Source organism: Christiangramia sp. OXR-203 (assembly GCF_034372165.1).
Lineage (GTDB): Bacteria > Bacteroidota > Bacteroidia > Flavobacteriales > Flavobacteriaceae > Christiangramia.
In genome coordinates, this window is the sequence record NZ_CP139698.1 from 3,055,858 (window position 1) to 3,171,200 (window position 115,343).

116 protein-coding genes and 2 tRNA genes (1 of these 118 running past the window's edge) are annotated in these 115,343 nt (G+C 39.5%); 59 read left to right on the top strand and 59 right to left on the bottom strand.

From position 1 onward, the window contains the following. From T8I65_RS14060 to T8I65_RS14070, 3 genes are all read left to right on the top strand, one after another. Nucleotides 1-371 carry the 3' end of a hypothetical protein gene (locus T8I65_RS14060; RefSeq protein WP_322301188.1) on the top strand. 1,624 nt of this gene lie to the left of the window's left edge, so only the last 371 of its 1,995 coding nucleotides appear in the window; its start codon lies off the left edge, out of view; its stop codon occupies nt 369-371. Nucleotides 372-534: 163 nt separating this feature from the next. Next, nucleotides 535-873, top strand: a complete 339-nt coding sequence (locus T8I65_RS14065; protein WP_141878885.1) for a T9SS type A sorting domain-containing protein — start codon at nt 535-537, stop codon at nt 871-873. Between the two features lie 80 nt (nt 874-953). Next, a complete protein-coding gene (locus T8I65_RS14070; RefSeq protein WP_322301189.1) occupies nt 954-1,928 on the top strand; it encodes an acyl transferase in 975 nt (324 codons plus the stop codon). A gap of 310 nt (nt 1,929-2,238) precedes the next feature. Here the strand turns inward: T8I65_RS14070 and tyrS are convergent, their stop codons facing one another. Further along, nucleotides 2,239-3,534, bottom strand: coding sequence for a tyrosine--tRNA ligase (gene tyrS / locus T8I65_RS14075; RefSeq protein WP_322301190.1), 1,296 nt, complete (start codon nt 3,532-3,534; stop codon nt 2,239-2,241). Nucleotides 3,535-3,615: 81 nt separating this feature from the next. Here tyrS and T8I65_RS14080 point away from each other — a divergent pair, with 81 nt between their 5' ends. After that, on the top strand, nt 3,616-4,620 hold the full coding sequence (locus tag T8I65_RS14080; protein WP_322301191.1) for an NAD-dependent epimerase/dehydratase family protein: 1,005 nt from the start codon (nt 3,616-3,618) through the stop codon (nt 4,618-4,620). On the opposite strand, the gene T8I65_RS14085 is transcribed toward T8I65_RS14080, so the two are convergent. The 3 genes from T8I65_RS14085 to T8I65_RS14095 are packed head-to-tail and all read right to left on the bottom strand — an operon-like array spanning nt 4,617 to nt 7,232. Continuing rightward, nucleotides 4,617-5,168 carry a DUF4296 domain-containing protein gene (locus tag T8I65_RS14085; RefSeq protein WP_322301192.1) on the bottom strand — a complete coding sequence of 184 codons (552 nt, stop codon included), beginning with the start codon at nt 5,166-5,168 and terminating at the stop codon, nt 4,617-4,619. The genes T8I65_RS14080 and T8I65_RS14085 overlap by 4 nt on opposite strands. Continuing rightward, nucleotides 5,158-6,501, bottom strand: a complete 1,344-nt coding sequence (locus tag T8I65_RS14090; protein WP_322301193.1) for a dihydroorotase — start codon at nt 6,499-6,501, stop codon at nt 5,158-5,160. The genes T8I65_RS14085 and T8I65_RS14090 overlap by 11 nt, the downstream gene beginning before the upstream one ends. Further along, nucleotides 6,501-7,232, bottom strand: coding sequence for a polyprenol monophosphomannose synthase (locus T8I65_RS14095; protein ID WP_322301194.1), 732 nt, complete (start codon nt 7,230-7,232; stop codon nt 6,501-6,503). Before T8I65_RS14095 ends, T8I65_RS14090 begins: the two co-directional genes overlap by 1 nt. Nucleotides 7,233-7,333: 101 nt before the next feature. On the opposite strand from T8I65_RS14095, the gene T8I65_RS14100 reads away from it, so the two are divergent. Both T8I65_RS14100 and T8I65_RS14105 read left to right on the top strand, forming a co-directional pair. Beyond that, the gene (locus T8I65_RS14100) at nt 7,334-7,987 is read left to right on the top strand and encodes a DUF4271 domain-containing protein (protein ID WP_322301195.1); all 654 of its coding nucleotides are present in this window, start codon (nt 7,334-7,336) and stop codon (nt 7,985-7,987) included. 22 nt (nt 7,988-8,009) lie between these two features. Continuing rightward, nucleotides 8,010-8,756, top strand: coding sequence for a uroporphyrinogen-III synthase (locus tag T8I65_RS14105; RefSeq protein ID WP_322301196.1), 747 nt, complete (start codon nt 8,010-8,012; stop codon nt 8,754-8,756). A gap of 79 nt (nt 8,757-8,835) precedes the next feature. Here T8I65_RS14105 and pckA read toward each other — a convergent pair whose 3' ends face one another. Beyond that, on the bottom strand, nt 8,836-10,434 hold the full coding sequence (gene pckA / locus T8I65_RS14110; RefSeq protein WP_322301197.1) for a phosphoenolpyruvate carboxykinase (ATP): 1,599 nt from the start codon (nt 10,432-10,434) through the stop codon (nt 8,836-8,838). Between the two features lie 78 nt (nt 10,435-10,512). Then, nucleotides 10,513-10,902: a DUF423 domain-containing protein gene (locus tag T8I65_RS14115; RefSeq protein ID WP_322301198.1), complete on the bottom strand. Its 390-nt coding sequence runs from the start codon at nt 10,900-10,902 to the stop codon at nt 10,513-10,515. Nucleotides 10,903-10,963: 61 nt separating this feature from the next. On the opposite strand from T8I65_RS14115, the gene T8I65_RS14120 reads away from it, so the two are divergent. Together T8I65_RS14120 and T8I65_RS14125 are read left to right on the top strand one after the other, a co-directional pair. Beyond that, entirely contained in the window at nt 10,964-12,337 is a 1,374-nt protein-coding gene (locus T8I65_RS14120) for a saccharopine dehydrogenase family protein (protein WP_322301199.1), read from the top strand. 50 nt (nt 12,338-12,387) lie between these two features. Beyond that, on the top strand, nt 12,388-12,858 hold the full coding sequence (locus T8I65_RS14125) for an Lrp/AsnC family transcriptional regulator (protein WP_026914065.1): 471 nt from the start codon (nt 12,388-12,390) through the stop codon (nt 12,856-12,858). Nucleotides 12,859-12,912: 54 nt separating this feature from the next. Here T8I65_RS14125 and T8I65_RS14130 read toward each other — a convergent pair whose 3' ends face one another. Continuing rightward, a complete protein-coding gene (locus T8I65_RS14130) occupies nt 12,913-13,605 on the bottom strand; it encodes a zinc metallopeptidase (protein ID WP_322301200.1) in 693 nt (230 codons plus the stop codon). A gap of 196 nt (nt 13,606-13,801) precedes the next feature. Between T8I65_RS14130 and pyrH the strand changes: the two genes are divergently transcribed. The 8 genes from pyrH (at nt 13,802) to T8I65_RS14170 (ending at nt 24,688) form a co-directional block, all read left to right on the top strand. After that, nucleotides 13,802-14,509, top strand: a complete 708-nt coding sequence (gene pyrH, locus T8I65_RS14135) for a UMP kinase (RefSeq protein WP_322301201.1) — start codon at nt 13,802-13,804, stop codon at nt 14,507-14,509. Nucleotides 14,510-14,532: 23 nt separating this feature from the next. Beyond that, nucleotides 14,533-15,084 (top strand): ribosome recycling factor, encoded by a 552-nt coding sequence (gene frr / locus T8I65_RS14140; RefSeq protein ID WP_322301202.1) that lies wholly within the window; start codon nt 14,533-14,535, stop codon nt 15,082-15,084. Between the two features lie 94 nt (nt 15,085-15,178). Further along, nucleotides 15,179-17,632 carry a DUF5686 family protein gene (locus T8I65_RS14145; RefSeq protein ID WP_322301203.1) on the top strand — a complete coding sequence of 818 codons (2,454 nt, stop codon included), beginning with the start codon at nt 15,179-15,181 and terminating at the stop codon, nt 17,630-17,632. A gap of 77 nt (nt 17,633-17,709) precedes the next feature. Further along, the gene (locus T8I65_RS14150; protein WP_322301204.1) at nt 17,710-20,118 is read left to right on the top strand and encodes an efflux RND transporter permease subunit; all 2,409 of its coding nucleotides are present in this window, start codon (nt 17,710-17,712) and stop codon (nt 20,116-20,118) included. Nucleotides 20,119-20,192: 74 nt separating this feature from the next. Next, nucleotides 20,193-21,635 carry an asparagine--tRNA ligase gene (asnS, locus tag T8I65_RS14155; protein ID WP_322301205.1) on the top strand — a complete coding sequence of 481 codons (1,443 nt, stop codon included), beginning with the start codon at nt 20,193-20,195 and terminating at the stop codon, nt 21,633-21,635. 2 nt (nt 21,636-21,637) lie between these two features. Next, the gene (locus T8I65_RS14160; RefSeq protein ID WP_322301206.1) at nt 21,638-22,504 is read left to right on the top strand and encodes an RluA family pseudouridine synthase; all 867 of its coding nucleotides are present in this window, start codon (nt 21,638-21,640) and stop codon (nt 22,502-22,504) included. Nucleotides 22,505-22,586: 82 nt separating this feature from the next. Beyond that, nucleotides 22,587-24,050 (top strand): RNA polymerase factor sigma-54, encoded by a 1,464-nt coding sequence (gene rpoN / locus T8I65_RS14165; RefSeq protein ID WP_322301207.1) that lies wholly within the window; start codon nt 22,587-22,589, stop codon nt 24,048-24,050. Continuing rightward, on the top strand, nt 24,050-24,688 hold the full coding sequence (locus tag T8I65_RS14170) for a hypothetical protein (RefSeq protein WP_322301208.1): 639 nt from the start codon (nt 24,050-24,052) through the stop codon (nt 24,686-24,688). Before rpoN ends, T8I65_RS14170 begins: the two co-directional genes overlap by 1 nt. On the opposite strand, the gene T8I65_RS14175 is transcribed toward T8I65_RS14170, so the two are convergent. From T8I65_RS14175 to T8I65_RS14225, 11 genes are all read right to left on the bottom strand, one after another. Then, entirely contained in the window at nt 24,651-25,367 is a 717-nt protein-coding gene (locus tag T8I65_RS14175; protein ID WP_322301209.1) for a porin family protein, read from the bottom strand. The genes T8I65_RS14170 and T8I65_RS14175 overlap by 38 nt on opposite strands. Nucleotides 25,368-25,452: 85 nt before the next feature. Further along, nucleotides 25,453-25,935 (bottom strand): biopolymer transporter ExbD, encoded by a 483-nt coding sequence (locus tag T8I65_RS14180; protein WP_322301210.1) that lies wholly within the window; start codon nt 25,933-25,935, stop codon nt 25,453-25,455. Between the two features lie 28 nt (nt 25,936-25,963). Beyond that, nucleotides 25,964-26,572 carry a biopolymer transporter ExbD gene (locus T8I65_RS14185; protein WP_322301211.1) on the bottom strand — a complete coding sequence of 203 codons (609 nt, stop codon included), beginning with the start codon at nt 26,570-26,572 and terminating at the stop codon, nt 25,964-25,966. A 1-nt stretch (nt 26,573) separates the two neighbouring features. Beyond that, nucleotides 26,574-27,011, bottom strand: a complete 438-nt coding sequence (locus T8I65_RS14190) for a hypothetical protein (protein WP_322301212.1) — start codon at nt 27,009-27,011, stop codon at nt 26,574-26,576. Between the two features lie 13 nt (nt 27,012-27,024). After that, nucleotides 27,025-27,828, bottom strand: a complete 804-nt coding sequence (locus T8I65_RS14195) for a MotA/TolQ/ExbB proton channel family protein (protein ID WP_026914051.1) — start codon at nt 27,826-27,828, stop codon at nt 27,025-27,027. A gap of 65 nt (nt 27,829-27,893) precedes the next feature. Beyond that, nucleotides 27,894-27,981, bottom strand: a tRNA-Ser gene (locus T8I65_RS14200). 64 nt (nt 27,982-28,045) lie between these two features. Continuing rightward, nucleotides 28,046-29,074 (bottom strand): asparaginase, encoded by a 1,029-nt coding sequence (locus tag T8I65_RS14205; protein ID WP_322301213.1) that lies wholly within the window; start codon nt 29,072-29,074, stop codon nt 28,046-28,048. Beyond that, entirely contained in the window at nt 29,064-30,197 is a 1,134-nt protein-coding gene (locus tag T8I65_RS14210; RefSeq protein WP_322301214.1) for a 1-acyl-sn-glycerol-3-phosphate acyltransferase, read from the bottom strand. Before T8I65_RS14210 ends, T8I65_RS14205 begins: the two co-directional genes overlap by 11 nt. A gap of 50 nt (nt 30,198-30,247) precedes the next feature. Beyond that, nucleotides 30,248-31,015 carry a TatD family hydrolase gene (locus tag T8I65_RS14215; protein WP_322301215.1) on the bottom strand — a complete coding sequence of 256 codons (768 nt, stop codon included), beginning with the start codon at nt 31,013-31,015 and terminating at the stop codon, nt 30,248-30,250. Nucleotides 31,016-31,085: 70 nt separating this feature from the next. After that, nucleotides 31,086-32,138: an NAD(P)/FAD-dependent oxidoreductase gene (locus T8I65_RS14220; protein WP_322302805.1), complete on the bottom strand. Its 1,053-nt coding sequence runs from the start codon at nt 32,136-32,138 to the stop codon at nt 31,086-31,088. Nucleotides 32,139-32,194: 56 nt separating this feature from the next. Further along, on the bottom strand, nt 32,195-32,692 hold the full coding sequence (locus T8I65_RS14225; protein WP_322301216.1) for a DUF456 domain-containing protein: 498 nt from the start codon (nt 32,690-32,692) through the stop codon (nt 32,195-32,197). Between the two features lie 110 nt (nt 32,693-32,802). Between T8I65_RS14225 and T8I65_RS14230 the strand changes: the two genes are divergently transcribed. From T8I65_RS14230 to T8I65_RS14250, 5 genes are read left to right on the top strand one after another with little or no spacing between them, the layout of a single operon-like run. Next, nucleotides 32,803-33,162 carry a BlaI/MecI/CopY family transcriptional regulator gene (locus tag T8I65_RS14230; protein WP_322301217.1) on the top strand — a complete coding sequence of 120 codons (360 nt, stop codon included), beginning with the start codon at nt 32,803-32,805 and terminating at the stop codon, nt 33,160-33,162. 2 nt (nt 33,163-33,164) lie between these two features. Then, complete coding sequence (locus T8I65_RS14235) at nt 33,165-34,775, top strand: M56 family metallopeptidase (RefSeq protein ID WP_322301218.1); 1,611 nt, start codon at nt 33,165-33,167, stop codon at nt 34,773-34,775. A gap of 19 nt (nt 34,776-34,794) precedes the next feature. After that, nucleotides 34,795-35,265, top strand: coding sequence for a hypothetical protein (locus T8I65_RS14240; RefSeq protein ID WP_322301219.1), 471 nt, complete (start codon nt 34,795-34,797; stop codon nt 35,263-35,265). Nucleotides 35,266-35,276: 11 nt separating this feature from the next. Next, on the top strand, nt 35,277-36,425 hold the full coding sequence (locus T8I65_RS14245) for a tetratricopeptide repeat protein (protein WP_322301220.1): 1,149 nt from the start codon (nt 35,277-35,279) through the stop codon (nt 36,423-36,425). Nucleotides 36,426-36,485: 60 nt separating this feature from the next. Next, the gene (locus T8I65_RS14250) at nt 36,486-36,959 is read left to right on the top strand and encodes a hypothetical protein (protein ID WP_322301221.1); all 474 of its coding nucleotides are present in this window, start codon (nt 36,486-36,488) and stop codon (nt 36,957-36,959) included. Nucleotides 36,960-36,961: 2 nt separating this feature from the next. Here T8I65_RS14250 and T8I65_RS14255 read toward each other — a convergent pair whose 3' ends face one another. After that, nucleotides 36,962-38,101 carry a glycosyltransferase gene (locus T8I65_RS14255; RefSeq protein ID WP_322301222.1) on the bottom strand — a complete coding sequence of 380 codons (1,140 nt, stop codon included), beginning with the start codon at nt 38,099-38,101 and terminating at the stop codon, nt 36,962-36,964. Nucleotides 38,102-38,195: 94 nt separating this feature from the next. Between T8I65_RS14255 and ruvC the strand changes: the two genes are divergently transcribed. The 10 genes from ruvC to T8I65_RS14305 all read left to right on the top strand — a co-directional run bounded on the left by ruvC (nt 38,196) and on the right by T8I65_RS14305 (nt 45,755). Further along, nucleotides 38,196-38,747 (top strand): crossover junction endodeoxyribonuclease RuvC, encoded by a 552-nt coding sequence (gene ruvC, locus T8I65_RS14260; RefSeq protein ID WP_322302806.1) that lies wholly within the window; start codon nt 38,196-38,198, stop codon nt 38,745-38,747. A gap of 3 nt (nt 38,748-38,750) precedes the next feature. Next, the gene (hemW, locus tag T8I65_RS14265) at nt 38,751-39,878 is read left to right on the top strand and encodes a radical SAM family heme chaperone HemW (RefSeq protein ID WP_322301223.1); all 1,128 of its coding nucleotides are present in this window, start codon (nt 38,751-38,753) and stop codon (nt 39,876-39,878) included. Between the two features lie 87 nt (nt 39,879-39,965). After that, a complete protein-coding gene (locus tag T8I65_RS14270; RefSeq protein WP_322301224.1) occupies nt 39,966-40,718 on the top strand; it encodes a cyclase family protein in 753 nt (250 codons plus the stop codon). Further along, entirely contained in the window at nt 40,715-41,029 is a 315-nt protein-coding gene (locus tag T8I65_RS14275; RefSeq protein WP_322301225.1) for a DUF4260 domain-containing protein, read from the top strand. The genes T8I65_RS14270 and T8I65_RS14275 overlap by 4 nt, the downstream gene beginning before the upstream one ends. Before the next feature lies 1 nt (nt 41,030). Then, complete coding sequence (locus tag T8I65_RS14280) at nt 41,031-41,645, top strand: DUF4230 domain-containing protein (RefSeq protein WP_141878924.1); 615 nt, start codon at nt 41,031-41,033, stop codon at nt 41,643-41,645. Nucleotides 41,646-41,675: 30 nt separating this feature from the next. Then, a complete protein-coding gene (locus tag T8I65_RS14285) occupies nt 41,676-42,038 on the top strand; it encodes an MmcQ/YjbR family DNA-binding protein (protein WP_322301226.1) in 363 nt (120 codons plus the stop codon). After that, nucleotides 42,035-43,813: a MutS-related protein gene (locus T8I65_RS14290; RefSeq protein WP_322301227.1), complete on the top strand. Its 1,779-nt coding sequence runs from the start codon at nt 42,035-42,037 to the stop codon at nt 43,811-43,813. The genes T8I65_RS14285 and T8I65_RS14290 overlap by 4 nt, the downstream gene beginning before the upstream one ends. 42 nt (nt 43,814-43,855) lie before the next feature. Then, complete coding sequence (locus tag T8I65_RS14295) at nt 43,856-44,860, top strand: metal-dependent hydrolase (RefSeq protein ID WP_322301228.1); 1,005 nt, start codon at nt 43,856-43,858, stop codon at nt 44,858-44,860. Nucleotides 44,861-44,940: 80 nt separating this feature from the next. After that, nucleotides 44,941-45,516, top strand: coding sequence for a PhnA domain-containing protein (locus T8I65_RS14300; RefSeq protein ID WP_322301229.1), 576 nt, complete (start codon nt 44,941-44,943; stop codon nt 45,514-45,516). 8 nt (nt 45,517-45,524) lie between these two features. Further along, nucleotides 45,525-45,755 carry a VF530 family protein gene (locus T8I65_RS14305; protein WP_322301230.1) on the top strand — a complete coding sequence of 77 codons (231 nt, stop codon included), beginning with the start codon at nt 45,525-45,527 and terminating at the stop codon, nt 45,753-45,755. A 60-nt stretch (nt 45,756-45,815) separates the two neighbouring features. Here the strand turns inward: T8I65_RS14305 and T8I65_RS14310 are convergent, their stop codons facing one another. Both T8I65_RS14310 and T8I65_RS14315 read right to left on the bottom strand, forming a co-directional pair. Next, entirely contained in the window at nt 45,816-47,894 is a 2,079-nt protein-coding gene (locus tag T8I65_RS14310; RefSeq protein WP_322301231.1) for a dipeptidyl-peptidase 3 family protein, read from the bottom strand. Nucleotides 47,895-47,985: 91 nt separating this feature from the next. After that, on the bottom strand, nt 47,986-49,377 hold the full coding sequence (locus tag T8I65_RS14315; RefSeq protein ID WP_322301232.1) for a dipeptidase: 1,392 nt from the start codon (nt 49,375-49,377) through the stop codon (nt 47,986-47,988). A gap of 357 nt (nt 49,378-49,734) precedes the next feature. Here T8I65_RS14315 and T8I65_RS14320 point away from each other — a divergent pair. Further along, a tRNA-Leu gene (locus T8I65_RS14320) sits at nt 49,735-49,816 on the top strand. A 354-nt stretch (nt 49,817-50,170) separates the two neighbouring features. Here the strand turns inward: T8I65_RS14320 and T8I65_RS14325 are convergent. Further along, on the bottom strand, nt 50,171-50,308 hold the full coding sequence (locus T8I65_RS14325) for a hypothetical protein (RefSeq protein ID WP_322301233.1): 138 nt from the start codon (nt 50,306-50,308) through the stop codon (nt 50,171-50,173). Between the two features lie 345 nt (nt 50,309-50,653). On the opposite strand from T8I65_RS14325, the gene T8I65_RS14330 reads away from it, so the two are divergent. From T8I65_RS14330 to T8I65_RS14430, 21 genes are all read left to right on the top strand, one after another. Beyond that, complete coding sequence (locus T8I65_RS14330) at nt 50,654-51,838, top strand: TolC family protein (protein WP_322301234.1); 1,185 nt, start codon at nt 50,654-50,656, stop codon at nt 51,836-51,838. A 20-nt stretch (nt 51,839-51,858) separates the two neighbouring features. Beyond that, the gene (locus T8I65_RS14335) at nt 51,859-52,119 is read left to right on the top strand and encodes a hypothetical protein (protein ID WP_322301235.1); all 261 of its coding nucleotides are present in this window, start codon (nt 51,859-51,861) and stop codon (nt 52,117-52,119) included. A gap of 12 nt (nt 52,120-52,131) precedes the next feature. Continuing rightward, complete coding sequence (locus tag T8I65_RS14340; RefSeq protein ID WP_322301236.1) at nt 52,132-53,637, top strand: efflux RND transporter periplasmic adaptor subunit; 1,506 nt, start codon at nt 52,132-52,134, stop codon at nt 53,635-53,637. Nucleotides 53,638-53,648: 11 nt separating this feature from the next. Beyond that, nucleotides 53,649-56,747: an efflux RND transporter permease subunit gene (locus T8I65_RS14345; protein WP_322301237.1), complete on the top strand. Its 3,099-nt coding sequence runs from the start codon at nt 53,649-53,651 to the stop codon at nt 56,745-56,747. Between the two features lie 12 nt (nt 56,748-56,759). Beyond that, nucleotides 56,760-57,989 (top strand): MFS transporter, encoded by a 1,230-nt coding sequence (locus T8I65_RS14350; protein WP_322301238.1) that lies wholly within the window; start codon nt 56,760-56,762, stop codon nt 57,987-57,989. A 442-nt stretch (nt 57,990-58,431) separates the two neighbouring features. After that, a complete protein-coding gene (locus T8I65_RS14355) occupies nt 58,432-58,758 on the top strand; it encodes a metalloregulator ArsR/SmtB family transcription factor (RefSeq protein WP_322301239.1) in 327 nt (108 codons plus the stop codon). Beyond that, nucleotides 58,755-59,207: an SRPBCC domain-containing protein gene (locus T8I65_RS14360; RefSeq protein WP_322301240.1), complete on the top strand. Its 453-nt coding sequence runs from the start codon at nt 58,755-58,757 to the stop codon at nt 59,205-59,207. Before T8I65_RS14355 ends, T8I65_RS14360 begins: the two co-directional genes overlap by 4 nt. Nucleotides 59,208-59,624: 417 nt before the next feature. Further along, complete coding sequence (locus tag T8I65_RS14365; protein ID WP_322301241.1) at nt 59,625-60,542, top strand: AraC family transcriptional regulator; 918 nt, start codon at nt 59,625-59,627, stop codon at nt 60,540-60,542. Nucleotides 60,543-60,953: 411 nt separating this feature from the next. After that, nucleotides 60,954-61,601 (top strand): VOC family protein, encoded by a 648-nt coding sequence (locus T8I65_RS14370; RefSeq protein WP_322301242.1) that lies wholly within the window; start codon nt 60,954-60,956, stop codon nt 61,599-61,601. Further along, the gene (locus T8I65_RS14375; protein ID WP_322301243.1) at nt 61,602-62,870 is read left to right on the top strand and encodes a serine hydrolase domain-containing protein; all 1,269 of its coding nucleotides are present in this window, start codon (nt 61,602-61,604) and stop codon (nt 62,868-62,870) included. 26 nt (nt 62,871-62,896) lie between these two features. Further along, on the top strand, nt 62,897-63,985 hold the full coding sequence (locus T8I65_RS14380) for a serine hydrolase domain-containing protein (protein WP_322301244.1): 1,089 nt from the start codon (nt 62,897-62,899) through the stop codon (nt 63,983-63,985). Between the two features lie 774 nt (nt 63,986-64,759). Continuing rightward, nucleotides 64,760-65,104 (top strand): single-stranded DNA-binding protein, encoded by a 345-nt coding sequence (locus T8I65_RS14385; RefSeq protein ID WP_322301245.1) that lies wholly within the window; start codon nt 64,760-64,762, stop codon nt 65,102-65,104. A gap of 79 nt (nt 65,105-65,183) precedes the next feature. Continuing rightward, nucleotides 65,184-65,564 carry a DUF6876 family protein gene (locus tag T8I65_RS14390; protein ID WP_322301246.1) on the top strand — a complete coding sequence of 127 codons (381 nt, stop codon included), beginning with the start codon at nt 65,184-65,186 and terminating at the stop codon, nt 65,562-65,564. A gap of 36 nt (nt 65,565-65,600) precedes the next feature. Continuing rightward, entirely contained in the window at nt 65,601-65,774 is a 174-nt protein-coding gene (locus T8I65_RS14395) for a hypothetical protein (RefSeq protein ID WP_416173201.1), read from the top strand. A 429-nt stretch (nt 65,775-66,203) separates the two neighbouring features. After that, nucleotides 66,204-66,584, top strand: coding sequence for a BfmA/BtgA family mobilization protein (locus T8I65_RS14400; protein WP_322301248.1), 381 nt, complete (start codon nt 66,204-66,206; stop codon nt 66,582-66,584). 11 nt (nt 66,585-66,595) lie between these two features. Next, the gene (gene mobB, locus T8I65_RS14405) at nt 66,596-67,627 is read left to right on the top strand and encodes a MobB family relaxase (RefSeq protein ID WP_322301249.1); all 1,032 of its coding nucleotides are present in this window, start codon (nt 66,596-66,598) and stop codon (nt 67,625-67,627) included. Further along, nucleotides 67,624-69,066: a type IV secretory system conjugative DNA transfer family protein gene (locus T8I65_RS14410; RefSeq protein WP_322301250.1), complete on the top strand. Its 1,443-nt coding sequence runs from the start codon at nt 67,624-67,626 to the stop codon at nt 69,064-69,066. Before mobB ends, T8I65_RS14410 begins: the two co-directional genes overlap by 4 nt. Before the next feature lie 230 nt (nt 69,067-69,296). Then, a complete protein-coding gene (locus tag T8I65_RS14415; RefSeq protein ID WP_322301251.1) occupies nt 69,297-71,723 on the top strand; it encodes a TonB-dependent receptor in 2,427 nt (808 codons plus the stop codon). 18 nt (nt 71,724-71,741) lie between these two features. After that, entirely contained in the window at nt 71,742-72,884 is a 1,143-nt protein-coding gene (locus T8I65_RS14420) for a PepSY-associated TM helix domain-containing protein (RefSeq protein WP_322301252.1), read from the top strand. Between the two features lie 87 nt (nt 72,885-72,971). Continuing rightward, complete coding sequence (locus T8I65_RS14425) at nt 72,972-73,259, top strand: helix-turn-helix transcriptional regulator (protein ID WP_322301253.1); 288 nt, start codon at nt 72,972-72,974, stop codon at nt 73,257-73,259. 51 nt (nt 73,260-73,310) lie between these two features. Continuing rightward, nucleotides 73,311-74,303 carry a hypothetical protein gene (locus T8I65_RS14430; protein ID WP_322301254.1) on the top strand — a complete coding sequence of 331 codons (993 nt, stop codon included), beginning with the start codon at nt 73,311-73,313 and terminating at the stop codon, nt 74,301-74,303. 127 nt (nt 74,304-74,430) lie between these two features. Here the strand turns inward: T8I65_RS14430 and T8I65_RS14435 are convergent, their stop codons facing one another. Genes T8I65_RS14435 through T8I65_RS14475 form a run of 9 tightly spaced genes read right to left on the bottom strand, consistent with a single transcriptional unit; the run spans nt 74,431 to nt 81,606 of the window. After that, complete coding sequence (locus T8I65_RS14435) at nt 74,431-74,796, bottom strand: hypothetical protein (protein ID WP_322301255.1); 366 nt, start codon at nt 74,794-74,796, stop codon at nt 74,431-74,433. A 7-nt stretch (nt 74,797-74,803) separates the two neighbouring features. Then, entirely contained in the window at nt 74,804-75,643 is an 840-nt protein-coding gene (locus tag T8I65_RS14440; RefSeq protein WP_322301256.1) for a DUF4138 domain-containing protein, read from the bottom strand. A 31-nt stretch (nt 75,644-75,674) separates the two neighbouring features. Next, nucleotides 75,675-76,604: a conjugative transposon protein TraM gene (traM, locus tag T8I65_RS14445; protein WP_322301257.1), complete on the bottom strand. Its 930-nt coding sequence runs from the start codon at nt 76,602-76,604 to the stop codon at nt 75,675-75,677. Further along, a complete protein-coding gene (locus T8I65_RS14450; protein ID WP_322301258.1) occupies nt 76,585-77,208 on the bottom strand; it encodes a conjugal transfer protein TraK in 624 nt (207 codons plus the stop codon). The genes traM and T8I65_RS14450 overlap by 20 nt, the downstream gene beginning before the upstream one ends. Nucleotides 77,209-77,219: 11 nt before the next feature. Beyond that, a complete protein-coding gene (locus tag T8I65_RS14455; protein WP_322301259.1) occupies nt 77,220-78,062 on the bottom strand; it encodes a hypothetical protein in 843 nt (280 codons plus the stop codon). Nucleotides 78,063-78,065: 3 nt separating this feature from the next. Beyond that, nucleotides 78,066-78,641: a conjugal transfer protein gene (locus T8I65_RS14460; RefSeq protein WP_322301260.1), complete on the bottom strand. Its 576-nt coding sequence runs from the start codon at nt 78,639-78,641 to the stop codon at nt 78,066-78,068. Nucleotides 78,642-78,645: 4 nt separating this feature from the next. Continuing rightward, a complete protein-coding gene (locus tag T8I65_RS14465) occupies nt 78,646-81,048 on the bottom strand; it encodes a TraG family conjugative transposon ATPase (protein ID WP_322301261.1) in 2,403 nt (800 codons plus the stop codon). Then, nucleotides 81,041-81,319, bottom strand: coding sequence for a hypothetical protein (locus tag T8I65_RS14470; RefSeq protein WP_322301262.1), 279 nt, complete (start codon nt 81,317-81,319; stop codon nt 81,041-81,043). Before T8I65_RS14470 ends, T8I65_RS14465 begins: the two co-directional genes overlap by 8 nt. Beyond that, nucleotides 81,319-81,606 (bottom strand): hypothetical protein, encoded by a 288-nt coding sequence (locus tag T8I65_RS14475; RefSeq protein ID WP_322301263.1) that lies wholly within the window; start codon nt 81,604-81,606, stop codon nt 81,319-81,321. Before T8I65_RS14475 ends, T8I65_RS14470 begins: the two co-directional genes overlap by 1 nt. A 189-nt stretch (nt 81,607-81,795) precedes the next feature. Here T8I65_RS14475 and T8I65_RS14480 point away from each other — a divergent pair, with 189 nt between their 5' ends. Beyond that, nucleotides 81,796-82,455, top strand: a complete 660-nt coding sequence (locus T8I65_RS14480) for an N-acetylmuramoyl-L-alanine amidase (RefSeq protein WP_322301264.1) — start codon at nt 81,796-81,798, stop codon at nt 82,453-82,455. Between the two features lie 74 nt (nt 82,456-82,529). Here the strand turns inward: T8I65_RS14480 and T8I65_RS14485 are convergent, their stop codons facing one another. The 19 genes from T8I65_RS14485 to T8I65_RS14575 form a co-directional block, all read right to left on the bottom strand. Then, entirely contained in the window at nt 82,530-83,765 is a 1,236-nt protein-coding gene (locus tag T8I65_RS14485) for a HEPN domain-containing protein (protein WP_322301265.1), read from the bottom strand. Between the two features lie 30 nt (nt 83,766-83,795). Continuing rightward, on the bottom strand, nt 83,796-86,135 hold the full coding sequence (locus T8I65_RS14490; RefSeq protein WP_322301266.1) for a S8 family peptidase: 2,340 nt from the start codon (nt 86,133-86,135) through the stop codon (nt 83,796-83,798). 132 nt (nt 86,136-86,267) lie between these two features. Continuing rightward, nucleotides 86,268-87,251 carry an AAA family ATPase gene (locus T8I65_RS14495; protein ID WP_322301267.1) on the bottom strand — a complete coding sequence of 328 codons (984 nt, stop codon included), beginning with the start codon at nt 87,249-87,251 and terminating at the stop codon, nt 86,268-86,270. Between the two features lie 69 nt (nt 87,252-87,320). Then, nucleotides 87,321-87,983 carry an ATPase gene (locus T8I65_RS14500; RefSeq protein ID WP_322301268.1) on the bottom strand — a complete coding sequence of 221 codons (663 nt, stop codon included), beginning with the start codon at nt 87,981-87,983 and terminating at the stop codon, nt 87,321-87,323. Beyond that, entirely contained in the window at nt 87,967-88,719 is a 753-nt protein-coding gene (locus T8I65_RS14505) for a hypothetical protein (protein ID WP_322301269.1), read from the bottom strand. Before T8I65_RS14505 ends, T8I65_RS14500 begins: the two co-directional genes overlap by 17 nt. Nucleotides 88,720-88,723: 4 nt before the next feature. Next, nucleotides 88,724-89,008, bottom strand: a complete 285-nt coding sequence (locus T8I65_RS14510; RefSeq protein WP_067030829.1) for a helix-turn-helix domain-containing protein — start codon at nt 89,006-89,008, stop codon at nt 88,724-88,726. 321 nt (nt 89,009-89,329) lie between these two features. Further along, nucleotides 89,330-90,157 carry an RteC domain-containing protein gene (locus T8I65_RS14515; RefSeq protein WP_322301270.1) on the bottom strand — a complete coding sequence of 276 codons (828 nt, stop codon included), beginning with the start codon at nt 90,155-90,157 and terminating at the stop codon, nt 89,330-89,332. A 248-nt stretch (nt 90,158-90,405) separates the two neighbouring features. Beyond that, nucleotides 90,406-91,353, bottom strand: a complete 948-nt coding sequence (locus tag T8I65_RS14520; protein WP_322301271.1) for a helix-turn-helix transcriptional regulator — start codon at nt 91,351-91,353, stop codon at nt 90,406-90,408. Next, complete coding sequence (locus T8I65_RS14525) at nt 91,353-91,937, bottom strand: GNAT family N-acetyltransferase (protein ID WP_322301272.1); 585 nt, start codon at nt 91,935-91,937, stop codon at nt 91,353-91,355. Before T8I65_RS14525 ends, T8I65_RS14520 begins: the two co-directional genes overlap by 1 nt. A 410-nt stretch (nt 91,938-92,347) precedes the next feature. Then, complete coding sequence (locus T8I65_RS14530) at nt 92,348-92,653, bottom strand: PepSY-like domain-containing protein (RefSeq protein WP_166250244.1); 306 nt, start codon at nt 92,651-92,653, stop codon at nt 92,348-92,350. Between the two features lie 188 nt (nt 92,654-92,841). Further along, nucleotides 92,842-94,995, bottom strand: a complete 2,154-nt coding sequence (locus T8I65_RS14535; protein ID WP_322301273.1) for a carbohydrate binding family 9 domain-containing protein — start codon at nt 94,993-94,995, stop codon at nt 92,842-92,844. A gap of 59 nt (nt 94,996-95,054) precedes the next feature. After that, nucleotides 95,055-96,422 carry a chromate efflux transporter gene (gene chrA, locus T8I65_RS14540; protein WP_322301274.1) on the bottom strand — a complete coding sequence of 456 codons (1,368 nt, stop codon included), beginning with the start codon at nt 96,420-96,422 and terminating at the stop codon, nt 95,055-95,057. 23 nt (nt 96,423-96,445) lie between these two features. After that, on the bottom strand, nt 96,446-97,168 hold the full coding sequence (locus T8I65_RS14545; protein WP_322301275.1) for a superoxide dismutase: 723 nt from the start codon (nt 97,166-97,168) through the stop codon (nt 96,446-96,448). 87 nt (nt 97,169-97,255) lie between these two features. Further along, the gene (locus T8I65_RS14550; protein WP_322301276.1) at nt 97,256-98,206 is read right to left on the bottom strand and encodes a DUF1259 domain-containing protein; all 951 of its coding nucleotides are present in this window, start codon (nt 98,204-98,206) and stop codon (nt 97,256-97,258) included. Nucleotides 98,207-98,255: 49 nt separating this feature from the next. After that, on the bottom strand, nt 98,256-98,831 hold the full coding sequence (locus T8I65_RS14555; protein WP_322301277.1) for a hypothetical protein: 576 nt from the start codon (nt 98,829-98,831) through the stop codon (nt 98,256-98,258). A 130-nt stretch (nt 98,832-98,961) separates the two neighbouring features. Continuing rightward, the gene (locus T8I65_RS14560) at nt 98,962-99,306 is read right to left on the bottom strand and encodes a PepSY-like domain-containing protein (protein ID WP_322301278.1); all 345 of its coding nucleotides are present in this window, start codon (nt 99,304-99,306) and stop codon (nt 98,962-98,964) included. A gap of 73 nt (nt 99,307-99,379) precedes the next feature. Further along, complete coding sequence (locus T8I65_RS14565) at nt 99,380-100,552, bottom strand: HAMP domain-containing sensor histidine kinase (RefSeq protein ID WP_322301279.1); 1,173 nt, start codon at nt 100,550-100,552, stop codon at nt 99,380-99,382. A gap of 98 nt (nt 100,553-100,650) precedes the next feature. Next, nucleotides 100,651-101,334: a response regulator transcription factor gene (locus T8I65_RS14570; protein ID WP_322301280.1), complete on the bottom strand. Its 684-nt coding sequence runs from the start codon at nt 101,332-101,334 to the stop codon at nt 100,651-100,653. Nucleotides 101,335-101,561: 227 nt separating this feature from the next. After that, on the bottom strand, nt 101,562-102,776 hold the full coding sequence (locus T8I65_RS14575; RefSeq protein WP_322301281.1) for a site-specific integrase: 1,215 nt from the start codon (nt 102,774-102,776) through the stop codon (nt 101,562-101,564). A 509-nt stretch (nt 102,777-103,285) separates the two neighbouring features. Between T8I65_RS14575 and T8I65_RS14580 the strand changes: the two genes are divergently transcribed. Beyond that, the gene (locus T8I65_RS14580) at nt 103,286-104,401 is read left to right on the top strand and encodes an alkene reductase (protein ID WP_322301282.1); all 1,116 of its coding nucleotides are present in this window, start codon (nt 103,286-103,288) and stop codon (nt 104,399-104,401) included. 84 nt (nt 104,402-104,485) lie between these two features. Here the strand turns inward: T8I65_RS14580 and T8I65_RS14585 are convergent, their stop codons facing one another. From T8I65_RS14585 to T8I65_RS14605, 5 genes are all read right to left on the bottom strand, one after another. Further along, complete coding sequence (locus T8I65_RS14585; protein ID WP_322301283.1) at nt 104,486-105,229, bottom strand: SDR family oxidoreductase; 744 nt, start codon at nt 105,227-105,229, stop codon at nt 104,486-104,488. 181 nt (nt 105,230-105,410) lie between these two features. Then, nucleotides 105,411-105,617: a hypothetical protein gene (locus T8I65_RS14590; protein ID WP_322301284.1), complete on the bottom strand. Its 207-nt coding sequence runs from the start codon at nt 105,615-105,617 to the stop codon at nt 105,411-105,413. Between the two features lie 177 nt (nt 105,618-105,794). Further along, complete coding sequence (locus T8I65_RS14595; protein ID WP_322301285.1) at nt 105,795-106,325, bottom strand: DUF3124 domain-containing protein; 531 nt, start codon at nt 106,323-106,325, stop codon at nt 105,795-105,797. A 17-nt stretch (nt 106,326-106,342) separates the two neighbouring features. Next, nucleotides 106,343-106,957 (bottom strand): MarC family protein, encoded by a 615-nt coding sequence (locus T8I65_RS14600; protein ID WP_141878941.1) that lies wholly within the window; start codon nt 106,955-106,957, stop codon nt 106,343-106,345. A 257-nt stretch (nt 106,958-107,214) separates the two neighbouring features. Further along, a complete protein-coding gene (locus T8I65_RS14605) occupies nt 107,215-107,655 on the bottom strand; it encodes a hypothetical protein (protein WP_322301286.1) in 441 nt (146 codons plus the stop codon). Nucleotides 107,656-107,811: 156 nt separating this feature from the next. Here T8I65_RS14605 and T8I65_RS14610 point away from each other — a divergent pair, with 156 nt between their 5' ends. The 3 genes from T8I65_RS14610 (at nt 107,812) to T8I65_RS14620 (ending at nt 110,332) form a co-directional block, all read left to right on the top strand. Beyond that, nucleotides 107,812-108,105: a hypothetical protein gene (locus T8I65_RS14610; RefSeq protein WP_322301287.1), complete on the top strand. Its 294-nt coding sequence runs from the start codon at nt 107,812-107,814 to the stop codon at nt 108,103-108,105. A 126-nt stretch (nt 108,106-108,231) separates the two neighbouring features. Then, nucleotides 108,232-108,762, top strand: a complete 531-nt coding sequence (locus T8I65_RS14615; protein WP_322301288.1) for a DUF4494 domain-containing protein — start codon at nt 108,232-108,234, stop codon at nt 108,760-108,762. Between the two features lie 157 nt (nt 108,763-108,919). Beyond that, the gene (locus tag T8I65_RS14620) at nt 108,920-110,332 is read left to right on the top strand and encodes a glycosyltransferase family 2 protein (protein ID WP_322301289.1); all 1,413 of its coding nucleotides are present in this window, start codon (nt 108,920-108,922) and stop codon (nt 110,330-110,332) included. Nucleotides 110,333-110,400: 68 nt separating this feature from the next. Here the strand turns inward: T8I65_RS14620 and T8I65_RS14625 are convergent, their stop codons facing one another. The 4 genes from T8I65_RS14625 to T8I65_RS14640 are packed head-to-tail and all read right to left on the bottom strand — an operon-like array spanning nt 110,401 to nt 114,517. Next, entirely contained in the window at nt 110,401-110,634 is a 234-nt protein-coding gene (locus T8I65_RS14625) for a CBU_0592 family membrane protein (protein WP_322301290.1), read from the bottom strand. A gap of 9 nt (nt 110,635-110,643) precedes the next feature. After that, nucleotides 110,644-111,555, bottom strand: a complete 912-nt coding sequence (locus T8I65_RS14630) for a carbohydrate kinase (RefSeq protein ID WP_322301291.1) — start codon at nt 111,553-111,555, stop codon at nt 110,644-110,646. A gap of 6 nt (nt 111,556-111,561) precedes the next feature. Next, nucleotides 111,562-113,178 carry a glycoside hydrolase family 32 protein gene (locus tag T8I65_RS14635; protein ID WP_322301292.1) on the bottom strand — a complete coding sequence of 539 codons (1,617 nt, stop codon included), beginning with the start codon at nt 113,176-113,178 and terminating at the stop codon, nt 111,562-111,564. 4 nt (nt 113,179-113,182) lie between these two features. Then, nucleotides 113,183-114,517: a sugar porter family MFS transporter gene (locus tag T8I65_RS14640; protein WP_322301293.1), complete on the bottom strand. Its 1,335-nt coding sequence runs from the start codon at nt 114,515-114,517 to the stop codon at nt 113,183-113,185. Nucleotides 114,518-114,826: 309 nt separating this feature from the next. On the opposite strand from T8I65_RS14640, the gene T8I65_RS14645 reads away from it, so the two are divergent. Beyond that, the gene (locus T8I65_RS14645) at nt 114,827-115,315 is read left to right on the top strand and encodes a hypothetical protein (RefSeq protein ID WP_322301294.1); all 489 of its coding nucleotides are present in this window, start codon (nt 114,827-114,829) and stop codon (nt 115,313-115,315) included. The last annotated feature ends 28 nt before the right edge of the window (nt 115,316-115,343 follow it).

Genomic DNA, 115,343 nt, shown 5'->3' on the forward strand with positions numbered 1-115,343 from the left:
TCGAAAATAATGAAGATGACCAGATCGACTGGACTGAAGGTTGGAATGGTTCTGTTACAAATGCTTATATCAATCTGACTATCGATAACTTCTCAACTGTTGTAGAAGCAGACGGAGAGAACAATATGCCAGCTCTTAACCAGATCACTGCAGTTTCAACTGCTGGAGGAACAGCATTACAGTTCAAGAAACTTTCTGGAGCAACGATCACTGGTCTTTCTTTATCTGGTTTTGAAACTAATATTGATATCGCAGATGATACAAGAACAGATCTTTCTGGAATCCAGATCGACGGTGAGGATGCAGACGTTGAAGCAGCTTATGATGCAGATGCGACTGTAGATGCTGCAGATTTTGATTGGGTAAACTAAAATCGAAATTTAGCTTAAAATATTGAAAGTCAATAATTAGCCAAAATTAAGGGTTGCCATCTGGTAACCCTTTTTTATTATCTATAAATTCCGGCAACCCAGCATTTTGTGGCAGGATTTTTGAAATTTTATTTGTAAGTTTGTCTAATCTGTACCAAAGAGAATGAAGCAAAAGTACCTATTTAGCTTTTTATTGTTTAGTTTCCTGATGTTGGCAATCCCTGCGAACGCTCAGGATTCTTTATCTGCTTCAGCTCGAACAGAAATTTCTATAGATGGTTTATCTATCTATCCCAACCCGATTACTGGAGGAAGAGTTTTTATTTCTTCCACCAAAAACCAGGAAAAGAAGATCGAGATCTATAATGTTTTAGGCAAGCCAGTTCTTAAGACCAGATTAAGAGGTAGAGAGCTAGACGTTTCAACACTTACTCCCGGAATTTATATTATTAAGATCGAAGAAGGAAGATCAAAAGCTACCCGCAAACTGGTGGTAAAATAAAATACACCAAGTCATAATATGTAAGCTTCTTTTTAAAGAGGCTTTTTTATTGCTTAATTTTGAATCTCCAATGTTTCTTTATGCTGAAAAATAAAATCTTCAATATTTCCTCTTCGGAAGAATTTGTAAAGCTAAGCCTTGAAGTCTACCAATATCAATATCAGCATAATCCTGTTTATCAAAAATTCTGTAATCTATTAAATAGATCCCCAGAAAATGTCTCTTTTATCAGAGAGATTCCGTTTCTACCAATAGAATTTTTCAAGAAGGAAAACATCATTACTGAGGACCAGAAAGCAGAGATCACTTTTACCAGTAGTGGAACTACCGGAGCTGCGACCAGCAAGCATCATGTTGCCGATCTTGGCATCTATGAAGAGAGTTTTTTAAAAGCTTTTGAAGCATTCTACGGTTCTCCAGAGGATTATACTTTTCTGGCACTTCTACCAAGTTACCTTGAACGCAGAGGAAGTTCTCTTATCTATATGGCAGATGCGCTCATTAAAAGATCAAACAAGACCGATAGCGGATTCTACCTTGATGATCTTGAAGCTCTTTCCTCAAAACTGAAGAAACTGGACCAGTCTGGAAAGAAAGTATTCCTGATTGGAGTTTCCTTTGCCCTTCTTGATCTCGTAGAAAATGAAACTTTCGATCTACAGCATACCATCGTGATGGAAACCGGAGGAATGAAAGGCAGACGGAAGGAAATGATACGAGAAGAACTGCACCAAATCCTAAGCTCTGGTTTTGGGGTTAATCATATACATAGTGAATATGGAATGACTGAACTTTTATCTCAGGCATACTCTAATGGGAATGGAGTTTTTGAAACTCCCAACTGGATGAATATACTTATACGGGATCCGGAAGATGCACTTAGTTACGTACAGGATGGTAAAACCGGTGGTATTAATGTAATAGATCTGGCGAATTTGAACTCCTGTTCATTTATTGCCACCCAGGATCTTGGGAAGATTTCAAGTGACCAAATAGAGATCATGGGGCGTTTTGACAATAGCGACATCAGAGGTTGTAACCTTCTAGTTCTATAATCGAAATTTTAACTTTTCAAGCTGTAATTTACTGAAGTTGAGTGCGACTCAATAGTTGTAAGATGGAGAAGGTTCATATCTTCATTTTGCGCTAAGTGAATTTTCATATTAGATTGGTTAGTTAGTTACAAAGCCTTCAGGTTCTTCCTGAAGGCTTTTGTATTTAAGCCTTCCAAGCGGTATGATTAACTATAAAATGCAAGAAAGACGATCATTCCCATTGAAATTATGAAAATGATCGCCCTTATTATATCTTCTTCCTTGAACTTAGCCATATACTTCTATCTACGAAGTCGGGCTTTCTAAGGTTTTAAATCGCTCTAATGATATAGGTATTCTTCTTTCCTTTATTTAAAATAACATACTTGTTATTGATAAGATCATCTTTAGTGATCGTGTAATCTTCCTTTATTTTCTCTTTATTCACTGCTACCGAATTTTCTTTTAACGCACGTCTGGCCTCTCCATTCGATTTTAGGAAATTGGTTTGAGCAGCAAGCGCAGCGATCATGTCGAGTCCGTTCTCAATTTCAGTCATTGCGATATCAGCTTGCGGCACGCCTTCGAAGATATCCAGAAAGGTCGCTTCATCAAGCTTCCTGAAGTCGGCTGCCGTACTTTTTCCGAAGAGAACTTCAGAAGCAGCAAGAGCATTGTTATAATCTTCTTCTGAATGTACCATTGTCGTAACCTGTTTTCCAAGTTCCTTCTGTAGCTCACGTTTGTGTTGCGCTTCCTTATGTTCAGCAATTAAAGAATCGATCTCCTCTTTGGACAAAAATGTAAAGATCTTGATATATTTTTCAGCATCTTCATCACTGGTATTCAACCAGTACTGGTAGAATTTATAAGGAGAAGTTCTCTCTTTATCAAGCCAGATATTTCCACCTTCTGTCTTCCCGAATTTAGTTCCATCAGCCTTGGTGATCAAAGGACAGGTCAAAGCATAACCTTTCCCATTTCCAATTCGGCGAATAAGCTCCGTTCCCGTAGTGATATTCCCCCATTGATCGCTTCCACCCATTTGCAGTGTACAGTCGTTTTCTCTGTATAAATGCAGGAAATCATAACCCTGTACCAGCTGATAAGTAAATTCAGTAAAAGACATTCCTATAGAAGATTCAGAAGACAATCTTTTCTTGACTGAATCTTTGGACATCATATAATTCACGGTGATATGCTTCCCTACATCCCTGATGAATTCAAGGAAAGAGAAGTTTTTCATCCAGTCGTAATTGTTTACCAGAACTGCCGCATTATCATGGTCAGAATCAAAATCAAGGAATCTCGAAAGTTGTTCTTTTAGGGAATTCTGGTTGTGACGTAAAGTTTTTTCATCAAGCAGATTACGTTCAGCCGACTTCCCCGATGGATCCCCGATCATTCCAGTAGCACCGCCAACCAAGGCATAAGGCTTGTGCCCCGCAAGTTGAAAATGGCGTAACATCATGACTCCCACAAGATGACCAATATGCAGCGAATCTGCCGTTGGATCTATCCCCACGTAAGCCGCACGCATTTCTTCCATTAAATGTTCCTCGGTTCCAGGCATGGTGTCATGCAACATCCCTCTCCAGGTAAGTTCTTTTACGAAATTCTTCTCCATAATATGCTAATTCAGGTAAAAATAGTCGTAAAGATACCATTTACTCTTATTTTTCCTAAGTGCAATAACTATATTTACCTCATGATACTTGTGACTGGTGGTACGGGATTGGTAGGCGCTCATTTATTATATGAGCTGGTGCGTGCTGGTGAAAAAATTCGTGCTATTCATCGTGAGAACAGCGATTTGAATAAGGTTCTCGAAGTATTTTCTTTTTATTCTGAAGCTGAAGAAGCAGAGAAACTGTTCCATCAAATTGAGTGGAAAGTAGCAGATCTTAACAATATTCCACAACTTACCGCAGCATTTGTAGAGGTACAGCAAGTATATCACTCGGCAGCCCTGGTATCTTTTGATCCCGCCGATGAGCAAGAATTACGAAAAGTCAATATTGAAGGCACGGCAAATATCGTTAACCTTTGCATTTCCTGTAAAGTACATAAATTATGTTTTGTTAGTAGTATCGCTGCTTTAGGCAACATCACAAATGCAGACAAAATAGATGAAACCGGTAAATGGAATCCGGAAGGAAAGCACAACGATTATGCAATTTCCAAATATGGTGCAGAGATCGAAGTATGGCGTGGAACACAGGAAGGTGTCAATGCCATTATTGTGAATCCCGGAGTGATTATTGGTCCAGGATTCTGGAATTCGGGATCTGGCAAAATCTTTAAAAAGATAGATTCCGGTTTATCCTATTACTTTCCAAAAGTCACAGGATTTGTAGGAGTACAGGATGTTGCAAAATCCATGGTTATTCTAATGAATTCTGAAAAGGTGAACGAACAATATGTTCTGGTTTCAGAAAATATTTCATTTAGGCAAGTTTTCGAGTGGGCTGCAAAAGCATTGAACAAGACTAAACCTAAGCAAAAACTTCAAAAATGGATGATCGCATTTGGATGGTTCTTTCAAAAAACTGGAAGTATTTTCGGAAGAAAAAGATCTATCACTTATGAAACTATCAATAGTCTGCATGAAGAAAGCTTTTACGATAACTCCAAGATCATCCAGGAAATCAATTATCAGTTCGAGCCTATGGAAAGTGCTGTCAAAAGAACTGCCAGTAATTTTAAGAACTAGTTACTATCCTCCCTCATGCTCACGGGAGCAATCAAGCTGTCCCGTTTTTCTTCTTTTCCTTTAATATCATCTTTCAGTTTCAACCTGCTTCGTTGCACAGAATCTCTTAATCTTGGAATGGCCATGATAGAATCCATCATCTGTAAAGAATCTTTTTGCAAGCGCTTAAGACTATCTTCTCTTTTGATCTCCACTTCACGCAAAGAATCATATTTTGATTTCATTACTTTAATTCGACCTCTTACAGAATCGTAAATTCTTTCATAGATCACGTATTGATCTGAGTAATAATTACTGCTCTGTTCAAATTGAAGACTATCAATATCATATTTTTCAAACACGAACTTGTCTGGTTGTATACCAGTTTGTTCAAGCTTGAATTTATTATAATTCTTTGCTGCGTGAACCAACGATAACTCGGTAAGCACATCTACCATCTTCTCTTCCGGAATGAGGTTGTCTGGCTTCTCAGTCTTATCCAGATCCTGACAGGCAATCAGAAAGATGGACAGTGCAAGTAATAATATGTAGGGCTTTCTAGCGATCAAATGTTAGTCTTTCAGCGACTTTCGTAAATGGTTGATGTTTGAAGTTCTTATAAACCAGGTTACCATTCACAAAAGTATGAGTGATACGTGATTTGAAGGTTGTTCCTTCAAACGGAGACCACTGGCATTTCGAATAGATATTATCTGGTTGTACAGCCCATGGTGAGTTAAGATCTACAAGAACAAGATCTGCTTTGTATCCTTCACGTATAAAACCTCTTTTTTCAATCTGAAAAAGAATTGCCGGATTATGACAGGCTTTCTCCACGATCTTCTCAAGAGATATCTTCCCCTGATGATGCATTTGTAGCAAGGCAGGTAAAGCATGTTGAACTAATGGTCCACCACTTGGAGCTTTGGTATAAACGTTTTTCTTTTCTTCTTTGGTATGAGGAGCATGATCTGTTGCAAGTACATCCAGGTGATTATCCAAAAGCCCCTGAAGCAATGCTTCCTGATCCTTTTTGGTTTTTACTGCCGGATTCCATTTGATTAATGTTCCCTTTGTGGCATAATCCTGATCGTTGAACCATAAATGGTGTATACAAACCTCAGCCGTTATCTTTTTATCCTTTAATGGCTTCTTACTATTAAACAGAGATAATTCCTTGGCAGTAGAAACATGAAAGACATGTAATCTAGCGCCGGTTTTTTTCGCGAGAGCCACAGCTTTGGAAGAGGACTTGTAACAAGCTTCTTCACTTCTAATTTTCGGATGCATTTCAATAGGAATATCATCACCAAATTTTGCCTTGGCTTCTTCCAGATTTTTCTGAATGGTTTCCTCATCTTCACAATGTACGGCGATAAGTACAGGTGACTTTTTGAAGATCTGTTCTAATACCTTTTCATTATCCACCAGCATGTTCCCTGTAGAGGAGCCCAGGAAAAGTTTTAAAGCAGCAACTTTCTTAGGATCAATTTTTTCGATCTCCGCAAGATTATCGTTCGTCCCGCCAAACATAAACGAATAGTTCGCATAGGAAGTTTCTTCAGCAATACTGAATTTATCTTCCAGCAACTCTTCTGTTGTGGCCTGCGGCAAGGTATTCGGCATTTCTATGAATGTGGTAATACCACCGGCTACTGCTGCCTTCGACCCCGTCTCTATATTTTCTTTATGAGTAAGACCTGGCTCTCTGAAATGTACCTGGTCATCAATTAATCCAGGTATTAAATAGGTGCCTTCAGCATCATAAATAATTACATCTGGTGATTTTGCACTTATGCTTTCTGCAATTTCAACGATGATTCCATTCTCGATGAACACATCCCCTTCAGTGATCTTATTCTCGTTTACAATCTTAGCGTTCTTGATTAAAACCTTTTTCATCAGAATTTTTTCCTGTTAAACAGACTTTTCAGCTTCATTTTTATTACCCCAAAAACGGCTTCAGAAATAATGGAGCCGCTCATTTTTGATGTTCCTCGAGTTCTATCTGTAAAGATCACCGGAACCTCTATAATCTTAAATCCTTTTAAATAGGATTTGAATTTCATTTCTATCTGGAAAGCATATCCTACAAACTGTATGCGGTCCAGGTTTATTGCTCTTAGAACTTCACTTTTATAACATACATACCCGGCCGTGGTGTCTTGTATGTCCATACCAGTTATAAAGCGTACATACCTCGATGCCAACCAAGACATTAAAACACGGTTCATAGGCCAGTTAATGACATTAACACCGGTTATATAGCGCGAACCAATGGCGACATCGGCTCCATCCCTTTTACAGGCATTGTACAGTCGTATAAGATCGTTGGGATTATGCGAGAAGTCTGCATCCATTTCAAAAATGAAATCATAATCTCTTTTTAACGCCCACTTAAATCCGTGAATGTAAGCAGTTCCTAATCCCTGCTTACCTAATCTTTCTTCAAGGAACAATGTTTCAGGAAATTCAGCCATCAAAGTGCGAACCCTGGTTGCTGTACCATCTGGAGAATTATCATCCACAACGAGAACGTGAAACTTGCGTCTTTGTGAAAAAACGTTTCTCACAATGCGCTCAATGTTCTCTATTTCATTAAAGGTGGGTATAATAATAATCCCATTTCCCATTCCTAAAACTTTTGCGCAAATGTATGCAAATTAAAACTTCAAATCTTCATGGAAAGCAACCGCAAATAGGGTCAAAATTTTACATTTGTAAAAAAATTTAAATGCAGGCGACGGCAAGATTAAGTGAATATCAGGATTGGATCACGATCACTTTCCTTCTATGCTTTGGCTTGCTGGTATTAGCCCGTGTCGCCTTTCCACAACGTTTTGAAGAATTTATATCGCTTCTCAACTCTGGTAAATTTATAGCCTTTAAAGGAAAAGAGAATAAGGCTTTTCATGGTTTTAACATTATATTATTCTCTGTACAGGCGATCGCAGTCTCTTTATTTATCTTTCTGGGATACAGATATTTTTTTGAAACAGATCTTCACTCTATTGTATTGTTCATTCGCATTCTTACTGGATATACCTGTCTTATTTTATTGAAAGCCGGAGTTGAAAAGATCATTGGTAATATCTTCGACATCGATGAGCGAATAGATTACTATATTTTTCAGAAATTAAGCTATCGCAATTTCATTTCGATTTTTCTTCTTTTCGCCTGCCTTTTTCTGGTATATAGCATGGAAGCTACAGGCCTCAGCCTTAGGATCATCGCATTTACGGCGGTCCTGGCAAATGCATTTTCTATGTTAATAATCTATAGAAGGAATCAAAGTGTGCTTAGCGTTAATTGGTTCTATTTTATTTTGTACATTTGCGCTCTCGAAATCGCCCCTTATATTATTTTGTACAAGTTAATTACGATCTAGAAGGAACTTTAAAGTATTGCATATGAAAGTGAAAACAATTTTGGTTTCCCAGCCTGAACCTAAGGTAGAAAACTCTCCTTATTTTGAGCTGGAAGAAAAGCAGAAAGTTAAAATTGATTTCATCCCCTTTATTCATGTTGAAGGCGTTCCCAGTAAGGAAGTTAGACAACAAAAAATTGATCTTGCCAACTATACCGCGATCATTTTGACCAGCCGTAATGCTGTAGATCACTTCTTCAGGATTGCCGAGGAAATGAGATTCAAGGTGCCAGACTCCTTAAAATACTTCTGTCTTAGTGAAGCTGTTGCTTATTACCTGCAGAAATACGTAGTCTATCGTAAACGTAAGATCTACGTAGGTAAAAGAACTTTTGCAGAGCTTGCTCCGCTTATTAAGAAATATAAGAATGAGAAGTTCTTACTCCCTTCTTCAGATATGTTGAAGGCTGATGTTCCAAAAACATTAAACAAACTTGGAGTAGAATGGAAAAAAGCAGTTTTTTACCGAACTGTAGTGAGTGACCTTTCAAACCTGAAAGATGTGACTTATGATATCCTAGTATTCTTTAGTCCTAGTGGAATTAAATCTCTTTTTGAGAACTTCCCAGACTTTAAACAGAACAATACACGTATAGCCGTATTTGGAAATACAACTATAAAGGCAGCTAAGGAACATGGTCTAACAGCAGATATTAAAGCTCCTACTCCGGAAACTCCGAGTATGACCATGGCAATTAGCAAATACATCAACGAAGTGAATAAGAAGTAGATTTGCTTTTACTTTAATACAATAAATAAAAAATCCGGTCTTGCGACCGGATTTTTTGATTTCAACTAACAATTTAAAACTAATCTACAGGAGCTCCCTTCATAATTTCTTCATTTGCATATTCCTCGAACTTGGAGAAATTTTGCTTAAAGAAACTTGAAAGCTCTTTTGCCTTTTTATCATAAGCCTCTTTATCTGCCCATGTATTTTTTGGATTTAAGACTTCTGCCGGTACTCCTTCACAGGTTTTAGGCATACTCAATCCAAAGATCTGGTGATTTTCAAATTCTACTCCATCAAGTTTCCCTTCAAGCGCAGAACTTATCATTTCACGAGTATATTTTAATTTCATTCGATTTCCCACTCCATATGGTCCACCGGTCCAACCTGTATTCACAAGCCATACATTAACCCCAGCATCTTTCATCTTGCGACTTAGCATTTCTGCATATTTAGTAGGATGTAACGGCATGAATGGTGCGCCAAAACAAGCAGAAAAACTTGGTACAGGCTCATCTACCCCAGCTTCAGTACCAGCAACCTTTGCAGTATATCCGCTTATAAAGTGATAAGCCGCCTGTCCTGGTGTAAGCTTACTAATTGGAGGCAATACTCCAAATGCATCTGCTGTAAGGAAAAATATATTTTTGGGATTTTCTCCAATTGAAGGTTCCTGGATATTATCAATATGATATATTGGATAGCTTACCCGTGTGTTCTGTGTGATTGAAGTATCACTAAAATCCACATCGCCCTTTTCATTAAGAACGACATTTTCCAGGATAGCTCCAGGCTTGATCGCATGGTAAATATCTGGTTCATTTTCTTCGGAAAGGTTAATTACCTTAGCATAACATCCACCTTCAAAATTGAAAATAGTGTTCTCCTTTGTCCAACCATGCTCATCATCTCCAATAAGTTTTCTTTCCGGATCTGCTGAAAGTGTCGTTTTCCCTGTTCCTGAAAGTCCGAAGAATATAGCGGTATCGCCGTCTTCTCCTACATTTGCAGAACAGTGCATTGGTAACGTGTTTTTATAAACGGGTAAAACAAAATTAAGCGCAGAAAAGATCCCCTTTTTGATCTCCCCGGTATAACCGGTTCCTCCAATTAGCGCGATCTTTTTCTTAAAATTAAGAATGGCAAAATTTTCCTGTCTGGTTCCATCTACTGAAGGATCCGCTTTGAATCCTGGTGCATTTACCACTAGCCAGTCTTCCTGAAAGTTTTCAAGTTCTGAATCATTTACTCTCAAGAACATATTGAAAGCAAATTGGTTTGACCATGGATACTCATTAATCACCCTAATGTTTAAACGATAATTATCGTCTGCACAAGCGTAGGCATCGCGAGCAAAGATCTCTTTATCTCCAAGGTAATTTGTTACCTTATTATAAAGAGAATCAAATTTTTCCGGATCAAAAGGGATATTAATATCTCCCCACCATACTTTATCCTCTGTGATCTCATCTTTTACAATGAATCTGTCCTTTGGAGACCTCCCTGTAAACTCACCAGTATTAACAGCAAGTGCTCCAAATGAGCTTTCTACTCCCTGTCCTAGTTCGATAGTTTTCTTCTGAAGTTCCTCTGGAGATAGTTGATAATGTACTCTGGCATTTTTGATCCCGTAATCCTCTAACGAAATCGTTTTCGTAATTTGGGTGTTATCGACCATAAAAAAATCAATTCTGTTGTTTGTTTAGGCGTACAAAAGTAAAAATCTTATGCAGATATAACGATATCGGTAATCAATTTATTTGTTTTTTAACTTTATGAATTTCAGCACTAATAAGAACCAACCTACAATTAAAAGCCCTCCACCAATTGGGGTAACTAATGCTATTGCTGAAAAGTCTACTCCTGTAACCGCCGTTGTAGATAATAAATAGATAGATCCTGAGAATAATATTGTACCAAGAAGGAAAAGGTAAAACAACAGCTTGTTATCTTTTTCAGTAATAATAATCCCGAGGATCAACATTAAAAAAGCATGATACATTTGGAATCTAACGCCCGTTTCAAAGCTATTCAAAGAAGCTTCTGAAAGTGTTTCTTTTAAACCATGTACTGCAAAAGCTCCAAGAATAACGGCTATTAATCCAAATATAGCTCCGGTTACTAAGAATTTCCTGTTTGTCTGCATAATTTTATATGAGTCAGCTTTTTAATACATTCGTTTGCACTACACAAAACTAACTTAATTTATGCGAGAAATATTAATCATAGGTGCAGGAAAATCTACCGCTGCACTTATAGACTACCTGCTCGACCGGGCGGTAGAGCAAAATCTAAAATTAAAAATTGGCGACAAAGAGCTCGAGAATGCCATAAATGCTTGCAGAAACCGCAAATATTGCGAAGCCATCGAACTGGATGTTTTCAATAAGAAAAGCAGGGAACCGGCAATTCAACAGGTAGACCTGGTAATTTCCATGTTGCCCGCAAGATTTCATATTGAGGTCGCCCGTGATTGCTTAAAATTCAACAAGCACATGGTAACGGCTTCCTATATTAGCGATGAGATGCGTGCTCTGGATGAGGAGATTAAGAAAAAGAACCTGGTATTTATGAATGAGATCGGCGTGGATCCGGGAATTGACCATATGAGTGCCATGCAGGTTATCGACAGAATAAGAGACAAAGGTGGAAAGATCTTACTTTTTGAATCCTTTACCGGTGGACTTGTTGCTCCGGAAAGCGACAACAACCTATGGAACTATAAATTTACCTGGAATCCCAGAAACGTAGTTGTTGCCGGGCAGGGTGGTGTTGCTGAATTTATCCAGGAAGGGAAATACAAGTATATACCTTACCATAGACTATTCCGCAGGACTGAATTTCTGGAAGTAGAAGGCTACGGAAAATTTGAAGGCTACGCCAACAGGAATTCGCTGAAATACCAAAGTGTTTACGGACTCGAAAATGCTCTAACCTTATATAGAGGAACCATTAGAAAAGTAGGTTTCAGTAGAGCCTGGAATATGTTCGTGCAACTTGGAATGACCGATGATAGTTTTGAGATGACTAATTCAGAAGAAATGAGTTACCGCGATTTCATCAATTCTTTTCTGCCTTATTCCCCAAGCGATTCCGTAGAACTTAAAACCAGACATAGTCTTAAGATCGATCAGGATGATATTATGTGGGACAAGCTTATAGAACTCGATCTATTTAATTCAGAAAAAAAGATCGGGATTAAAAATGCTACTCCGGCGCAAGCGCTTCAGAAGATCTTAATGGATAAATGGACACTGGCTGAAGACGACAAGGATATGATCGTGATGTATCATAAATTCGGTTACGAGCTTGATGGTGAAAAGAAGCAAATCGATTCCACCATGGTTCATATTGGCGAGGATCAGTCCAAAACAGCTATGTCTAAAACTGTGGGATTACCAGTAGCCATTTCAGCATTAATGATTCTGAACGGAGAGATCAAAACTCCAGGTGTTCAATTACCAATTCGCAAAGAGGTCTATGAGCCTATTCTTAAAGAACTTGAGGCTCACGATATCATTTTTAAAGAAAAAGAGACAGAATATCTAGGATACAACCCATTTGGTGAAGTAGGTAATTAGAATTGAAAAGCATTTTTGCTATTTTAGCTTAACGACCAAAAATTATCCTTATGAAGATTGTAAACGATAGTGTTGAGCTAGATGGGATCGATAAGACCATTCTTAACTATCTAATGAAAGATGCAAAAAAACCGATCCTAGAGATCGCCAAGAATATTGGAATTACCGGCGCAGCTGTTCATCAGCGTTTGAGAAAACTAGAGAAATCTGGTTTGATCGAAGGTTCTAAAATGATGCTGGATGCTAGATTGCTAGGTTATAAAACTATGGCTTTTGTAGGGGTTTACCTGGATAAAGCTGTAAGTAACCCACAGGCAGTTAAGCAACTTAGTGAAATTCCGGAAGTTATTGAATGTCACTACACGACGGGAAACTGGTCAATATTTTTAAAGATCTTATGTCGTGACAACGAACATTTAATGGTTGTACTTAATAAGAACATCCAGGCAATAGACGGTGTCTCCCGGACAGAAACCTTTATAAGTCTCAATCAACAAATAGACCGGCAGATCAAGATATAACGAAAAAAGGCTGTTAGAATTCTAACAGCCTTTTCTATAAATTTGAAGTATACCTTAATCTCTACCCATAAATATTCCAACAAAATATAATAATGTAGCCAGTGATCCTACTGCAGCTACCACATAAGTTCTAGCCGCCCATTTAAGGGAATCTTCTGCTGCATCATGTTCCGCAGAAGTCAGCATATTTTCAGTTTCCAGCCATACCAAAGCTCTTTTGCTGGCATCATATTCTACCGGCAAGGTGATAAAGCTGAATAATGTTCCCATTGCAAACATTATGATCCCAATAAGTAGAACAGTTTGTCCTACTCCTACGCTCACCATACTCATTAATATAAGCCCACCAAAAATCGCCCATTGGGAAAACTTGGAAGCGATACTTACTACCGGCACCAATTTACTTCTCATTTGCAACCAGCTGTAAGCTTTAGCATGTTGTACTGCGTGACCACATTCGTGAGCAGCAACAGCCGCTGCCGCAGCGTTACGTTGAGAGTAAACTCCCTCACTAAGGTTCACGGTTTTCTTGGATGGATTGTAATGATCTGAAAGCATTCCCGGGGTAGAAATCACTTTTACATCATTGATCCCGTTGTCCCGCAACATTTTTTCAGCGATCTCTTTACCACTCATTCCGTTTTGAAGGTGCACTTTGGAGTACTCCTTAAATTTGCTCTTTAGTTTGTTGCTCACAAACATGCTCACTAAGAAAATGAGCCCGGCAATTATATAATATCCCATCATAGGTCTAATGTTTTAAGTTTTAATAATGATCCAAATATATCAAAAACCCCGCCAGCAGAATTGGCTGTCAGTCGATTATTACAAGGCTGATGAGTTAATTTATTCTAAATGCTTCCCAATCATTTTCAAAAAGGGCTCTTTATATTTCACAAATTCAGATATTAGCTATATTTGCAACGGTTCATAAAAAACAGCTATGCAATACAAGAGAATACTTTTAAAACTATCTGGAGAAGCTTTAATGGGAAAGCGCCAATATGGCATCGATCCCGAACGCCTGGCAGAATATGCTGCGGAAATCAAATCGGTAGTAGAAGAAGGTGTTGAGCTTGCTATAGTAATTGGCGGTGGAAATATTTTTAGAGGTGTTGCCGGTGCAAGTAAAGGAATGGATAGAGTACAGGGTGATCATATGGGAATGCTGGCTACTGTAATAAATGGACTGGCTTTACAGAGTGCGCTTGAAGATGCCGATATTCAAACCAGGTTGCAGTCGGCTATCAAGATCAATGAAGTTGCAGAACCTTTTATAAGAAGAAAAGCTATTAGGCACCTGGAAAAAGGTCGTGTTGTAATTTTTGGTGGTGGAACTGGTAACCCATACTTCACTACAGATTCTGCAGCCGTATTAAGAGCGATTGAAATAAAAGCGGATGTAATTCTTAAGGGCACCAGAGTAGATGGAATTTATACTTCAGACCCTGAAAAGGACAAAAGCGCTACAAAATTTGATTTTATTTCTTTCGAAGATGTTTTGAAGAAAGGATTAAAAGTAATGGATACAACGGCATTTACTTTGAGCCAGGAAAACGAATTACCTATTATTGTATTTGATATGAACAAACCCGGGAACTTGCTAAGAGTGACCACTGGAGAACCTGTAGGAACAAAAGTAAATTTATAATTAAATAGAAAACGATATTAGAAATGGACGAGGTTGAATTTATTTTAGAAGAAGCAAAAGAAGCAATGGAGAACGCCATTGTGCATCTTAAAAAACAACTTTCAAATATACGCGCCGGTAAAGCTACTCCAAGCATGCTTGGAAGTGTAATGGTTGATTATTACGGAGCAAAAACACCTTTGCAACAGGTGGCTAATGTAAACACACCAGATGCGCGAACATTATCAATTCAGCCTTTCGAAAAGAGCATGATCCAGGAAATTGAAAAAGGGATTATGGTTGCGAATCTAGGGTTTAATCCAATGAACAATGGTGAAAGCGTGATCATTAACGTACCGCCACTAACAGAGGAGCGCCGTATTCAATTATCCAAGCAGGCAAAAGCTGAAGCGGAAGATTCTAAGATTGGTGTTAGAAATGATCGTAAGCATGCGATGCAGGAATTAAAAAAACTCGATATCTCTGAAGATGCTTTAAAATCTTCTGAAGATGAAGTTCAGGAACTTACCAATGAATATATCGCCAAGATAGAAAGCATTCTGGTGGTGAAGGAAAAAGAGATCATGACCGTTTAATGATCACACTTTCAAAATTTTATGCCGGTTTGGGTCTGGAGATAAACAGATTTGAACCGGCATTTTTACTTCTGAACAAATTCAATTCACGGTGATGTCAAAGCTAGTATGCTTGTTATTACTGATCACTACTTTTGGCTTTGCACAGTCTAAGGTGAATGGCCGGGTTATCGATTCAGAAACCAGTGAACCACTCGCCTACGCCAGGATCTCTCTTAAAAATGACACAGTATTAACCAATATTGACGGTAGCTTTGAACTGCTTGTTGGAAAAGAAGTCGTTGAAGTAAGGATTAGTTATGTTGGCTATGAAACTATAAGTACCCGTATTAATGAAGATACAAAGTATCTTCAGATCAAACTAAGCGCGGTTCGGGAAAAACTGCAAACCGTAGAACTTTCCAATGCTCCTAATCCTGCCGACAGTCTTATTTCTGAAGCGATTTCGCGAAAAGAACTAAATGATCCTGAGGAAGTCTTACCTGGTTTTAAATATAAAAGTTACTCCAAGTTTATTGTAGACAATGAAGGTGGTGGAATCCAGCTTTATGCCGATAGTACTTCAGCAGCAATGAAGACTATCGTAAACGAGGGACGTGGATATCTTTCAGAAAAGGTTGCTAGTCACAGTTTTGATGGAAATGGTGACACTTCAGAAGAAGTGCTCGGTGTAAGAACTGCCGGATTTGAGAAACCGGTTTATAACGTTCTCACCATGGAGGTCAATCCGTTTTCTTTATATAAAAATGATTACAGTCTCTACAAAACAGATTATGCCGGACCATTGGGAAAAGCAGCATTCAGGAATTATGATTATAAGATCCTGGATACGACTCAAACTTCAAGACCTGCATATGTGATCTACTTTAGTCCAAAGCGTGAAGAGGTTGTAGCTGGCCTGGAAGGAATACTATATTTAGACACAGAAACCCTCGCGATTCAGAAGGCAAAAGCACAACTTCTGGGATCGGTGAAACTGGAAGTAGACTACGAATATCAATATTTCCCTGATCATTCCGTCTGGTTTCCGAAGCTACAAACCACCACTATAAAACCAGGCTCGGGAGGTAAAGAAATAGCTGTTTTTGGAGGTACGGTTGGAATTGGAACTATTCAGCAAAACCCAGGAATTCTTAGCAGACTCCTGGGTGCAGATGAAATTAGCCGTGATCTTTACTTAAATTCTACCGTAATACATTATGATTTCGACCTGCAGCCACAGGCCCAGGTAAAAACTAGTGATGCCGAGATCAAGATCGATCCAGACGCGATAGACAGGACACAGAGTTTCTGGGAAGAGAACAGAAAAGTGGAATACGATGATCGCGATGAAGCTACTGAACAGAAAGTAGACAGTCTTATAAAGTCTCAGAATATCGAACGTAAAATTCAGGTGAAACAAGCCATCGCTTCTGGTTCTTACCCTTTAGGCTTCTGGGATATAGATCTTGGTAAGATTTTTAAGTTTAGTAATTACGAAGGTATAAGGCTGGGGTTTGGAGGAAAGACAAACGATCAATTCTCAGAGAATTTTAATCTGAACTCTTACCTGACTTACGGTTTTAAAGATGAAGTCTTTAAATATGGTTTGGGGAGCCAGATCTATCTTAATAAGGTAAATCATACGTACGTGAACTTCGGTTTTTCAAGAGATATTGATGAAATTGCTTCCGTAGATTACCTGAAAGGGAGAAATACATTTTCTATTCTGGAACCTAGATTCGTAAACACTAATAATTATTACAACATCAGAACTTTTGCGGTTGGGCTTGAGCATAAGATCACACCAAGGCTTGATACGCAGTTGCGATTTTCAAGAGAGGAAATATGGCAGATTAAAAATTACAATTATAACGATAACAACCAGTTGTACAGTGATTATGATCTTCATTTTATTAAAGCGGGATTCCTATGGCAGCCATTTTCAAAATATCTAAGAACTCCGCAAGGTGATGTTTTACTGGAAAAAAAATTCCCGCAATTTACCGGTCAGTTAGAACAGGCAATGAAAATCCTGGATGGCAATTTTAACTTCACCAGAATTGGAATCAAAGCAGAGCATGAGATCTTAAGGCTTGATCAATCCAGAACCGAATTTATCCTGGAAGGTAATTATGCCGTGGGAGATCTACCTCTAACACATGCTTTCCACTCCTACCCTAATAATCCTAACAGATCCAGGATTTCACAAAGAATTTCGGTTGCTGGTCGTAACAGTTTTGAAACCATGTATTTTAATGAATTCTATTCAGACAGGCTGGTGATGCTTCACATGAGGCACCAGTTAAGACCGTTCAATATAAGTAAAGGCTTCAGACCAGAGCTTGTATTCATTTCAAGGCATGCTATTGGCGATTTCTCTCATATTGCTAAACATGAGGGCATAACTTTCAATACTCTTGAAAATGGTTTTTCTGAAGCAGGACTGGAGTTAAATAAATTATTTGGCGGCTTTGGACTTAGCACAGCCTATAGATATGGCGCATATCATCTACCTACTTTTAAAGAAAATTTCTCTCTCAAATTCACCTTACAGGTGCAGTTATAGCTTAAAGCTCGATTAATACATTAATAACAAAGTATTTAAATAGGGTTTTTTTACCTTTGCGCCGCTAATAGAAAGCCATGCAAAAGATCTTTAGCTTTGGATTCTGGAATTCCATCGCCCGCCTTATTTTACGAAACCGAATTGTGATCATCGTTCTCATACTGGTCGCAACCTACCTGCTTTCCACACAATGGAAAAACATGCAATTTTCGTATACCGAGGCTAATTTAATGCCAGACGATCACGAGGTAAACGTGAGTTATAACGACTTTTTGGAAAAGTTTGGTGAAGAGGGAAATCTTATTCTTCTAGGAGTACAGGATTCTGCTTTATTTACTCCTGAAAAGTTCAAAGCCTGGAATAAACTTACAGATACGCTACTTACATATCCTGAAGTTGACCAGATCATTTCTCCGGCAAGCCTTCAGGAACTTAAAAAGTTTGAAGATCCCAAAAGATTTGAAATGGTACCGGTTCTACTGGAAGAAGATCTGGATAGTGATATTCTCGCAGCTTTCGAAAACAAACTTTTTACGGCACTGCCTTTCTATGAGAATCTGGTTTATAGCTCACATTCCAATACTATACAATCTGCCTTGTATCTTAATAAAGAACTGGTAAACACTAAAGCGAGAAAGATTTTTGTACTGGAAGAACTTGAACCTCTTATTGCTGAATTTGAAGAACAACAGGGTATCGATGTCAGGGTTTCGGGAATGCCTTATATACGAACACTGAATGCACAAAACATAGTCGATGAAATCGGACTTTTTATTGGCGCAGCTTTGTTGGTCACATCCATAATATTCTTCTTTTTCTTTAGATCCATACGAGCCACCATTATTTCCATGGTTACTGTTTGTATTGGTGTTATGTGGGCCTTCGGATTTATTGGGCTTCTGCATTATGAGATCACGATTCTTACGGCACTAATTCCGCCTCTAATTATAGTAATAGGAATTCCAAACTGTATTTTCCTGATCAACAAGTATCAGCAGGAGATCAAAAAGCATGGAAACCAGGCGAAATCACTGCAAAGAGTGATCACCAAAGTTGGTAATGCTACATTAATGACCAATGTAACTACCGCATCTGGTTTTGCAACTTTCATTTTAACCGATAGTCAGCTTTTAAGAGAGTTTGGTGTGGTGGCATCTATCAACATCCTGGCAATCTTTGTTTTGAGTCTATTGATCATACCGGTTATATACTCCTACTTAAAACCACCGCGGGACAGACACCTGAAACATCTAAACACACGATGGATTGGCGGGTTTGTTGACTGGATGGAAAATATGGTAAGAAACCATAGAATTACTATCTACATATCTTCTCTGGGTCTACTGATTCTTAGTATCATCGGAATTTATACTATTAAGGTTTCAGGAAGTATTCTTGAAGATATGCCTCAGGAAACTCAATTCTATAAGGATGTAAAATTCTTTGAACGGGAATTTGATGGAGTGATGCCTTTGGAGATCATGATCGACACTAAAAGACCGAAAGGCGTATTGAAGCTTTCTACTTTAAAACGCATGAATGATCTTGAAAGTAAGATCGAAGAGATCCCTGAATTAAGCAAGCCATTATCGATCAACCGACTCGTAAAATACAGTAAGCAAGCGTATTACAACGGGAACCCTAAATATTACCAGTTGCCAACATCACAGGAGCGAAACTTCATTATGCCCTATGCTAAAGGTCTTTCTTCTTCGGAAGGAATTATGCAGAGCTACGTGGATTCTACTGGACAATATGCTCGTATTACAACATTCATGAAGGATGTAGGTACCGAGAAGATGGAAGAGATCGAAAATGACCTTTTACCAGAAATAGAAAAGATCTTTCCATCTGAAAGATATGAGGTGTCACTTACCGGAAAGGCGCTGCTTTTTCAGAAAGGAACAAGTTACCTGGTTAGAAATTTAATAATTTCGTTAGGACTCGCTATACTTCTTATTGCAGGTTTAATGGCCTGGATGTTCAGAAGTTTCAGGATGATATTGATCTCTCTTGTACCAAACTTACTTCCTTTGATCGTTACTGCTGGAGTGATGGGCTTTCTTGGAGTTCCTATAAAACCCTCAACGATCCTGGTTTTTAGTATTGCTTTTGGGATCTCCGTAGATGATACCATTCATTTTCTGGCAAAATACAGGCAGGAATTAAAAGCCAATGACTGGAAGATCAAGCGCTCTGTTTATGCCGCACTAAGAGAAACTGGCGTAAGCATGTTCTATACGTCGATCGTTCTTTTCTTTGGATTTTCAGTATTCATGATCAGTAGTTTTGGAGGAACGGTGGCCCTTGGCGGACTGGTTTCGGCCACTTTATTGTTTGCGATGCTAGCGAACTTACTACTACTACCTTCACTTCTGCTTTCACTGGAAAGAAGTATCGCCAACAAAGAAACTTTAAAGGAACCGGCGATGCGTATTTTTGAGACTGAAGAAGAGGAGGCCAATCGAGATCAGCAAAACAATTAAAATAATATATAAAACAGCCTGCTTGCTAAGCTTCAGGCGAAAAACTATCTTTGTTTTTTCTAAATTTCAACTAAATGATACAAGCAAAAGTCGCTCAAATACTTGAAAGCGATCAGTTTTTACAGGAACACCATGTCAAGGGATGGGTACGCTCTTTCCGTAGTAATCGTTTTATTGCGCTTAACGATGGTTCTACTTTGAAAAACCTGCAATGCGTTATCGATTTTGAAAATACCGATGAGGAAACCATCAATCGTATAAACGTAGGTGCAGCTATATCTGTTAAAGGAACTTTGAAGGAGAGTCTTGGCAGTCAGCAACGTGTTGAAATTGAAGTTTCAGAAATTCAAATTCTGGGGGATGCGAATCCTGAAGAAGTGAAACTTACCATTCTATCGCCAAAGAAGCATAGTATGGAGAAACTACGTGAACAGGCGCATTTACGCGTACGTACGAATACTTTTGGCGCGATCATGCGTGTGCGAAGCAAACTGTCTTTCGCAGTACACAAATATTTCCAGGAAAAGAACTTCTACCACGTTCACACCCCAATCATTACGGGTAGTGATGCTGAAGGTGCTGGAGAAATGTTTCGCGTGTCTTCGCTGGATATGAAAAATCCTCCAAAAAATGAGGATGGCAGCATTAATTATAAGGAAGACTTCTTCGGAAAAGAAACTAACCTGACGGTTTCCGGACAACTCGAAGCTGAGACCTTTGCACTTGGTTTGGGGCAGGTTTATACTTTTGGCCCAACTTTTAGAGCCGAAAACTCGAATACTTCCCGACATTTAGCTGAATTCTGGATGATCGAGCCAGAAGTGGCTTTCTGTGATCTGGATCAAAATATGGATTTGGCTGAAAATTTCATTAAATACGTAATTAGATACGTGATGGAACACTCTAAAGATGACCTGGAATTTCTTGCTGAAAGACAGGAAAAAGAAGATCAGCTGAAGCCAAAAGCTGAAAGAAGCGATATGGGTCTTATGGAGAAGCTCAACTTTGTGCTGGAAAACAATTTCAAAAGAGTTAGTTATACCGAAGCTATCGAGATCCTGAAGAATTCTAAGCCAAACAAGAAGAAGAAATTTAATTATATAATCGAGGAATGGGGTGCAGATCTTCAAAGTGAGCATGAACGTTATCTTGTTGAGAAACATTTTAAAACACCGGTAATTCTTTTCGATTATCCGGCGAAGATCAAAGCATTCTACATGCGTTTGAACGAAGACGGAAAAACAGTAAGAGCGATGGACATTCTATTCCCTGGAATTGGGGAGATCGTGGGAGGAAGCCAGCGTGAAGAACGTTTGGATGTGCTTAAAGAGAAAATGAAAGAATTGAACATTCCGGAAGAAGAACTATGGTGGTATCTTGACACCCGTAAGTTCGGAACCTGCGTTCATAGCGGATTTGGACTTGGTTTTGAAAGACTTGTTCAGTTCACTACCGGAATGGGTAATATTAGAGATGTAATCCCTTTTCCAAGAACACCGCAAAATGCAGAATTTTAAGATTGAATATTATAGCATCGCATACAGTTCCTGCAATCGAACATAAGATCCGGTTGCAGGAGTATGCGATTTCTATTTTCCCACAAGTAAATAGCCGGTCGGCACTAAAAAAAGCGATCGCAAAGAAACTTGTCTTATTGGATGGAGAAAAAGCAACCACTGCAGACTGGATCCACCCGGGACAGAAGATCGAACTTCTTGAAAATGAAATTCAGCGAAGAGAGATCTTCAAATTTACACTTGAAATACTATATGAAGATGAATATCTTGCTGTAGTGCACAAACCTTCAGGTATTCCTACCAACGGCAATTATTTTCGAACATTGGAAAATGCGCTTCCGTATAATTTATCTGTATCAAATTTAGAGGATGCTTTAAGATATCCGGTTCCTGTTCACAGACTGGATAATCCTACCGCCGGTATTATTCTTGTTGCCAAAACCAGGAAAGTACAGCAAGCATTACACAGCTCTTTCGAAAATCAATCCATCCATAAAACTTATTATGCGGTGGTGCACGGGCAGCTACAAAACGCGTTAACACAGAATGCAAGCATAGACAGTAAAGCTGCTACGACTATTTTAGAACCAATTGATAATTTTAAAATTGAGGATGAAGTTTTTTCTATGGTGAAAGCCAAACCCATTACAGGTCGTACGCACCAGATCCGCATCCATCTAAGCAAAATGGCTTTACCCATTGTGGGAGATGCAATTTATGGAATCGAAGAAAGGTATTTTCAGAATAAGAATTTGTATCTATTTAGCTCCGGAATTAGTTTTGAGCATCCTATTACTTCGGAAGAAATGAAGTTTGAGTTAAAGCTTCCGAAGAGGTTTAGAAACCTATACCGTCATAAGCTGTCTTAACAAAAATTTACCACGAACATAGTTCGTGCCAAAGCCAACTTGGATCGATTTTTCCTTATTTTTGTTAGACAAGCACTCTTTTATGCTAAAACAACAATTAAATTTTAAACTATCTCAGAAGCTCTCTCCGCAACAAATCCAGTTGATGAAGCTTATTCAATTGCCTACCCAGGCTTTTGAGCAGCGAATCAAGCAGGAAATGGAAGAGAACCCGGCGCTGGAGGATGGAAAGGAAGATCGTGTCGACGAATATGATGATATAGGAAATGATAATTCAGACGATGAATACGATACCGATAGTGAAAGTATTGAGACTGAAATAGACGTTGATGAATATCTGAGTGATGATGAAATTCCAAGTTATCGCCTAAATGCTAATAATTACAGTGCAGATGATGAAGACAAGCAGGTGCCTTATGCCGCTGGAACTTCATTTACACAACATTTGAAAACTCAGTTAAGCACGATAAGACTGGATGATATTGAGCAGGATATCGCAGAATTCCTGGTGGGAAGTGTGGACGAAAGCGGATATATAAGAAGAAGCATTCAGGATATTGTAGATGATCTTGCATTTACCCAGAATATTTATACAGACGAGGAAACGGTTGAAAAAGTACTTAAAAAAGTTCAACGTCTGGATCCGGCTGGTGTTGGTGCGCGTAGTCTTGAAGAATGTTTGATCATTCAGCTAAACCGCAGAGAATCTACAAGACAGGTGGAACTAGCCAAAGATCTATTGGAACGCTCTTTTGATCATTTTAGCAAAAAACACTACAACAAACTTCTTACCCGTCACGATATAAGCGAAGACGACCTTCGTGAAGCTATAGATGTGATTGAACATTTAAATCCTAAGCCTGGTGGTGCCTATTCTGGAAATACGAGAATGGTAGAGCATGTGATACCAGATTTTACCATCAAAATAGAAGATGGTGATCTACAGTTGAGCCTTAATGGAAGAAACGCTCCTGAAATGCATATCTCAAGGGATTACAGTAACATGCTTAAAGGTTATAAAGAATCAAAGGAAAAGACAAAGGCTCAGAAGGATGCTGTCATGTTCATTAAGCAAAAACTTGATGCCGCAAAATGGTTTATTGAAGCGATTAAGCAAAGGCAGCAAACGCTTATGGTTACCATGAGTTCGATCATGAATTACCAGAAAGAATATTTCCTCACCGGTGATGAGCGAAATCTAAGACCCATGATTCTTAAAGATATTGCCGATGAAATTGAGATGGATGTATCTACAGTTTCAAGAGTGGCGAATTCCAAATATGTTGATACTCCTTATGGGACCAAACTCATTAAAGAGTTCTTCTCGGAATCGATGACAAACGATCAGGGTGAAGAAGTGTCCACTAGAGAAATTAAGAAGATCCTGGAAATGTCTATTGAGGAAGAAGATAAAAGGAAGCCTCTTACAGACGAGAAGCTCGCAAAGGTCTTAAAAAGTAAAGGATATCCTATCGCCAGAAGAACGGTTGCGAAATATCGCGAACAACTGGATATTCCTGTAGCAAGACTGCGAAAAGAGATCTAATGAAAATCCTACTTAGACTCTCCTCCTACGTATTCCATCCTTTGTGGATGCCATTTTTTGGAAGTCTGTTTTACTTTATTTTTATACCAAGGTATTTTCCAGACGAGATTGTGAAGGCCAAATTAATGGCTATAGCAATTATTACCATATTCATCCCGGTAGTGTTCTATTTTTTACTGAAGAATCTTGGAAAGGCGGAGTCGGTTTTTCTTGAGAAGGTTGAAGAAAGGCGATGGCCGCTCTTTTTCTTTTGTCTGTTAATCCTGATGGTTTTACATCAAATCTTAAACTTCTATAATTATCCTGGGCTGTATTATTACTTCGCAGGGATACTAATTTCAACATTATTAGCATATACTTTAAGCTGGTTCAGGCTTAAAGTTAGTTTGCATATGATGGGGATTACAGGACTTTTAATGTTTGTTACAGGCTTTTGTATTTACTTTCACCTTTATTATATCTATACCTTGGCTTTTCTTATCATCGCCTGCGGACTCACAGCATCATCGAGGCTTTATTTCCAAGCTCATACAAGCTCAGAGTTATGGTTTGGAAGTCTTTTGGGTCTAGGTCCGCAATTGCTCCTCTTCAACCTGTGGTTTACAGAATATAGAATGTCAGACCTATTTTTAAGGTAGACACATCTAAAGATTCATTTTGAAGTGATGCATCCTTGAAAAAAGGGATCAATGAATAGTAGAAATGAAAGTTGAAAGTATTGTAACCAAAGGTAAAAGTTGCTCCAGCCCTGAATTTATTTAATTCTGAAAGATCATTGATAAGACTTTGTTCTGCGTCATCTTTATAGTTACTTCTGAAGTTATAAATATACCCTAAACGGACTCCGGAATATATCCTCCAGAACTTATAAGATTCTGCTGTTGAAGTACGCCATCTAAACTCCAGCGGCATTTCGAACTGCTGCGTCGTATAACGATTGGTTTCGTAATCTATGCCCTGCAATGATTGAAATTCTGTAACTCCAGATGCAGACTTCGTGATACGCAAATTCTGACCATAACTATCAATTCCCCATCCAAACCCTAGACCTAGAGCTACGTTTCTACGTTCATTTAAAGGCATATCTCGTATCACTCCAAGGTTTATACCTCCGGAGAAACTTTCCTGGGAAATAGCTTCAGGTTTATTAGTGATAAGGTTGAAACTAAAACCAACGTAGAATTGATCTTCTCTATAAAGACTGTCAATTGTGAAAGGTACTGAATCCGGGATCTTGTACTGTCGCTCATCTTCCTGCGCAAAAGAAACTGCGGGAAATAGTAGTATTAAGCTAAGAATGATCAGGTTGATCCTCATGGTTTCAAATATGCTGTAAATATAAAAAACATCCTGCCTGGTATTACCCGGACAGGATGCTTTCTATAATAAAATTGAAAAGATATTAGTTTACGTTTCTATCCGCTTCTCCCTTTTTGGTAGTGTAGTTGATTTTCAACGCTTCTGCTTTTCTTAGTTCCTGCTTGATATCAGATACAAGTCCCATATTGGTTTCTTCATCTACTTTTAAAGCAGTTGTAAGATATGGAATCAGTTCTTCACGCTTAGATTCTCTTTCAGCATAGATAAATTTCTGCACTTCTTCAACACTAGCGAACTTATCATTCAATTGAATTCTAGCTTCGTTCCCATACTTAGCCTGGTATCTCTGGCTTGGTTTCCCAGCATAGATGTACATGATCAAATCCTTCTTATCCAGTTTCTCAACCTGGTCTGCGAACGGTAAATTGTTTTGAATCATTAAAGTATTCTGACGCATCACAGTTGCAACCATAAAGAAGAACAATAGCATAAAAACGATATCAGGTAAAGATGCCGTGTTTACAGCAGGCAAATCTCCAGATTTCTTCTTTTTAAACTTTGACATAATTTAAGTCGTTTTCTTTAGTTAAGTTCTAACTCGTTGGTTCGGCTTCAGATAATTTCTGAGGAATCATATCAGATATTACATCGATCTTCTCCTTCAAAGCCTCTTTGTCACCAGTATATCTCGGATCGTTGTAATCACTCTCCATCTTCGTGAAAGTCGTCCCATACATTCTCTGAGCTTCGCGATCTCTAAGCTGATTATAAGCAGCTACAAGTTCGTTCTGTACAGCGATATAGGTTCCGTATTCCGTTCCACGGTTATTGACCAAAGAAATAATAGCTTTTTGTGGATTTACTGAAGATCCAGGATCTTTAGCTCCCTGGCAGAAACTACAGGCTTCATCACCTTCACCACCACCATTATCAAGAAATTCAACAGCTGCCTCACGCAGTTCTCCAATTTCCATGCTCTCATCTTCAACCAGCAGCTCGTTATTACTGTTCACAAGCACCGTAAAGATGTTTCGTTGTTTAATAACCGGAGGATCCTGCTCTTCAGGTTGCCATGGCGGTAATTTCCTGCTAATCCCGCTATCTGTCTCAATGGTAGTTGTTACCAGGAAGAAGATAAGAAGTAAGAAGGCGATATCTGCCATAGACCCGGCGTTCACTTCCGGTGCTGATCTCTTTGCCATATTATTTAGCTAATTTTTTTATTCCAGAGAATACCATTGCAGCAATCGCAATTCCTGCAAGTATATAGAAGGTAATTAATCCTGCGCCCACCCAGTGATCACCAGATGCAGACAGCATAGTACCATCTTTCAATTGAGTTGCCTCACCGTCGCTTAGTACATAAGCTACGATAATGATCACTGCAAAAGATCCCACGGCAATAATTGTGTTCTTAATATTTCCTCTGAATAAACCTACGATCACAAAGATAGCAACCAATACAACGATTACTGCAAGAACCAGGTATGCGATCCACATGAAAGGGTCTAAGTGACTCCCCTGTAGGTCTGCCGAGGCTTTTATAGCATCGTCACCGGTCGCGATAATTCTTCCCAGAAGAATTAACCCAATCACACCGATCACGAGTGCCAGATATTTTAATACTTTATGTAAGGTCATAATTTACGTTGTCTTAGATTCGTTTTTTATTCTTGTAAGCTACCAACATATCGATAAGAAGAATAGATGCATCTTCCATATCGTTTACAATGCTATCAATCTTAGCAATGATGTAGTTGTAGAAAATCTGAAGAATAATCGCAACGATCAAACCAAATACAGTTGTAAGAAGTGCTACTTTAATACCACCTGCTACAAGTGAAGGCTGCATATCTCCAGCTGCTTCAATACGGTCAAACGCCTGAATCATCCCGATTACAGTACCCATGAAACCAAGCATTGGTGCAAGTGCAATAAATAAAGATACCCAAGAAACATTCTTCTCAAGTTGTCCCATTTGAACACCACCGTAAGCAACTACTGCCTTCTCAGCAGCTTCGATACTTTCGTCTGCTCTGTCAAGACCCTGGTAGTAAATTGAGGCAACAGGTCCCTTTGTATTTCTACAAACTTCCTTAGCTGCTTCTACTCCACCACTATGAAGTGCATCCTCAACATTTTGAGCCAACTTCTTAGTATTCGTTGTAGATAGGTTTAAAAAGATAATTCTCTCAATGGCAATTGCCAGACCAAGAATTAAACACAAAAGTACGATTCCCATAAAACCTGGACCACCTTCGATGAAACGTTTCTTAAGCTCCTGGTGAAAACCAAGTTCTTCTTCTTCCAGATCATCACCGGCCATTGCTTCTTCGTCATCCTGTACAAAGCTCACAATCGTTCCTGGCAAATTATTCGTACCGTTAGCCGCCTGTAGATTATAGGTTCCAAGAACCGTAATCGCGGCGATTACCAAAATAGAAAATAATCTTTTCATTACTGTTTGTCTTAATTTAATTAGTTAAAGGTTAAAGATATAAATTATTTTTAATAAACACTTAGCAGAGAGGAAGGGATTCGAACCCTCGATACGCTTGTGACGTATACACACTTTCCAGGCGTGCGCCTTCGACCACTCGGCCACCTCTCTGTATTTGTTAGGCTCGGCAAATAACGAAAAAAATAATTACCCGTCAAGAAACCCGCCATTAATTTTAAGACATTTCACCTCGAAGTGAGGTTTCGAAGATCGTTTTGAAAACTTTTGGAGATAAGTCTTTACCTATCAGGTACATTAGTTTACTTACCGCAGCCTCGGTAGTGATATCCTTTCCGGAAACTACCCCTACTTTCTTAAGACCTACACTGGTTTCATACTGCCCCATGTTAACACTTCCGGCTACGCATTGCGTTACATTGACCACAAAAAGCCCTTCTTTTATCTTCTTCCGAAGAAGTTCGAGAAACCAGGATGAATTTGGTGCATTCCCACTACCATAAGTCTCTAACACCACTCCTTTTAGTCCAGGTTTAGCCAGAATATGCTCCACCGTACTCTCGCTTATTCCCGGGAACATTTTTAATACGAGTATATTATCGTCAAAACCTGTATGTAATTTTGTTTTCTGCTTTCTATTAGGAGCCCAAAGCGCCTTGTAATTGACCGAAAGATAAACACCAGACTCTGCCAGAGCAGGATGATTCATAGAAGAAAAAGCCTGAAAATGCTCGGCATTGATCTTCGTAGTTCTGTTCGCCCGGTATAATTTGTATTCAAAATAAAGTCCGACTTCAGAAATAACCGGCTTTCCATTTTTTCTTAAACCTGCAACCTGAATACTTGTAATAAGGTTTTCCTTTGCATCTGTTCGCAGATCCCCAATAGGTAACTGCGAACCAGTAAAAATGATTGGTTTCGTTAGATTTTCGAACATAAAACTAAGGGCGGAAGCCGTATACGACATCGTATCGCTACCATGCAGAACCACAAATCCATCATAATCATCGAATCGTTCATGGATCACATTCGCGATCTTGACCCAGTATTCGGGATTCATATTAGAAGAGTCGATAGGATCACCAAATGTCATGGTTTCGATCTCATGCTCAAGGATCTTCAATTCCGGAATATTATGCAAAAGCTCATCAAAATTGAAAGCTTTTAATGCACCAGTCTCATAATCTTTGATCATCCCAATGGTACCACCGGTATAAACAAGTAGTATCTTGGAATTATCCTTCATTAAGTCCCAGTTTATTAATTACAGGATTCGCGTACATTAACAGGTAACTATTCAAAGCCAGCGGATTTTTGATATCCACCCGCCTGCTCACTCTGCGATCAAACTGTCTTTTTTCCTTTTCTGTGTATTTATCTGTAAATCGCTCTTCGTTTCTTAGCAGATCACAGGCTATATAGTTCGATGGCCATAACTTATAATTTTTATGGATCGCTTTATCAATGAGTTTGGAAACTGCCTGAAGCTGATCATTGACTGAAAGATTCTGCTTACGAATATAATCGAGGTCTTCCGTAGTGATCACTTTGCCCGCATTCAAGCGTATTCTACCTTTCTGTCCCATCGCGCCCTGCATGATACTGTTAAAGTCTTCATTTGCGCTTTTCTTATATTCTTCCTGCATCCTTTTTGCCAATACTTCCGGCATTTTAAGCATATCTGTAGGATCAAATTCATAAGAAATGGAAACCGGTACTATTTTGATCTTGGCAAGGTAATCGAGAAGGTCCAGGTCACCCTTGGCCATCCCGATCATCTTGAGAACGCCCTGCTGAGTCACATCATTACCGTCTTTGGTTCGTCCTTCTCTTTGCGCCATCCAGATCGATCTTGAATCTTCGAGTAATCCTCTTGTATATTCTGAAAGGCGCATGGAACTTTTTAGCATCTCACGCGGACTCTGATTTCGAAGGACCAAAAAATTACGATTCAACTTTGCCAGGGCAGCCAGGAAAGGTTTCTGTACCAGGTTATCACCAATAGCTGAAGCAGTCATGACCAGGTCATGATTATACAGCGTATAATTAAGTAATGAAGTATCTAAAAGAATATCCCTGTGATTGGAAATATAGAAGTATGATTCTTCCTGATCAAGTTTGTCGAAACCACGGTCACTAAGACCCTCACTGGTTTTCTCCAGAACTTTCTCTACACTATAGTAAATCACCTTGCTTTGAAAATCCCTAATAGAATAACAATCTGCGAGTATGGTCCTTATCTCGTCATATTCCAGATCGGGAAAGGTAAATTGCAGAAGCGCTTTTACCATAGGGTGTTTCACATACTGCTGCAAAGCAGGATTTACCTCTTCATCGTCGTAAAAACGTATATCATCAAAATTTTGCACCTATCTCTAATATTAGTTCAACAAATGAACAAAATTTATGTTTAACAGCTTTAGATTCCAAAGACTTCCTTTGAGTTTTTGGTAGTTACCTCAGCAATAGTCTCCACTGGGAGTTCATATAATTCAGCTAATTTCTCGGCAACCTTTATTATATAGACAGGATCATTTCTTTTTCCGCGGAAAGGTTTAGGAGCCAGGTATGGAGCATCTGTCTCAAGAACGATCTGCTCTAGCGGAATTTGAGCCATGAATTTGTCGATTCCACCGTTTTTGAAAGTGACCACTCCTCCAATGCCGAGTTTCATATTATAAGAAAGTGCCTTTTGCGCCTGCTCAAAATTCCCAGTGAAGCAATGAAAGATTCCAAAAAGATCATCACCTTTTTCTTCTTCTAATACTGAAAATACCTCATCAAAGGCATTACGACAATGAATAACTATTGGAAGTTTATACTTTTTTGCAAGCTGTATCTGTCTTCTAAATGCGTCCTGCTGAATTTCCAGTGTAGATTTATCCCAATACAGATCGATTCCAATTTCACCTACAGCGTAAAATTCACGCTTTGCAAGTTCCTCTTCCACATGCTTTAATTCATCTTCATAATTCTCCTGCACATGAGTAGGATGTAATCCCATCATCAAAAATATGTTATCTGGAAATGCTTTTTCCAGCTCATACATACTTTGGGTAGTTTCTGAATCTATCGCCGGAATGAAAAAACGGGTCACATTTTGAGCGATGGCATCCTGAATAAGTTGTTGCCGATCGCCATCAAATGAGTCACTATATAAATGAGTGTGCGTATCTGTAACTGTCATATCGCAAAAGTAAGATATGCAACACAATCATAAAACCAATTTAGCTGAAGTTCTTGTTACCGAAAGGTTTTTATACTGAAACCGAATGCTTTTCAGCGATCTTCCCGGCGAGATAAGCAGCATCTTTCTTGATTCCGCCCAGGGTTGCAGAACCTCTGGTATGAAGCCAGGGCAGACCTATAAAATAAAGACCTTCCATATTACTTACTCCGCGATAATGTTCAGGATAGCCGTTTTTTGCCAGTTCCAGTCCTTCGATCCATTCAAAATTTGGTCGGTAACCAGTAGCCCAGACGATATTCTTTATATCCCGAAGTTCTTCCTTCTCGGTAAGAATACGTTCGTTTTCAGCATCTTTCGTTTTACCCACAGCGCTAACATTTTCTCTGGCCAGAATCCCTTTTACGTCTGTTCCAATTACGGGTTGCCGCGAATTACTGATCTTTTTTCCCAGCCATGTATCTCTACTGAAGCTTAAAAAACCAGATTTTGTAAACCACCACCATAATGTTTTACCCAATATTTCCTGCGGAAGTACTTTTACATCTGTAGTTCCTGAAAAATAGGTTTTACGATTACTTTCAGAGATTTCATCGAGGATCTGAAATCCGCTATCTCCGGCTCCTACCACCATCGCAGGACCTGCCTGTAACTGGTCTGGATTCTTATAATAGTTGCTATGAATCTGAAAAACTTCAGAAGATATCTTTTTAGAGAAAGCTGGTGTATAGGGAATATGAAATGGCCCGGTAGCAATAACTACATTTCTGGCTTTTAGATCACCTTGCGGCGACTTCAGCAGAAAATGATCATTTACTCGGGTGATTTTTTGAATATAAGTTTCTAACTGAACCGGAATATCAAACTTCTGCACGTATTTTTTAAAGTACCCAGCTACTTCAGTTTTAGATGGATAATGTCCTTTTTCGGCTGGAAATTCCATCCCGGGCATATTATTAAATTCAGAAGGAGTAAAAAGAGTAAGAGAATCCCATCGATTCATCCAGGAAGCACCAATTTCGTCTTCTTTATCCACTACCAGGAAGTTATGACCCTGTTGTTTTAGATAATACGCCATGGCCAAACCTGCCTGTGCCGCTCCTACCACGATAAAATCCAACATCATTTAACTTTTTTGCAAAAGTACGCTTATTTAAAGGTTTCTGAAAATCAGATCTTTCAGAATATAAGCTCCTTATAACTCCAGAATTGGTAAAGGAAGAGGATAAGAAATGCAAAGGTGACGATGAATTCCATAAAGCTTGAAGCCAGCAGACCAAGAAAAGAACCGAAAGCAGCCTTTCCAGCGGTCCTGGAATCAGATTTATTTAGAATTTCTCCAATGAAAGCACCTACAAAGGGACAAATAAGAATTGCGAATGGGAATGGAGCAAAGATCCCAATGATCAAACCTATAGTCGCACCGATCATTCCTTTGCGGCTTCCTCCAAATTTCTTGGTTCCCATTGCTGGAATGGCAAAATTCAGAATATAAAAAAGGATGGCAACAAAAAGCGTGATTCCAAGGAAAACGTAATTCACTCCTACTCCTGGAATAAGGAAAAATATAAGCAGCCCAATCCAGCTCAAAGGCACTCCGGGCAAGACCGGCAGAAAACTTCCCAGGATTCCCAGGATCATAAAAATCGCTGCCACACTTAACAATACTATCTCCATACTATTTCTTTTTCTGAACGAAGATAATCAACTTAATTTCATTTTTTAACTAAATAATTAGTTCAAACTAAAAGATTAGTTCTATATTAGCTTTAACTTATTCATTTACCATGAAACAATTGACCAAAGCAGAGGAAGAGATCATGCAGATTCTCTGGTGTTTAAAAGAATCTAACGTAAACGGAATCATTGATGAAATGCCCGAGCCCAAACCGGCTTACAATACGGTTTCGACGATCGTAAGAATCCTGGAGAATAAGGAATTTGTGGATCATAGAAAAAAAGGAAAAGGTTACATCTATTTTCCGAAAGTTGAAAAAGAGACCTATAGCAACCAGAGCATCAACCAATTGATGAACAATTATTTTAACGGTTCATTTCAAAGTATGGTTAGCTTTTTTATGAAAAAGAACGAGATGAAATCAACAGATCTCGAAGCAATTTTAAAAGAAATCAATAAAGATAATTAGTGATGGAACATTATATCATCCAGGTAATTTTATTCCAGCTGGCATTTTTCGTGATCTACGAAGTATTGCTGGAAAAAGAAACCTTTTTTAAACTTAACCGTGCGTACTTAATTGCCACTCCTATTCTGTCGTTTCTAATACCATTTATTAAAATTGGGAGCTTACAGCAAAGTGCACCAGCACGCGTCATGCAACAATTCAGTGATCAAACAATGATCTTAATGCCCGAGATTATGATTGGTGGAACCTCGAACGTCGCATCTACGAATCCTGTTCAGGCAGATCTATCGTTCAACTGGTTGTCCTGGTTATATCTTGCAGGGGTAGTCATTAGTTTAAGCATATTTATTTTCAAGCTTATTAAACTTCAGAAGATCGCTCGAAAAAGTAAAATTCTTCATGCTCGCTATTACGAGCTAAGAGAGGTTCCAAATTCTGATACTGCTTTCACCTATTTCAACAAATTATACATAGGCGACCAGATTTCAGAAAAAGATCGACAGCATATCATCACTCATGAACTGGTGCACCTGCACGATCATCACGGTTTTGATTTGATGGTTTTCGAGTTATTGAAAATCCTGTTCTGGTTCAATCCGCTTATCTATATTTTCCAGTCACGTCTGGCCACGCTTCATGAGTATATTGCTGATAGTACCACCGTTCAGAAATCGGGAAAAAAGCAATATTTCGAACAGTTGCTAAATACCGCCTTCGGAACAGAAAACTTTTCATTCACCAATCAATTTTTTAGTCATTCATTAATCAAAAAACGAATCATTATGTTACAGAAAAATCAATCATCCAACATTTCAAAATTCAAGTTTTTACTCATCGTTCCCATGCTAATGCTAATGCTCACTTATGTAGCATGCTCCGATGATAATTCACCAGAACAATTGACAACTGCAGACGTAAAGGGCGCTTCTGATGAGGAATTAAAACAATCTCTACGGGATGAACTTAAAATTATGCAGGAAGAAGGTGTTGAATTTTTCGAAATTGCTGATGCATTTATGATAGAAAAGGAAAAACACGTTAAGTCCAAGGAAGCATTTTATCGATTTCAGGTTTACCTAGAGATGATACACCAGAATGCCATGGAAAGATCAATGAGAGATGGCACATATAATAAAGAAGAAGATAAGGAATGGCAGAATCGAATGAATCAAACCTATGATGAATATGTCGCCTACAGAAAAAGTCAGCCGGTAGAAATTGAAGTAGTAGAAGATAACAGTGCATATGATAATGCTTCCGAAGTACCATTTGCCGTAATCGATAAAGTTCCTGCCTTTCAGGAATGTGACCAGTGGGTGGATGACGCCAGAAAAAACTGTACTTCTTCTGAAATTTCAAAATTCGTCAACAAGAATTTCAATACTTCCCTGGGAAAGGAATTAGGACTTGAAGGAATAAATCGTGTTATCGTTCAATTCAGAATTGATGAAAACGGACAGGTTCAGGATATTAGGTCAAGAGCTCCGCATCCGAGATTAGAAGAGGAAGCTAAAAGAGTAATTTCTGAACTTCCATCATTTATTCCTGGAGAACAAAATGGTCGTGCCGTAAGTGTCATGTATAGTTTACCAATCGCATTTAAGGTCCAATAATAAATTCAAAAACAAGATTATGAGAATCAATAAAATTAAAAATCTACTTAGCCTCTTTGTATTGCTAATTTCTTTTTCAGGCTTCAGCCAGGATATGGCTACACCCTTTGCGGTGGCAGATAAAACACCGGTTTATCCTGGATGTGAATCGCTAACAGGCAACGATCAGAAAGATTGCACGGTGGAGCGAATCACCAATCATGTCAACAAAAATTTCAACACCGCTTTGGGAAAGGAATTGAATCTTAGCGGTCGCCAACGTATCGTCGTGAAATTTGTGATAGGACAGGACGGTAAAATTAGAGAGGTTGAATCAAGATCTCTGGCAAAAGAGGCTGAAGTAAGAGCCAGCCTGCAAGCTGAAGCCACTCGCGTGATATATTCATTACCGAAGATGCAAGCGGGTGAATTTGAAGGTGAGAAAGTCGCGATCGCCTATGCTTTACCCATAGAATTTGCTACGCCTCAAAAAGAAAATAAGAACGGATAATATTCAATAATTTGAAATTTTTACTAGCCCTGATTCTTACAATAATTGTCCTGCTGCCAACCTATGCGCAGCAGGACATTTTAAATAATGCTGATAGTCTTGCAGCCGTCGGCAATCGTGAAGAAGCCATTCAATTGCTAACAGACCTGCCTGATAAAGATGCTAAAGTTCTATTGAAACTGGCGAAATTTCAGCAGTCGGAAGGAAATATCAAAGCTGCACTTGAGAATTACAAACAGGTAACACAACAACATCCTGAGAAGGTTTTAACGATGCAGGACTATGGAGAACTTTTACTTGAGAATGGACAATTAGATCTGGCAGATAGCATCTTCAGTAATTTAAAAGAAAGATATCCTGAAAATGCTGGCTTTACCTATAGATTAGGGCTTACCAAAGAGAAGCGCAAACTGGATACCCTGGCTAATCGTTTATTTTTTGAAACCGTTAGTTATGATTTTTCACATCAAGGTGCATTATATAAAACAAGTAAATATCAATTAGCTCGCGGTAGAAAACATGAAGCGATTGTACTTGCAAAGGCTGGTTTAAAAAAACGTCCAAAAAATGTAAGTCTTTTATCTATTCTGGGGCAAGCCTATATGTCTACTTTTCAGTTTGACAAGGCGATACCGGCGTTTAATACGATCGTGGAAGAAGGTGAAGCTTCAGAATTTGTACTGGAAAAGCTCGCAAAAGCCTATCGTATGACTAACCAGTTACCAAAAGCTTTGGAAACATATAAGAAAATGCTGGAAATTAATGACATGAATAGCGCTGCGCATTCTAACATTGGTGTCATTCTCATGGAGATGGACAAACATAAGGAGGCGAGAGAACATTTCTACAATGCCCTTTTTATAAAAAATCCCAGAGTTGACAAAGAATTTTTAAATCTTGGACTTGCTTCAAAGGAACTCGAAGATTTTAAAGAGGCCTACCGATTTTTCAAATTTGCGATCGAAGAAAATGAAGAGAACGAAAGAGCTTTGCTGGAACTGGCTCTTACTGCCGACAGGTATTTTGAAGATAAAAAATCTGTTGCTGAACATTACCAGCGATACCTTGACAGGTATGCCGGAAATGGGAATGCTACAATGATCGAAATAGCGAAATACAGGTTGAGTGAGCTTAAAAAAGAGGAGCATTTTTCGGAATAGCAGATAATTTTCCTAACCTGCTAGATTTCACTATTTTTGGAATCCGAAAGCTAACTTTTAATGAAGAAGATATTATTCGCAGTTGCCATTTCAGTTCTGTGCTCCTGTAATTTCGAAACCAGGAAAATTTCTTCTGAAGAGGTTCTGGAGCAGGAATCACGCACGTTGAACTGGAAAGAAGTGGATGAATATCCCGCTTTCGAAGATTGCCAGAATCTCACCGATCTTGCCGAAGCTAAAGATTGCTTCGCCCGCCAGGTCTCCACGACAATTTATAGCCACCTGGCAAGTCAGCAACCTGTAGTGACCAAAAGCATTGATGATACGCTTTTTATATACCTGGAAATCGACAAGAACGGGAAACCGCAAGTTGAATCCATAGAAGTTGATACCACGGTGACCAACCAATTACCAGATATTAAGAACTGGATCAGGCAAAGTATCGATTCTTTACCTGAAATTTATCCCGCCAGTAAAAGAGGAATTCCTGTATCTACTGTGTTTAAAATGCCAGTAGTTGTAAAAGCCGAATAAATCTATTTTCGGTAGTCTCTTCCTTTCCACTTAAAACCTACGAATAGGGAAGTCAGCGCAATTCCTGCAGAAAACAAAGGGTAGGCGATACTACTCCAGGCGTAACTTCGCATGCTTGCCTTCCTATCAAAGAAAACCGCAGCTTTATAGATCAACATAAAATCCAGATTAAACTTTATAAGAAATGCAATCATAAGCCACTGAAGATAGCTGGCGTCGAACAGGCAAAGCACCAATCCTATGATCATTGCAGCATTCATTAGAAACACGGTCAAAGCAGCAAACCTGGCAAAACTATCTTTGTAGCCGGCAGATTTTGCTGCCCAGCGTAAACGTTGCTGTAAAAAGCTTCGAAGATCTTTCTGCGCTGCGGTTGTTACGATCATATTAGTGCTTCTTATAAAATCGATCTTTCTTTCGTGTTCTTTAAATTGCTGAAGTAAAAAAACATCATCACCACCTGCAAAGTTGCTGGACTGCTTATAACCTCCAACTTCCTGGAACCCTGTTTTCTTAAAACATAGATTTGCTGCATTACATATAAACGGTTTTCCCAATCCAAAAGCACCGACTGTAGTAGCTTGCAAACTCATAAAGTCAATAAGATCAAATTTTCGGAATAGTGGATCTTTAGGATGAACTTGGTCCAGTATTACCGGAGCAGCAATAAGATCTGAATTTTCGGACTCAATCTGAGCATCAAATCCCTGTAACCAGTTTTCGGGAACTTTACAATCGGCATCTGTAGTCGCTATATATTCAAATCTGGATTTTTCTACACCGACCTTTAAAGCATCTTTTTTTGCTGAAATAGATTCTCTCTGGTTTTGCAGGGGCTCGATCGAAAGTTCAGGATGCATTTTGCGAAATTCCTGTACCATTTTTTCTGAATCATCTTTAGAAGAGTCATTGATCAAAAGGATCTCAAACTTATGTGTTGGATACTTCAAACGCTTCAGAGAGTCAAATAAGCCGGGTAAATTCACCTGCTCATTTCTAAACGGAATGATGATGGAAAAAGCAGTTTCAGAAGAAGGGACAGAAGCAGGATTGTATTTTAAATTTCTCCATCCATATAAAAGTGATAAGAGTAAAATTATATAACACAGACAAATGCCGGCTAGGATGTAGACAGGAAGCATGGCCATAAATTGCGATCGCCAGATTTTAAATGATTAGTTTTGCAGTAGTCCAAATTAGGCAATTTTAGTGAGTAGCACGACAGAGAAAAGAACTATACAAGGGGAAAGGATCATCCTGGGAATTGACCCCGGAACTACGATCATGGGTTTTGGCTTGATCAAGGTAGTTAATAAGAACATGAGCTTTATTCAAATGAATGAACTACAGCTCAACAAGTACAGCGATCATTATGTAAAGCTGAAACTTATTTTTGAGAGAACCATAGAACTTATAGATACCTATCATCCCGATGAAATTGCCATTGAAGCACCGTTCTTCGGCAAAAATGTGCAGTCCATGTTAAAACTGGGTCGGGCGCAGGGAGTAGCCATGGCCGCTGGATTATCTCGCGAAGTTCCGATTACAGAATACCTTCCGAAGAAAATTAAAATGGCTATAACCGGGAATGGAAATGCCAGCAAGGAACAGGTTGCAAAAATGTTGCAAAGTATGTTGAAGATCAAGAAACTTCCAAAGAACCTCGATGCAACAGATGGTCTGGCTGCAGCGGTTTGTCACTTTTATAATTCTGGAAAAACCGAAATTGGCAAAAGTTACACGGGCTGGACTGCCTTTGTAAAGCAAAACCCGGGTAAGATCAAATAGATCATGAGTGGAATCTATATTCATATTCCCTTTTGCAAACAGGCCTGTCACTATTGTGATTTCCACTTTTCCACCTCTACAAAGAAGAAGGGGCAACTTGTCGAAATGCTTGGCAGGGAACTGGAATTGCGAAAAAATGAAATTCCCGGACCTATACAAACCATCTACTTTGGAGGCGGAACCCCTTCTCTACTCTCTTCGGAAGAACTAGAATCGATCTTTCTAAACATCAACCAGAATTTCAAAGTTTCAGACAGTGCCGAGATCACTCTCGAAGCAAATCCCGATGATCTTTCGGAAGAGGTTTTGAAAATGCTGAATGATTCGCTAATAAACCGACTAAGTATTGGTGTGCAGTCCTTTTTTGAAGCTGATCTTAAATTGATGAATCGCGCTCACAACGCAACGGAAGCATTAGAATGCCTGAAACTTGCGAAGCGATATTTCGATAATATCAGTATTGATCTTATTTACGGAATTCCCGGACAGTCTGAGGAGCAATGGATGGAGAATTTAGAGATCGCCCTGAAATTAGACATTCCTCATATTTCCAGTTATGCGCTTACCGTAGAACCAAAAACAGCACTGGAAACTTTTATCAAAAAAGGAAAGATCCAACCGGTTACTGATGAAAAGTTCAGGAAGCATTTCGATATCCTGGTGCAAAAGCTTACAAACGCCGGATTTGAACATTATGAGTTTTCAAATTATGGAAAACCAGGCTTTCACTCGCAAAATAACATGGCATACTGGCTGGGAAAACCTTACCTGGGGATTGGACCGTCTGCCCATTCTTATGACGGCAATACCAGAAGCTGGAACGTAGCCAATAATTCATTATATATTTCAGCATTAGAAGAAAATAAAATTCCGCAACAGCAGGAAGTTTTATCGCTAACAGATTCCTATAACGAATATATTATGACGAGGTTACGCACAAAATTCGGCGTAAATTCAGATGATATTCACCGCAACTTTGGAAAGCTTTACGAACAACACTTTATAAAGCAATCACAAATATTTCTTGAAAACGGACAAATTGAAAAGCGTGATTCCGGATTTCATATTTCTGAAAAAGGTAAATTTCTAAGCGATGGAATTGCTGCCGAGCTTTTTTACCTCGATGACTAAAATTTTGACTGGCCTTAAAAATATCAACTTCAGCGCTAGCCGATTATCGGTTTACAATCTTACATTTGTTGAGCATATTCATCTCTTATGATCGCCAGCATACATTACCAGAATTCAGATTTTCGTTTGGATCTTTCCAAACCTCTGGATATTTCCATTAGTCTGCGTGGTGATGAAAAAAATCCAATCGCCTGGTATCTGGAACATCCCGAGATCAAGCCGGTTGTTGATGGCAATTTTATTGGCAAAGTAAGTGCGGGAGCTTCAGTGAATTTCAACAATATCAGTTTTAATCCTCACGCTCACGCCACGCACACCGAATGTGTTGGTCATATCACTAAAGAACCGAATTTTATTCAGCAGCATTTAAAACGTTTCTTTTTTAAGGCAGAAGTCATCTCTTTAGAACCGGAAATTACTGGTGAAGACCGTATTTTCAGAAGAGCAAAATTCGAAAAAGCTTTAAAGGATTCTACAGCTGAAGCGATCATTATCAGGACACTACCAAATTATATTGGTAAGATCTCCAAATATCATTCTCATACAAACTGGCCATATCTCGAGGAAGCGGCGGCTAATTTTTTGAGAGAACACGGAATTGACCACCTGCTTATAGATCAGCCTTCTGTAGATAAAGAGAAGGATGAAGGAAAACTTCTGGCTCACAAAGCCTTCTGGAACTACCCGAAGGAGATTCGCTACCATGCGACGATCACAGAATTGATCTATGTTCCAAACAAGATCGAGGACGGTGCCTACTTTTTAAGTTTGCAGCCGGCATCTTTCGAAAATGACGCAGCACCATCAAAACCGGTCTTGTATAAAATTCTCGACAGATGAAGCTTAGTTTAAAAATCGAAGAATGTGCCATGCTTAATCTGGGTATTTTTCTCTTCACAACACTGGATTATAGCAGGTGGTGGTTTGCAGGCTTATTTTTAGTTCCCGATATTGGCATGTTGGGTTATCTTGCAAGTGATAAGACTGGTGCATATTCCTATAATATTTTTCATCGCAAAGGAATTGCCGTTGCGATCTACCTGACGGGAATCATGCTTTTTGCACATTCCAGTTTTGATCGTTGTTTTGGATATGGTCTTAAATATGAAAAAGGATTTAAATTCACTCATTTAGGTGAAATAGGTACATAATATGGAATTACTATTTATAGGACTTGCCGCTGGTGCGGTTGCTGCATACTTTATTTTTTCGATCTTCAATAAGAATCGTTCCATGGAGAAGACCAATGAACAATCTGTTGTTCTTATGGATAAGATTAGAAGCGTTTGCAAATTCATCACTGTAGAAGGTGATTTTTCTGAGATCTATCATTATGAGAATTTAAAAGAAAAATACATTAGCCTGGTCTTCGGAAAGAAGAAAGCCATCGTGTTGGTACAGGCGAAAGCCCACGTTGGTTTTGATCTGAGCAAAGTTAGAATGCAAAGCGATAATGAGAATAAAAAGATCATACTTACCAATTTCCCACAACCGGAATTATTAACGATAGAAACAGATTTTAAATATTATGATAAGCGTGAAGGTTGGGCGAATCCTTTTACAACCTCAGACCTTACAGACATTAATCGTGACGCCAAAAAAACCATTGTAGACAAGATCCCTCAAAGCGGACTCATGGAGCAGGCACAAAAAGAAGCTTTGGGTACGATCGCTCTTATGGAAAAGATCGTGGAAACCATTGGCTGGAAACTCGATTATTCAGCACTTACCATCGAAAATACGGAAGCTCCAAAACTGGAAAAATAGAGTGTATCCTCATATTAAACACTAATTTTTATGAATATCGACCAGTTCAGGGATTATTGCTTACTAAAAAGAGGGGTTTCAGAGCATTTGCCATTTGGCCCTGATAATCTTGTTTTTAAGGTCATGGGCAAGATGTTTAGCATTGCCAGTCTCGATGAAGTTCCACTTAGAGTGAATTTAAAATGTGATCCAGAATGGGCTGTTCAGCTAAGGGAAGAATATCCGGAAACGATTTTACCGGGTTATCACATGAATAAACGTCACTGGAATACGTTAATAATGGATGGTGGAGTAGATCCGGAATTGACCAGGAAACTCATAGATCATAGTTATGAACTGGTAGTTGCAGGATTAACCAGAAAACTTAAGCAGGAATTAGATAGTTTAGAATGAAAGAACCTTTAGCTTTTTATAAGGATAGAAAGAACAAATACGAGCAGGATAGAAAGAAGTTATCAGGAAAACTGGCGGTTTCGAGTATCCTGAGATTACTGGTGTTTCTTGCTTTATGTGCCGCAATTTATTTTTTCTACGATCAGGTACAAATCGTTATTCCTGCGGTCATCGGCTGCGTGGCACTATTTATCTTCCTGATCTCAAGACATTCAGGTCTTAAACGCGAAAAGGATAAAACGGAAGCTTTGATCTCTGTAAACGAAACTGAGATCCACGTTCTCGAAACTGGAGATTTTCTGAATTTACCAAAGGGAAAGGAATTTGATGTTGAAGATCATGATTTTAGTCGTGATATCGATCTCTTCGGAAGAAAAAGCTTTTTTCAATATCTCAATAGAACTGCTTTAGCTGAAGGAGCCAGCAAACTTTCATCTTTTCTACTGAGTAATGACACTGCCCGAATTTCTGAAAAACAGGAAGCAATCAAAGAACTCGCTAACAAAGCCGACTGGCGACAGGAATTCAGTGCTACCGCTACACTGGTAAGAACCGAGAATTCTTCGAAGACCATTCTCAAATGGATTGCAAATTATAAAGCTTTTGTCCCTTCAGTAATGCGCTGGTTACCATTAGTTTTTACGACTATTTCTGTGGTAGTCATACTCGCCTATTATTTCAGTTTTATTGGATTTTACCAGTTGCTATTATGGTTGCTTATAGGCATCATGATCACCGCCATATACGTTGGCAGGATCAATCAATTATCCTCTGCAATCGGAAAGGTACAGGATACTTTTCAGCAATATTACCAGCTACTCGGCTTTATTGAAGACGAAAAATTTGAGTCGGTTATTCTCCATGATCTTCAAACTTCCATTGCTTCGGAAAAACGGAAAGCTTCAGAAATATTAAAGGAATTCAGTAAAGGAATTGATGCGCTGGATCAACGGAATAATTTTCTATTCGGATTTCTTGCGAATGGATTTATGCTTTGGGATCTAAAACAATCTTACCGACTGGAAAAATGGATACTTCAGCACCGAACTGAAGTTAGCAACTGGTTTAAAGCAGTAGAAAACTTCGATGCTTACAACAGCCTAGGTAATTTCGCATTTAATCATCAACAATATTCCTTTCCGAAGATCTCTGAAGTACCAGATTGCATAGAAGCAAAAGAACTAGGGCATCCACTTCTAAAGCAAACTAAACGTGTAGATAACGATTTCAGAATAGAAAGTGACCAGTTTTTTATCATTACCGGTGCGAATATGGCTGGAAAAAGTACATTTCTAAGAACGGTCGCGCTGCAAATCGTAATGTCGAACATGGGACTTCCGGTATGTGCCGATTCCTGTACCTACACACCTATCAAATTGATAAGCAGCATGCGTACCAGTGACTCGCTGGGTGACGATGAATCCTATTTCTTTTCTGAACTTAAAAGACTGAAATATATCGTCGATAAAATTCAGACAGAGAAATACTTTATCATTCTCGATGAGATCCTGAAAGGCACCAACAGTACAGATAAGGCGATTGGCTCAAAAAAATTCATTGAACGCCTGGTAAAATCCAATTCAACGGGGATCATTGCTACACACGATCTTAGTTTATGCGAAACTGCTAACCAGTTCGAGCAGGTAAAAAATTACTATTTTGATGCCGAAATCGAGAACAATGAACTTCATTTTGACTACCGCTTCAAAAAAGGAATTTGCCAGAATATGAATGCTTCGTTCTTACTTAGAAAAATGCAGATCGTGGAAGATTGATCTACAGGTAAGTTTTCACAAGAGAATTAGACTACACCACTTATGGATTCATTGACGCAAATTGTATTGGGCGCAGCTGTTGGAGAAGCTGTTCTGGGAAAAAAAGTTGGGAACAAAGCGATGCTCTATGGGGCGATCGCCGGCACCATTCCAGATCTGGATACTTTTGTAGGCTATGCTTATGATACGATCACTGCCACCGAGATCCATCGTGGTTTTTCCCATTCTATAGTATTTTCAGTGCTGTTCGCGCCGGTTTTTGGATGGCTTATTTCAAAGATCGAATCAAAATCTGCAGCCACCTGGAAGAACTGGTCATGGCTCATGTTCTGGGGACTTTTCACTCATCCCCTGCTCGATGCACATACCACCTGGGGCACGCAGCTATTTTGGCCATTCGATCTAAGACTGGCTTATAAGAATATCTTTGTCATCGATCCACTTTATACCTTGCCGTTTTTAGTCCTGCTCATCATGGCAATACGCTTAAAGCGGGATGATCCAAAACGAACGAAATACAATCGGCTTGGTTTAATTATTAGCAGCGTTTACCTGTTATTGATCACCCCTGCACTTAAATGGATCACTTATAACAAATTCGAAAGTGCTCTGGAAGAACAGTCGATTTCTTATCAAAGAATGGATACACGACCTGCACCTATGAATAGTATTTTATGGAGTGCAAATATTGAGGCTAAGGATCATTTTTTGATCGCCGACTATTCCATTTTTGACACCAAACCCATAAGTTTTCAAGAAGTACCGAAGAATCATGCGTTTGCCGACAGTCTTACAGGTGACCCCAACTTAAAGCGTTTAATTGATATTAGCGAAGGCTGGTATACTTTCAGCGAGAAAAACGAGCAACTTTATTTCAATGATCTTCGCTTCGGAAAACTGGATATGAATGATCCTAATGCGCCATTTATTTTCAGCTTTTTACTACAGGAAGAAGATGGAGAATTAACCGCCACTGAAACTGAGCGTTCCATGAAAAATGCAGAAAGCTTGCTTCCTGAATTGTGGAGCAGAATCCTTGGAAATTGAATCTATTTTACTGAAAAAGCCAGAAATTCTGAAAAAAGCATGGCTTTAAACTACCTTTGCTTCTCAAAATGTTCAAATAAATGATTTCTGAAGATAAATTAAGAGAACGCAGTGATTCCACCTGTGAATTGTGCGGACAAACCGAACACCTGAATTTATATACAGTTTATGAAGCTCCAGAGGACCAGGAAGCAGAGATTTTGATCTGCCAGAACTGTGAGTCTCAAATAGAAGATCCTGAAAAAGTAGAACCAAATCACTGGCGTTGTCTTAACGACAGTATGTGGAGTACCATTCCTGCCGTACAGGTCATTTCGTGGAGAATGTTGAACAGACTTAAATCTGAAGGCTGGCCGCAGGACTTACTTGATATGATGTATATGGAAGATGAGTTCAAGAACTGGGCTAAAGCAGGTATACAGACTGAGGAATCTGATATTCAACTGGTTCATAAAGATAGCAATGGGGTGGTGCTGGAAGCAGGAGACAGCGTTGTTTTGATCAAAGATCTGAATGTAAAGGGCAGCAGTCTTACCGCAAAAAGAGGAACTGCAGTTCGAAGAATATCCTTGGTTCACGATAATGCTGAGCAAATTGAAGGTAAAGTGGAAGGCCAGCAGATCGTTTTACTAACCAAGTTCGTAAAGAAAATCTGATCACGCCTATGGAAAATAAAAAGAACACACAGCCAAATAATCCTTTACACGGTGTCAAACTTGCAGATATCTTAGATGACCTGCATGATCATTATGGATGGGACGGGCTTGCAGAAAGGATTAATATCAATTGCTTTAAATCCAATCCAACAAAAAAGTCTAGCTTAAAATTTCTTCGGAAGGAACTCTGGGCAAGAGAAAAAGTGGAGCGTTTGTATCTTAAGACAAACTTCAAATAGAAATATACTCACAAAAAAAGCGGCCAGTTGGCCGCTTTTTTTCTATAATTCTGCTACTGACTACTCTTCAGTTTTAGCAACTTCTTTTTCTTCTTTTTCTTTCTTTTCAGTTAAGAAACTATAGTTTTCAGAATAATCAAGCATCTGCTCTTCGAAAGATCTTGGCTGAGTTACTTTGATCGAAATGATTTCATCATTCTCATCCATTTCAGCAACCAAAACAGGATTCACGAATCCACTATATGGAGCCGATTTGAATTTGGAGTTTCTGTCCAATACCTGTTTGTGAATATCCTGATCTACCTTTACACCGTAGTTTTCTACCAGGTCTTTTGCCGCCTGGAAATCACCTTCAGACTTGATTCTCTGAGTTTCCTTAAGCAGGTCTCCGAAAAGGGAACGTAGCTTCTGGTAGTCCTTGATATCGAAATAGATCTTACCATCTTTTTCAACTTTTTCAATAACTCCTTCTTCCTGACCTTTTTCGTAAACCCATTTACTCACCCATTGCCTGTTACGCATATGAGCTTCTTCAATATCCTGACCCGGCTCAATTCTTACTAACTGAGTCATCAATCCATTACGAATATAATCGTTGTAAGCAGCTTTCCCCAGTTTTTCAGAATCATCGGTAAGTCCAAGTTCTTCCAGTTTTGGGTCCATCAGGTAATAAAGACCTACAAGATCTGCACGACCTTCTTCAAGTGTAGATGCATAGTTCTTTAGAGTTTCCTTGGTTTCTCCAACACCAGCATTCATTTGTCCTGAAGCGTGACCAACTACTTCGTGCAATGCAGTATGTAGCTTATCTGCCTCTTTCCCGTATTGTTCAGAAAGTTGTACTTCTTCTTCATCATGTGCAAATTCCTTCAGTTTATCTGATCCACCAGCACTTTCGTAAGCAGAAATGATGTTTCCTAAAGAAACAGATTTACTTCCATGCTCTTTACGAATCCAGTTCGCATTTGGAAGGTTTACACCAATTGGCGTACTTGGAGATGCATCACCTGCTTCACCAGCAACGATCACGGTTTTGTAAGTTACCCCTACTACAGAATCTTTTTTATGCTCATCCATAATTGGCGAGTTATCCTCGAACCACTGCACTTCATTCTCAAGAACGCTCATCTTTTTAGACATATCGAAATCCTTGATCTGAACGATATTTTCATAAGATCCTCTGTAACCTTTTGGATCATTATAAACTTCTATAAAACTGTTGATATAGTCAATATTACCTTCTGTAGCTTCTACCCAGGCAACGTTGTAATCATCCCAGGTTTTCAGGTCTCCGGTAGTGTAGTAATCAATTAAAAGACCTAAAGCATTTGCCTGCTTTTCATTTTCGGCAATAGCTTTTGCTTTTTCCAGCCATTTAATGATCTCATCGATCGCTTCGCCGTAAAGTCCGCCACTCTTATAAACTTTCTCTACCAGTTTCCCATTCTCCTTTACAAGCTTGGAATTAAGTCCGTAAGAAAGTGGTTTATCAGGATTTGGAGATTTCTTTTTGGCGTAGAATGCATCCACTTCCGCAGCAGTTACATCAGGACCATAGAAATTGATGGCAGAACCTTCCAGTAAACCATCAGCTTCATTAAGATTTACCTTTTTCGCATCCTTATCATTGAAGATTACTTCGTAAGCTTCACCTGTAAGTTCGGTATTGCTTTCTTTTAAGAGCGTATCAAAATATTCCTTACTGAATTCAGGTTTGATCTTCGCATTGGAATAATGATGGTGAATCCCGTTCGAGAACCATACTCTTTTGAGGTAAGTTTCAAATGAACTCCATTCTTCTGAAGACTGGTCGCCTTCATAGTTTGTATAAATATTTTCTAGGGCTTCACGAATTTCCAGGTTATGACGGTAATTCTGGTCCCACATAATATCTCTACCGGCAAGTCCAGCCTGGGTAAGATAATAGACTAATTTCTGCTCTTTCAGACTTAAGTTTTCCCAACCCGGGATCTGGTAGCGCAGTACTTTAATATCTGCAAATTCATCTACGTTTACCTCAAAATCTGAGTTCATCGCGATCTCCTGCTGCTCATCCTTATCTGCATTTTTCTTGTCCTCATTACAGGAAACGAAAGTCAATGCCGATGCTAGAAGGCAGGTACTTAATATTTTATTCATGAAAATAATTTTAGTGCGGCAAATATACTAAAACGGGGAATCAAATTCTGCGAACCTGATCCCCCGTTATATAGAAATATTGATATATTCTCTATTTTTTACTCATTTCAGTAAAATGTTTGTAAAACCATGGGATGGTTTCAATACCTTTTAGATAATTCCATATTCCGAAATGCTCGTTAGGAGAATGGATCGCATCTGTATCCAGACCAAAGCCCATCAGGATGATCTTACTATCCAGTTCTTTTTCAAACAGGGATACAATGGGAATACTTCCCCCACTTCTCTGCGGGATTGGCGTTTTTCCGAAAGTCTCCTCATAGGCTGCACTGGCCGCCTGGTAACCTATCGTGTCTATTGGAGTTACATATGGATAGCCGCCATGGTGAGGTTTCACTTTCACTCGAACACTATCTGGTGCCAGACTTTCAAAGTGTTTTGTGAACAATTCGGTAATTTCTTTGTGATCCTGATTAGGAACCAGTCGCATGGATATTTTTGCGTAAGCCTTCGATGGAAGTACTGTTTTGGCTCCTTCACCTATATAACCACCCCACATTCCATTTACGTCGAGAGTTGGCCTGATAGAACCTCTCTCCAGCGTAGAATATCCTTCCTCTCCATGAACATCCCTGATATCCAGCTTTTCCTTATACTCCTCAATACTGAAAGGTGCTTCTGCCATTTTCGAGCGTTCCTCATCACTAAGATTTTCTACATTATCATAGAAGCCTGGAATGGTAATATGATTATTATCGTCCGTAAGTTTGGAGATCATTTCACTTAAGACTTTCAGAGGATTTGCTACCGCACCACCGTAAAGGCCAGAATGCAGATCCCGGTTCGCTCCGGTCACTTCCACTTCTACGTAAGATAGTCCGCGTAGACCGGTTGTGATAGATGGGGTGTCTTTGGAGATCATTCCGGTATCAGAGATCAGGATCACATCATTCTGAAGTTTCTCCTTGTTCTCCTTAATATACCAATCCAGGTGCTCACTTCCTACTTCCTCCTCACCTTCGATCATGAATTTCACATTACATGGCAATTCATCATTTTTGGTCATGTATTCCATGGCTTTTACATGCATATACATCTGTCCTTTATCATCACATGCACCGCGAGCGAAAATTGCCCCTTCAGGATGAATAGCGGTTTTTTGCACAACAGGTTCAAAAGGCGGAGAATTCCATAGATCCAATGGATCTGGTGGCTGTACATCGTAATGCCCATATACAAGCACCGTTGGAAGATCTTTGTTAATGATCTTTTCAGCATATACGACAGGATGACCTGGAGTTGGTGCAACTTCTGCAGTATCACAACCAGCATCCAGTAGACTTTGCTTCACAGCTTCCGCAGCCTTCAGCATGTCTTCCTTGTAATTTGCATCTGCAGATATCGAAGGAATTTTCAATAATTCCTTTAATTCATCGACAAATCTGTCTTTATGTTCTTCGAGGTATGATTTTATAGAATCCATGTACTAATTTTCAGGTTTGCGTAAAGTTATAAAGAAGTCGGCGGAAAGTTGGTCTCAAAGCTCTTAGTGTTTTCATAAGAAAATTAATTTTTCTGAAAATCATTGAAATTGATCTTTACTGAAAATCAGAAACTTAGTTGTAGTCACTAAATTTTAGCTGAAATTTTTTTAATTTTTTTCTGGAAGACTGTTTGAAAATTGAAACTTATCTTTATATTTGCACCCGCTTAAGTAATTAAGCAGGGAATCACAACGAGTCCTAAGTGTTGTGAAACTTTAAATTGCGGGCGTGGTGGAATTGGTAGACACGCTAGACTTAGGATTTATCCAAATAAAAAGTGTTAATTTGCACTTTATGCGGGTGTGGTGGAATTGGTAGACACGTCAGACTTAGGATCTGATGCCGCAAGGTGTGGGGGTTCGAGTCCCTTCACCCGCACGAAAAGCCGAAGAGAAATCTTCGGCTTTTTTATTTCAAAATTCAACCTAAATATTGCTCGGGTACAACATAGGTACAACATTTTCCATTTTTTTGACTCAAAATTTGTTTTAAGCACGTTCAATATCATTTCATTTTAAATGCTATTATCTTATCCTGCATTTCATAAATTTTAAAATATGAATGATTTGATTTTCGGTTTTGTATTACCCAATATATCTTAGGCGGTTGGTATATTTTGTATTAGAAAAGACTGAAGCTAAAAATTTAACATTTTCAGAATATTTGTATATTTGCAATCGATGCAAAAAGCAAATAAAATAGCAGCAGTTTTCTTCTTGGGTCTGTTTGGCCTTATGGTGCTACATCAAGCATTTCCGCATCTGCATCATCAGCATCAGGATTCGCATTCCCATTCCCATTCGGATGTTGCCCATACGGGCGAACACCACCATCACGATAAAGGTTCGCACGAAGACGAAGAATCACCATATGGCTTTTTCGGGTTCTTTATGGATATGCACGTCCATTCCTCGGTTTCAACCGATATTATTGTCGAAAGACAAATCGTTGAACACCGTACCGATACGAATGAGAATGTTGTAAAAACCTATCCTTGTTTTCAAGAACTATATTTTATTGATAAGAGGCGAAACAACGACCCGCCGCTTTATCACCCGCCCAAACAATATTTTAATCCCTTCCTATCATCCCTCGATTTACGGGGGCCACCATCTTTAGGTTAATCGTTTGGGATTATCTATCTATTAGGTAGAAATCCTATTGAATTTCAGGCCTGTCTCTTATCAGGCAAGATTAAACCTAAATTTTCAAACAATGAATACATACATCGTGTCCGCGATATGCGGATGCCTGTTCTATGTTGTCGGTTTCTCACAAGATAAAAATATAGGGGAGCTACTCAACGAAATAGAACAGAACAATATAGAGCTGAAGGCCTATCAATCTCTTATCGATGGCCAAAAGCTTCAAAACAAGAGTGGCAACAATCTGCCCGACCCACAGCTTTCAGGATACTATCTGCCTTTTGGCGACCATCAAACCGATGACTACACCGAGTTTGAAATATCACAATCCTTTGAATTTCCTTCGGTATATGCAGCCCGTAACAAGTGGAACAACCTAAGAGCAGAACAGTTGCAGGCAGCCTATGGCGAAAAACGCCAAGAAATACTGCTAAAGGCAAAAAAAGGGCTTATAGAACTCTTTATACTTCAAAAGCGAAAAACCATTGAAGATGAACGAAAGAAACAAAGCCAAGAGGTGTATGAACAAATGCAAGAACTTTTTAACAGAGAGCAAGTCGGCATTTTAGACCTCAACAAATCTAAAGTAGCTTGGATTCAGGAGCAATTTGTGGTGGAACAACTGGAAGCGGAAATCCAAAATCAAAGAACGGCTTTGCAGGCTTTGAATGGAAATCAACCGCTTGGGTTGGACAATCTGCAATTCAATATTCCATTTCAAATACAAACCGTAGCCGATTTATGGAATGAGAAATTGGCCAAAGACCCCAAGCTTTTGGAGCTAAAAGCTTATGAAGCCGCGGCACAGCAAAACGTCCAGTTGGAAAAAAACAAACTACTGCCGGACCTTTCATTGGGTTACAATTACCAAGGGGTCAACGGCAACAACTATTCGGGTGTTTATGGAGGGTTGACCATTCCTTTATGGAACAGTAAAAACAGGGTAAAAGCGGCACAAGCCAATTACGAATACCAGCAGTCCAACACACAAGTTGAACAACAAATGCTATATGCCAAATTACAACAAGAGTACAATCAGTATCAATTGTTGCTAAACAAGTACACGGAATATCAGGACACCATAGAAACCCTAAATAGTGAAGATTTGCTCTTTAAAGCCTACAGCTTGGGAGAATACTCGTTTTTGGAATACTATATGGAAGTGCAATTCTATCGGGACGCAACCGATAGAATGTTGCAAATGGAAAAACAGTTACAGCTTTTACAAGCACAATTATTAATACATCAGTTATAACAATTTTAAAAATTAAAAAGATGAAACATTTATCAAAAATACTAATAGCACTTATAGTAATAGCGGCAATCAGCCTTACGGGATGCCGGGAAACAAAAAAGGAAGAAGCACAAGATGACCACGGTCACGAGCATAACCCGGACGGCTCTCATATGGAACAGGAAGATTTGAAGCAGGAAGAATTTATGGTAGGTCAGGACACCCTTCAAAAGCAAGAACACGGCCATAGTCACGATGACGACCACGGCCATTCCAACGATAATGACGGACACCAACATTAATAAAAGAAAAAGATGAAAAAGTATTTAATAATTGTGCTTGCCTTTATGGCAGTAGCTTGTAAACAGAATCACGAAGATGAACACGTCCACAATGCTGACGGGAGCCACGTAGGCGAGGAGACCCCGAGATTGGATTATACATTGTGGACGGACAATACCGAACTCTTTGTTGAGTTCCCGGCATTGATTGTCGGGCAACCCAGCAGATTTGCCGCTCACTTTACAGTTTTGGACAACCACCAACCCGTACGCGAAGGCTCGGTAACGGTCAGCTTGATAAAAGGAGACAAAGGTTTGCGAACCACAGCAGATGCCCCTTCTTCCCCAGGAATTTTTTCACCCACCATTCAGCCGAAGGAAGCGGGTGTACACCAATTGGTTTTCGACCTTTCCACACCGCAATACAGCGACAACATCGTGATTAAAGACGTGATGGTCTATCCCAATTTGGAGGAAGCCCAAAAAGCGATAGGCAATGCTGGAGAAGAGGCACCCATTTCCTTTTTAAAGGAACAGGCCTGGAAAATCGATTTCCAAACGGCGCAGGCCACAAAAGGGGAAATTTACGATGTCATCACTTCATCGGGTGTTTGGAAACCTGCTCAAGGTTCTGTAAAAACGATGGTCGCCACGGCCAATGGGACGGTCAATTTTACCGCGACCAACCTGACCGAAGGGATGGAAGTGAAACAAAACCAATTGTTGTTGAACGTGAGCAGTCAGGGATTGGCGAACAATAATTTGAGTGCCGAGGTCGCTTCCGCGAAAGCGAAATTTGAACAGGCCCAATCAGAATACAACCGAAAAAAGGAACTCTACGAAAGCAAAATCATTCCAAAGTCAGAGTTTGAAAAAGTACAGAGCAACTATGCGATTGCCAAATCACAATATCAGTCCATCGCTTCGGGCGTTTCGGGTGGTAGCAAGCAAATCCGTGCACCCTTTAATGGTTTTATCAGAACCGTGAATGTATCCAATGGTGACTATGTGGACCAAGGCGCTGTCTTGATAAGTGTAGCTACTGATGAGTCCAAAGTGTTGAAATCACAGGTGGCACCCACCTATGGCCTGACGATGCAAAACATCAAGGGGATGTGGTACCAGACTGAAACAGGTGATTGGAAAAACATTTCAGATTCCGAGGGCGAAATATTGTCCATTTCAAAGGATGTAGAAAGGGAGAATCCGTTGATATCCGTCTTTGCCAAGGTCAACGATGTTATCAATGTTCCCGACGGCAGCTTGACCCAGGTTCAGATTGCAATGGGCGATGGAGAGCAAACAACCCTGGTACCCGAGTCGGCACTTTTAGAAGATTATGGGAATTACTCGGTAGTTCTGCAACTCGGTGGCGAAAGTTTTGAAAGACGACCCATAACCATCGGGAAGCGCAACGGTAAAAACGTGGAAGTCTTAAAAGGCTTGGAAGTTGGCGATGTGGTAGTCACTACAGGAGCCTATCAGGTAAAAATGGCATCAATGTCCGGTACCACACCGGCACACGGACACGACCACTAAAAAGGAGAATTATGTTAACTAAAATATTAGAATTTTCCCTTCATAATCGTTTGATGATTTTGTTGGGAGCAGTGGTATTGAGCGTATTGGGAATTTACTACGCCAAAACAATGAACGTAGATGTGTTCCCAGACTTGACAGCACCAACCGTAACCATTTTGACCGAAGCCCACGGGATGGAATCGGAAGAAGTGGAAAAATTGGTGACCTACCAATTGGAAACCGCTATGAACGGGTCGCCCAATGTAAGGCGTATCCGCTCGTCATCCGCCGCAGGGATTTCCATTGTTTGGGTAGAATTTGAATGGGGAACGGACATCTACAGAGCTCGCCAGATTGTGAGCGAGCGCATACCAATGGTACGTGAAAATTTGCCCGAGGGTATTGGTGCGCCCACAATGGCACCCATTTCATCCATTATGGGAGAGATTATGCTATTGGGCGTAACGTCCGATAGTCTGTCGCCTATGGAATTGCGAACGCTGTCCGATTGGACTATCCGCCCGCGCGTCAAAGCCATTGGTGGCATTGCCAACGTGGTGGTCATAGGTGGTGACTACAAGCAGTATCAGGTATTTGCCAATCCTGAAAAATTGAAGCACTACAATGTGAGCTTGCAAGAATTGGTAGAGCACGTAAAGGAAGCCAATGTAAACGCACCAGGTGGTATTGTGAACCAATACGGAAATCAATACATCATTAAAGGAAGCGGTAGGGCCTACGTTTTGGAGGACTTACAGGAAGCCGTGGTAAAACAAATCAATGGGCAGACCATCAAAGTCAAGGATGTGGCGACGGTTCAAATCGGTGCGTCCGATAAAATCGGAGATGGTTCATTGAACGGCAATAAATCAGTTATCCTTACCATTTCAAAACAGCCCGATGTCAATACCCTCAAATTGACCGAAGATTTGGACGTCGCCATTGCCGATTTAGAAAGGACCTTACCAGAAACCGTAGAAATCAAAAGTCAAATCTTCAGGTCGTCGGATTTCATCAATGCGTCCATCAGCAACTTGAATTGGACGTTAATGGAAGGGGCATTCTTTGTCGTAATAGTCTTGTTTATCTTTTTGATGAACTGGCGCACCACGGTCATTTCGTTATTGGCCATTCCCATATCCCTGTTGGTCTCTATAATTATTTTGCAATGGCTGGGCTATACCATCAACACGATGAGCCTGGGCGGTATGGCAATTGCAATTGGCGCATTGGTCGATGATGCCATTATCGATGTGGAAAATGTCTATAAACGCTTGCGCGAAAACAGCCAACTGCCAAAAGCAGAGCGCAAATCGATGATTACGGTCGTTCGCGATGCTTCGGTGGAAATCAGGAGTTCCATCATTATTGCGACATTAATCATCATTGTGTCTTTTGTTCCTTTGTTCTTTTTAAGCGGAATGGAAGGTCGATTGTTGCAACCTCTCGGGATTGCCTTTGTAACCTCTGTATTGACCTCATTGGTCGTGGCCGTGACAGTGACACCCGTATTGTGCTCATATTTATTGAACAAGGAAAAACTGCTCAAAAAACAGGCCGAAGGCACCAAAGTAGAACAATGGTTGCAAAAACACTATGCTTCCACTTTAGATAGGGTTATTAAAATGCCAAAAACCGTGATTGCGGTAACGGTCGTTGCATTCCTGCTGAGTTTGGTCGTGGCAACCCAATTGGGACGAAGTTTTTTACCCGAATTCAATGAAGGTTCGCTGGTAATAGCCGTGGTTGGACCACCGGGAATGTCGCTGGAAGAAAGCAATAAGGCAGGCAAGCAAATAGAAAATCTACTGCTGGAGATGCCGGAGGTCGATGTGGTAACCCGAAGAACGGGACGAGCCGAATTGGACGAACACGCCCAAGGCGTAAACGCAGCCGAAATCGATGTGCCGTTTACTTTGGAGGACAAATCAAAAGAAGAATTTTTTGAGGAAGTCCGAACCAAGTTGAGTGTCGTTCCTGGCGTAAATATCACGCTTGGCCAACCCATTGCGCACCGTATCGACCATATGCTATCCGGAACACGAGCCAATATCGCCATCAAGATTTTTGGTTCGGATTTACAACGATTGTTCGAGTTGGGAAAACAGGTAGAACAGAATATCAAATCCATCGATGGCTTGGCAGATGTGGCAGTTGACCAACAAATTGAAGTCCCACAAATTCGTATCAAACCGAAACGTCCCATTTTGTCAGCGTATGGTATGACCGTCGGCGACTTAATGGAACAGGTGGATATTGCGTTTGCAGGCGAAGAAGCAGGCGAAATTTATGAAGGACAGCGCTATTTCGATTTGGTGGTACGCTATGAAAAACCCTTTCGTGACAACGTGGAAAACTTTAAAAACGCCTTGATTAGCCTGCCAAATGGTGGGCAGACCGTTTTGGGCGAACTTGCGATGATTCAATCGGTCAGCAGTCCAAATACCATAAGCCGTGAAGATGTCCAACGAAAGATTGTGGTGGCGGCCAATGTTCAGGGTAGGGATTTGCGAAGTGCCGTGAATGAGATTGAGGAAGTGGTAAATTCCACCATCGATTTTCCCGAGGGTTACCGTGTGCAATACGGTGGACAGTTTGAAAGCGAATCCAAAGCCTCACAACTGTTGTTGATTACCGCTATTTTGGCAATCGGTGTCATATTCCTGTTACTTTATTATGAGTTCAAAAATGTAAAATTGGCCTTTGTAGTGCTCATTAATCTTCCCTTGGCATTGATTGGTGGTATTCTCATTGTGTATTTCACATCAGGAATCGTAAGCATTGCGGCAACCATAGGATTTATCAGTCTCTTTGGTATCGCCACCAGAAACGGTATCCTTTTGGTTTCTCGTTACGAAGATTTGCGAGAGGAAGGTAAGACGGATATAGAACTGATTAAAGCCGGTGCTTTGGATAGATTGAACCCTATCTTAATGACCGCCTTTACCACAGGATTGGCATTGATTCCGCTTGCGCTAAAAGGCGGGCAGCCTGGAAGTGAAATTCAAAGCCCGATGGCGGTGGTCATTTTGGGTGGGTTGCTTTCTGCAACCATTTTGAATTTGATTGTGATTCCTTGTGTGTATCAATTGGTAGTTCGCAAAACGGATGCTACCGGCAAAATTTAATTTATTACTGAAATGAACTTGACAAATCTGATAGAACCCTTCCAGGCACTTCGCAATAAAGTTTTTGCAAAACTATATGTGGCGCAAACCATCAGTTTATTGGGTGATGCCATTACTTGGGTGGGCTTAGCTTTATTGTCTTATCAGTTTGGAGAGGAAAGGGCTGCGGCTATATTGGCCACGGCCCTTACTTTACGTGTAACGGCATTTATAATTTTTTCGCCTTTTGCTGGCGTATTGGCAGACAGGATAGCTCGAAAGAAAATACTATATATAACCCATTTTATAAGGATGGCGCTTGTTGGTCTGTTACCCTTCATAAACGCCGAATGGCAAATTTATCCGCTGGTGTTCCTGATGAATGTTTTTAATGCCTTTTTCAGTCCTACATACCGTTCCGTAATTCCACAAGTGGTGGATAAAAAATTGTACCGGCAAGCCATCGGCTTATCAGCTGCCACGTATCAGGTATTAGGTGTTTTGGGGCCAGGTTTGGCAGGGATTTTAGCGGTATGGTTTGGAGCCCGTGAAATATTCTTTGTCGATGCGGTTACATTTATCATCGCAGGTATTATGCTCGTAACCTTACCAAAGAGCTTTTCAAGGCCTAATCATACGGATGTACGGAAAAAACACCCTTTTAAATGGCAGGACGTTACTAAGGGCATAAAACTTTTGTTTCAAAACAAATATGTACGTTTCGCTCTTTTTATAGAACTCGTATCGGCGATGGCCGGAGCTTTCATTTTAGTGAACACCATTGTTCTCATTAAGAGCGGTTTGAACCTGACCGATAAGGAATATGGCTGGGTTATGGCGGCGTTTGGTGTAGGTGCCGCCATTGCGGCATTCGTATCCGGAGCTTTGGATAAGACCAAATCCAGGCAAGTATCCTTAATGTTAGGCGCTTTAGTACTTGGGCTTGCGATAAGTGCTGCCAATTATCTGTCTTTTCCGTTGCTATTGGTGTTTTGGGTATTTGCAGGTTTAGGACAAAGTCTGGCAGAAATACCCTCAGAAACACTCATAGGTGAGAACATTCCCGATGAGGAACAGGGAAAGGTGTACGGGTCTCATTTTGCTTTTTCACATTTATGGTGGGCGTTTGCATACCCGGTGGCAGGTTATTTGGGGACTGCTTTTCCAAACAAATACTTCCTCTATGGGGGAATCCTCACCCTGTTATTGTTAGTGGTTGTCTTTTTGTTTTTGAGACCGAAAAAAAGAAATGGAATAGTGTAAATGTGGCGGGCATAATATTCAATTTTTACGTGCCGTGAATAGCAGAACCGATAGAAAAATTAAAAGCCCATTGGCCGTTGTGATTCTGTGTGGTTTACTTTAAGCAACCATTCTGAATTTGATTGTCATCCCTTTTGTGTATCAATTGGTAATACAAAAACAGGAGTAATCCTTTAGTGGTTCTGACGAATAAAGCCTTCTTATTTTTAGGAAGGCTTTTTTTATTAGACCGCTCAGCACATTCCCCTACATTCCGTTTCCCTTCATTGCGGGTAAAGAGCTTCACTACAACTATCTTGGACACATTCCCCAATTTTAGCTTTCCATTCCGCTCACCCTTCCTACTGGGCTGGGAAGGTCACCTAAATTCATTTTCTTTTTATATTAATTTGCGTAATCAAATGATTACACATATATTTGTAACCGAACAGTTACGTTAATTATGAGAAGAGATGTATTTCAAGCAATTGCAGACCCAGTAAGGCGTGATATCATTGAACTACTCGCTAAAGAGCCACTAAGCGTAAATGATGTTGCTAAAAAATTTGAAATAAGCAGACCAGCTATTTCCAAACACTTGAAAATTTTAAATGAATGCGGAATAATCAATTATGAGCAGATTGGCAGGACACGCTTTTGCTCTATTCAACCACAAGAATTAATTCCCGTTTTTTTATGGATTAAACAATACAACAAATTATGGGAGGACAGAATAGATTCTTTTGAAAACTACCTTAATAAAATACAAACAAAAAAAGATACAAAATGAGTGATTTAGCAAACAGAACCCTAACGATTGAAAAAACATTTGATGCACCCGTAAAATTGGTTTGGGACGCTTGGACCAAGTCTGAACACATTTTAAAATGGTGGGCACCAAACGGAATGGATATTAAAGTGATTGAACACGATTTTAAGGTTGGCGGAAAATGGAAATATGCGATGCCAATGCCAGATGGAAACGAATTCATTTCAGAAGGCATTTACAAAGAAATTGTAGAGTATAAAAAAATAATTACTTCAGCGGATTTTAGACCAATGACACAGGATGTGGAACTACAAACATATTTTGAGGAAGATGGAGAGAAAACCAAATTCACCTTCAGTGTTATCCACTCAACACCTAAATACTGCAAACAACAGAAGGAAATGGGATTCTATAATGGGTGGGGTTCCGCTTTCGAACGATTGGAAAAGGTGTTGGAGAGTTTACAATAATCAATAGAAGAATTAAAAAAAATATCTGTGACAATCAACTTGTGTAAGCAATAGCGGTTTGAGTAAGAACTCAAGCCGTTTTTTGATTTTATTAGTCTAGAATGTGAGCAAATTGACTACTCAATCCACTCAGCACATTCCCCTACGTTCCGCGGTTTCCTGCTGAAAAATCAGGAACCCACTACACTTCGGGAAAAGAGCTTCACTACTAATATCTTGGACACAATCCCCAATTTTAGCTTTCCATTCCGCTAACCCTTCCCGCTTGGGTTGGGAAGGAACACTTCATTCCTGAGCTAAATTTGTGGATTTAGTCCGCTTCGCATTCTGTTTAAAAGAAAAAGCTATAATTAAAATAAAGTAATAGGATAAAATTATATTTGTTACAGGTGTAACACGTTATACAGCATTCGACGAATGACCGAAACAGAAGAACAAATACAAGCAGATTATCGAAATCGTATCAACCGGGTTTTTGAGTTTATCGATGCAAACTTGGATGCGGACTTATCGCTAAAAACTGTTTCCGAGATAGCTTTTTTTTCACCGTTTCATTTCCATAGAATTTTCAAATTTGTAACAGGCGAAACACTAAATGAATATGTAACAAGGCGAAAAATTGAGAAATCATCTTTGGATTTGTTGCACAAGAAAATAACTACAACGGAATTAGCTCATAAATTTGGATTTAGCGATAATTCTTCCTTTTCACGAACTTTCAAGAAATATTTCGGTGTAAGCCCGACCGAATTTAAAAAGCAAAACCCGAACAGACATAGCAAGATACGTCAACTCGAAAGCAAGAACGGACAAGACTATCCTGATTACGAAAAATACATTTGCATCATTGATAATCTTAAAAAATGGATAAAAATGAATGCAAACATCGAAATCAAAGAAATGCCGAAAATGGAATTGGCTTACGTATCGAGTATCGGATCTCAAAATCTCGAAACAGCTTATGGAAAGCTGATGCAATGGGCAACACCTAAAGGTCTGATGAATGACCAAACAAAAATGGTAACAATTTACCACGACAGTTTTAAAGTTACCCAAGCGGATAAAGTAAGAATGAGTGCCTGTATTTTGTTGGACAAACCTACCGAAACCAAAGGCGAAATTGGAACAACCTCAATAGAAAGCGGAAAGTGTATCGTTGGTAAGTTTAAAATTGGATTAAATGAATTTGAGAAATCTTGGACAGGTTTGTTCTTGTGGATGAATGAAAACGGATACACTAAAACCGATAGAGAACCTTTTGAGATTTATCATAACAATTTTAATGACCATCCAGAAAGAAAGGCCATAGTAGATTTTTGTATACCAATTGAATGAAAAAGCTGTAGAACTTGGTATATAGGCAATAGCGGTTTGAATACTAAATCAAATCGCTTTTTCATTTAATCGCTTTTTAGAATGGAATAAATTAGTACTAAACCCACTCAGTACATTCCCCTACATTCCACGGTTTCCTGCTGAAAAATCAGGAACCCACTACACTTCGGGAAAAGAGCTTCACTACAAATATCTTGGACACAATCCCCAATTTCAGCTTTCCATTTCGCTAACCCTTCCCGCTTAGGCTGGGAAGGTAAGCCTGTCCTGAGCGCAGTCGCTGGTCTTGATTCCTGTGCCAAAATTGTGGATTAAGTTCGTTTTAAATTTCAATACCAAAGAATGGTATTAATAAAATTATCTTTGTTTTAGAAACATCATTTTGTGGCAAAACAAACGCAAACAGTATAAATGGAAATAGACCACATATTCATTTTTTCAAACAAAAAAGGGATAGAAGCCGACGACTTGGTCGAATTTGGTTTTACCGAAGGAGTCAGTCGTGTCCACCCTGGACAGGGAACAACCAACCGAAAATTCTATTTTGAAAATTTTTTCCTCGAAATTCTTTGGGTAATCAGCGAGAAAGAAATTCAAAGCGAAGTTACGGCCAAAACCAAGCTTTGGGAGCGGTCTCAATTCCAAAAAAACCGACATTCACGTTTTGGACTGTGTTTGGTAAATTCAGAATCTACCGACGAACTTTTTCAACAAAGCGAAGTCTATCAACCAGATTATTTCCCAAAAGGGATGTCCATAGATATCATCACAAATGAAATATGCCCAAAACTTCCTTGGACATTCAGGCTTCCCTATCGTGGTAAAACGAAAGAGCATAGCGAACCTACTGAACACCCAAACGGAATACAATCGCTTACAAAGGCAATATTTGAGTACCCGATGGAAAATGACCATCTGGATTTTGTACAATATTTTAGAGCTGTCGATACTCTTCAGTTTAGAAATACAAAACGAACGCACTTGAACCTTGAATTTGACAACAATGGCCAAGGAAAATCAAAAGAATTTGACGAACTGAATTTAACCATCAACTATTGAATGAAAAGACTGCTTAACTATTTGATTATCGGGGTTTTGATAATATCCTGTAACCAACAAAAATCAAAAACACCAAAAAACAACGAGAAAACTCTTACGGCGAAAGATTTCCTAACGGCTCGACTAGATTCCATTCAAAAGAACGGAAAACTAATCGGATTCGGAGTAGCGATGGTTAATGAAAATGGTGTCCTGTATGAAAATGGTTTTGGATTTTCTAACAACAAAACCAAAGAAAAATACACCAAAAACACCGTTCAGCATATTGCCTCTGTCTCAAAAACGTTAATTGGCATTAGTTTAATGAAAGCGAAAGAATTGGGTAAGTTAGAACTCGACAACCCTATTAACGACTATCTTCCCTTCAAAGTCATAAATCCCAATTACCCAAATGAGACCATCTCTATCCGCCATTTGGCAACACATACATCTGGTATAAACGATTCGGACCAGTATATGAACAAAGCTTGGTATTTAACACCTAACCAAGACTTATCCAATGTAAGAACTGATTATCCTGCACAACAACTAAATCCAAACGACAGCAAAGTCCCGATGGAGGACTATCTAAAAGAATATTTGGTAAAAAACGGAACCTACTATGATGTAAACAATTATATCGATTTTAGTCCTGGAGAACGCTACAACTACTCAAATATCGGGGCAACGCTTTGTGCGCTGATTATTGAAAAGGCTACCGGAATGCCTTTTGATGTTTTTACTCAAGAGCATATTCTACAGCCATTGGGGATGACTTCATCCGGTTGGTCGTTGGAAGACATAGACATATCAAAACACTCAAGACTTTACCGAAACGATTATTCGTTGTTGCCTTTTTACTCAGCAATTACCTATCCAGATGGGATGTTGATTTCTTCAAGTAGCGATATGGCAAAATACCTTACCGAATTGGTCAAAGGATATGCTGGGAAAGGCACGCTCTTAACCAAAGAGAGTTATCAGGAATTGTTTAGAGAACAACTTGATGAGGAAAATTTCGATGGCAGGGACGACACAAACCCATATAATGGGGATTACAGCCCTGGCTTGTTCATCGGGCATAGTGCAAAAGGGTATGTTGGGCACTCAGGTGGCGATGCAGGAGTTGGTACTTGGATGTATTTTGACAAAAACACCAAAATGGGCAGGTACATCGTTATTAATACCGATATGGGAAATGATAACAGAGCTAAAGAGTTAGAATATTACGCGATTTGGGATTTGATGGATGAGTATTTTGAAAAACTGAAAGCTGAAAAAGAAAACTAACCATCGACACCATAAATAAAATAGCATTGACAAAAAGAACTCGGACACTACTAATAGCTTTAGCCTTAACATCAACTATCAGTTGCAATCAAAAGAACACCACCAAAAACAAAAGCACGGAGGAAATTGTAAAGTATTTTGCCGGGCAGTTTTTGGATGACGATAGAATTCATTCGGTGTCCATTGCACTTGTAAATAACGGAAAAGAAGATACGTTCCATTTTGGACAACAGAACCCAAACAGGAACAACCCACCAACTGACTCAACGCTCTACGAACTGGCTTCCGTCACCAAAACGTTTACGGGAACTTTGGTAGCCAAAGCAGTTCTCGATGGAAAAATTACGCTCGATGACGATATTCGGGATTACTTGCCAAGAGAATATCCCAATTTTGAATATGAAGGGGAGGCAGTCACCATAAAAGATATCATCACCCATACGGGAGGCTTCCCAAACTTTCCGCCTTCATCGGAAAACAAAGAGGTATTTTGGAAAGGATTGCATCAGATTAAAATTGACTTAAAACCAGGGACTGAATTTAACTATTCAAACACCGCACCTGAAATAACCGCTTATATTCTTGAACAGGTCTACGACATTCCCTACCAACAACTCGTAACAAAATTTATCCTGGAACCCAATGGAATGACGAACACAAAATTCGTCCTTGATGAAAATGAGAAAAAATTATTGATACAGGGCTATAATGGCGATAAAAAACCCCAAGAGCACTTTAAAAATAACCTATGGGGCGGGATTTCGGGACTACATTCCAACACGACAGATTTACTCAAGTACATCAAGTATAGCCTGAACGATTCTATACTGGAAGTAAAGGAATCGCGTAAAAACTTTTTCAGCACCCAATACGATTTTGACATTGGCTATCATTGGAACATTGTTGAAATAGAAGATGAAATATGCTATCGGCATCACGGAGGAATCTGGGGAATGCAGAATTGGTTGATGATTTTCCCGGAATCCAATTTCGGAATTGCCGTTTTATCGAATGCAAGCTTTGAAGGCGGACTGTTCTCAGAAGGTATAGATGACAAGCTTGAAAATTTGGCTCTAAAGATTAAAAGTGAAATGACATCAAGTCTAGAAAAATAATAGAATGTCACATACTTATCAGGTCAGATGTGATTCTTATAAGTCTATTATAAAAAAGTAAACCACTATACATCAAACCACTCAGCACATTCCCCTACATTCCACGCTTACCTGCCGAAAAAGGCAGGCAATCACTTCATTTCGGGAAAAGAGCTTCACTACAACTATCTTAGACACAATCCCCAATTTTGGCTTTCCATTGCGCTACCCCTACCCGCAGCGCTGGGTAGGAACGCTACATTCCCAAGCCAAAACCGTGAATAGAGTCCGCTTCCACAACGGAAAGCCATCACTTCGGTTTTCTTAACGGAATTTTCGGCAAGAACTTCTTGAGCCCTTGCTCGAAAATGCCTAAAAACCGAACCGCTGTCTTACACATTTTAAGGGGTTTATAATGGATAAAGCCTTTGTTGTTTTTCGGGTCGTCGAAAAACAGGCAGTACATAACCAATTCTAGATTAAACCCAATCGCTCGCTTCGCTTAACTTTCCGTACGCTCAGGTCACGACCAGATTTAAAAGAATTGCTAATGTCCTTATGGAACTTGTCAAGACCGTGGCAAGTTTTCGTGAAAAATAAGGTATCTACTTCCTTGAAATCCGCTAAAAATGGTCGGATTTACTACGTCGCAAACACACCTGATTTTTCCCAAAAAGTCTTGACAAAACCCACTCTATCCATTGTGCTACGCACGAAAGAAATCAAACAAACACCCCTTAAAATTTAATCACAGTTGAATTTGAAAGGGAAATATTAATCTTTAAATCTTTAGTTATGAGTACGATTAAAAATCACGTGCAATTGATTGGAAACGTTGGGCAGGAACCAACCGTTACGAACCTTGAAAGCGGTAAAAAAGTAGCCCGCTTCTCACTCGCTACAAATGAGTATTACAAAGACAGCAAAGGCGAAAAGCAAACAGATACCAACTGGCATACCGTAGTTGCTTGGGGTAAGACTGCTGAAATCGTAGAAAAGTATGTTGAAAAAGGTAAGGAAGTGGGCATTGTAGGGAAACTGAAAACCAGAACCTACACCACCGATGATGGTAACCAACGCTATGTTACCGAAGTGGTAGCCGATGAAATCCTATTACTAGGAAGCAAAAATGACAAGTAGAACTTAAAATTAAAGAGGGCGTTCCTCTCGAAAGTTGCGCCCTCTTTTTCATTATTAATTCCATAAAACAGAAATCACAATGAAAGCGCAAGTTAACGAAATAAAAGAGCGGTTGCAATATTTTACGGGAACGGAAATGTTCTACCAAATACCGCTTCTACGAACCCGATTTACCGATGGGCTGAAATACCTGTCCGAAGCTGCCGAATGTTTTTGGCTCATAACGGATGCTTCGGTAATCGCCAAAAGTCTGATGAACCGAAGTGAATTTATCACGATTGACTTTAAAAGAATGTCCGAAGAAAGACAGGACTATACAGGGTACGAAGCTGAAATTATTTACAGCGATGGTAACGACAATATTTTGGAAACACATCGCTACAATGCCACCGATTTTCCATTGGATGAACTACGTTTATTTTTTGTAAACGATACGCTGATGTTACCAAGTGAATACTAAAATCGGGAAGCTATGATTTATCTAAATTTTACCGATTTGAGCGAGGAAGCGCAAGAGCGATTAATTGCAAATTCCAAAGAAGATGTCAAGAAAAAATATGGCAAGGATTTGATGGAAAATGCTACAAAGCACCACAATAATTTGGACCAAATGCTTGACGAGGAAGCGTTACGGAATTTATATTCCTATACCTATGTATTTAATATATGATTGATAATTTTTAAAGAAATGCACCTCTGAATTTTCAGGGGTGTTTTCATTTTTAGTGCATTCATAATCACGAAAAAATTGTATCTTTATTTCGCTGAAATACAGCACACAATTTAAGTACAGTTATCCATTTTTTGACTTTCGCCGATAACCGTACCCATCGATAAACAACATATCGGAAATTTCATTTCCTAAAAAATGGCAATCAGCTTTTGAGCTGAATTGTATGGATTTTTGTCCCGCGAGCGGGACGAAAAGGAATAGCAAGAGGGTAACACGCTACGCGGTGTTACATATTCCTTTTCGTTTTCAAATCATTGAAAATCAGCTGTGTAGAATAATTTTTAATTTTTTGATTTTCAGCAATTTGCGACAAATGCCCTCAAAACGCCCATTTTTCGGGAAGGATTTGCGACAAATCGGCGAAATATGGACACATTTATCGGCATTAGATTCAAGAAGGGAACAGCAAAACGTTTTCAGGAATTCTCACGTACACACTTCAAGACCCATACCGAGGCAATGGAAGCTATCCTCGATTTTTTCTTCTACAACGAAATTTCACCAAAGGAAAATTTAGGACCAACTGGACGCACCATTGAAGCCAAATTATTAAAACGCATTAATGCAGTAATCGCAATTATGCGTGATGTGGAAAAGACCCAAACCAAACCTACGGTCGCAATGTTGCAATCACTATTTGAAATGGATGAACCCAAAAAGAAACCCTTGATTTTGGAAAAGAAATTCACTGAAGAGAAGAAAGAAGTCCGCTTTCGCGAAAAGCGTAAAAACTCAAATCAATTATAAAAATTACGGCTATGTACATTAATATCACCGCACAAAAATTAGGGGCCAATTACAGTCAAAGTTCAGCCGATTTTGTGGACTATCTCGAAAAGGAAAATGAAGGTCTCGAAAAAGAAGAGATGGAACACTTTTTTAACCAATATGGCGATGAGATTTCAGCTAAAGAGGTGGTCAAAGAGATTGATGGCAATACCGCCAAACTCAAAAAGAAAGAACCAAAATTTTATTCCATCACGGTCAGTCCATCAAAATACGAATTGCGGAAACTCGAAAACAATAGTGAAGATTTAAAACGATATACCCGGGAATTGATGAAGGATTATGCTGCCAGTTTCAACCGGGAAATCAATGGACGAAAAGTAACTGTAGATGACATTAAATACTTTGCCAAAATCGAACACCAACGAACTTTTAAAGGCACAGATTTTCAGGTGCGAGAAAACCAACCTTTTGCTACCAAGATTCTTGAATTGAAACAAGAAGTCAGGCGCATTCAACAAGGTCAAGCAACAGGCAATATAGAACGGTTGAAATTAAAAATTAGGAAGTTAGAAAAGGAAGCACCACACCAACTCAATGGCAAGCGGATTGTCCAGGGAATGAAGAAACCTGGAAACCAAAGCCACATTCATATAATCGTTAGTCGCAAGGATGCATCCAATTCGTCCAGCCTTTCCCCAGGAAGTAAACACAAGGCATCCGAAGTCAAGATGCACGGCAAAAAAGTTAAACGTGGTTTTGACCGTGACCAGTTTTTTGAACGTACCGAAAAGACGTTTGACAAGACCTTTGGCTATAACAGAAACTATGCTGAAACCTACAAAGCCAAAAAAGATTTTATGAAAAATCCCAAACTCTATTTTGCCGCATTAATGAAGTTGCCAGCCAATGAAAAGGCAGTGGCCTTTAAAATAATGGGCAAGTCAGGTATTCCGTTAATCCCCAATATCCCGACCAGTAAAGCAAAGTTGGCACTTCGGGTCTTTAAGCGGTTACGAAAAGGTGCTGAAATTGCGGTCAAGTCAAGCTCTATTGGGATATGAGTTGGTCATTAGTAGAAATAGTCATTTATATTGTAGTGCCTTTTTTGTCATTGGCGATATTGTTTTATGCTCTTCACGATAGTGAGCCAAAGAAGAAAACTGATAAAAAGTATCAAGTCACATTCCCGACCAAATCGGGAAAGTTTAAAATAGAGAACATTAAACGCGGTGCATCCGTTATTGGATCTGCCGGTAGTGGAAAAACCGAAAGCGTGGTCTATGGATTTTTGAAGCATTTTCGTGAAAACGGTTTCTGTGGCATCATTCACGACTACAAGGATTTTGAGCTGACCGAAATGGCTTATCCGCTTTTCGCAGATTGTAACATTCCTATGAAGATCATTTCTTTTGACAAGATTGTCCATCGGGTTAACCCTATTGCACCTTGGTATTTGGAAAATGAGGAAAGCGTAAACGAAGTGTCGAGGGTTTTGATCGAAAACCTTTTGGAACAACGAGAATCCGGAGCTAATGGAACTACCAAATTCTTTAACGATGCTGCCGAAGGTTTGATAGGTGGTTTGATTTGGAAGTTGAAAACCGATTATCCACAGTTCTGCACCTTGCCACATTTGATAGCCATTTATCAAATGCTTGATACCGATAGCCTGGTGCAATTCTTGGAAACCAATACCACATCGAGAGCAATGGCGGACGCATTTATTAGCGGTAAGGATTCTGACAGACAGACGGCTGGTGTAAAAAGTACCCTGGCCAATGCGCTGAAACGCATCAGCACCCAACGCATTTTTATGGCATTGTCCGCAGATGAAGTACCGTTGAACATAAATAATGAAGAAAATCCAGCGGTCATTTCCGTAGTGAATAATCCCAAATTTGAGACGTCCTATTCACCCGTCATTGCCACGATAATACACACCATTACCAAGCAGATGAGTGTGCGTAATTCCAGACCCTCATTTCTATTGATGGAAGAAGCACCAACCATTCGTTTACTCAATATGCACCGGATTCCAGCAACGCTGCGAAGCTATGATATCGCCACCATTTATGTAATGCAGGATAAGATTCAAAATGATATGATGTACGGCGATAAGGCAAGCAAGGCGATTCTCAGCAACCTATCATATCAGTTTTTTGGCAAGGTCAACGACCCAGATACGGCCAAATATTACGAGCGCTTTTTTGAAATCATAAAGAATCCAACAAAAAGCGTCAGTAAGGCTGCAAACATCTTTAAAACAGACACCCGAATTACCAAAGGCGAAAGAGAGGTTTCCAAAAGAAGAGCGGATATTTTCTTTAGATTAAAACAAGGTGAGTTTGTCACCTTTGCTGATGGGAAGGACAAGAAAGTTAGGTTCAGGTTGTCAAAGATTCAAAGGCAACTTCCGCAGGAAACTAAGCCATATTCAGATGCTGATTTGAGAGCTAATTTTGAGCGGGTTTATGATGAGGCAAGGTCGATTTTCAAATGAATTGAAGGTAGTACAATAGGTGGTGTAATAGGTGGTCAAATCGCTTAGAAATATTGAAACTATCTCTTTTAGATTTCGATTGTCAAGCAACTAGTACCTTTAGTGCTGGCTTTAAGCAGTAAATGGTTCTAGCAAAAATATTATCCAAAACCTTTCTTCATTTTGTTTAGAATAATTCCAGATAATTTTTACATTTGCACTTTATTTTTAATCAATCTAAATAAATATAGATGAGATTTAGACTTTTTCTAACCACTTTTTTATTTGTTTTTACAACAATAAACGCACAGACTGGAACCGTTTCTGGAAACGTGACAGATGGAAATAACAATCCTGTAATGGGTGTCAATATAATGCTGTTGGGAACCTCTCTTGGAGGTGAGACCGATTTTGACGGTAACTTTTCAATTGACAAAATCCCATCGGGCGATTATGTATTGAAACTGTCCTATTTGGGCTTTAAATCAAAAGAAATAGGTATTAGCGTTGGTACTAATCAAACTATCGAACTGGGAAAACTCATTCTTTACGAGGGAAACGAAGTGCTTAGCGAAGTAGTGGTACAAGGTGAGCGCAGGAATAAATTTTCGCGCAAGCAGACGGCTTATGTGGCCAAACTGCCTTTAAGGGATATTGAAAACACCCAAGTATATAGTACCGTTACGACAGAGCTCTTGGAATCCCAAGTGGTCACCAATTTTGATGATGCGCTGAAAAATGCCACAGGAGTGGAAAATCTTTGGGCTTCCACAGGTCGTGGTGGTGATGGTGCCGGCTATTACGCATTAAGAGGGTTTTCCGTTCAACCACAATTGGTAAACGGCCTTCCTGGATTGACCAACGGAACCATCAACCCTGCAAACATTGAGCGTATCGAGGTCATCAAAGGGCCTTCAGCTACTTTGTTCGGTAATGCGGTTTCTTCGTATGGTGGTCTCATAAATGTTGTGACCAAGAAGCCATACATAGGTACAGGAGGTTCGCTGTCCTATACGGCCGGTTCCTTTGGTCTTAATCAGATTGTTGGCGATTTCAATACCGCTTTGGATAAAAACGAAAATCTATATTTCAGACTGAATTCATCATACATAACGGAAAAGAGTTTTCAGGATGCCGGATTTAGAAAAACCTTTTTTGTAGCCCCATCACTTTCCTATCGGGTAAACAACAGGTTGTCGTTTTCATTTTATGGCGAAATCACCCAGGCCGAACAGACGAATCCCACCTTTTTGTTCTTGAACAGAAACGCACCTACCGAAGCCCAAAATCTCGATGAACTGAATTACAACAATAAATTGTCCTTTACAAGCAATGAGTTGACACTTAAAAATCCAACACAGAATTACCGTGTGGAAATGGACTATAAGCTCTCGGATGCCTGGCAGTCTCAAACCCTTTTATCTACGAGTGCCACTTCCACAAACGGCTATTACACCTATCTTTTTGAATTTGGAATTCTTCCAGATGATGCCTTCACACGATTTGTGAGTAAGCAAAATTCCAAGACCAACACCACGGACATCCAACAGAATTTTATAGGTGATTTCAAGGTGGCCGGATTGCGCAATAGGATGGTTGTAGGCTTGGATTACCTAAACGTAAATACGACCGACAACAGCAGCGGATTTGTTTTCTATGGAAACACGACCCCAGAGGGTGTGGCAAGCGGCGATAATCCATTTACCCCTGATGTTGTTGAAGACGACACCTTTCCGCTATCCACCGCAGGTGTCGATGCGGCCTTGGAAGATGTTGCCATTGGAAATAACAATTCAGAATTCAGCATTTACAGCCTCTATGTTTCAGATGTTATTAATTTTACACCAAAACTGTCATTGATGCTGGGACTGCGATTGGACCGTTTTGACAACGATGGCGATTTACTAAACGATGAGGATGATTTTGAACAAACGGCACTTTCCCCAAAAGTGGGTGTCCTTTATCAACTCATTGAGAATAAGATTTCCTTGTTTACGAACTATCAAAATGGATTCAACAATGTCGCGCCAAGATTGGTAGGCGACCCAGAAGCGGGTCCTCAGACTCTGCAGACCTTTGACCCAGAACAAGCCAATCAATTTGAAGGTGGTTTGAAAGCCAACCTGTTTGCGAATCGATTGACAGGTTCCATCAGCTACTATGACATCACCGTGAAAAACAGGGTCATTCAAGACCCTTCCAATCCTTTTAATTTTATCGCGAATGGGGAAATCGAAAGCAAAGGTTTGGAAGTGGAACTGAATGCCAACCCAATTGATGGTCTTAACATCAGAGGTGGCTATAGTTATAATGACAGTAAGACCACGAAAACGGACGACCCTTTGATTCTTAACAAAAGACCGCTGGAAGCAGGTCCCAAAAATCTGTATAATTTTTGGACGACCTATGCCTTCCAAAATGAAACCCTCAGAGGTTTCGGACTTGGGTTCGGTCTTAATGGTGCAAGTGAACGATTTGTTAAGAACTATACAACAACAGGCGATTTTACCTTGCCAGCCTACACGGTCTATAATGCATCCGCGTTCTATGAAGCCGACAGATACCGCATCAGCCTTAAATTGAACAATGTGACCAATCTGGAATATTATAAAGGTTGGACGACCATAAATCCGCAGCAACCACGAGGAGTTTTGGCCAATGTAACTTATAAATTTTAAAATGCTTCGATTATAGCAATGACCTTTAAACAAATCACAAGAACCGTACATAAAATACTCGGGCTTTCGAGTGGCATCGTCGTATTTATTGTGGCGATAACGGGTGCAATGTGGGCGTTTAAAGATGAATTTAAGAGTTTGTCGGATGGTTATAAAACCGTAACGGTTCAGGATAAAATGGTGTTGTCACCTACTCAGGTCAAGGCAATAGCGAATGATATTTTTCCCGGGAAAGCGTTGCACGGTACGGTATATAGCAGACCTGGACAAGCTATCGAAGCGATTTATTATCAGGAAGAACCGCTTTTTTATCAAAGCGCGTTTCTCGACCCGTATTCGGGAGAGGTATTGCATATTGAAGACCACTTGAGCGGTTTTTTTGCTTTTGTGCTGGACGGCCATATGCATCTCTGGCTACCGGATGCCTTAGGCGAACAGGTCGTTGGAATAGCGATACTGATATTTTTAGTGATGGTCATTTCGGGTATTATACTGTGGTGGCCGAAGAAACGGAAAAACCTTAATCAACGACTCAAGTTCAAATGGAAAGATACCACAAGATGGCGACGCAAGAATTTTGACCTGCATTCCATCGGCGGATTTTACGCTTGTCTTTTCGCGCTCATTTTTGCGGTTACGGGACTTGCAATGTCCTACGATTGGTTTCAGTCTGGGATCTATGCGGTATTGGGCGGTGACAAAAATGTAATGTTTCTGATTCCTGAAAGCGAACAAAAATTTAAAGCGACTTCTGAAGCCAAACCTATTGATAGGCTACTGCCCAAACTCTGGAAGGAAAATCCACAGGCCGAAAGTTTTGAAATTCATTATCCGCACGCTGCGACCAACAGTATTTATATAGAAGTCTCTAACACGGATGGTGTTTACTATGATTCCGATTATCTCTTTTTCGACCAAAATAGCTTGGCACCGATACCTTCCGAAACCATTTATCGAAAATACAAAGAAATGGCATTGTCGGACAAAATCCTGCGGATGAACTATGACATTCACGTAGGTGCCATTGCGGGACTTCCAGGAAAAATATTGGTCTTTCTTATTAGCATATTGATTGCAAGTCTTCCCGTAACCGGATTTCTCATTTATTTGGGGAAACAGAGAAAAACTAGGAAAGTAACCAAGGTACTTAAAGTTGAATGATTGAATAAAAGTTGGAAATTGAAGTCTAGCCTTTTATGTTGCATATTATCAACAAAAACAATTTATTTGTTGTAAATAGACATCAAATTGAACTCAAAGAAAGCTATTTTACTGCCCAAGTACCAAAAGGTTTTTGAGCAGTTGGGCGAGAACATCAAGTTGGCTAGGAAGCGAAGGAAGCTCACGACCGCGCAGGTATCCGAGCGGGCTGGAATTAACCGGACTACACTTTACAGAATTGAAAAAGGGGATACCGGTGTAGCCATAGGTTCCTATTTTAACGTGTTAAGGGTATTTAATTTGCACAACGACTTTTTGAAGCTGGCCAATGACGATGAGTTTGGCAGAAAATTACAGGACCTTGATTTGTTGTAGAATGGCAGGTGCATTTAAGCAATAGCTATTTAACAAACCAAAAAGAACTTAATGATAGAAACTCAAATTTCGATATTAATAAACCGGAAATCAGACATACAAGTGATAAAAGACTGTATTATAGGTAGTAACATTCAGTTCCCTGTGTATATCTGTGAGTATGAAGAAAACTTTACTGCCAATTTCACAAGTGAATACGAAGAGTGGGAATTAGACAAGGAAATACTCAATAGCTTTCCCGATTATGAATTTACCGAAAATCTTGAAAAAGGCCGTAAGGAAATAAGATTACAGATATCTCGACATCAATCCCAATTATGTACTGATGGCTGGGGACGTCCGTTGGAAAATCCACTAAATGAAACCAAGTACCTAGTAAAAAAATCCAAACCTAAAACAACAAAATTCAATCCGAGAATAACGGTATTGTTCGAAGAGGATGAACGGAACTACTATGTCCATATAGTTAACGGAATAAATAAAAGTACTAACGAAAAGGGCTTCTTGCTTCTTAATGAATTTAGAAATAGGGACGTGAACGACGAGTCTGAAATTTTTAAAGATACGCTCTACAAAACACCGCTTGAGGCATTTCATTATGCTCAGAACAAGATGGAAGTTATAGTAGATAGTGACTTTGAAGAATACTTGAAGAAAAAGAAAAAAGCAATAAGAAAAAAGCAAAGAATTCCCCGAAAAAAGGTTCGGGATTTTATCAATTCCTGTAACCGAAATGATTTGGATGGCATCTTTGAAAACCTTGGCGAAAATTTCATTTTTGAAAAGAAGGTAAAGTGGAAAACCGAATCGGAATTTAGTGGCGTTGAAGAGTTTAAGGAATACATAAAATCGAGGGACCAGGACCTATGCGGTATGGGTTTTAAAATTCGTACTTCTTGGAATATCGATTTGCCATTTAGTATTACTATCGGTGTTAAATATTTTCCGGATGAGGCCAAAAAGGATAATATGACGTTACAATACAGACAATATATCTTTGAATTTAAAAACGAAAAAATAATGCGGATTACAGAAGAAAAGTAAGTGCGTTACTCAAAAAAAGTGTAGCCAATTATCCATTCAAACTCTTTATAAGAAAGCATAGGGATTGAATCCATAACGTGCTTTTTAAAGTAGAGTATTAACTAAATAAAGCTAACTAACAAGGACCCTAGAAAGGCCCATTATCCCGTGGCCCATTATGCGTAACCTTCCATTGGCCATCTTCTTGAATTAGCTTAAAGACACCGGGTTTTGGGTCGTAGGCAGTTGAATATTTAATCCAGGCCACTTCCCCTTCCATTGCTTCATCGACCACCTTAAAATCTGCTGCTGAGCTTTTTTCTTGGACAAACATTTCCTGTATGCTGGATAGATTGTCATAGCCTTCGGCGGTAGTGTGCTTCTTTAGTGTGGCCTTATCGCCGTGGTAGAAGCTTTCGGCGACGACTTTGGCGGTTTCCGATGGGGTCAGGTTTTTGCTTTCTGAACACGACAGAAAGGAAACGAGCAAAGTGCAAATCAATATATGTTTCATAATGCATTCAATTTGGGTTATTAATCATTCGATGCGGGATTTTCAATTTTATGTTGCGTTCCCCGTTTTTCTCGTTCAGTTCCAGAATGACCCGGCGCTCATCGGATATGGAAAATTTTGGCATCACATAAACCAATCTTGAATTTGTGCCTTCTTTTATTTTAGACGGCAGTTGATGCTTGTGAAGCGTTTCCTTGTATATACGCTGCAAGCTTTTACTTTTGCCTTTTTGCCGGGTTTCTACGAACAGATTCAAAAAATTCAAATCATAATCCAAGGATGAATTGTTTTCGATTTGAATGACAAAATAAAGTTCCTCTTTCTCAAAAGCGATGTTCTCAAGATTCAGCACGACACCTTCCTTTCGTTTCTGTTTTAAGGCCACGCGCTTCTGATTATTCAAGAGATACGAGCAAAACCGTTCGTAATATTGACGTCTGCTTAGCGGTGCTTTCGGGATGTCCGTTACCGCTGTTTCGTCCTCAGCTGCCCTATTTTCGTTCCCGATACTACTAGCTTCCTCAATGAAATAATTCAGCTTTGAAATTTCAGCCTTATACTTTACAATATACGAAAAAATAGATCCATCTCGGTTGATTACCAGTAGATTGCTTTCCTTTCCAGGCTTGGCTTGAAGCAGACCTAAATGCTGTTCCTTTTCTCGGTTGAATGTAAAAACGAAGTTATCCGACCCCGTGATGCCCTGACGAATGGGTTGCGGAAAAAACAGTGCAACATTCTTGGTGTCGTTGGCATAAATGGTATCGAGGGTAACGGGTTGTTGGGCATTTGCTTCCCCGAAGACGATAAGAAACATTAGAACTGTAATTGGGATATGTGATTTCATAAGAATGGATTTTTGATGGTCTAAATGACCCTCATAGTTTTGATTTTAACAGTAATCGGTAATTATTGAGTATGGTGACCTTTACGTTCCGGTTCCTTCGTCTGAAGACCTGAGTAATGCCGCTTACTTGCGGGACGGATGGAATGTTGATGTCACCAATCACATCATCAAGCACCTCGGTGGTGACCTCGGCCCTGAAATTGTTTTCCACATAAATCCCTTCGCTACCGTCCTGCAAATCGAAGGCCTTTAAGCTGGTGGGATGGTGATTGATGTTTTCAATGTCAATCAGGGCACGGTTGGGCTGAAAACTGATAAAGCCGAAAACAGGTGTATGTGCCGGCATCAATTTTCCATTGATAAATGCGGCTTCGGTCAACCGCATCCTCAGACGGCTATTGGCCTGAACCACTTGGTCACCATCGACGACCACGCCAATTGACTCATCGGTATTTCCAAGAAGGGTCTGTTCGTTGACCTTTGGCGCAGCGGCAAAAAAGAGCTGATGTTCCAAGCCGAACTCTTTGGCCTGTATTTTCTGTTCCCGAAATACTTCAGCAGAGTCTATCTTCGGTTCTACATTTTCGGCACGTCTTCTTCGTACCGATGTACGAGTACTTCTTTCCGAATATTTTATCCTATTGGCCTTGTAGATGCTATCGACCACCCGTTGTTTTTCCAATTGTGGCAGGTCCGGATTGTAAATGCCAGCTGAATCGATGAGCTTTTCGTCATAGATGCTGGGCGCATTTGTTTCACGCACTTCCTTTAGGTCATTAATGGCATCCAGTTTGGAATCGTATTCCTTTTGGTTCTCTTCCAGTTCGGGCACTAAGGTTTGGTTCAGGTTTTCAGTTTCTGTTTCACCCCCATCCATAAGCATTACTGAATAGGATATGAGAAATATGAAAATGACAGTCAATACTGCTGCAAATACTATTTTATTCTTTTCTACTTTCATCGTTTAATTTTTTAAGCGTGTTCTCGAAATAATTGGTAATCAACAAACCGTGTGGATTGTTAGGAAAGTTCCGGTCCACCATACTCAGGTTGCCGGTGGAAACCAGTTCGTAGGTATCGACGATACTTCCCCTATTGATTTCAAAAATGGTAACGGTCCTAAAGGCATAAGAGCCGTTCTTCTCATCGATTTTAGAATCAATACTCAATACTTCCTGTACCAAGGAATACTGCAACAGGCGGTTGTATACACCATCCGACTTTTTTTGTCGATAAAGATTGTCTACAGAGCTGTTGCCCAGCCAGAGTGCTTTTTCCAGATTCTTTTCGTAATTACTGGCATCGATGTTATAGAAATAGGTGTGGAAGAGTTCCAGATGCGCCAAAGCCTCGACTTTGAAATTCTCTTTTTGGGTGACCAACTTTAGGGGTATGATGCTGCCGTCCGTGTTAATGGCGAAAGCGCTGTTCAGCACTTTTTTATTGGCAGAAAAGGCTGTCCACAATGCAATAGAGCTGGACAGGAAGGCAAAAATGACGACCGCCAACACGATGAACCGATTGAGTTTTAAAACCTTGTAAATATCTTGGTATGGTGTTTTCATAAATCTTGAAGTTAGTTGGTAAACAATCTGAGCGTAAACGAGGTGGCACGACGGTAGAGCTTGAATTTTAGGAAGACAATAAAACCGACCGAACCCAATTGGACTACCGGTGCAAAAAATCCACTTCCAACATCAGTCCCGAAAAGATTGACCCAGAAGTTGGTATTGATTTCCGTGTAAATGGCATTTACGAATATGTTGACCAGAAAGAAGGCCGGAACCAACATATAGACCGCCGCGTATAACTTGAAAAAGGTATATGCCAAAGACCGGAACTTTTCAAAAACTGCCAAGCTGATGACCAATGGGAAAAAAGCTTGCATTATTCCTAAAAGGAAAAAGCGTTCGGCCAAAAAGAGCGGATAGATAAACAGGTCAAGAATCCATAGTATGATGCCGATGATAAACGCCAATATCTTAAAGCCGTACAAGGGCGTGACCAAGGCTTCATAAAGTAGGGTCATTGCATTTTTAGCCGCATCCATTAAATTGACATCCTCTTCAATAGGAATATCCTGCATTTGCAGGGGAAGAAGCGCAGGTGCCGTGCCGCGATATTGCCCTTCGATGGCCACTAAGATGCCATCAAAGAACCCGAGTGCTTGGGTCGAAAAAATGACCAAGAGCACAATGGCAAAATTCTTGGCGAGTTCGCTTGGGCTCAAACCCCAGGTATAGCCTTCTTTGTCCGCAACGCCTTCATTGTATTTTTTAAGGATGTTGACCAAGAAGAACAGCACGGCAAGCGTCTTCATTCCGGCAATGGTGTATTGCGAGAAACTGCTGTTCTGTATGGTCTGGAACACCGTATCGATGTATTCCAACCCAATCCCTAAAATGATGGTAGCGGTCATTTGTTAATAGTTGGTTTCGCGGTTGTTGATTTTGTCCTGCATTTTTCGAAAGGAAATAATATCCCGATACCGTTTCGTTTTGGTGGTGATGTTCGCCACCATTTCCCTCGATTCCAGTTCTTTTTGTTTGAGCACCTCGGCGCGTTCGGCATCGCTCATTTTCAGATGGTCGCTGGACAGGATTTCATCCATAAAATCCACCGTGTCCAATGAGTTCTGAACAATGGCATCGAAGGATTCGACGACCCTATCGATTTCCTCGGGCTTGATGTACGGGGAATTTAGAATGTCCTGCAGGTCGGTCTGCATCACTTGGATAAGCCGTTGATTGTTCTGTGCGATTTCTTCAACTGCCCTGAGCTGTTGGACAACGCTGGATACTTTCTCAATGGCCTCTTTGGCATCCTTCAAGAATTTTACGGATTTAATCATTTCAGCGGTCTGCTTACCTGATTCAATGAGCTGTTTTACCAAGCTGATGAAGTTAGTGTTGTCATAAACCGGCATCCCTTGGCACGCAGCGCGTGTGGGCAGTAAAAAGATGAATGCGGTAGCGATGATTAAAAGTTTTGTCTTCATAACATTATGTTTTAGAGGTGAATTGTTTTATAGCTTCTTCCATATTATTGGTCTTGTTATAAATGGCCATTATGGCCTCGTTTTCTTTGCCATCCGTGAGGTAAGCTGCATAGACTTCCTTCGGAACTTCCAACCGGAAGATGTTGCTTTCCTTTCCGATTTTGATGAACATTTCGGTGTACTTGCGTGGTCCGGAAAGGTTGTTCTTGATGGATTTGAGTTGGTTCAGGTCGTGACTGGATAGGTTGAGCCTTTTGACCAGTTCGCCATAGCCTTTTTCATTGTTTAGGCTGTAGATTACTTGGGTATTTTCAAGAATACTCGCAGATGTGGAATTGTTCGGCAACTGATTAATGGACTGTAGAATGATACCGATGGCACCGTTCTGCTTTCGGATGGCTTGGTAATAGAATTCAACGCTTTCAAGGACGTTGTCAAACTTCAACTGTTTGGCAAACTCATCGAATAGGATGATGCCTTTTTCGGCACGGTTGCGCCAGATGGTTCTCTGGATAGCTGACTTAATAAGCTTTAACATTACAGACAAGATTTCCTTGTTGTCCTTTACTTCGTCAAGCTCAAAGACAATCAATCGCTTATCCTCAATCTTGTAGGTCTGGTCTTCACTAACTTCAAAAAGAAAGCTGTATAGACCATCACCGACGTACTCGGACATCACGTGCAGAAAGCTTGTGACATTGAAGTAGTCGGGATGGATTTTAAGGTTGTTCAGAATATCCTTCTGATGCCTTTCTATAAAATTGTAGAAGCCTTCGAGAGAATGATTTTCCGAAGTACTATCGTAATAATGGCGCAATATCTTTTTGACCGAAACCGATTGGGCTTTGGTCACTTTTAAATCTGAAGCGAACAGTTCAAAAAGGAATACCGATAAGTCTTCCAGACGTTCTGGTGTGAGGTCATTTTTATCACTTATAAAGAATGGATTGATACCCAAATTCTTTCCGCTTTCATAACGAAGTACGGTGTACTTTTCAGGATAGAGCTTGGCGAATTTGGTGTAGGATCCACCGAGGTCAATTATCACCAGCCGGACACCACTTTCAAAATATTGGCGCAGTATGTTATTGGCCAAAAAGGATTTGCCTTCGCCAGTTGGCGCAAAAATGGCAAAGTTCCGAGCCTTGATGCGCTTTTTTCGTTCGTCCCAAACATCCTTTAGAACAGGGATGTTATGTTCACGGTCATTAAAGATGATTCCGGTATCGTCAGATTTGTAGTTGGTGTTATTGATGAAGAGACAAAGCGCGTGCTTTAAATCGGTTACATACAGATCGTTGTTTGAGAAGTTGGATGAAAAACAGCAGTAACTGTTCAGAATATAATTTTTGCGTTCTTCACCTCTTGGATAGTACGGTATGATATCGAGTTCCTTAAACTCAGTTTTGATTTTCGAGGTAATGGAATCGAGGCTCTTTTTATCTTTCGCCCAATACACTACGTTGAGATGACCACGAATGATTCGGGCATTATCGTCCGCGTTTATTTGGTCGAGGATGTGCTGGATTTTGCCAAGCACGACCTTGTTCTGCGAACCGAAATTTGAACTTTTGTTCAGTTCTTCGACTTTCTTGTCGAGCAGTTTTCGCCATTTCTGTTTGTCATCCAAATACAGTATTTGGTTGACGATATGGTTCTCATTCAACGTAAGCCCTAAGCCGTCAATAAACCCCTGATGAAACACAAAATCGTCCGAAGTGAATTTCTCATTGGTCTTGCTACTCTGTACACTTTCGCCAAAGCACAGTTCGCTGTTGACGGCCAGGGCATTAAAATGGTTGTCGCCAATAGTGACGTTCTTTTTTTCAAGTAGAATGTCGGTATCGAATCCTTCATTGAACCCGTTGAAATAGTTGGTGGTGAGTTGATGAATCTCTTCCGCTTGCAGCGAATTGAAATGCATCTTTCGGCTATTGTTGATGAATGACACTGAATCACTGACTGCGTTAGCGAATACCTTGATATTATCATCCATCTGCTGAACAATCCCTTTGGAAACCTTTCGGAACGGATTGACATATTTAGGACTATTGAGTGCCTTGTTTTTGGTCAGGATAAAGAACAGATAACATTGGTGCTCAATATACCCTCGGCCTTTAAAGTGTTTGTGCGTCGCTTTTTCGAGAAAGGACTCGTTGGAAAGTTGTTCTGAAGTATAGGATTGCTTCAAATAGATGTCCTGCTTATGGACGACAGTTCCAACTGGTAAAGACTTTAGAGCCTGAAACCAGGCACCGTGTATGTCCTCAAAATCTTTTTCTGAAAGTGAGTAGATTTCAGGCAATTCTCCTTTGTAGCACAACACCACATTACCATTATTGGCAAACACGATATTGTCCTGAATATCTGCTATGGGTTGATATGCCGACAGGTTCATCTTATTCATAATCAAAACCTGAGTTACGCTTGTTACTGATGATTTTTGGGAATGGATTGCCCATTTGAAAGAGACTTGGGTTATGAGCTATTCGGGTCAATGCGATGTAGAGACTTACATCGAATACCAATAACCCTATGATAATACCAAAGCTGAAGGAAAAAATGATGACCAATAGGGAAATCAAGATAGCCACCATCATCAAGGCAAAAAGCGAAATGGGCAGGCCAAATATGACCGCCCGTTTCCGCATATTTCTATAGACTTCAAACTTCTTCATTACACTACGATGCCTATTAAATAGGTGAAGATGCCAACTACCGCACCTGCAATCAGTACAAAAACCAAGACACGGGTAATCCCTTTCTTGAGGTCTGCGTTTTCACCGAAGAAGTGTCCTGCATTAAATAGAAAACCAATAAGAAAGATGACCCCTAAAATGATTGGGAAAATAGTTCTGATAGTATCGGAAACATCGTTTACCGAATCTTCAATACCCCCAATCTGTGCAAAAAGTGATGTGGATAATAGCGAAAGAACGCTTGCCAAATAATATGATTTTTTCATAACGAATGGGTTTAAAATTTTGGTTCATTTTCGTTATGTGAAATTTACATATATTTGAATATAAATAATTGAAAATCAAATATTTGTGAATAAAATATTATTTGATATCGTTTGGTTTTCATTGCCATTAAATAGCATCAAATTTTATGGAGTTTTGAAACCAAACTGTTGAAAACACTAAACCTCGAAATGAAAAAGTGGCTCAAAAACGTCAGTTTTATGATTTTACTTCTCAAAAGTTGCATCTTTTTGGGTCAGGATTTGGATGCAAAAAAAATCATCGTTATTGACCCTGGCCACGGTGGAAATGATACCGGTGCAATTGGTAAAAATGCAGTTCAGGAAAAAGATATAATGTTGAACCTTGCAAAGGCCATTTTAGAGCTCAATAAAAAGTCAAATTCGCCTTTAGACATCTACTTGACCAGATATGGTAACACGCTGATTCCATTATTGGACAGAATTAAGCTGTCCAAAGCTCTAAATACAGATTTGTTTGTGTCCCTGCATTGCAATCATTCTGAAAATCCAAATGCAAGAGGTGTTGAAATCTATGTATCCAATGCACAATCTAAATTTTCTGGCGAATCTGTTTGGACGGCGTTTCAATTACAAGCTGACTTGAATGCGAAGTTGGGCTTTGAAAGTCGTGGTGTAAAGTTTGCCAATTTTCAAGTGCTTCGGGAAACGACTGACTTTATGCCTTCGGTACTTGTCGAATTGGGTTTTTTGAGTAATCGTGATGAAGGCAGTTATTTACTGAAACCCGAATCACTGGACTCATTGGCATCGGTTTTATGGGAATATTTAATCAAAAAATTGGATAGTTATGAGAGAGTTGGGGATTGAGGTGGTTAAGTGTCTGAGAAAGTTGATTTTGGCTTTGATCCATTCGCTAAAGAAGCACAAAACTGGAAATTGATTTAAAGAACTTTTGAACCCAGTATTACATTGGTTCTTTGTAAACCGACGAAGGTGTTTTTTCCTTGCTCGATGAATTTCTCTAACAACGAATCTTCGATGTTGTCAAGTTTTGATAACAGTAAATAAGCAATAACATAATCAAATAAGAAACTGATGTAAAGCAATTCAAATTCTGAGTAAATATTCCTGTTATCGAGATTGCTATGAATATGATAATCTCTAGCTCTAACAATCTTATTTGGGAATTCTTTCCAAACATTATCGGTAAAATCACCAATTTTCATAAAAATATCTTTATTCTCTTTGATGCGTTTGAATAGTTGATTTTTTCCTTCTTTAGAAAAGTTTTTGTAATAAGCTTCATACGCTGATATAGAATTAATAAAGCGTTTGTTATGACTAGGATGCCTGCCGATGAAGTTTTCCATCAACTTATCCAGACAAAATTTAAAGGCCTCGTTGCAGTAGGCAGCAACAAAGATTGGTAGTAAGCTAGGTTTTACTTTGCTGTATTCCGTGTGAACAAAAGTTGAAGTAGATTTTGTGAGTTGAGTGTCGTTATAATACAGATCTTTGTCCTCACCGCAACCAAGACACTTAAAGCTAAATTTTCTAAATTTCTCTGAACGACCGAAGATTAATTGCAATACTTTTTGGAAATGGTTGTAAAACTCAATTGCAACCAAAATACTGACTGGTTCTTCTAATTCAAATTTTATAGCACCTCGGTTAGAAATATTCAGACCTGTTTGCCTCTTCGTACTGATGTTTTGATAATGACTTATAGTGATTTTGAGATTAGTATTTTCAATCTGATATTCGTCCTTGAAAACCTTTTTATGAAGCTTATCTTCCGTATGGTCATACCAAATAGTATGATTTACCCATTTCGCAATAATATCATTTACTACATAAAATTCCTTGATTTTGAGCGTTTTCGTGTCGATTAAGTGCCTATCACTAACAAAAGTATATTTTACTCTATAAATTCTAGTTTCAGTAATACCACTAGATGAATGTTGTATTCTACAGTCTATAAATGTGATATACCCAAGGCCAGTTAATAATCCTAAAATCTGAGGTTCTTTATAGCTTCTTCGTTCTGAGTGTAAGTTAGTTTCTAGCCAAACTTCGTCATCATTGAATGACATTACGCAAAAATGCTTTTCATTTTCTTTTTCAGCAAGCCAGACCTCGCCATAATACTTTTTGTTCTTGTCAAAACCATCAATCATACTTAGGATGTATTAGATTTTAATAAAACCTTAAATGAGGATGTCAATTTGATTAAGGACAGGATTATAGAGGTCTACAGTACTGTCGGCAGAATCAATGGAAAGAATCAGGCTGTATCGAACGGAATTATCGTAACGCAATAGTTTTTTACGTGAACGCCACCATCCGTTAACAGGATAAATGGCTATGACATTTCTTGTGGCCAAATCGGCAGCAGTTCCTTTCCAAATATCTTTATGAACAGAGCCTTTATCTCGTACCTTATTCCCCATTATCCAGCTTTCACCGGGATACGAACCGTTTTGTCCTTCCTGTCTAGCTTCCCTATTTACTCTTTCGCGAAAGTGCTCAACAGATTCGCCTGAATCAATCATCTTAAACCTTAAACCGTGAGATTGATAATAGTAGGACTTGCTATACTGCTTGTTTCCAGGATTCGGTTCAATAAAGTAACAAAGGGTAGCGGTAAGGGTTACTTCATTATCAAAAAGTTCTGTCAAGGCCTCTCTTGGCCAAGGCAGTTCCTGTAGGTGCATTTCGTTGGTCTTGACCTCATTTCCATCTAAAACATAGGGTCTCAGATTTTCCTGTGCGATAAGGGTAAGTGAATTGTTGGCACTACGTAGAGCCTTTTCAAAGTTGGGCACGCCGTATCCGAAAATCCGCAATAAGTTTCGTTGTTCGTTATTGTTCAATTCTTGAATAGTTCTATCGCCAAGCATTTCATTGGTCCAGTCAGCGGAATGAACAAGAAGTCCTTTGATTGTTTCAGGCCATAATGTTGGGTATCGCGCGGTTAGCATTGCCGCATATCTTGAGGCCAATGCCGTTGCACCACTCGTATCGCCAAAACTATATAGGGGCTCGGTTCTAAAGTTTTTTCCAATAGACAAAAGCTTTAGAGAATCAGGGTCTATTAGGCCGTCGTTATGGATGCCATAGTTACCACCTTCCATTACCAATTCCGGTTTTAGCGCCCAACTGTTTTCCCACATTAGCGATGTGCTGTTGCTCGGCGACATTCCACCGGTGGGAACTAGAGGCGTTGCACCGTTGAATACGGTTTGGTCAATAACGGTCTTCTCGGTATATGAACCTACGGTTAGAGCATTGAAAGCCTGGGCAGGGTCGTGGATGGATTCTTCCAAATTTCTTTGTGGATATTCATCAGGGTTGAAAATCACAGTATTTCCGCTACATACACAGAACAAAGACTTATCGTTGGATGTACCTGTTTCACCGAAAGCTATTTTGTCCACAGAACTTGACCACGAAGAAGGTTTGCCTTTGTCTCTACCATCGGTCGCAGTAATGGCCATTGTTAGCACACGCTTGTTTTCCGAATTTAAAATAATTGCCCGTGCGACAGCTTCCTCAGTAATGGCACCATATAATTCAGGTCGATGCGGATTATTGGGATGGATTAACTTAATTGACTCAAGGCGGTGGAAAATTTCAATGTTCGAGGTGTCTTGCAAGAGGTCGGTAAGGTCGCCATACAATGCTGTACCGGCCATTGGTGTACCGTGCCCGTGCCTGTCCGTATCGGCAGTACCCCATTCGGAATCAACCGAATCCATATTGCCTTCGGGAAGAAAGTCTTGTAATAAAGGATGACCGCGGTTGACACCAGTATCTAGAATACAGACAATAACGGAATCATCTGTGGTTCTATCGATAGTACGATTTTTTAGGTCTTCTACCCAATCATTTACATCATCACTATTGAGGCCGGTAAAAAAATCGGCAGCCTCTTTGGGTTTTCTCAGCTCTGCTAATTTATCAGTATATAATAGGGTTGTAGCCAATTCTCTGGCAGTACACCTAACCATTCTTACTATATGCTCGGGAAACAAAAGTCTTCTTTCGCTTACGGCTACGACGTTATCCGTAAGCAGGTTTATGACATCTTCGTCTTCACGCGCATCATTTTGGGTGTCCTCGCGACGCAACCAAACTTCCCACCAAATTTCCTCATCTTGATCAGGAAATTCTATTTCATCTTCTTGCCAAAAACTTGCCAATGTTGCCTGTTGAATATCCGCTATGTTGTTCAACAGTTTTGTATTCCTTGGGTTGCCGGAATCACTATCCCTGTCAGGGTCTAGATATGCTTCAATTTTTCTAAGAAATTTGGATACCCCATTTGTATTCAGGAAAACACAAGCTCGGTACCTTTGGTGTTCTTCGCCATCAACGGTATAGGTCTCTAGTTTGGATGATACGAACCTATGGTCGCCGCTTCTACCGTCCTCAAAGCTATCGAAAGCCAAAAGACAATCTTCTTCCGAAACGAATTCTAAATAAACGAAGTCGGTTTCAGAATCGCACCTAAAGGCTGCTTCGGCCAGTTGAAGCCGATTGCGCAATGCGTTTCCGTGAGTATTTCGATTTCTCGTTGTAGGGCGGATCCTGTCACGTCCGGTATTTGGACTTGTGTAGGACTCGGTAGATACATACCCAGATAGAATTATGTGTTCTAAGTTTCTAGGCATCTATGTTTAAAACCGGGTCTTTTTGTTTTGAATGAAATTGTGAAGTGTAGCTGAAGATACTTTGTTCGTATTGAGAACAATCATTTCCTTTATAGCATCTTTACAGGCATTGGAAACATCGGCAAAGCTCAGTCCGACGGCTTCTTTTGCTAGAGCATTTATGGTTTTCCCTTTTGCGAGTTCATACCCCTTAAGCTGAACCTTTATAAGTTCAGCGATTTCTTTATCACCAGGAAGAGGGTATTGTATAATGTCATCAAAACGTCTAAATAACGCTTTGTCCAATGATTCAGGGATATTTGTCGCAGCTATCAAAAGACTATTTGATTCATCTTTCTCGATATTCATCAAAAAACTGTTCAGTACCCTTTTAATTTCCCCAACATCGTTGCCATAGCTTCGATTGGAACCAATGGAATCAAATTCGTCAAATAAGTAAACAGCACGATGCTGATACATCGAATCAAATATCAACTTGAGTTTTGCGATTGATTCGCCCATATATCGGCTTATCAACCCGTCCAAGCGGATAATAAATAGTGGTATTTCCAAATCGCCCGCGATAGCTTTGGCGGTCATTGTTTTTCCACAACCTGGTGGTCCAACGAGCATCAGTTTTCGTCGGGGTTCCAAATTATGCTGCAAAAGTTGGTCAAATTTCTTTTGTTCAGAAAGAATGCGTACAATGGCTTCTGAGACCTGCTGGGTCAAAACCATATCTTTGGTCTTGATGTGAGGTCTGTAAACTTCAAGTAAATCTTTGAGTTCCTTTTGGGCTTCGTTAACTGGAAGAATTCTCGTTTTTGAAACTGAATCTACTTTTCTTTTTGACTTGATTTTTTCAATCAATGCCTTCAGTTCCTCGGCAAGTTTTGTGTGCCCTTTTTTAGCTTCAGCTGCGGCAATCTGCATTGCTGTGGTGTAAAAACGGTTATCGTCTTCGTCACCAAAACTTTGTAACAATGCCTTTATTTTCTCTGCTGCTGCCAAATTATTTTTAACAAAAATAGTAAAATCGGAAAATTTTTATTCATTTATTTGAATGTATATTTTTTCGAATTACTTTCTCTTATCCCCAGCCCCCTTATCAAAAGCAATCAAATTAAAGAGTTCCCGCATCCGGCTACGTACACGATTGCCATAGCGTTCTTCCAGTTCTTCAGCGTTGAGATTGGTGGTGGCGTGCGTCTTTATTTTCCGTTTAGTATCAAGATAGAGTTCGTAACGAGATAGTAAAACTTCACCCATCACATTCAAGTCCTTACCATAAAAACGGCCAGCTGGTTCTACACCCAAATCATCAAAACAGTAAAATTTGGTATTGCCATATTCCTCAACGGTTTTGAAACCCAAGTGGTTAAAACTAAACGTCACGTTCCGGCAAGGAATCATTTCGTAAGGCCTTTGCAGGGGGACGATATGCCGTAGCAGCTTCATTAAACTCGTCTTGCCACAGCCAACAGGCCCGGAAAGCAGGATACCCTTTTCGACGTCGATTTCATATTTCTCACAGTTTTCCTTATCCTTGATGAAATACGAACAGAGCTTCAGCAGAATACCTTTGTCCTCATCATAAATCTTGAACTTTTTACCAAACAGCAACTTGCCTTTAGCATTCAAATAAATCAAAATTTTCGGGAAGTCGTAGAGTACGCTTTTCCCATCAAATTTGCCCAACGAATATTCCGTGCCGCCTTCGGTGATTTTAGAGGGGTTGTCCATAGTCTTTTGTTTTAGTGGTTCGTAGGTTGTCCTTGATTTGGGACGGTTGTTTTTTCTTTGGCTTGTTTTCTGACTCAAATAATTCGGTTCTGTCCATCCAGTTTATGGCTACCGAACGCCAATCGCGAATCGGTTCGCCATCGCCTGTTTGCCAATCTCGGTCAGCGTAGTACTGGTAGAACTTTTCAGCTTCTGCTTTATCAAAATTCTTTTCCTCAAAAAAATCAACGACAGCCAGACAGTCCTTTGGCTGTTTTATAAAGTTTTCCTGTTTGGTATTGTTTGTATTAGATACCAATGCTTGTCCACCTATGGGACGGTTTTGGTTCATTACTTGTCCATTTTTGGGATGGTGGTGTCCCTCAAGCGATACACCTCTGGGATTGTACTGTTCCGCAAGCTGTTCCAATATGGGATTGTACTGTCCCGTAGCTGGTTCATCACTTGTCCCTAAAATGGACATCTTGATTTTACTGCCCTTGTATGGATTGTTGGAAGGAAAGTAGGATAGGTATTCCCAAGAATGAAGCTCTGTTATGCACCTGTGGTAAGTTGATTTTGACCCAATCTTGGCCACCCGCATCAATTCTCTTCGATTTACATAGAACTCGTCCATAAAGCGACAGCTGTTCCATTCCTGGAACAGCGCCATATACAGACTGATATGGGTAGGGTTTAGGCGGTCATCAAAATAGAACGTTTCAAAAGCCGCGTTGAGTAGCTTTATATAGTTCATAACATCAGGAATTTAGTCCGTGGTGCACGCGGTTGGCATCCATTACCTTTTGAATTTCTTCGGCATCATAATAGATGATTCCGCCTACCTTAGTGTATGGCAAGGTGCCATTGATGCGAAGGTTTTGAAGTGTTCCCGGACTCACTTGAAGCAAATCCATTACTTCGGAAGATTTTAGATACTTCTTGATTTTTCCAGAAGCCTGTTTGGCTAAAAGACTTTTGATGTCATCGAGCAATTCCATTTTGAATTCCCGAAGGTCGTCTGTGGTGATGATACTTGTCGGCATAATAGAACGATTTTAAAAGAAAAGGACTATCAGAGGTTTATAATTTTTAATGATAGTCCTTAACCCGATTTGACTTTCGTTCTACAAATTTGATATGGATTATCGGATTTTCTTCCCCAGTACGACCGTACTACGGTGAAAATTTAACATCTTTAATTCTGGTATGATTTGGTGCTATTTGACTGTATTGATTCCGAAATTTTCACTCAAAACGAACTGAATTTTATGGGAACGAGGTTAAAAATGAAATCACCGTAGGTCAACCGTACTACGGTTTTTTTTAATATTTTGATTTGATGGGAAGATAGCTGGAACAAGCCGCTACTTTTCACTTTTATCCATTTCAGAAATAAGGGAAGTGGTCAACTCATCAAGAAACAGGGTTCGGCTTTTTTTCCTGTTTTTGATGTCCTGATAGGTTTTGTAGATGTCTTTTGGCTCAACATCGAAAATCTGGCTTAAATAATCTGAAATTTTAACAATACTCAGACTGTTTTTAGAACCGAGACCTTTAGCGTGAAGCGCATAAATTAATTCCACATAATCTGTATTGCTAAAAGGCCACTGCAATCGTTTTATGGGGTGTTTTTTCCCATTGAGTGATTTCTTTAGTTGAAAACGTCTTTCATCTAAATACTTCAACAGTTTTTGATAAGCCCTATACTTACCTAATAGCATATCCCGGGGAGTACAAAATTCAGGGTCTTGAAAGTAAAATTTTGAAGTGGTGATATGATAACTATCCAGATAGTCCCTTGTAAAATATTCCTTATCAAAATGAGTGTGTCCAGCTTCGATATAACGACCAAAATCAAGATTGTACAGAAAGAACCGGTTAATTTTGTTGACTTTCTTTTTGATGGTTTTCAGCTGGCTATGTTTGTCAGCTTTTGGAAATTGAAGTTCAAAAGAATGAATCTCAGAAAAATGAATAAGTTCAATAAGCGGTACCTGTTTCGTGTGTTTGAAAAATCTTATTTCTTTTGCCATCGCATCAAAGCCCTCTCTAAGAACCTGTTTTTTGAGTTTGCTTAAAAGGTTACGGCACACCTCGATGGAACGATATGCCCTCTCCAATATTGAGTTATTTTCAGAGGCTATTTCATTCAGTTGTGTTGTTAAGCTTTCCGATAGTATTTCGAGTTTCATCAGCAACCGCCTTGGAGTGAGACAACATAATTCGAGATTCTAGTGGGTTGGTAATTGTTGTTGAAGTCCCATAACAATCAGTAGTGTGATGCTTAAAAGACTTTAACGAATACTAAAATCATTCAAAATCCAGTAAAATTAACGAAAAGGGGTAGCTTTCTAAGCTTTAAAAGCCGTATTTCATTACGGATTAATCCGTATTCTAATACGGATATTACTTTATCTTAAGAATGTCATAGTGAAGAGCTTTATTTCCTCTTCCCCTTGAACCGTCGCACAAATTCGCGTCTGTTTTGTACTTCAGCTTTTTTGAAGATGTTTGAAGCGTGTTTAGAAACTGTACCTTCAGCAATAAACAGATAGCTTCCTATATTCTTGTACGATTTGCCATCGAGTATGAGGTTGGCTACCTCAATTTCTCTTTTGGATAAATCGAGGTTAGAAAAATATTTTAAGATAACAATATTTTTTGCTTCTCTAGCATTATCGGTATATCCTAACCTGTGCAAGAATTGTTCTATTTTTAAATCTTGATATATGTTAATACGGATGAGTGCCACGGCAAGGACAAAGTAGCCAGCATTTACAATCAACTGTTCCATTACCTGAAAATCCCCGAGTGCAACTATAATAGGCATAAGCACTATAGATAATAAAGTAAGATAACCAGTGGCAATCCTATCCCTATAAAACCTATTTGTAGCACCCCCTTTTTCCTTATAAAGCTGAATTAACGGTGCGCTGATTTTAACGAGAAATGCAATGGCGACTGCAACAGGAATAAAAATAAATGAATATTTAGCGATACCAATATCTTGCCAGATGATTAGCGGAAGGACAAAAAAGAAAATAAATGCGGAAATGAGAATTATCATTAAATGGCGTAGGGTAAAGAATTTTAAATGACCAATGTCAAATTCAGAATACACATAATATACATAGTACAAGGCGGTGTAGAGACCTACGCCGTAAGCCACGATATATTGAATGGTTAGCGGTATAGGAATATTTGTATCTGGGAAAATTCCCGAAAAAAAATTATACGCTATCAATGAGATTGTGAACCAAATGAAGCGGTTGGTCGACTTACTGTCTCGTTTCTTTAATGAAATAATAACAAAATTCGTAAACAGTATTAATTGAACCGCTATGATAAAGAAAGTGACGATATGCATTTCGGAGCCAAATACCGTCATCAGATTGTGGGTTTAGCCCTTTTTCTGAAAAGCATCAGTCGATAGGGTAAACCTGTATCAATATTGGCAAAGTTTTCGAAGCCATGATTTTCGTAAAAGTCTATATTCCTTTTGGTAGAAGTTTCTAGATGGATATCCTGCCCTTTCTTATCGGCAAATTCAATTATTTCTTCAAGGAGCATACCCCCATAACCCTTTCCGGAATCAAAAGGATTTACCCCGATATACCACAAGTGGATAAATGGCTCATTTGGATGATGCTTTTTAATTAACGATTCTCGTTTAAGAATAGTAGGCACCCTTCTTAGACCAATAACATTTATGGCCAACTTTAAGTCTTTATAAAAGGACTTGAAACTGAATTTTTTCTTTTGTGGAAAAAGTATTAGCCCAACAGCCTTTCTATTTTCAGAAATAAAAACTTTACCAGTAAGTTCGGCCATTTCGTAGCTGTAGCTCATTAGAGCGGGGATTTTTTCATTATCACCCCCAACTACCAGGTTCACGGATTTGTTCTCTTTGAAGGAACTGGAAAGTATATCAATGACTAAATCCTTATCGTTAAAAATTTCTGGTCTTGGCATTGTATTTTTGGCACATTAAAGTTATCCTGGCTTTTTAGGTAAATGACACACTATCCTTAGAATAAGCTTTTTCAATGATTTAATGAGAGGAAACATTCTCGGATTCGAGAAATTTTATAATCCACTTTTTTTTTGTATCAATTTTTGGGTTTTCCTAATTCAAGCCTTCAGAGGTATCTTCGCTTACAAGAATATGATTCGTTATGTTAAGTTCACTATTTTTTAGATTTTTCATTAAATCAAACGTTTGTGTATAATCCCTTTCAGAACAAAAAAGTATAATAGAAGAATGGTAAGAACCAGAAGAATAGATAAAAAATCAACTTCTCTTTGCCGCTACGTGTTATTTGAATCCCTCCTGGTTTTTGATCTTTTCTCTATCGGGTTCTTCTTGCACTCGCTTGATGCTGCTAGTTTTCAGAGGCTATAATCTTTCCTTGTTTGTCGAAGTAGATTTCCAGATGTTTATCGTCAGGACTTTCCACTTCTAATTCATATAAAGTTCCCATGTCGGTTTCCACTTTTTCTACTTCTTCTATTTCCCAGTCCTTGTATTCTGAGCTCTCAAAGGCAGTCTGTACAGACGCCGGTAAGTCAGCATATTCAATTTCCTCTTCGCTGATTTCTTTAAAATTGTGGTTCTTGTTTTCGCAGCTTACTGTTACAGCCACGAATAACAAACAAGCTATTACAAAGCATACATTTTTAAATCGCATAATAATCTTTTTTTTATTTCTTACTAAAACCCATTTCAATGATACAAACCGATTCTGTAGAAATTCGGGATTACAAGGAGAAGATTTATTGTCTCATCTGTGTTGCGAACTTACTTGAATTAACTATTTCAAATAAAATCAATTACCTACATTGTATCACATTAAACAGGTATCTGGTAGTTTTCTTTTTAGATCACAAATCTCCATATCAGTTTGCCCAAAATAGTTGTTCTTTCAAGTGTCCAGCTATTTCCCGAAGTGTCGTAAGCTTGGTTGACGATGAAAAAGAAATCAGCTCCTATAATTGGAATCCATTGCAAACGAAAATTGAAAATTGCTTCTTCATCCTCACTGTTCCACTGGGAAAACAGTGAGCCAAATAAATTTGGGTTCAGGGCATATTCAAACCGGTTGCCGACGAGATAGGTTTCAAAGCTGCCCTCCGGTAAGTCAATCCAGTTTTTTTCAAAGTTGGCACCGATTTTTAGATACCGACTCGCTCTCCACGAAAGTTCATAAGTAGTCTCAGTACTCTTTCCTGTAAAAAAGTTACCCCAGTTAAAATACGTATCGAGTGCAAGGTTACGACCACTGAAAGTAGCAGCCTGTATTTCCAAACGATTGTACCAATACTCTCCTTCTGGAATGACAATTCCTTCACTTATCTCAAATGGTTCACGCAGACCTTCGGCTCTCCTCTGGAGATTAAACTCAAAAAATTCTCCGCTGCGTGTTTCAAAGCCCAGTGGCCTGATTTCGTAGAAAAATGATTGGAGATCACCTGTGTCGTCAAAAATGAAGTAATTCATATCCAGTCCTTTAAAACTGAACTGTCGTATCCATTTCAGATGGTTTTTAGGTCGGGGCTTCCATTCAAGCTCCGCATAAAACTCCTGGAAATTCTCCCTGCGCAAAAAACCCACTTCTGGATTGAATGGGGTGGCACTTCTTTGCCAGGCCATATCAAACTCAACTTTATCATTGGGATAGCTCAGGTAAATGCGGTGAGCATTGGCCCTGGCATCAAAATTATCAGAGTTAAAGTTTTGCGTGAATGATGCACCAATATTCAGGTTTTTGTCACCAAATAATTCTGACGTACTGTAAAGTCCATATCCTCCGGTTGTGCTATGCCATCGTTCATTTTCGTATTTGTTGGCCGATAAAATACCTATGGAAGATTGTTTCAAAACATCCTGCCTCCAGCTTACCACGGTATAATTGGTAGAAGGAATGCTGTCCCTACTGGCTGTCTGCATTGACAAAGCGCCCAGTGTGGTATTTTTCATTTTACCTAGGATTCTCGCCCCTGCAATTAATGGAACCCTAGTACGATCTTCAGCCAATCCTATACGCCTGCTATAAAAAGGAATGATACGGTTCCCCATACCCATATCAAAATAGTCTTGTCCTTCAAGGAAAAATTCCCGCTGTTCGGGGAAGAACAAAGGAAATCGAGTAAGGTTGATCTGCTGTCTATCAGCTTCTACCTGAGCAAAATCTGTATTAATGGTCAGATTCATACGTAGGGTAGGTGTGATAAGGTAATTGATATCACCACCAGCGTTCAGCTGTCCCTCAGACTTTCCTGGTGTTAATTCCGCACCCCCGATTGAATAAGGCTTGATTTCAATAAAATTTTTACTTTTAATACTGTCGAGATCGGTCAAAGTACCAGCCCTGTTCAGCAGCTCCAACTCGGAATCACGAGACCAGCCTTGCCAAAGGAGTTGCTCCCGTTTTCGTCGAATATTGCGCTCAAAATTTATGCCCCAGACCTGCTGATCTAAATTCGTTTTAAATTTTAGAGTAGAAAAAGGAATGGCTATTTCTGCGAACCAACCTTCGTTCGTTATCGCTGTTCTGGTATCCCATACACCATTCCAAAATTTGTTAAAAGACCTACCGTTGTTTAAAATCTGCGCATCGGCACGGGCACCATTAGGATTGATCACAAATAGAAATCCGTTTCTGTCGTCATCGTAAGTGTCTATGATCACCTCAAAGTTGTCTTCTACACCCCAGTTGAAATCCCGTTTCATTTCGCGGGCTACAAGATTATCCGGCTCCCTATCGAAACCCCAGAATCCGATGTATAGGGTATTGGCCGTATAGACAATGGCTACTTCTGTTTTTTCTGTTGCCGGCTCCCCAACATTCAATTCGCGTTGGGTAAAATTGCTTATGCGAACGGCATTTTCCCACATAGGTTCGTTTAACCTTCCATCAAGCTGAATTGCATCATCTGTATACTTTGCATAAATCGTGTTTGGTAAACTTACCTGGGCCATGCTACATTCTACAATCATCAGTAAACCTATGACAAAGAATAGTCCTTTCATATTTTCCTAAAATAGAAACCGATTCTGTAGAAATGCGGGAAAAGAAATACAACCCTGCACTAAAAAACGAAATAATAGACAATACCGCACAAAACGCTGATAAGTATGGTCTTTAGCATATCCCATTTTAGGATGAAGTAGACAAAAGCTGCAATAAGTCCGATTATCAAGGAAGTAATGTTAATAGTTTCCCATTCTGGAATTAACCATCTTACCCCAAATGAACGGCTTTCATTCACCTCCCCAAAAAGTGTATAAATGGAAAACCAAACGCCAAGATTTAGTACAACTCCCACCACGGCAGCGGTAATTCCGGACAAGGCGCTTGTCAGGTTTTTATTCCCTCGGAGATATTCAATGTAGGGTGCTCCAGTAAATATGAACAGGAAGCAAGGGACAAAAGTGGTCCAGGTTACCAATAGCGATGCTAAAATACCGGCCCAAAGGGGATCCATTGTCCCCGCAAAGCGGTAGGCTCCCATAAATCCCACGAATTGTACAACCTGTATGAGCGGCCCTGGGGTGGTTTCCGCCATACCCAAACCATCAAGCATTTCCCCGCTTCTCAACCAACCGTAGTCTTCCACGGCCTTTTGGGCGATATAGGCAAGAACCGAGTAGGCCCCTCCAAAAGTTACCACTGCAGTTTTGCTAAAAAACACGCCTTCTGCAAAAAAGATGGAATCAACTCCCACCCATAAGGCGACCATTACCAATGGCAATGCCCACAAAGAAAGATACAACAGAACCGTCTTAATGGTATTTTTGAATGATGGTCTGAACTGCTGGATATGGCTGTCAACCAAATACTCTTTTCCCTTTTCTGAGCCATCCCCATGTCCCTTTAGAACGTGAAATTTCTCCTCCCAAAACTTGCCTCCAATGAATCCCGTTAGGCCAGCGGCAAGAACAATGTATGGAAAGTCCACTTCAAAAAAGAAGATGGCAACAAATGCCAATGCAGCCATTAAAACCATCACTTCATTCTTAAGTGCTCTCTTGCCGATTTTTATAACCGCACCGATAACAATGGCCAGCACTGCTGGCTTTATTCCAACAAATATGGCGTCCACAATACCCAAATCCCGATAGGCGGCATAAAGAATACTTAAAACCAGTATGGATATAAATCCTGGCAGTATAAACAGTAATCCGGCGACCAATCCACCCTTTGTCTTGTGCAGGAGCCAACCAATATATGTGGCCAGTTGCTGAGCTTCAGGGCCTGGTAACAGCATGCAATAATTCAGCGCATGCAAAAAACGGTTTTCACTGATCCATTTCTTTTCCTCAACCAGAATTTTGTGCATAACAGCGATTTGTCCTGCAGGACCGCCAAAACTATGAATGGCGACTTTTACCCAAACTTTCAGGGCCTCTCTGAAGGGTAACTCTCTTTTTTTATTTGGATTGAATTTACCTGGCATTATGGTCGGATAATATTATTACCTCAATTAATTTTTTTTGCGTTTGCAAAACGTTGTGCTACATTATCCCAGTTTATGATTTCCATTATAGTATCAACAAAATCACCTCTCTTGTTTTTATGCTTTAAATAATAGGCATGTTCCCATACATCAATGACCAAAATTGGTATGACCCCCCATTGCGTAAGCTTTTGATGATTTTCACATTGCAATAGTGTAAGAGATTGTGAAAACGGTTGGTACCCAAGAATTCCCCAACCACTGCCTTCAACGCTTTTTGAAACTTTAGCTATGTAGGACTTGAGTTTATCGAATGAACCGAAATCCTTTTCTATCTGCCTCAAAAGTTCTGCTTTAGGCTCATTTTTCTTGTTCGTGAGGTTTGTCCAGAAAATCGTATGCAGAACATGGCTTGAAAAATGATAGGACAATTTCCTGGTCCACAAATCGACACTATCCATTTCACCGGAGTCGAGATTTTTCTTGATATTTTCCAAATCCTTATTCGCACCTTTGACTGCACCACCGTGGTGAAATTCATAATGTAAGTGCAAGGTCTCTTCGTCCATGTAAGGCTCTAAAAAGGTCTTGCTATATGGTAATGGCTTTTGGATGAAGTTTCCGTTGCTGTCTACCAGTTTGTCAATAGTTGCTTCATTAACGCTTTGTGAGAACACACTGTTGATAGGCAGAATCGTTGCACCGCCAAGGATTGCTGAATTTTTTAGAAAATCTTTTCTGTCCATTTTTCTGATTTTTATTATTATAACTCGTTACTTTCAATTGTAAGATGCCGAATAAGAAAGGCAAATGAAACCGATGCCGGTGTAAATTTATTCCGCATTAATTACTCCCGTTTTGTCCAAAGCCTCTCTTAATCCTATTGCTAATTTTTCGGCTGATCCAATCCCCCAATAATGAAGAAAGAAAATTCTTGGATCCTCGTGCACCATGTGATTGTGTACCGCTACCACTTCAATGTCATTCTCAATAAGTGCTTTGATAACCGGAGCTACTTCATCTGCTAACATTGTAAAATCTCCAGCGACTGCCGCCTTTTCAGGGGTGCCTTGCCAGCTCGCCCAGGTGTTGAAGCCCATGAATGTACTTACAGGTGCTCCGTGTTCCGTCAACTTCACATCGGGTCGGCCGATGGTGATTTTATACACCCCATTGGTCATAGTCCCACTATGCCCTAAGATGCTGTCAATCTTTTTGGTGTCCAGCGTGTTCTCCACCGACGACATTTCTACGGCAGACGGGTCTGCTCCCCTAACTTCTGTTACTTTATCAAAAATGGCTTTTACACTTTTAGCCAATTTTTCTTCACTAGCCATGCCACCGATATGCATGTACATCACATCTGGCTCATTCCTTACAAAATGGTTGTGGATTGCCGTAACCGTCAATCCCTGTTGGATTATTTCCTGTTGTACCGGTTTCAGGTCTTTTTCCGTAACCACTATATCGCCCATTACCATAGGTTGTGCCGAGGTCGGTGCAAAAGCAGCCCAACTGCCCAATCCCATCGGTGGAATAATTCTAAAACCATCGACCATTACGTTTAGGTCGTTTTGCGGAACGGTAACCTTGAATTGCCCATCTTCTTCCTTCCCTTCCATCCCAATTTCGGATTTTAAGGTTCCAATATCCATCGCCTTTAATTCCTTATTATCATTCAAGGGTTTTTCGGCCGGTTCTTTTGAATCATCTTTCTTGGTGGATTGCTCGCAACTCAAGGAAATCAGTGAAAACATTACTGCATAAATCCATACTTTCTTCATAATTCATTTTTTGTTAATTGTGTATTCGGTTATACTTAATTCTAGAGTTTCAAAATAAAATGCCAAATTGAAATGCAAATGTTACCGATGTAGGCAATTCGTTACCAAAACGGATAGGTATAGGCGTGGCCAGAAAATAGGTCACTTTATCCCTTTTGACTATCGGCCTGTTGATAACGGCTGTTATACCGTATCTCCCATTCGTATTATAGGCGAGTCTCGTCAAGAAATTAAACCCGGCAATATTTCGGTAGATTACCCCGGGATGAAAAAGCAAACCACTTACCTTGGATGTGCCGTCCTCGGCACTAATAAAAGGAACGAACTCAAGGCTAAAGGCAACTTTTTCACTTTGCAAAAAATTGATGCCCGTTGGGAATCCAATTGTATAACTGCTATCGAAATTGAAGTTCCGACCGCTGTCGGAAAACGTGACAATGGGGTGAACTATACTGAAATACGTTTTGGTTATAGGAAAACCATTTTCTGATACGGTCTGTGGAGTTTTCGGGTTTTCTGTATCCAGTTTGGATTGCGCATTGCAATCCACATTGCAATAGCATATCGCGAGAATGCCGATTAGAACGTTCAGTTTACAAATATTCTTCGTAATGTTTTTAATCATATTTTAGTTAGGCCCATATTAAATCACGAGATAATTAAAAGCTGGGAAATGTAAAAGCCATCAATCACTCTTTCCAACATTTCCCAGCTTATATCAATTATTAAAATAATTAGACTTTATCATCGCAATATTATCGATGATCGTCATCGCCGTCCGAGTGGCTTTCCTCTCTTTTAAGCACCAATTCTCCTTTGGGACTAAAATAGAGTTCAAAATACGTCTCGTTCTCGTTCTCGACCTCAAGTTCATACATTGTACCCTTATTGGTCTCGACCTTTTCCACCTCCTCAATTTCCCATTTGGCATATTCGGAATTCTTAAAGGCATCCTGTACGGCCTTTGGAAGATCGGAGAACTCAATGGCCTCCTCACTTAGCTCTTTTATATCGGATTGTGCCGTAGCCGTAAACATTCCGCCACCAATAAATATCAGGGATAACAGCACAATGCGAAAAAACTTCTTACTTGTATTCATAGCATTAAAATTTAAAGATTAACATTTAACTCATATCAAATGTAAAAACTGAATCTGTAGAAATTTGGGATAGTCAAAAATCGACGGTGAACGTGTGAAGCGCATCTTTGTGACTGTACGTTAACCTCCAATTGCCCTTATCGGCAATCTTGTGTGCAATGGCCAACCCAAGGCCCCACGAATCCGGATTATTGGAAGATTTATAGAACCGTTGGAACAATTTTTCCTTGTCAACCCCCTTTTCGCTACCGGTATTGGTAATAACCAATCGTTTCCCGTCCAGCTTTATGATTACTTTTCCATCTTTCACGTTGTGCAGGAAGGCGTTTTTGAGCAGGTTTTGGATGAGAATCTCGATAAGCAACCTGTTTCCCTGGACAATTGCCTCATTCCTGATATCAATCTCGGTCTTAATGTTTAAGGCTTCCTTCTGCTCCTCATAAAATTCCAGCGACCTACCTATTATTCCATCAACATTTACCTCTTCCGTTGTTAGGAACTGGTCATTCTCTATTTTCGCCAGCAGCAACAGGGTTTTGTTCAGTTTTTTTAGCCTTTGTGTGGAACCGATGATACCTTCCAGTATGTCAGACTGCTTTTCGGAGAGCTGTGTTTGGCCTATTAGCGCCTCCAGTTTTGACTGGATTATGGACAAGGGGGTCTGCATTTCGTGGGAAGCATCCCCGATAAACTGTTTTTGGTTATCGAAGACTTCCTTGTTTTTCATGGTCAACTCTGTCAGGGCAACATTGAGCAATTGGAATTCCTTGATCTTGGAATTGGGAAACTTGGGCACGCTTTCTTTGTCCACACGATAATCCTCAAGTTTTTTGAGCATTTCGTAGAAAGGGAGCCATATTCTTTTTGAAAGTATTTTATTTGAAAAGTAGACACAAATTGCGAGACCAAAAAACAACCCGCTCAACGTAATGGCAATCGTATTAATGACTTCGTTCGCTTCAAGGTGGGGTTTTACCACCTCAAGCTTATAGTATCCACCATTTAGCGCAACATAAGAGGTCAGTTTTCGATATTCATCCAGCTCGACATCCGTCGGTTCGTAAATAAGTGTATCAGTATATCTTTCAGCGTTTATCGCATTTTTTTCATACAAAGCTTTGTTTACGGGGTGAAAGATAAAATCATCTAGAGGGTTATCTTGTTCTATGGTCGTTTTAGGGTATTTCTCAATATACGCCAACAAGTTCATTTTGCGATTATATAGAACTTCATCCACGTTTTGCATTATGTTCCATCTTAGTACCAAATAAAACAAGGCCGAAAAAACACCGAACAGTAACAGGAAAATGAACAACTGGGTACGAGTGGTGTAGGAAAGTAACCTCATATTGACTTAATTTGATAACCGACTCCATAAATATTCATGATTTCCACCTGGGCTCCGGCATCCTTTAGTTTGCGTTTCAGGTTTCTTATCTGGGAGAATAAAAAATCAAAGCTCTGGGCTTCATCCACGAAATCACCCCAAATGTATTCCGCCAACGCGACTTTGGTAAGTACCCGTTTGTGATTGTTTATCAAGTAGGTGAGAATGGCATACTCTTTTTTGGTCAGGGAAAGCGTATTTTCACGTTCATTGACCCCGACGGCATACTGATCTGGTTCTATTACCAGGTTTGAATAATGAACAATTTTATTTGTTTTGTATTGTTTCCTTCTGATAATTGCTTTTATACGGGCATTCAACTCAGAAAAGTAAAACGGCTTGGTCAGATAGTCATCCGCCCCTAACCCCAGTCCTTTTAATTTATCGTCAAGGGAATTACGTGCGGAAAGTACGATTACCCCATCGGACTTATCTTCCTTATGGAGCACTTCGAGTAGATCGAACCCACTGCCATCCGGGAGATTAATGTCCAAAATAATACAGTCATAATCATAAAGAACGATGCGTTCCAGACCTTCCGAAAGAATACCAGCGACATCGCAGAGATAACCTTCCTCCGCGGCGAATTCTTCGAGGCTTTTTAGCATTTCAGGTTCGTCTTCTATAATGAGCAGTTTCATGTTTTCAAAATACGGAATTAAATCTGTAGAAATTTTGTATTATGTTTTAACTGACAACTACGATAAATAGTAAAATTATTAAATCTGTTTTTTTCGCTTTTTACCAGTACATTTTTCGAATTGATTGGGAAAACCTTAAAAAATTTGTGATTAATATTAACCCTAAAATAATTTTTAATAATTAGATTCAACCCGAAGATTTTTAAGGGTCAATCAATCAGTTTATTTTAAAAATTCACTACACTTTCAAGAGCGTCATCAGCATCTTTGTGAATAAAATTTGCTTGGTAGTTGATCGTGGTTTTCAAATCGCTATGTCGATATAATTTTTGAAGCATAAGCGGGTGGATGCTATCGCCTGCAATATTGCCAAAGGAATGTCTGGCAATATGCATCGTTACTTTTTTCTGAATGCTTGCTCTTTTCGTAATTTTTTTTAGGTGGTCGTTGAATTTTTTGTTTGCTACCTTTTTCTTGCGGTAAATATCTTTCGCATCAGTTAAGTCTGCCTTTTTCATTTCTGGAAAGACAAAATCATCATCATTTACTCTGTCATCAATATATTGCAATAATATTCTTTCAACCTTAGCTGGAATCTTTAAGGACAATAACTTTGAGTTCTTGCTCATCCTGTAATGCAATCGCCCATCATAAATTTGGGACCACCTTATGAATAAGACGTCTGAAACTCTCATTCCTGCAAAATAGAAGCTAAACAACCAAATGTTCAAAGAATGCCTTTCCATATCAGTAAGCTCAGAAACATTTTCCAAAGCTTTTATCTCTTTACCAGATAGCCCTGTTTTGTTGGTTTCTGGAAACTTGATTTTAAATTTGCCCTTGCCAAAGGGATATATTTCTTTACTCACAACCTTGTCGCGAATAGCTCTGTTAAACAATAACCTTATTAAAACCATCACATTCATAGCTGTGGTTTCAGTTAATGAACAAGAACCTTTTAAATGAATTTTGAACTTTTTGAGAAATCGCTCATCAATTTCTTGGAAAGTAAGATGCCGGCCAGAGCTATACTTTTCTATATAACTCACCCAAGCTGAATCTGTAGAGTGGCGATTGATTTTCTTTTCAGCCTCTAAGGCTTCAAGATGCTCGTCAGCAAAATCAAAAAAAGTTAAGCTCGAAGTTGGCTTATATATTTCTTTTTTGATTTGTCGAGCAGTAGCAGCTTTATTATCAGTCTGTAGTGCAATAAGCCCTTTTCTGGCTTCGGATAGTTTGAAAGCTATCAAATTGTTCAGGCTTTCAGCTTCAGAATGCGATTTTTTTACCTTTAGATTTTTAGAGTCCCAATCCTCTAATTCAATATAATGGCCTATATGTTTGTAAGTTGAACGACGGTCTTTGGTAATCCTAATTGCAAGCGGATAAAGCCCTTTTGCGTTAGGCTTTTTGCGAAGAATTATTTTTGCACTCGTTGACATTTTGAACCTGGTTTAGATACGAAAGCCAAATCAGGTACAACATTTTGTCAAAAACTCACTCTAAAGATACTACTTTATTGGAACTTTTGGGTACAACATAGGTACAACAAATGTTGAAATCAACTGATATTAATTGACTTTAAATAAAATGATGGAAAACATAAACCATTGAAAATGAGTAAATTTATGTTTTATTAGTGCAATATATACCAGACTTAGGATCTAGTGCCGCAAGGTGTGGAGGTTCGAGTCCTCTCGCCCGCACAACGGAAAAGCTTCAGAGAAATCTGAAGCTTTTTTTATTTCTTCTTTCGAAGTAATCTTTACGGTCAGAAATAACCTAATTATTTTTTTACGAGCTGTCTGGATTCCTGAATCTATCAATTTTGCCAATTGCTTTTAGAAAATCTTCTACAGCTTAACATGCTTTAACAAGTCCTGTTATTCCATGTCAATTATTTTCCCTTCCACAGGCCATACTTTTGTATTCAATTTTTAAGAATCAAATCATGAGTACACAAGCATTATTAAAAACATATAAATTAGGCGATCTGGAACTGAAAAATCGTGTCATCATGGCTCCTATGACCCGTGGTCGTGCAGATAATCCAGAGAAGAAAGCTATTCCTGAACTCCATTCAGAATATTACCGACAAAGAGCGAGCGCTGGTCTTATAATTTCTGAAGGTTCCCAGGTTTCCAAAGATGCCGTTGGATATATTAATACGCCCGGAATTCATACAAAGGAACAGGTTGAAGCCTGGAAAGACGTGACCTCAGCAGTTCATAATGCCGATGGAAAGATCTTTATTCAGCTATGGCATGTGGGTAGAATGTCACATCCAGATTTTCATGGCGGTGAATTGCCATTGGCGCCATCTCCCATCAATCCGAATTCAAAATCGTTCACACCAGATGGTTTTAAGGATACGGTTGTGCCCAGAGAAATGACCATAGAACATATCAAGCAAACCATTGAAGATTTTAAGCAGGCTGCTAAAAATTCTATGGAAGCAGGATTTGACGGAGTAGAAATACATTCCAGTAATGGATATCTTTTTCACCAGTTTTTCAATGCGACTTCCAACCACAGAAATGATGAATATGGCGGTTCTATAGAAAAAAGGTCAAGAATACTTTTTGATGTTCTGGATGCGGTGAAGGAAGTAATGCCGGAAAATCGTATCGGGCTTCGCTTAAATCCTTCCATGCACGGCCTATTCGGGATGACTATGGATGAAGAAACGATCCCTACTTTCGATTATATCATCAAGAAGCTGAACGAATACGATCTTTCTTACCTTCACCTCTCTGAACCTTTTACAGACGTTTCTGAAATTTCTTTTGCTGAAACAGATATCGCTAAACGTTATCGACCTATCTACAAGGGAACATTAATGATCAACACGAATTTTGATCAGGAAAAAGGGAATGCAGTGCTTGAGGATGGTGATGCAGACCTTGTTGCCTTCGGAAAACCATTTATCTCTAATCCAGATCTTGCTGAAAGATTTGCACAGGGCGTTGAACTGGATTCCTGGGATGAGGATACATTTTACTCGGGAGGAGCAAAAGGCTATACCGACTACGAGGTTAAAACTGAAAGAGCTACAGTGCTTCAGTAAAAAAACCTGAAGTTTAATACTATAAAAAAGTCCTTCAGAAATTTCTGAAGGACTTTTTTTTTTGCTTTGGTATAAATAGATAAACTAGAATTCCTGAACCGTAGGTCTAATTACGATCTCATTCACGTCCACCTCTTTTGGTTGCTCAATCGCATACGCTATAGCTCTGGCGATAGAATCCCCAGGAATTGCCTGCTTGTAAAATTCTTTTACATTTTCTGAACTTTCATCATGGCTAGAACCATATTTTAATTCAGAATCTATAGCTCCAGGCTCTATGGTCGTTGTTCTAATGTTTCCACCAACCTCGTGACGTAAACCATCAGAAATTGCTCTTACTGCATATTTAGTTCCGCTATAAACGGTTCCTCCAGGACTAAATACTTTGATTCCGGCAACTGAAGACAGGTTTATAAAATGACCAAATCCCTGTTCCTGGAATACTGGTAGCGCTGCGGAAATTCCGTAAAGAACACCTTTAACATTAATATCAATCATTTTATCCCACTCCTCCACTTTATCTTCGGCAAGGGGTGCAATAGCCATCAATCCGGCATTATTGATAAGAACATCAATTTTACCATATTCTTTTTTACTAAGTTCAATGAGATTTTTCAGGTCTGCTCTCTTAGTAACGTCTGTTTCTACGACAAGAGCTTCACCTCCATTTTTCCTGATATCATCTGCAATGGCCTCCAGTTTTTCCTTACGTCGAGCAGCAATTACTACCTTTGCTCCACGTGAAGCTAAATGACGGGCTGTATTTTCACCAAGTCCACTACTACCACCTGTTATAATTACTACTTTTCCTTTAATATTATCTTCCATAATTGTGAGTTTTAGATTTCACTTAAATTCGGAGACAAAAATACAAGAGGATAAGGAGCTGTATAAATTTGGCTAGTAGGTTTGTAAATAGTTTAACCTGGTTGATTGACCTGAGTTAATAATATAAAATTGATAAGAAGTATTTTTAGAAGATAAAGGTTATTAAACCATGAATATTGTATCAGACGGTTTGCTCTTCTGAAGTAGTAGTTTTAATTCCAGAGATGGTATTATCATGTTTTCGACCGAATCTACCGGTTATGGTCCATCCTACACCGAGGCCCAGCATGATCCCTGACACTAAATGAAAATTAGTACTTGTACTTAGGTAGCCAATGAGGATTCCAAAGATGATCATCCCCAATCCCAACAACCTCACTTTGTTCATGACGCAATTTATTATGGTCTTAATAAATGCGGATTAGGGCTGGCATTTGTAGGTTTAGACCTGATTTGGATGGTAAATTTAAGAATTAAATCCTGAGAAATAAAAAGAAAATTGGTTAAAATACTAGTATTCAACGATCAAGTTAACGCTAGAAGCTCTATCTTCTAATAATAATAACTATTTAGTACGAATTCCCTGCGTAGTAAAGGAAAGGCCTTGCTGTCCGGAAGTGGAGATCATCACAGCATCAAATACCGGCTCGGTAGCGTTTAAATTTGCTTGCCAGTCAAAAACAAAATTAGCTCCGGTTCCACCAGATCTATCGGTTTCATCGATCACAATTTCGATCGTTTCCAGTGGTGCGATAAAAATGGGAGCATCAAAATAAGTTCGGATGAGCTTTCCATTAGTAGCGTAATAGTCGGCTCTTTCAACGTAGATGGTATCCTCACGACTGGTGTTCCTCATGCTAATAGTAGCAGTTAGATCGTGAGTAATATGCTCCGTCTGACTATAGATTTCAGAATAGATAGAGAGATAAGTTTCCCCGGAAGCTAAGGAATCATTCTCCGGAATAGCAATTTGTCTCGACTCCCAACTAATAGGGTCTATAGAACTGATCTCCTTCTTATCCTCGCAGGCTTGCAGCACGAGAAAAACTATCAAAAAGCCGAAGAAATGTTTATGTAGATATTTTTTTTTAGTCATATCAATTAGGCCTTAGGCTATTTTAAAACTACAAAAAAGTCTCTTAATCCTGCCAGTATGGATTGGGTTGCATAGGCTGCCAGTATAAGACCCATGATCTTGCTTACCACGGTGATCCCATATTCCCCCACATGATCTTTCACACGATTGGCCGTTAATAGCAATATGCAGGTAATAGCAATAACCACGAGCACCAATGCTGTGGTCACAGCCTGCTGCTGTATTGTATATAGATTATTATCTGTCATTAGCACTACCGCCATGATGGCACCCGGAGAAGCAATAGACGGGATGGCAACCGGAAAGATCACCACATGCTTGTAATCTTTGATAAGTCCTTTTTCAGATTCAGGTTTACCATCGCCAAAGATCATCGTAAGTGCGAACAAGAAAAGGATCACACCACCCGAGATCTGGAATGCATCCAGGGAAACATCCATTCCATCAAGAACAAGCTGTCCTACGATAATAAAGAAAAGGAGTATTAGAAAAGCGATGATAGAAGCTCTGATGGCCACTGTCTTACGTTTCTTCTCGGGAATGTTCTTAGTTGCTTCCAGGTAGACCGGTACTGACCCAAGCGGATCGATCACGGCAATAAAAAAGAAGATAGTAGTGATGATTTCATTCATTGTTCCAGTGTCTGGCAACTAAATTAAATAAATGGATCGGAATTCAGGTTCAATTACCATGGGTATCGCCTTAGACCCACGATTTGTATATTATTTTTAAGATGATAGCCCCAATTGGTAAAAGAATAAAAATGATTTTGCAATAAGTAAGTTTCGCTATGACACTTCATAAAGTTTTATCGATTCCGAAGTCTATGAAAACTTCAATCAACTCCACTACTTTTTCTGTATACACTAAAATTTTAATTCTCAAATATTCAGCTGGCCTTCTTCAATTCATAATAACAAGACGTGCAATACCGATTAAAAATGTTTGCAATTCGCTCTCTATCTACCAACGAAACATGCTCAATATCAAAAATTGAAGTTTTTCCGTAGCGCGCAATAATAATAAGTTCACTATCTGTAATTTCTACCGAACGAATTTTTTCAAAACTAAACTGCTTCCCCCATATTCCCTTCATTTTGATATTTATTCCAAGCTTGTTCCAGGAAACTACCGACTTGTAAAAAATCATTCGGCTCCAAAATAATAAAAGAATTAAGTGAGCACTGAACAACAGAACACTATCGAATCTTCCAAACATGTCATTGAAATAGTCCACACCATACAGCACGAGACATACTAATGCCAGGGAGATAAAGATCTTGCTGGATCTACCGTGGATTTTGTGAAATAACACTTTATTCTTTTGCATACTGAATTAATAAACAGCGTATTTTCAATGGATTAGAATTCAGATTTACTAATCTACAAATCAATTAACCATAAGATAATACTGCATAAAAGATATTAATAATTTCTGAACCTTAAGCTCTAGATGCAAACATACATTTGCCCTCAAATTTGAGCTATGAGGTTGAGATTATTCAGGGAGCATTTTTCGCTATCTTTGCCCAAAAGGAAGGGAATGTTTTGCTTTTATCTTGAGAACAGAAAACGCTTTGGTAATCAACATGTGGTTCACCTTAAAAGCTGTGATCTCCTGCCCGAGAAAACTGGAAGAACCAAACTTGGTTTTTTTAACGATTTCCAGGAACTGCACGCACAGCATGATCCAGCTGAATCTTCTTTAATAGCCTGTACTTATTGCTGTAAATCATTTCAAATGAATACGGACCAAAGGATCACACCTACAGAAAACTAACTGGTAATCTGCCGGTTTTCAATCACTTCCAGAACCACATTTATAACTTCTAGAAATTTCTCAAACTTGCTACGAACACTTTGCTTTTAAAATCTATATTTGCCGTCCCAAAAAAAGATTTTCATTATGAGCGTAGTATGGTACGAGTGCAAAGTAAAGTATAGAAAGACCCATGAAACCGGTGAAAGTAAAGTAACTACTGAAACCTATCTTCTTGACGCTGTTTCTTATACGGAAGCTGAAGCAAGGATAACAGAAGAGATGAAGACTTACACAAGTGAGGAGTTCATGATCACTAATATCAAGGTTGCGAATCTTTCTGAAGTTCATCCATTTGAAAATTCAGATAGATGGTTCAAGTCCAAAGTCTCGTTAATTAGTTATGATGATGAGAGTGGAAAAGAGAGAAAGTCTAATCTATACATGCTTATCCAGGCGAACGATGTAAAGGAAGCTTATGAAAATACGGAGCAGGCTCTACAGGAAACGATGGGCGATTATAGCATTCCTGCTATTACTGAATCACCAATACTCGATGTATTCCCATATTTTTCAGATGTAGAAGAATCAACGGTAACTTCTGAAGTAACAGAAGAAATTGAAGAGACAGAGAAATCTGAAGTTGTGGAAAAGACTGAAGAAGTCCCTTCAGAATAAGCTCCACTATTGAGGAATAATTCAGATTACACGGCAAAAGTGTGGAATTGTCACCCATGATTTTAAAACAAGATCAAATTAAGCCCTGATTATCAGGGCTTTTCTAATGGCACAAGAGTTGCCTATATGGAAACCAATACGAACAAAAATCTGAAATATGAATACTAAAAAGAATTATGAATCTATTGCTGAAGAAGAACACGCTTCAGGAATAAATAAATTCTTACCAACCAAAAATCCGCTGAATACATGGGGAATCGTTGTGCTTATTAGCACCTTCATTCTCATGTTAGGATCAGCATACCTTGTATATTTTCTGCAGAGTGATTTTTCGGAGATCAATACTGCCCGAATGAACACTACATGGGGTTATGCGTTCTTTATCCTTGCATCTGCCCTCTTCCTATATCGGGGAGCGTTTTTTATCTATAACCTGGTGTTGTATTTCAAATACAAACCAATAGAATCAGTTTCTAACGAAGAACTACCAACCTGTACCGTGATCGTTCCAGCTTACAACGAAGGTAAACAGGTATATGCTACGCTTATGAGCCTGGCTGAAAGTGAATATCCTACAGAAAAACTACAGTTACTTGCGATCGATGATGGTAGTAAGGATGATACCTGGAGCTGGATGCAGGAAGCTAAAAAAGTTCTGGGTGATCGTGTAGCGATCTATCAGCAGCCTGAAAATAAAGGAAAAAGACATGCATTGCACAGAGGTTTTAACCTTGGTACCGGGGAAGTATTTGTAACCGTAGACAGTGATTCTGTAGTAAACGCAGATACTTTGAGAAACCTGGTAAGTCCGTTCGTTGTTAATGAGAAATGTGGTGCGGTTGCAGGTAACATTAGAGTTCTAAATAACGAAAAGGCATTACTTCCAAAAATGTTGAACGTGAATTTCGTACTAAGTTTCGAGTTTATGCGTTCTGCAGAAAGTACACTGGAATCTGTACTTTGTACTCCTGGTGCCTTGGCAGCATATCGTGCTAGCGCTGTATTCGAATGTCTTCCAGAGTGGATTAACCAGACTTTTATGGGGAAACCTTCAGATATTGGTGAAGACAGAGCTATGACTAATATGATCCTTAAACAGGGACAACACGTCCTTTTCCAGAGAAACGCGTATGCATACACCAATGTACCTGAGCAATATAAAGGTCTTTACAAGATGTTTATTAGATGGGGACGAAGTAATGTTCGGGAAAATATCGCCATGTCTAAATATGTATTTACTCAGTTTAGAGAAGGTTCAACTCTTGGATCAAGACTGTTGTTCATCAACCAGTTCCTGAAGATCATTATGAGTTACCCATTGATCATGATCATGCTATTTTTCGTGATCTCTCACCCACTTTTATTCCTTAGCTCAACATTTCTGGGAATTATGGTTTATTCAAGTTTCCCTGTATTGTTCTATGCCAAGAGATATAAGCTTTCAGAATCATTGTGGGCTTACTCGTATAGTATTCTACATACTTTTGGATTATTCTGGATTACCCCTTACGCGATTGCGACAGCTAGCAGAAGTGGATGGTTAACCAGAGAATTAAGTGTAAAGAAATAACACTAAACCCCAACAACTAAGAAAAGAAAAGCGATCCAGTTTAGGATCGCTTTTTTTATGATTTGGTTCTACATCTTGTACCGAATGAGGCTGAAGAGTGAAACCGTAGCCCAGACTGCTTCCAGAATTATAAATGGAATATAATCCATTAAAACCGAAGCATAACAGGCTAAAGAGGCTCCAATTAAATTCAGTAAAATATAGATAAGATCTTTGGTTCCAAGTTTTCCTGCAGCGTTAAGTACATACGCCAGAAGAATTAAAAACACTCCTACCGAACCTATCCAGTCTATATAAGTCATACTCAATAATTATTTACCTTTTTTAGCATTCATTGGATTCATAAACCGGTGCAATAATTCTTCTGAAATCACCGGATTTGCACCTTCTTTTGCCGCTACTAATGCGCCCATCGCACAAGCTGTATCCAATGCTACCTGAGGTTTTTCCCCCTGAAGCATTTTCGCCAGAAGCGTACCAAGGAATGAATCGCCGGCTCCTACCGTATCCTTGACTTTTACCTGGTAACCAGAATTATAGTAAAGCTTTTTGTCATGCATCAAAACTGCGCCATGTCTGCCTTTGGTGACGCAAATAGTTTCAGCATTGGATTTCACCGCCATAAACAACAGGTTCTGTTCCAGTGAATTGTATTCTGAACCCAACATTTTTGCGATCTCAAATAATTCATCATCATTAAATTTGATGAATTCTGCATGCTGAATCAATTCAGCCAGGAGATCTTTTGAATAATGTGGAGGTCTCAAATTGAAGTCTAAAACTCTGTAAGACGCTTTTGGTATAAGATTGAACAAAGTCTTTCTGCTTATATCATCACGGCAGATCAAACTTCCGAAGATAAATGCATCACTACGGGAAACCGATTGTTCTATATTTTCTGTAGCGACAATACCATCCCATGCTGCCGGATATTTAATCGTATAGCTGGCTGAACCACTTTCTGAAAGTTTTACATCCACCGCTCCGGTCTCCCGGTTTTCATCCTTTAAGATATTACCGGTTTCAACACCCTGGGTTCTTAGGTAGTTCAGCAATTCTTCTCCCCTGGAATCAACTCCAACCTTACTGATCATTTCAGCATCTATTCCAAGACTGCTTAACCTTACTGCGACATTAAGCGGTGCACCACCAATTCGTTCCATATCTGGAAAAACGTCATACAAAACCTCACCAAAACAAACCGCCTTTATCCTTTTTGACATATACTTTTATTGATTATTAAAATTTAGTTCATAAGCTTCAAAACTATCCACCGTAAATTCTTTTTCTTCGGAACCAACGGAGAAAGTATCCCAAGGCTGCTCAGAAAAAAAGATCTCTGTAATAACGGTCTTTCCATTATCAATGAATAATTCCATACTGGTTTTATCAAGTATCATGTGAATTTCCATAGCATTGGACGCTGTTATTCTAGGTGCTGTTGAAGGTGTCCCGGAAAACTTATCTGAAAAATCATTCACTCCCGCTTCGCTTCTATCCATACTGAACTTTTGTTCTGAATGATCATAATTTACCACGAATTTTTCTCCCTGTTCATTAGAAAGTGTAAAATGATAGTTTCCATCTTCTTCTAAGCCGGAAATACTGAATTTCACCTCAGCTTTAGAAAGATCGATTGCTGATGTATCTATAAGCACCAAATCTTTCTTAGCTGAAAGTGCGCTTTTCTTGACTGGGTCACCTCTGAATTTTTGTAACTCTTCTACCGGCTGTGAAGTTACCAGGTATTGTCCATCCTCTTTAATGAGCCTCAGTTCTCTTGCAATGGTCATCGCACTTCTCCAGGTTTCGGTTGGCACTTCCTGCGCATATAACCAGTTAGACATCCAGCCCAGAAACAATTTCCTGCCATCTTCCTCTGGCACATTAGACCAGGTCACTCCAGCGTAATTGTCTCTACCAAAGTCTATCCAGTAGTCATGCTTTTCTTCAAGGTTGCTCATATTTTCTTCCGGCGTAAAGGTTGTCCCATCAAAATCTCCTACAAAATACTGAGTCCCAGATCCACCATTATAGCCTCCAGGATTTAAACTTTGAATCAGCACCCATTTAGTTTCACCGGTACCTTCAACCTGCATTGGAAAGAAATCCGGACATTCCCAGACTCCGTCATGTGCTCCATTTCCCTGCCCAAACTCAGATACTTTTTTCCATTCTTTCAGATCCTGTGAGGTATAGAACAAAGTCTTTTCGGTTGTTGCCAGAGCCATTAGCCACTGCTTGTGTTCCTCATCCCAGGTTACTTTTGGATCTCTGAAATTTTCAATTCCTGGATTAGGCAATACTGGATTTCCTTCATATTTTGTCCAGGTCATACCTTTATCAAGACTATAAGCAATTGCCTGGGACTGGTAATCCTTTTCACCCTTCTCTGCTCCTTTTGGTTCATGATAAGTAAAAATAGCCACCACGGGAGTTTTACCATCCTCACCAAAACCTGAAGTATTGTCCATATCTACTACAGCACTACCGGAGAATATATATCCCTTTTCATCTGGAAACAAAGCGATCTCCTGTTCTTCCCATGTAATCATGTCCTTACTCGTGGCATGTCCCCAGTGCATTGGTCCCCAAACATTATCGTCTGGATAGTATTGAAAATACAAATGATAAGTGCCATCAAGGTAAAACATCCCGTTTGGATCGTTCATCCAGTTCTTTTCCGGAGTAAAGTGGAAATTAGGCCTATAGACTTCGTCACTGTTTACCTCAACTTCTGTTTGAGTAATTTCTTCGGAAGTTTCTTCAGAATTTTGATCCTTACACGAATTGAAAAACAGGCAGCAAACAGCCAGTGAGGTTAAACCGAATTTAATCTTGTTCATAATATCAGGTTGTAGTTGAAATTTCTTTAATGGATAATTCTTCCGCCAGTTCTTCCAGGGATTTACCTTTGGTTTCTGGCATCATAAAAATAACGAAAAACAGTTGTAGCACCATCATGAATGCAAAGAAGGCGAATACCCAACCCGCTCCAATCGTACTGAATAAATACGGAATACTGGAAGGAATAATCGCCGCTAGCACCCAGTGAGTTGAACTTCCGAATGCCTGTCCCGAAGCTCGTAATCTGTTCGGAAATATTTCAGAAATAAATACCCAGATAACCGCTCCCTGTCCTATCGCGTGTGAAGCTATAAACAGGAATAAAAATATTGGCACCCATAAACCTCCCCAATTCAAAAAGAATGCAGCTGCAACCAGTGAAAGGGATATAATATAGCCTATCGACCCAAACAGCAGCAGCTGTTTTCGACCGAGCTTGTCAATAAGAAACACTCCTAACAGGGTGAACAACAGGTTTACAACTCCAATTCCTATACTGCTTAGCAAGGCTGTACTTTCTCCAAGTCCGGCAGCTTCAAAAATTCTGGGAGCATAATACAGGAATGCATTTATACCGGATAACTGGTTGAAAAATGCGATTAAAAATGCGAGAATAAGCGGGAAACGGTACTTTTTCATAAAGATGTTCTCACCGGTAACTTCAGAATCAGATTGTGTTTTTATCTCATGAACTTTGGCACTAGCATCCAATCCTGGATTGATCCTTTCCAGGATGCGTTTAGCTTCGGCCATTCTTCCTTTAGAGACCAACCATCGCGGACTCTTAGGAATCCCGATAACAAAAAGAATATATAGGAAAGCAGGAATAGCCTCTACACCAACCATCCATCGCCACGGTTCTTCTCCGGTATTTCTCAACAGGTAATTTGAAAGAAAGGCGATAAGAATCCCCAGAACAATATTGAACTGGTACAGGGCAACTAATTTACCACGTTTATTGGCCGGTGCGATCTCTGAGACGTAGGCTGGTGCTGTAATGGTAGAAGCTCCTACCCCAAGTCCTCCAAGAAATCTAAAAAATGCAAAGGTATACGGATCGTCTACAAGGGAGGAGCCTAAAGCAGATACGAAATAAAGGATTCCAATAACGATAAGTGTATTTTTTCTACCAAATTTATTCGTGGGGAAACCTCCAAAGATAGCTCCAACCACAGTACCCCATAAGGCCATGGCCATCACAACAGAACCATGGAAGGCATCTGAAGTCCCCCATAATGCCTGCAATTGTTTGTCTGCCCCAGAAATTACTACTGTATCAAATCCAAAAAGAAACCCGGCAAGGGCCGCACTTATGGAATAGAAGAAAATTTTATTCATAATCGTAATTAAATAAAATTGGATATCATAGTCCGTCAAATTTCATAACCGCACCATGAATTATTTAAAATTAGGTGGAGAATTTAAGAATTATTAAACAAACTGACCCAACTATAAACAGATTAAAGCTATTTAGCAATAATAATTACCGATTTCGTTGCTTGTCCATTTGAAATTTAGTTTTAAATAATCTAAATCATTTAATCGGAAAGAAAGTTTTATCTTCATCTTCAACCAAACATCAAAAGAAATTCAAGGCGACCCGATTGATCAGCATTCAGGCTGAGTGGTTTTCCATGAAATATTTTGATGAAAAAATATACCGTTTTCTGGCTCCTACTATTAGCAACGCAAATTTCTGCTCAAAGCTGGATAAGTAGTGAAAAAACTTATTTTTATGCTGGTACAGGACTGGATGTTCGAAATGCAGTATTTGGAGGCACAGTGAACCCGGCTGCTTACGACGGTATATTTTCTTTAGGATACAGAAATGAACATTTTAGTTTCGAAGCCTATTACGAAACTTTTCAAGCCATCAATTATGCTTCATCAGGTTTCAATGTTGGCTATGTTTACCGACCCGGAAAAAAGCTGATCCCGGTAACAGATCTCTCCATCTCTATAATTCAAAGACCCTGGAAATCCTTTCCTTCCCTCGCAATTAATAACCGACTGGAATTTCACTTTTCCAGGTTCTTTATTTATGCAAGAGGTGAGTCCCGCTGGCGAACAGATTATGATTTTTTTCAGATTTCTGTCTACGGAGGTATTAATTTTAAATTCGGTTTCGAATATTAACAGGCTCAGTCAGTTTCTCATAATATTA

Excerpts from the sequence above, each read along its gene's own strand:
- T8I65_RS14065 (WP_141878885.1), top strand. The coding sequence starts at position 535 with ATGAAGCAAAAGTACCTATTTAGCTTTTTATTGTTTAGTTTCCTGATG.
- T8I65_RS14070 (WP_322301189.1), top strand. The coding sequence starts at position 954 with ATGCTGAAAAATAAAATCTTCAATATTTCCTCTTCGGAAGAATTTGTA.
- tyrS (WP_322301190.1), bottom strand. The coding sequence starts at position 3,534 with ATGGAGAAGAATTTCGTAAAAGAACTTACCTGGAGAGGGATGTTGCAT.
- T8I65_RS14080 (WP_322301191.1), top strand. The coding sequence starts at position 3,616 with ATGATACTTGTGACTGGTGGTACGGGATTGGTAGGCGCTCATTTATTA.
- T8I65_RS14090 (WP_322301193.1), bottom strand. The coding sequence starts at position 6,501 with ATGAAAAAGGTTTTAATCAAGAACGCTAAGATTGTAAACGAGAATAAG.
- T8I65_RS14095 (WP_322301194.1), bottom strand. The coding sequence starts at position 7,232 with ATGGGAAATGGGATTATTATTATACCCACCTTTAATGAAATAGAGAAC.
- T8I65_RS14100 (WP_322301195.1), top strand. The coding sequence starts at position 7,334 with ATGCAGGCGACGGCAAGATTAAGTGAATATCAGGATTGGATCACGATC.
- T8I65_RS14105 (WP_322301196.1), top strand. The coding sequence starts at position 8,010 with ATGAAAGTGAAAACAATTTTGGTTTCCCAGCCTGAACCTAAGGTAGAA.
- pckA (WP_322301197.1), bottom strand. The coding sequence starts at position 10,434 with ATGGTCGATAACACCCAAATTACGAAAACGATTTCGTTAGAGGATTAC.
- T8I65_RS14115 (WP_322301198.1), bottom strand. The coding sequence starts at position 10,902 with ATGCAGACAAACAGGAAATTCTTAGTAACCGGAGCTATATTTGGATTA.
- T8I65_RS14120 (WP_322301199.1), top strand. The coding sequence starts at position 10,964 with ATGCGAGAAATATTAATCATAGGTGCAGGAAAATCTACCGCTGCACTT.
- T8I65_RS14125 (WP_026914065.1), top strand. The coding sequence starts at position 12,388 with ATGAAGATTGTAAACGATAGTGTTGAGCTAGATGGGATCGATAAGACC.
- T8I65_RS14130 (WP_322301200.1), bottom strand. The coding sequence starts at position 13,605 with ATGATGGGATATTATATAATTGCCGGGCTCATTTTCTTAGTGAGCATG.
- pyrH (WP_322301201.1), top strand. The coding sequence starts at position 13,802 with ATGCAATACAAGAGAATACTTTTAAAACTATCTGGAGAAGCTTTAATG.
- frr (WP_322301202.1), top strand. The coding sequence starts at position 14,533 with ATGGACGAGGTTGAATTTATTTTAGAAGAAGCAAAAGAAGCAATGGAG.
- T8I65_RS14145 (WP_322301203.1), top strand. The coding sequence starts at position 15,179 with ATGTCAAAGCTAGTATGCTTGTTATTACTGATCACTACTTTTGGCTTT.
- T8I65_RS14150 (WP_322301204.1), top strand. The coding sequence starts at position 17,710 with ATGCAAAAGATCTTTAGCTTTGGATTCTGGAATTCCATCGCCCGCCTT.
- asnS (WP_322301205.1), top strand. The coding sequence starts at position 20,193 with ATGATACAAGCAAAAGTCGCTCAAATACTTGAAAGCGATCAGTTTTTA.
- rpoN (WP_322301207.1), top strand. The coding sequence starts at position 22,587 with ATGCTAAAACAACAATTAAATTTTAAACTATCTCAGAAGCTCTCTCCG.
- T8I65_RS14170 (WP_322301208.1), top strand. The coding sequence starts at position 24,050 with ATGAAAATCCTACTTAGACTCTCCTCCTACGTATTCCATCCTTTGTGG.
- T8I65_RS14175 (WP_322301209.1), bottom strand. The coding sequence starts at position 25,367 with ATGAGGATCAACCTGATCATTCTTAGCTTAATACTACTATTTCCCGCA.
- T8I65_RS14180 (WP_322301210.1), bottom strand. The coding sequence starts at position 25,935 with ATGTCAAAGTTTAAAAAGAAGAAATCTGGAGATTTGCCTGCTGTAAAC.
- T8I65_RS14185 (WP_322301211.1), bottom strand. The coding sequence starts at position 26,572 with ATGGCAAAGAGATCAGCACCGGAAGTGAACGCCGGGTCTATGGCAGAT.
- T8I65_RS14190 (WP_322301212.1), bottom strand. The coding sequence starts at position 27,011 with ATGACCTTACATAAAGTATTAAAATATCTGGCACTCGTGATCGGTGTG.
- T8I65_RS14195 (WP_026914051.1), bottom strand. The coding sequence starts at position 27,828 with ATGAAAAGATTATTTTCTATTTTGGTAATCGCCGCGATTACGGTTCTT.
- T8I65_RS14205 (WP_322301213.1), bottom strand. The coding sequence starts at position 29,074 with ATGAAGGATAATTCCAAGATACTACTTGTTTATACCGGTGGTACCATT.
- T8I65_RS14215 (WP_322301215.1), bottom strand. The coding sequence starts at position 31,015 with ATGACAGTTACAGATACGCACACTCATTTATATAGTGACTCATTTGAT.
- T8I65_RS14220 (WP_322302805.1), bottom strand. The coding sequence starts at position 32,138 with ATGTTGGATTTTATCGTGGTAGGAGCGGCACAGGCAGGTTTGGCCATG.
- T8I65_RS14225 (WP_322301216.1), bottom strand. The coding sequence starts at position 32,692 with ATGGAGATAGTATTGTTAAGTGTGGCAGCGATTTTTATGATCCTGGGA.
- T8I65_RS14230 (WP_322301217.1), top strand. The coding sequence starts at position 32,803 with ATGAAACAATTGACCAAAGCAGAGGAAGAGATCATGCAGATTCTCTGG.
- T8I65_RS14235 (WP_322301218.1), top strand. The coding sequence starts at position 33,165 with ATGGAACATTATATCATCCAGGTAATTTTATTCCAGCTGGCATTTTTC.
- T8I65_RS14240 (WP_322301219.1), top strand. The coding sequence starts at position 34,795 with ATGAGAATCAATAAAATTAAAAATCTACTTAGCCTCTTTGTATTGCTA.
- T8I65_RS14250 (WP_322301221.1), top strand. The coding sequence starts at position 36,486 with ATGAAGAAGATATTATTCGCAGTTGCCATTTCAGTTCTGTGCTCCTGT.
- T8I65_RS14255 (WP_322301222.1), bottom strand. The coding sequence starts at position 38,101 with ATGCTTCCTGTCTACATCCTAGCCGGCATTTGTCTGTGTTATATAATT.
- hemW (WP_322301223.1), top strand. The coding sequence starts at position 38,751 with ATGAGTGGAATCTATATTCATATTCCCTTTTGCAAACAGGCCTGTCAC.
- T8I65_RS14270 (WP_322301224.1), top strand. The coding sequence starts at position 39,966 with ATGATCGCCAGCATACATTACCAGAATTCAGATTTTCGTTTGGATCTT.
- T8I65_RS14275 (WP_322301225.1), top strand. The coding sequence starts at position 40,715 with ATGAAGCTTAGTTTAAAAATCGAAGAATGTGCCATGCTTAATCTGGGT.
- T8I65_RS14280 (WP_141878924.1), top strand. The coding sequence starts at position 41,031 with ATGGAATTACTATTTATAGGACTTGCCGCTGGTGCGGTTGCTGCATAC.
- T8I65_RS14285 (WP_322301226.1), top strand. The coding sequence starts at position 41,676 with ATGAATATCGACCAGTTCAGGGATTATTGCTTACTAAAAAGAGGGGTT.
- T8I65_RS14290 (WP_322301227.1), top strand. The coding sequence starts at position 42,035 with ATGAAAGAACCTTTAGCTTTTTATAAGGATAGAAAGAACAAATACGAG.
- T8I65_RS14295 (WP_322301228.1), top strand. The coding sequence starts at position 43,856 with ATGGATTCATTGACGCAAATTGTATTGGGCGCAGCTGTTGGAGAAGCT.
- T8I65_RS14300 (WP_322301229.1), top strand. The coding sequence starts at position 44,941 with ATGATTTCTGAAGATAAATTAAGAGAACGCAGTGATTCCACCTGTGAA.
- T8I65_RS14305 (WP_322301230.1), top strand. The coding sequence starts at position 45,525 with ATGGAAAATAAAAAGAACACACAGCCAAATAATCCTTTACACGGTGTC.
- T8I65_RS14310 (WP_322301231.1), bottom strand. The coding sequence starts at position 47,894 with ATGAATAAAATATTAAGTACCTGCCTTCTAGCATCGGCATTGACTTTC.
- T8I65_RS14315 (WP_322301232.1), bottom strand. The coding sequence starts at position 49,377 with ATGGATTCTATAAAATCATACCTCGAAGAACATAAAGACAGATTTGTC.
- T8I65_RS14325 (WP_322301233.1), bottom strand. The coding sequence starts at position 50,308 with ATGGTGATTCTTCGTCTTCGTGCGAACCTTTATCGTGATGGTGGTGTT.
- T8I65_RS14330 (WP_322301234.1), top strand. The coding sequence starts at position 50,654 with ATGAATACATACATCGTGTCCGCGATATGCGGATGCCTGTTCTATGTT.
- T8I65_RS14335 (WP_322301235.1), top strand. The coding sequence starts at position 51,859 with ATGAAACATTTATCAAAAATACTAATAGCACTTATAGTAATAGCGGCA.
- T8I65_RS14340 (WP_322301236.1), top strand. The coding sequence starts at position 52,132 with ATGAAAAAGTATTTAATAATTGTGCTTGCCTTTATGGCAGTAGCTTGT.
- T8I65_RS14345 (WP_322301237.1), top strand. The coding sequence starts at position 53,649 with ATGTTAACTAAAATATTAGAATTTTCCCTTCATAATCGTTTGATGATT.
- T8I65_RS14350 (WP_322301238.1), top strand. The coding sequence starts at position 56,760 with ATGAACTTGACAAATCTGATAGAACCCTTCCAGGCACTTCGCAATAAA.
- T8I65_RS14355 (WP_322301239.1), top strand. The coding sequence starts at position 58,432 with ATGAGAAGAGATGTATTTCAAGCAATTGCAGACCCAGTAAGGCGTGAT.
- T8I65_RS14360 (WP_322301240.1), top strand. The coding sequence starts at position 58,755 with ATGAGTGATTTAGCAAACAGAACCCTAACGATTGAAAAAACATTTGAT.
- T8I65_RS14365 (WP_322301241.1), top strand. The coding sequence starts at position 59,625 with ATGACCGAAACAGAAGAACAAATACAAGCAGATTATCGAAATCGTATC.
- T8I65_RS14370 (WP_322301242.1), top strand. The coding sequence starts at position 60,954 with ATGGAAATAGACCACATATTCATTTTTTCAAACAAAAAAGGGATAGAA.
- T8I65_RS14375 (WP_322301243.1), top strand. The coding sequence starts at position 61,602 with ATGAAAAGACTGCTTAACTATTTGATTATCGGGGTTTTGATAATATCC.
- T8I65_RS14385 (WP_322301245.1), top strand. The coding sequence starts at position 64,760 with ATGAGTACGATTAAAAATCACGTGCAATTGATTGGAAACGTTGGGCAG.
- T8I65_RS14390 (WP_322301246.1), top strand. The coding sequence starts at position 65,184 with ATGAAAGCGCAAGTTAACGAAATAAAAGAGCGGTTGCAATATTTTACG.
- T8I65_RS14400 (WP_322301248.1), top strand. The coding sequence starts at position 66,204 with ATGGACACATTTATCGGCATTAGATTCAAGAAGGGAACAGCAAAACGT.
- mobB (WP_322301249.1), top strand. The coding sequence starts at position 66,596 with ATGTACATTAATATCACCGCACAAAAATTAGGGGCCAATTACAGTCAA.
- T8I65_RS14410 (WP_322301250.1), top strand. The coding sequence starts at position 67,624 with ATGAGTTGGTCATTAGTAGAAATAGTCATTTATATTGTAGTGCCTTTT.
- T8I65_RS14415 (WP_322301251.1), top strand. The coding sequence starts at position 69,297 with ATGAGATTTAGACTTTTTCTAACCACTTTTTTATTTGTTTTTACAACA.
- T8I65_RS14420 (WP_322301252.1), top strand. The coding sequence starts at position 71,742 with ATGACCTTTAAACAAATCACAAGAACCGTACATAAAATACTCGGGCTT.
- T8I65_RS14430 (WP_322301254.1), top strand. The coding sequence starts at position 73,311 with ATGATAGAAACTCAAATTTCGATATTAATAAACCGGAAATCAGACATA.
- T8I65_RS14435 (WP_322301255.1), bottom strand. The coding sequence starts at position 74,796 with ATGAAACATATATTGATTTGCACTTTGCTCGTTTCCTTTCTGTCGTGT.
- T8I65_RS14440 (WP_322301256.1), bottom strand. The coding sequence starts at position 75,643 with ATGAAATCACATATCCCAATTACAGTTCTAATGTTTCTTATCGTCTTC.
- traM (WP_322301257.1), bottom strand. The coding sequence starts at position 76,604 with ATGAAAGTAGAAAAGAATAAAATAGTATTTGCAGCAGTATTGACTGTC.
- T8I65_RS14450 (WP_322301258.1), bottom strand. The coding sequence starts at position 77,208 with ATGAAAACACCATACCAAGATATTTACAAGGTTTTAAAACTCAATCGG.
- T8I65_RS14455 (WP_322301259.1), bottom strand. The coding sequence starts at position 78,062 with ATGACCGCTACCATCATTTTAGGGATTGGGTTGGAATACATCGATACG.
- T8I65_RS14460 (WP_322301260.1), bottom strand. The coding sequence starts at position 78,641 with ATGAAGACAAAACTTTTAATCATCGCTACCGCATTCATCTTTTTACTG.
- T8I65_RS14465 (WP_322301261.1), bottom strand. The coding sequence starts at position 81,048 with ATGAATAAGATGAACCTGTCGGCATATCAACCCATAGCAGATATTCAG.
- T8I65_RS14470 (WP_322301262.1), bottom strand. The coding sequence starts at position 81,319 with ATGAAGAAGTTTGAAGTCTATAGAAATATGCGGAAACGGGCGGTCATA.
- T8I65_RS14475 (WP_322301263.1), bottom strand. The coding sequence starts at position 81,606 with ATGAAAAAATCATATTATTTGGCAAGCGTTCTTTCGCTATTATCCACA.
- T8I65_RS14480 (WP_322301264.1), top strand. The coding sequence starts at position 81,796 with ATGAAAAAGTGGCTCAAAAACGTCAGTTTTATGATTTTACTTCTCAAA.
- T8I65_RS14485 (WP_322301265.1), bottom strand. The coding sequence starts at position 83,765 with ATGATTGATGGTTTTGACAAGAACAAAAAGTATTATGGCGAGGTCTGG.
- T8I65_RS14500 (WP_322301268.1), bottom strand. The coding sequence starts at position 87,983 with ATGGACAACCCCTCTAAAATCACCGAAGGCGGCACGGAATATTCGTTG.
- T8I65_RS14505 (WP_322301269.1), bottom strand. The coding sequence starts at position 88,719 with ATGAACTATATAAAGCTACTCAACGCGGCTTTTGAAACGTTCTATTTT.
- T8I65_RS14510 (WP_067030829.1), bottom strand. The coding sequence starts at position 89,008 with ATGCCGACAAGTATCATCACCACAGACGACCTTCGGGAATTCAAAATG.
- T8I65_RS14515 (WP_322301270.1), bottom strand. The coding sequence starts at position 90,157 with ATGAAACTCGAAATACTATCGGAAAGCTTAACAACACAACTGAATGAA.
- T8I65_RS14520 (WP_322301271.1), bottom strand. The coding sequence starts at position 91,353 with ATGACGGTATTTGGCTCCGAAATGCATATCGTCACTTTCTTTATCATA.
- T8I65_RS14525 (WP_322301272.1), bottom strand. The coding sequence starts at position 91,937 with ATGCCAAGACCAGAAATTTTTAACGATAAGGATTTAGTCATTGATATA.
- T8I65_RS14530 (WP_166250244.1), bottom strand. The coding sequence starts at position 92,653 with ATGCGATTTAAAAATGTATGCTTTGTAATAGCTTGTTTGTTATTCGTG.
- T8I65_RS14535 (WP_322301273.1), bottom strand. The coding sequence starts at position 94,995 with ATGAAAGGACTATTCTTTGTCATAGGTTTACTGATGATTGTAGAATGT.
- chrA (WP_322301274.1), bottom strand. The coding sequence starts at position 96,422 with ATGCCAGGTAAATTCAATCCAAATAAAAAAAGAGAGTTACCCTTCAGA.
- T8I65_RS14545 (WP_322301275.1), bottom strand. The coding sequence starts at position 97,168 with ATGGACAGAAAAGATTTTCTAAAAAATTCAGCAATCCTTGGCGGTGCA.
- T8I65_RS14550 (WP_322301276.1), bottom strand. The coding sequence starts at position 98,206 with ATGAAGAAAGTATGGATTTATGCAGTAATGTTTTCACTGATTTCCTTG.
- T8I65_RS14555 (WP_322301277.1), bottom strand. The coding sequence starts at position 98,831 with ATGATTAAAAACATTACGAAGAATATTTGTAAACTGAACGTTCTAATC.
- T8I65_RS14560 (WP_322301278.1), bottom strand. The coding sequence starts at position 99,306 with ATGAATACAAGTAAGAAGTTTTTTCGCATTGTGCTGTTATCCCTGATA.
- T8I65_RS14565 (WP_322301279.1), bottom strand. The coding sequence starts at position 100,552 with ATGCAAAACGTGGATGAAGTTCTATATAATCGCAAAATGAACTTGTTG.
- T8I65_RS14570 (WP_322301280.1), bottom strand. The coding sequence starts at position 101,334 with ATGAAACTGCTCATTATAGAAGACGAACCTGAAATGCTAAAAAGCCTC.
- T8I65_RS14575 (WP_322301281.1), bottom strand. The coding sequence starts at position 102,776 with ATGTCAACGAGTGCAAAAATAATTCTTCGCAAAAAGCCTAACGCAAAA.
- T8I65_RS14580 (WP_322301282.1), top strand. The coding sequence starts at position 103,286 with ATGAGTACACAAGCATTATTAAAAACATATAAATTAGGCGATCTGGAA.
- T8I65_RS14585 (WP_322301283.1), bottom strand. The coding sequence starts at position 105,229 with ATGGAAGATAATATTAAAGGAAAAGTAGTAATTATAACAGGTGGTAGT.
- T8I65_RS14590 (WP_322301284.1), bottom strand. The coding sequence starts at position 105,617 with ATGAACAAAGTGAGGTTGTTGGGATTGGGGATGATCATCTTTGGAATC.
- T8I65_RS14595 (WP_322301285.1), bottom strand. The coding sequence starts at position 106,325 with ATGACTAAAAAAAAATATCTACATAAACATTTCTTCGGCTTTTTGATA.
- T8I65_RS14600 (WP_141878941.1), bottom strand. The coding sequence starts at position 106,957 with ATGAATGAAATCATCACTACTATCTTCTTTTTTATTGCCGTGATCGAT.
- T8I65_RS14605 (WP_322301286.1), bottom strand. The coding sequence starts at position 107,655 with ATGCAAAAGAATAAAGTGTTATTTCACAAAATCCACGGTAGATCCAGC.
- T8I65_RS14610 (WP_322301287.1), top strand. The coding sequence starts at position 107,812 with ATGAGGTTGAGATTATTCAGGGAGCATTTTTCGCTATCTTTGCCCAAA.
- T8I65_RS14615 (WP_322301288.1), top strand. The coding sequence starts at position 108,232 with ATGAGCGTAGTATGGTACGAGTGCAAAGTAAAGTATAGAAAGACCCAT.
- T8I65_RS14620 (WP_322301289.1), top strand. The coding sequence starts at position 108,920 with ATGAATACTAAAAAGAATTATGAATCTATTGCTGAAGAAGAACACGCT.
- T8I65_RS14625 (WP_322301290.1), bottom strand. The coding sequence starts at position 110,634 with ATGACTTATATAGACTGGATAGGTTCGGTAGGAGTGTTTTTAATTCTT.
- T8I65_RS14630 (WP_322301291.1), bottom strand. The coding sequence starts at position 111,555 with ATGTCAAAAAGGATAAAGGCGGTTTGTTTTGGTGAGGTTTTGTATGAC.
- T8I65_RS14635 (WP_322301292.1), bottom strand. The coding sequence starts at position 113,178 with ATGAACAAGATTAAATTCGGTTTAACCTCACTGGCTGTTTGCTGCCTG.
- T8I65_RS14640 (WP_322301293.1), bottom strand. The coding sequence starts at position 114,517 with ATGAATAAAATTTTCTTCTATTCCATAAGTGCGGCCCTTGCCGGGTTT.
- T8I65_RS14645 (WP_322301294.1), top strand. The coding sequence starts at position 114,827 with ATGAAAAAATATACCGTTTTCTGGCTCCTACTATTAGCAACGCAAATT.